101 protein-coding genes, 5 tRNA genes and 3 pseudogenes (2 of these 109 cut by a window edge) are annotated in these 115343 nt (G+C 34.1%); 70 read left to right on the top strand and 39 right to left on the bottom strand.

Annotated features, from left to right (window positions below; genetic code table 11):
• The 9 genes from dnaE to OPR37_RS00790 all read left to right on the top strand — a co-directional run.
• Window positions 1–3260 carry the 3' portion of a DNA polymerase III subunit alpha gene (gene dnaE, locus OPR37_RS00830; RefSeq protein ID WP_264684931.1) on the top strand. It extends 61 nt beyond the left edge of the window, so the window shows 3260 of its 3321 coding nt (coding positions 62–3321); the start codon falls outside the window, past its left edge; the stop codon is at window positions 3258–3260.
• 49 nt (window positions 3261–3309) lie between these two features.
• Complete coding sequence (rpsF, locus tag OPR37_RS00825; RefSeq protein WP_052264806.1) at window positions 3310–4083, top strand: 30S ribosomal protein S6; 774 nt, start codon at window positions 3310–3312, stop codon at window positions 4081–4083.
• Window positions 4083–4361 (top strand): 30S ribosomal protein S18, encoded by a 279-nt coding sequence (gene rpsR, locus OPR37_RS00820; RefSeq protein WP_015587948.1) that lies wholly within the window; start codon window positions 4083–4085, stop codon window positions 4359–4361. Before rpsF ends, rpsR begins: the two co-directional genes overlap by 1 nt.
• Before the next feature lie 3 nt (window positions 4362–4364).
• On the top strand, window positions 4365–4919 hold the full coding sequence (rplI, locus tag OPR37_RS00815) for a 50S ribosomal protein L9 (protein WP_019236699.1): 555 nt from the start codon (window positions 4365–4367) through the stop codon (window positions 4917–4919).
• A 130-nt stretch (window positions 4920–5049) separates the two neighbouring features.
• Window positions 5050–6351 carry an adenylosuccinate lyase gene (gene purB / locus OPR37_RS00810; protein WP_007302075.1) on the top strand — a complete coding sequence of 434 codons (1302 nt, stop codon included), beginning with the start codon at window positions 5050–5052 and terminating at the stop codon, window positions 6349–6351.
• Window positions 6342–6413, top strand: a tRNA-Met gene (locus tag OPR37_RS00805). The genes purB and OPR37_RS00805 overlap by 10 nt, the downstream gene beginning before the upstream one ends.
• 639 nt (window positions 6414–7052) lie before the next feature.
• On the top strand, window positions 7053–7388 hold the full coding sequence (cutA, locus tag OPR37_RS00800) for a divalent-cation tolerance protein CutA (protein ID WP_082241857.1): 336 nt from the start codon (window positions 7053–7055) through the stop codon (window positions 7386–7388).
• Window positions 7379–7450, top strand: a tRNA-Gln gene (locus OPR37_RS00795). Before cutA ends, OPR37_RS00795 begins: the two co-directional genes overlap by 10 nt.
• 138 nt (window positions 7451–7588) lie before the next feature.
• Window positions 7589–8017, top strand: a complete 429-nt coding sequence (locus OPR37_RS00790; protein ID WP_227738357.1) for a hypothetical protein — start codon at window positions 7589–7591, stop codon at window positions 8015–8017.
• Here the strand turns inward: OPR37_RS00790 and OPR37_RS00785 are convergent.
• Complete coding sequence (locus tag OPR37_RS00785) at window positions 8014–8304, bottom strand: hypothetical protein (protein WP_264376622.1); 291 nt, start codon at window positions 8302–8304, stop codon at window positions 8014–8016. The genes OPR37_RS00790 and OPR37_RS00785 overlap by 4 nt on opposite strands.
• Before the next feature lie 438 nt (window positions 8305–8742).
• Window positions 8743–9939, bottom strand: a complete 1197-nt coding sequence (gene dapE, locus OPR37_RS00780) for a succinyl-diaminopimelate desuccinylase (protein ID WP_019236715.1) — start codon at window positions 9937–9939, stop codon at window positions 8743–8745.
• Between the two features lie 42 nt (window positions 9940–9981).
• Between dapE and OPR37_RS00775 the strand changes: the two genes are divergently transcribed.
• Both OPR37_RS00775 and OPR37_RS00770 read left to right on the top strand, forming a co-directional pair.
• Window positions 9982–11238 carry an iron-containing alcohol dehydrogenase gene (locus OPR37_RS00775; RefSeq protein WP_052264778.1) on the top strand — a complete coding sequence of 419 codons (1257 nt, stop codon included), beginning with the start codon at window positions 9982–9984 and terminating at the stop codon, window positions 11236–11238.
• 525 nt (window positions 11239–11763) lie between these two features.
• Entirely contained in the window at window positions 11764–12666 is a 903-nt protein-coding gene (locus tag OPR37_RS00770; RefSeq protein ID WP_264684929.1) for an alpha/beta hydrolase, read from the top strand.
• Window positions 12667–12945: 279 nt separating this feature from the next.
• Here OPR37_RS00770 and OPR37_RS00765 read toward each other — a convergent pair whose 3' ends face one another.
• Genes OPR37_RS00765 through OPR37_RS00750 form a run of 4 tightly spaced genes read right to left on the bottom strand, consistent with a single transcriptional unit; the run spans window position 12946 to window position 15731 of the window.
• Window positions 12946–13425: a dihydrofolate reductase gene (locus OPR37_RS00765; RefSeq protein WP_019236719.1), complete on the bottom strand. Its 480-nt coding sequence runs from the start codon at window positions 13423–13425 to the stop codon at window positions 12946–12948.
• A complete protein-coding gene (gene folP / locus OPR37_RS00760; protein ID WP_019236720.1) occupies window positions 13422–14675 on the bottom strand; it encodes a dihydropteroate synthase in 1254 nt (417 codons plus the stop codon). Before folP ends, OPR37_RS00765 begins: the two co-directional genes overlap by 4 nt.
• Window positions 14672–15049, bottom strand: a complete 378-nt coding sequence (locus tag OPR37_RS00755) for a dihydroneopterin aldolase (protein ID WP_007302114.1) — start codon at window positions 15047–15049, stop codon at window positions 14672–14674. The genes folP and OPR37_RS00755 overlap by 4 nt, the downstream gene beginning before the upstream one ends.
• A 22-nt stretch (window positions 15050–15071) precedes the next feature.
• On the bottom strand, window positions 15072–15731 hold the full coding sequence (locus OPR37_RS00750) for a CADD family putative folate metabolism protein (protein WP_149168679.1): 660 nt from the start codon (window positions 15729–15731) through the stop codon (window positions 15072–15074).
• Window positions 15732–15912: 181 nt separating this feature from the next.
• Between OPR37_RS00750 and OPR37_RS00745 the strand changes: the two genes are divergently transcribed.
• The gene (locus OPR37_RS00745; protein WP_264684928.1) at window positions 15913–17046 is read left to right on the top strand and encodes an alpha/beta hydrolase family protein; all 1134 of its coding nucleotides are present in this window, start codon (window positions 15913–15915) and stop codon (window positions 17044–17046) included.
• A 15-nt stretch (window positions 17047–17061) separates the two neighbouring features.
• Here the strand turns inward: OPR37_RS00745 and OPR37_RS00740 are convergent, their stop codons facing one another.
• The 4 genes from OPR37_RS00740 to OPR37_RS00725 form a co-directional block, all read right to left on the bottom strand.
• Complete coding sequence (locus tag OPR37_RS00740) at window positions 17062–17316, bottom strand: hypothetical protein (RefSeq protein WP_007302118.1); 255 nt, start codon at window positions 17314–17316, stop codon at window positions 17062–17064.
• 561 nt (window positions 17317–17877) lie between these two features.
• A tRNA-Ile gene (locus tag OPR37_RS00735) sits at window positions 17878–17954 on the bottom strand.
• Between the two features lie 39 nt (window positions 17955–17993).
• Window positions 17994–18320: a thioredoxin gene (gene trxA, locus OPR37_RS00730; protein WP_007302120.1), complete on the bottom strand. Its 327-nt coding sequence runs from the start codon at window positions 18318–18320 to the stop codon at window positions 17994–17996.
• A 79-nt stretch (window positions 18321–18399) separates the two neighbouring features.
• Window positions 18400–19020: a ribonuclease D gene (locus OPR37_RS00725; protein ID WP_264684927.1), complete on the bottom strand. Its 621-nt coding sequence runs from the start codon at window positions 19018–19020 to the stop codon at window positions 18400–18402.
• Window positions 19021–19170: 150 nt separating this feature from the next.
• On the opposite strand from OPR37_RS00725, the gene OPR37_RS00720 reads away from it, so the two are divergent.
• From OPR37_RS00720 to OPR37_RS00705, 4 genes are all read left to right on the top strand, one after another.
• A tRNA-Gly gene (locus OPR37_RS00720) sits at window positions 19171–19243 on the top strand.
• A 102-nt stretch (window positions 19244–19345) separates the two neighbouring features.
• Window positions 19346–19795, top strand: a complete 450-nt coding sequence (locus OPR37_RS00715) for a hypothetical protein (RefSeq protein ID WP_019236723.1) — start codon at window positions 19346–19348, stop codon at window positions 19793–19795.
• A gap of 44 nt (window positions 19796–19839) precedes the next feature.
• On the top strand, window positions 19840–20724 hold the full coding sequence (gene era / locus OPR37_RS00710) for a GTPase Era (RefSeq protein WP_213863799.1): 885 nt from the start codon (window positions 19840–19842) through the stop codon (window positions 20722–20724).
• Complete coding sequence (locus tag OPR37_RS00705; RefSeq protein ID WP_019236725.1) at window positions 20717–21544, top strand: 3'-5' exonuclease; 828 nt, start codon at window positions 20717–20719, stop codon at window positions 21542–21544. The genes era and OPR37_RS00705 overlap by 8 nt, the downstream gene beginning before the upstream one ends.
• A 42-nt stretch (window positions 21545–21586) precedes the next feature.
• Here the strand turns inward: OPR37_RS00705 and OPR37_RS00700 are convergent, their stop codons facing one another.
• A complete protein-coding gene (locus OPR37_RS00700) occupies window positions 21587–22900 on the bottom strand; it encodes a lipase family protein (protein WP_007302125.1) in 1314 nt (437 codons plus the stop codon).
• Between the two features lie 331 nt (window positions 22901–23231).
• Between OPR37_RS00700 and OPR37_RS00695 the strand changes: the two genes are divergently transcribed.
• From OPR37_RS00695 to OPR37_RS00665, 7 genes are all read left to right on the top strand, one after another.
• A complete protein-coding gene (locus tag OPR37_RS00695) occupies window positions 23232–25271 on the top strand; it encodes a WD0745 family porin (protein WP_213863800.1) in 2040 nt (679 codons plus the stop codon).
• 121 nt (window positions 25272–25392) lie between these two features.
• A complete protein-coding gene (locus OPR37_RS00690) occupies window positions 25393–25617 on the top strand; it encodes a ParD-like family protein (protein WP_226079579.1) in 225 nt (74 codons plus the stop codon).
• Window positions 25618–25649: 32 nt separating this feature from the next.
• Complete coding sequence (locus OPR37_RS00685; protein WP_230608979.1) at window positions 25650–25892, top strand: type II toxin-antitoxin system RelE/ParE family toxin; 243 nt, start codon at window positions 25650–25652, stop codon at window positions 25890–25892.
• Between the two features lie 37 nt (window positions 25893–25929).
• Window positions 25930–26727, top strand: coding sequence for a DUF2163 domain-containing protein (locus OPR37_RS00680; protein ID WP_264684926.1), 798 nt, complete (start codon window positions 25930–25932; stop codon window positions 26725–26727).
• A gap of 31 nt (window positions 26728–26758) precedes the next feature.
• Window positions 26759–26845: transfer RNA gene (locus OPR37_RS00675), tRNA-Ser, on the top strand.
• Window positions 26846–27199: 354 nt separating this feature from the next.
• Window positions 27200–27409 (top strand): DUF6290 family protein, encoded by a 210-nt coding sequence (locus tag OPR37_RS00670; RefSeq protein WP_007302130.1) that lies wholly within the window; start codon window positions 27200–27202, stop codon window positions 27407–27409.
• Entirely contained in the window at window positions 27390–27674 is a 285-nt protein-coding gene (locus OPR37_RS00665; protein WP_264684925.1) for a type II toxin-antitoxin system RelE family toxin, read from the top strand. The genes OPR37_RS00670 and OPR37_RS00665 overlap by 20 nt, the downstream gene beginning before the upstream one ends.
• A 287-nt stretch (window positions 27675–27961) precedes the next feature.
• Here OPR37_RS00665 and OPR37_RS00660 read toward each other — a convergent pair whose 3' ends face one another.
• A complete protein-coding gene (locus OPR37_RS00660; protein ID WP_019236727.1) occupies window positions 27962–28120 on the bottom strand; it encodes a type II toxin-antitoxin system RelE family toxin in 159 nt (52 codons plus the stop codon).
• A 138-nt stretch (window positions 28121–28258) separates the two neighbouring features.
• On the opposite strand from OPR37_RS00660, the gene OPR37_RS00655 reads away from it, so the two are divergent.
• Complete coding sequence (locus tag OPR37_RS00655; RefSeq protein WP_264684924.1) at window positions 28259–28660, top strand: hypothetical protein; 402 nt, start codon at window positions 28259–28261, stop codon at window positions 28658–28660.
• Here the strand turns inward: OPR37_RS00655 and trhO are convergent.
• Entirely contained in the window at window positions 28657–29502 is an 846-nt protein-coding gene (gene trhO, locus OPR37_RS00650; RefSeq protein ID WP_264684923.1) for an oxygen-dependent tRNA uridine(34) hydroxylase TrhO, read from the bottom strand. The genes OPR37_RS00655 and trhO overlap by 4 nt on opposite strands.
• A gap of 130 nt (window positions 29503–29632) precedes the next feature.
• Here trhO and OPR37_RS00645 point away from each other — a divergent pair, with 130 nt between their 5' ends.
• Window positions 29633–31231, top strand: coding sequence for an ABC transporter permease (locus OPR37_RS00645; RefSeq protein ID WP_010402890.1), 1599 nt, complete (start codon window positions 29633–29635; stop codon window positions 31229–31231).
• A 202-nt stretch (window positions 31232–31433) separates the two neighbouring features.
• Here the strand turns inward: OPR37_RS00645 and apaG are convergent, their stop codons facing one another.
• A complete protein-coding gene (gene apaG / locus OPR37_RS00640) occupies window positions 31434–31838 on the bottom strand; it encodes a Co2+/Mg2+ efflux protein ApaG (RefSeq protein ID WP_012481895.1) in 405 nt (134 codons plus the stop codon).
• A gap of 106 nt (window positions 31839–31944) precedes the next feature.
• Between apaG and OPR37_RS00635 the strand changes: the two genes are divergently transcribed.
• Window positions 31945–33021 (top strand): 5-(carboxyamino)imidazole ribonucleotide synthase, encoded by a 1077-nt coding sequence (locus tag OPR37_RS00635; RefSeq protein WP_264685041.1) that lies wholly within the window; start codon window positions 31945–31947, stop codon window positions 33019–33021.
• Between the two features lies 1 nt (window position 33022).
• Here OPR37_RS00635 and OPR37_RS00630 read toward each other — a convergent pair whose 3' ends face one another.
• A complete protein-coding gene (locus OPR37_RS00630) occupies window positions 33023–34045 on the bottom strand; it encodes an aspartate-semialdehyde dehydrogenase (RefSeq protein WP_149168683.1) in 1023 nt (340 codons plus the stop codon).
• A 138-nt stretch (window positions 34046–34183) separates the two neighbouring features.
• Between OPR37_RS00630 and OPR37_RS00625 the strand changes: the two genes are divergently transcribed.
• Window positions 34184–34609: a hypothetical protein gene (locus tag OPR37_RS00625; protein ID WP_264684922.1), complete on the top strand. Its 426-nt coding sequence runs from the start codon at window positions 34184–34186 to the stop codon at window positions 34607–34609.
• Between the two features lie 28 nt (window positions 34610–34637).
• Here the strand turns inward: OPR37_RS00625 and OPR37_RS00620 are convergent, their stop codons facing one another.
• Complete coding sequence (locus OPR37_RS00620; RefSeq protein WP_007302140.1) at window positions 34638–35924, bottom strand: APC family permease; 1287 nt, start codon at window positions 35922–35924, stop codon at window positions 34638–34640.
• Window positions 35925–35994: 70 nt separating this feature from the next.
• Window positions 35995–37269 carry an APC family permease gene (locus OPR37_RS00615; protein ID WP_264684921.1) on the bottom strand — a complete coding sequence of 425 codons (1275 nt, stop codon included), beginning with the start codon at window positions 37267–37269 and terminating at the stop codon, window positions 35995–35997.
• 137 nt (window positions 37270–37406) lie between these two features.
• Between OPR37_RS00615 and OPR37_RS00610 the strand changes: the two genes are divergently transcribed.
• On the top strand, window positions 37407–38846 hold the full coding sequence (locus OPR37_RS00610) for a hypothetical protein (protein WP_017532208.1): 1440 nt from the start codon (window positions 37407–37409) through the stop codon (window positions 38844–38846).
• A 198-nt stretch (window positions 38847–39044) separates the two neighbouring features.
• Window positions 39045–39815, top strand: coding sequence for a 5'/3'-nucleotidase SurE (gene surE / locus OPR37_RS00605; RefSeq protein ID WP_213863802.1), 771 nt, complete (start codon window positions 39045–39047; stop codon window positions 39813–39815).
• On the opposite strand, the gene hisS is transcribed toward surE, so the two are convergent.
• Both hisS and OPR37_RS00595 read right to left on the bottom strand, forming a co-directional pair.
• Window positions 39812–41035 (bottom strand): histidine--tRNA ligase, encoded by a 1224-nt coding sequence (gene hisS / locus OPR37_RS00600; RefSeq protein WP_265016857.1) that lies wholly within the window; start codon window positions 41033–41035, stop codon window positions 39812–39814. The genes surE and hisS overlap by 4 nt on opposite strands.
• A complete protein-coding gene (locus OPR37_RS00595) occupies window positions 41032–41604 on the bottom strand; it encodes a NifU family protein (RefSeq protein ID WP_264685040.1) in 573 nt (190 codons plus the stop codon). The genes hisS and OPR37_RS00595 overlap by 4 nt, the downstream gene beginning before the upstream one ends.
• Window positions 41605–41773: 169 nt before the next feature.
• On the opposite strand from OPR37_RS00595, the gene OPR37_RS00590 reads away from it, so the two are divergent.
• The 17 genes and pseudogenes from OPR37_RS00590 to OPR37_RS00510 all read left to right on the top strand — a co-directional run bounded on the left by OPR37_RS00590 (window position 41774) and on the right by OPR37_RS00510 (window position 60287).
• Complete coding sequence (locus OPR37_RS00590) at window positions 41774–42025, top strand: J domain-containing protein (RefSeq protein WP_230440382.1); 252 nt, start codon at window positions 41774–41776, stop codon at window positions 42023–42025.
• Between the two features lie 90 nt (window positions 42026–42115).
• Window positions 42116–43198, top strand: a complete 1083-nt coding sequence (locus OPR37_RS00585; RefSeq protein ID WP_007302146.1) for an ankyrin repeat domain-containing protein — start codon at window positions 42116–42118, stop codon at window positions 43196–43198.
• A 247-nt stretch (window positions 43199–43445) separates the two neighbouring features.
• Entirely contained in the window at window positions 43446–44501 is a 1056-nt protein-coding gene (locus tag OPR37_RS00580; RefSeq protein WP_265016856.1) for an ankyrin repeat domain-containing protein, read from the top strand.
• 257 nt (window positions 44502–44758) lie between these two features.
• The gene (locus OPR37_RS00575) at window positions 44759–45586 is read left to right on the top strand and encodes an ankyrin repeat domain-containing protein (protein WP_264684919.1); all 828 of its coding nucleotides are present in this window, start codon (window positions 44759–44761) and stop codon (window positions 45584–45586) included.
• A gap of 96 nt (window positions 45587–45682) precedes the next feature.
• Window positions 45683–46663, top strand: a complete 981-nt coding sequence (locus OPR37_RS00570; RefSeq protein ID WP_019078870.1) for an IS481 family transposase — start codon at window positions 45683–45685, stop codon at window positions 46661–46663.
• 60 nt (window positions 46664–46723) lie between these two features.
• Window positions 46724–47101 (top strand): annotated as a pseudogene (locus tag OPR37_RS00565) (ankyrin repeat domain-containing protein); the annotation flags it as partial.
• A gap of 257 nt (window positions 47102–47358) precedes the next feature.
• Entirely contained in the window at window positions 47359–48540 is a 1182-nt protein-coding gene (locus OPR37_RS00560) for an ankyrin repeat domain-containing protein (RefSeq protein WP_213863805.1), read from the top strand.
• Between the two features lie 122 nt (window positions 48541–48662).
• Complete coding sequence (locus OPR37_RS00555) at window positions 48663–49889, top strand: cytochrome b (protein ID WP_010402967.1); 1227 nt, start codon at window positions 48663–48665, stop codon at window positions 49887–49889.
• Window positions 49889–50650 carry a cytochrome c1 gene (locus tag OPR37_RS00550; RefSeq protein WP_264684918.1) on the top strand — a complete coding sequence of 254 codons (762 nt, stop codon included), beginning with the start codon at window positions 49889–49891 and terminating at the stop codon, window positions 50648–50650. The genes OPR37_RS00555 and OPR37_RS00550 overlap by 1 nt, the downstream gene beginning before the upstream one ends.
• Window positions 50651–50735: 85 nt before the next feature.
• On the top strand, window positions 50736–52670 hold the full coding sequence (gene uvrB, locus OPR37_RS00545; RefSeq protein WP_264684917.1) for an excinuclease ABC subunit UvrB: 1935 nt from the start codon (window positions 50736–50738) through the stop codon (window positions 52668–52670).
• A 1096-nt stretch (window positions 52671–53766) separates the two neighbouring features.
• On the top strand, window positions 53767–54963 hold the full coding sequence (locus OPR37_RS00540; protein ID WP_052264710.1) for an MFS transporter: 1197 nt from the start codon (window positions 53767–53769) through the stop codon (window positions 54961–54963).
• Window positions 54964–55001: 38 nt separating this feature from the next.
• On the top strand, window positions 55002–55301 hold the full coding sequence (locus tag OPR37_RS00535) for an integration host factor subunit alpha (protein ID WP_007302154.1): 300 nt from the start codon (window positions 55002–55004) through the stop codon (window positions 55299–55301).
• The gene (locus tag OPR37_RS00530; RefSeq protein WP_012481900.1) at window positions 55298–55624 is read left to right on the top strand and encodes a MerR family transcriptional regulator; all 327 of its coding nucleotides are present in this window, start codon (window positions 55298–55300) and stop codon (window positions 55622–55624) included. Before OPR37_RS00535 ends, OPR37_RS00530 begins: the two co-directional genes overlap by 4 nt.
• A gap of 52 nt (window positions 55625–55676) precedes the next feature.
• Window positions 55677–56267, top strand: a complete 591-nt coding sequence (locus tag OPR37_RS00525) for a murein hydrolase activator EnvC family protein (RefSeq protein WP_026097241.1) — start codon at window positions 55677–55679, stop codon at window positions 56265–56267.
• A 4-nt stretch (window positions 56268–56271) separates the two neighbouring features.
• Window positions 56272–58740, top strand: coding sequence for a leucine--tRNA ligase (gene leuS / locus OPR37_RS00520; protein WP_264684916.1), 2469 nt, complete (start codon window positions 56272–56274; stop codon window positions 58738–58740).
• 108 nt (window positions 58741–58848) lie between these two features.
• A complete protein-coding gene (locus tag OPR37_RS00515; RefSeq protein WP_019236743.1) occupies window positions 58849–59439 on the top strand; it encodes an outer membrane beta-barrel protein in 591 nt (196 codons plus the stop codon).
• A 110-nt stretch (window positions 59440–59549) separates the two neighbouring features.
• Window positions 59550–60287 carry a hypothetical protein gene (locus OPR37_RS00510; RefSeq protein WP_012481902.1) on the top strand — a complete coding sequence of 246 codons (738 nt, stop codon included), beginning with the start codon at window positions 59550–59552 and terminating at the stop codon, window positions 60285–60287.
• A gap of 99 nt (window positions 60288–60386) precedes the next feature.
• Here the strand turns inward: OPR37_RS00510 and folD are convergent, their stop codons facing one another.
• The 6 genes from folD to ndk form a co-directional block, all read right to left on the bottom strand.
• Window positions 60387–61274 (bottom strand): bifunctional methylenetetrahydrofolate dehydrogenase/methenyltetrahydrofolate cyclohydrolase FolD, encoded by an 888-nt coding sequence (gene folD, locus OPR37_RS00505; protein ID WP_007302160.1) that lies wholly within the window; start codon window positions 61272–61274, stop codon window positions 60387–60389.
• A complete protein-coding gene (locus OPR37_RS00500) occupies window positions 61258–61833 on the bottom strand; it encodes a UbiX family flavin prenyltransferase (protein WP_007302161.1) in 576 nt (191 codons plus the stop codon). The genes folD and OPR37_RS00500 overlap by 17 nt, the downstream gene beginning before the upstream one ends.
• Window positions 61826–62083, bottom strand: a complete 258-nt coding sequence (locus OPR37_RS00495; RefSeq protein ID WP_007302162.1) for a DUF2312 domain-containing protein — start codon at window positions 62081–62083, stop codon at window positions 61826–61828. Before OPR37_RS00495 ends, OPR37_RS00500 begins: the two co-directional genes overlap by 8 nt.
• Window positions 62084–62092: 9 nt before the next feature.
• Window positions 62093–63370: an HlyC/CorC family transporter gene (locus tag OPR37_RS00490; RefSeq protein ID WP_026097245.1), complete on the bottom strand. Its 1278-nt coding sequence runs from the start codon at window positions 63368–63370 to the stop codon at window positions 62093–62095.
• Window positions 63371–63438: 68 nt separating this feature from the next.
• Window positions 63439–64617: an aspartate aminotransferase family protein gene (locus tag OPR37_RS00485; RefSeq protein ID WP_007302164.1), complete on the bottom strand. Its 1179-nt coding sequence runs from the start codon at window positions 64615–64617 to the stop codon at window positions 63439–63441.
• A gap of 122 nt (window positions 64618–64739) precedes the next feature.
• Window positions 64740–65159 carry a nucleoside-diphosphate kinase gene (ndk, locus tag OPR37_RS00480; RefSeq protein WP_007302165.1) on the bottom strand — a complete coding sequence of 140 codons (420 nt, stop codon included), beginning with the start codon at window positions 65157–65159 and terminating at the stop codon, window positions 64740–64742.
• A gap of 105 nt (window positions 65160–65264) precedes the next feature.
• On the opposite strand from ndk, the gene OPR37_RS00475 reads away from it, so the two are divergent.
• The 3 genes from OPR37_RS00475 (at window position 65265) to OPR37_RS00465 (ending at window position 67895) form a co-directional block, all read left to right on the top strand.
• Window positions 65265–66026: a hypothetical protein gene (locus OPR37_RS00475; RefSeq protein WP_019236748.1), complete on the top strand. Its 762-nt coding sequence runs from the start codon at window positions 65265–65267 to the stop codon at window positions 66024–66026.
• Window positions 66023–66976 carry a ferrochelatase gene (hemH, locus tag OPR37_RS00470; RefSeq protein ID WP_007302167.1) on the top strand — a complete coding sequence of 318 codons (954 nt, stop codon included), beginning with the start codon at window positions 66023–66025 and terminating at the stop codon, window positions 66974–66976. Before OPR37_RS00475 ends, hemH begins: the two co-directional genes overlap by 4 nt.
• A gap of 61 nt (window positions 66977–67037) precedes the next feature.
• Window positions 67038–67895 carry a hypothetical protein gene (locus OPR37_RS00465; RefSeq protein ID WP_264684915.1) on the top strand — a complete coding sequence of 286 codons (858 nt, stop codon included), beginning with the start codon at window positions 67038–67040 and terminating at the stop codon, window positions 67893–67895.
• Here the strand turns inward: OPR37_RS00465 and gshA are convergent.
• Window positions 67892–69046 (bottom strand): glutamate--cysteine ligase, encoded by a 1155-nt coding sequence (gene gshA, locus OPR37_RS00460; RefSeq protein ID WP_264684914.1) that lies wholly within the window; start codon window positions 69044–69046, stop codon window positions 67892–67894. The genes OPR37_RS00465 and gshA overlap by 4 nt on opposite strands.
• An 82-nt stretch (window positions 69047–69128) precedes the next feature.
• Between gshA and hslV the strand changes: the two genes are divergently transcribed.
• Both hslV and hslU read left to right on the top strand, forming a co-directional pair.
• Window positions 69129–69683, top strand: a complete 555-nt coding sequence (gene hslV, locus OPR37_RS00455) for an ATP-dependent protease subunit HslV (protein WP_012481904.1) — start codon at window positions 69129–69131, stop codon at window positions 69681–69683.
• Between the two features lies 1 nt (window position 69684).
• Complete coding sequence (gene hslU / locus OPR37_RS00450; RefSeq protein ID WP_007302171.1) at window positions 69685–71136, top strand: ATP-dependent protease ATPase subunit HslU; 1452 nt, start codon at window positions 69685–69687, stop codon at window positions 71134–71136.
• Between the two features lie 39 nt (window positions 71137–71175).
• Here the strand turns inward: hslU and OPR37_RS00445 are convergent, their stop codons facing one another.
• The 4 genes from OPR37_RS00445 to OPR37_RS00430 all read right to left on the bottom strand — a co-directional run bounded on the left by OPR37_RS00445 (window position 71176) and on the right by OPR37_RS00430 (window position 75782).
• Window positions 71176–72042, bottom strand: a complete 867-nt coding sequence (locus tag OPR37_RS00445; protein ID WP_265016855.1) for a hypothetical protein — start codon at window positions 72040–72042, stop codon at window positions 71176–71178.
• Between the two features lie 630 nt (window positions 72043–72672).
• Window positions 72673–73692: an IS110 family RNA-guided transposase gene (locus OPR37_RS00440; protein WP_214303242.1), complete on the bottom strand. Its 1020-nt coding sequence runs from the start codon at window positions 73690–73692 to the stop codon at window positions 72673–72675.
• Between the two features lie 433 nt (window positions 73693–74125).
• A complete protein-coding gene (locus tag OPR37_RS00435; protein WP_019236754.1) occupies window positions 74126–75007 on the bottom strand; it encodes an FKBP-type peptidyl-prolyl cis-trans isomerase in 882 nt (293 codons plus the stop codon).
• Complete coding sequence (locus OPR37_RS00430; protein ID WP_019236755.1) at window positions 75000–75782, bottom strand: polyprenyl synthetase family protein; 783 nt, start codon at window positions 75780–75782, stop codon at window positions 75000–75002. The genes OPR37_RS00435 and OPR37_RS00430 overlap by 8 nt, the downstream gene beginning before the upstream one ends.
• Window positions 75783–75909: 127 nt before the next feature.
• Here OPR37_RS00430 and acpP point away from each other — a divergent pair, with 127 nt between their 5' ends.
• Together acpP and fabF are read left to right on the top strand one after the other, a co-directional pair.
• Window positions 75910–76170, top strand: a complete 261-nt coding sequence (acpP, locus tag OPR37_RS00425) for an acyl carrier protein (RefSeq protein WP_007302173.1) — start codon at window positions 75910–75912, stop codon at window positions 76168–76170.
• A 6-nt stretch (window positions 76171–76176) separates the two neighbouring features.
• Window positions 76177–77439: a beta-ketoacyl-ACP synthase II gene (gene fabF, locus OPR37_RS00420; RefSeq protein WP_265016854.1), complete on the top strand. Its 1263-nt coding sequence runs from the start codon at window positions 76177–76179 to the stop codon at window positions 77437–77439.
• Window positions 77440–77945: 506 nt separating this feature from the next.
• On the opposite strand, the pseudogene OPR37_RS06250 reads toward fabF, so the two are convergent.
• Window positions 77946–78886: pseudogene (locus OPR37_RS06250) on the bottom strand (IS5 family transposase).
• 189 nt (window positions 78887–79075) lie between these two features.
• Here OPR37_RS06250 and murA point away from each other — a divergent pair.
• Both murA and thyX read left to right on the top strand, forming a co-directional pair.
• The gene (gene murA / locus OPR37_RS00400; RefSeq protein WP_264684912.1) at window positions 79076–80353 is read left to right on the top strand and encodes a UDP-N-acetylglucosamine 1-carboxyvinyltransferase; all 1278 of its coding nucleotides are present in this window, start codon (window positions 79076–79078) and stop codon (window positions 80351–80353) included.
• A 9-nt stretch (window positions 80354–80362) separates the two neighbouring features.
• Window positions 80363–81205, top strand: coding sequence for an FAD-dependent thymidylate synthase (gene thyX / locus OPR37_RS00395; protein WP_007302176.1), 843 nt, complete (start codon window positions 80363–80365; stop codon window positions 81203–81205).
• Window positions 81206–81229: 24 nt separating this feature from the next.
• Here thyX and OPR37_RS00390 read toward each other — a convergent pair whose 3' ends face one another.
• The 3 genes from OPR37_RS00390 to OPR37_RS00380 all read right to left on the bottom strand — a co-directional run bounded on the left by OPR37_RS00390 (window position 81230) and on the right by OPR37_RS00380 (window position 87171).
• A complete protein-coding gene (locus OPR37_RS00390; RefSeq protein ID WP_019236757.1) occupies window positions 81230–82402 on the bottom strand; it encodes a hypothetical protein in 1173 nt (390 codons plus the stop codon).
• 335 nt (window positions 82403–82737) lie between these two features.
• A complete protein-coding gene (locus OPR37_RS00385) occupies window positions 82738–86193 on the bottom strand; it encodes an ankyrin repeat domain-containing protein (protein ID WP_264684911.1) in 3456 nt (1151 codons plus the stop codon).
• Between the two features lie 9 nt (window positions 86194–86202).
• On the bottom strand, window positions 86203–87171 hold the full coding sequence (locus OPR37_RS00380) for a hypothetical protein (RefSeq protein ID WP_265016853.1): 969 nt from the start codon (window positions 87169–87171) through the stop codon (window positions 86203–86205).
• A gap of 98 nt (window positions 87172–87269) precedes the next feature.
• Here OPR37_RS00380 and priA point away from each other — a divergent pair, with 98 nt between their 5' ends.
• The 5 genes from priA (at window position 87270) to OPR37_RS00355 (ending at window position 93634) form a co-directional block, all read left to right on the top strand.
• Entirely contained in the window at window positions 87270–89234 is a 1965-nt protein-coding gene (priA, locus tag OPR37_RS00375; RefSeq protein ID WP_264684910.1) for a replication restart helicase PriA, read from the top strand.
• A 115-nt stretch (window positions 89235–89349) separates the two neighbouring features.
• The gene (locus OPR37_RS00370; RefSeq protein ID WP_264684909.1) at window positions 89350–90153 is read left to right on the top strand and encodes an ankyrin repeat domain-containing protein; all 804 of its coding nucleotides are present in this window, start codon (window positions 89350–89352) and stop codon (window positions 90151–90153) included.
• Between the two features lie 558 nt (window positions 90154–90711).
• A complete protein-coding gene (locus OPR37_RS00365) occupies window positions 90712–92100 on the top strand; it encodes an ankyrin repeat domain-containing protein (protein ID WP_052264726.1) in 1389 nt (462 codons plus the stop codon).
• A gap of 132 nt (window positions 92101–92232) precedes the next feature.
• On the top strand, window positions 92233–92820 hold the full coding sequence (gene recR / locus OPR37_RS00360) for a recombination mediator RecR (RefSeq protein ID WP_264685039.1): 588 nt from the start codon (window positions 92233–92235) through the stop codon (window positions 92818–92820).
• A 118-nt stretch (window positions 92821–92938) separates the two neighbouring features.
• Entirely contained in the window at window positions 92939–93634 is a 696-nt protein-coding gene (locus OPR37_RS00355; RefSeq protein WP_264711252.1) for a hypothetical protein, read from the top strand.
• 450 nt (window positions 93635–94084) lie between these two features.
• Here the strand turns inward: OPR37_RS00355 and OPR37_RS00350 are convergent, their stop codons facing one another.
• Window positions 94085–95104: an IS110 family RNA-guided transposase gene (locus OPR37_RS00350; protein WP_214303242.1), complete on the bottom strand. Its 1020-nt coding sequence runs from the start codon at window positions 95102–95104 to the stop codon at window positions 94085–94087.
• A 56-nt stretch (window positions 95105–95160) separates the two neighbouring features.
• Here OPR37_RS00350 and OPR37_RS00345 point away from each other — a divergent pair, with 56 nt between their 5' ends.
• From OPR37_RS00345 to hemA, 6 genes and pseudogenes are all read left to right on the top strand, one after another.
• The gene (locus tag OPR37_RS00345; RefSeq protein ID WP_265016852.1) at window positions 95161–95673 is read left to right on the top strand and encodes a hypothetical protein; all 513 of its coding nucleotides are present in this window, start codon (window positions 95161–95163) and stop codon (window positions 95671–95673) included.
• A 55-nt stretch (window positions 95674–95728) separates the two neighbouring features.
• Window positions 95729–96949 (top strand): KAP family P-loop NTPase fold protein, encoded by a 1221-nt coding sequence (locus OPR37_RS00340; protein WP_264684908.1) that lies wholly within the window; start codon window positions 95729–95731, stop codon window positions 96947–96949.
• A gap of 158 nt (window positions 96950–97107) precedes the next feature.
• Window positions 97108–99012: a molecular chaperone HtpG gene (gene htpG / locus OPR37_RS00335; protein WP_007302187.1), complete on the top strand. Its 1905-nt coding sequence runs from the start codon at window positions 97108–97110 to the stop codon at window positions 99010–99012.
• A 38-nt stretch (window positions 99013–99050) separates the two neighbouring features.
• Entirely contained in the window at window positions 99051–102227 is a 3177-nt protein-coding gene (locus OPR37_RS00330) for a TomO hydrophobic C-terminal domain-containing protein (protein WP_264685543.1), read from the top strand.
• A gap of 150 nt (window positions 102228–102377) precedes the next feature.
• Window positions 102378–104209 (top strand): annotated as a pseudogene (locus OPR37_RS00325) (ankyrin repeat domain-containing protein).
• A gap of 64 nt (window positions 104210–104273) precedes the next feature.
• Window positions 104274–105470 carry a 5-aminolevulinate synthase gene (gene hemA / locus OPR37_RS00315; RefSeq protein WP_214303449.1) on the top strand — a complete coding sequence of 399 codons (1197 nt, stop codon included), beginning with the start codon at window positions 104274–104276 and terminating at the stop codon, window positions 105468–105470.
• A gap of 280 nt (window positions 105471–105750) precedes the next feature.
• Here hemA and OPR37_RS00310 read toward each other — a convergent pair whose 3' ends face one another.
• Genes OPR37_RS00310 through rimM form a run of 3 tightly spaced genes read right to left on the bottom strand, consistent with a single transcriptional unit; the run spans window position 105751 to window position 107570 of the window.
• The gene (locus OPR37_RS00310) at window positions 105751–106443 is read right to left on the bottom strand and encodes an inositol monophosphatase family protein (RefSeq protein WP_007302192.1); all 693 of its coding nucleotides are present in this window, start codon (window positions 106441–106443) and stop codon (window positions 105751–105753) included.
• The gene (gene efp / locus OPR37_RS00305) at window positions 106444–107010 is read right to left on the bottom strand and encodes an elongation factor P (protein ID WP_264336298.1); all 567 of its coding nucleotides are present in this window, start codon (window positions 107008–107010) and stop codon (window positions 106444–106446) included. It abuts the gene before it with no gap.
• A gap of 59 nt (window positions 107011–107069) precedes the next feature.
• Window positions 107070–107570, bottom strand: a complete 501-nt coding sequence (gene rimM / locus OPR37_RS00300; protein WP_006014540.1) for a ribosome maturation factor RimM — start codon at window positions 107568–107570, stop codon at window positions 107070–107072.
• A gap of 97 nt (window positions 107571–107667) precedes the next feature.
• Here rimM and OPR37_RS00295 point away from each other — a divergent pair, with 97 nt between their 5' ends.
• On the top strand, window positions 107668–111318 hold the full coding sequence (locus OPR37_RS00295) for a DEAD/DEAH box helicase (protein ID WP_264684903.1): 3651 nt from the start codon (window positions 107668–107670) through the stop codon (window positions 111316–111318).
• Here OPR37_RS00295 and OPR37_RS00290 read toward each other — a convergent pair.
• Window positions 111315–112484: an aspartate aminotransferase family protein gene (locus tag OPR37_RS00290; protein WP_264684902.1), complete on the bottom strand. Its 1170-nt coding sequence runs from the start codon at window positions 112482–112484 to the stop codon at window positions 111315–111317. The genes OPR37_RS00295 and OPR37_RS00290 overlap by 4 nt on opposite strands.
• A 64-nt stretch (window positions 112485–112548) precedes the next feature.
• Between OPR37_RS00290 and OPR37_RS00285 the strand changes: the two genes are divergently transcribed.
• The 3 genes from OPR37_RS00285 to tsaD all read left to right on the top strand — a co-directional run.
• Window positions 112549–113976 (top strand): sensor histidine kinase, encoded by a 1428-nt coding sequence (locus tag OPR37_RS00285; RefSeq protein ID WP_010403276.1) that lies wholly within the window; start codon window positions 112549–112551, stop codon window positions 113974–113976.
• 176 nt (window positions 113977–114152) lie between these two features.
• Entirely contained in the window at window positions 114153–114890 is a 738-nt protein-coding gene (locus OPR37_RS00280) for a WD_0702 family putative metalloprotease (protein WP_012481913.1), read from the top strand.
• 72 nt (window positions 114891–114962) lie between these two features.
• On the top strand, window positions 114963–115343 hold the beginning of the coding sequence (gene tsaD, locus OPR37_RS00275; protein ID WP_007302199.1) for a tRNA (adenosine(37)-N6)-threonylcarbamoyltransferase complex transferase subunit TsaD. 630 nt of this gene lie beyond the right edge of the window; the window shows 381 of its 1011 coding nt (coding positions 1–381); its start codon is at window positions 114963–114965; the stop codon falls past the right edge of the window.

Raw genomic sequence — 115343 nt, 5'->3', positions numbered from 1 at the left:
AGGAGCTGATTGGTCTTTGTTTGCAGAACAAAATGCCGGCAGTTGCAGTTACTGATTCAGGCAACTTATTTGGCTCACTTGAATTTGCAGAATATGCAGCAAATAAGGGAATACAGCTAATAGTAGGATGCAATATTATCGTTCGACACTTAGAACAAAATTTATCAATACTCCTACTTGCAAAAAATGAACAAGGGTACACTAATTTAGTCACTTTGGTGAGTGAGTCTTTTAAAAAGCGCAAAAATAGCAGCGATATTCCCTACGTTGATTTTGATGAGCTATTAAGTTTTAATACAGGTCTAATCGCCTTAACTGGTGGATGTTTGGCTCAACTGTTATTGGAGCAAGACAAAGAAACGGTTGAAAAACTGCTTTCAGCATTCGATGGTCATTTATATGTTGAATTGCAGCGTCATGGGCTGAATAAAGAGCTAGAGCTTGAAGAAGCTTTAATAGATTTTGCTTATCAGCGCAATATACCACTAGTGGCAACGAATGATGTGTTTTTTTCAAATAGATCTGATTATGAAGCTTATGATATATTAACGTGCATATCGGAGGGCAGTTATGCCCTGGAGAATAACAGAAAGAAGTTAACTACCGAGCATTACTTCAAATCTGTGGCAGAAATGGAGGAACTGTTCAGCGACATTCCCGAAGCAATTTATAACACTTTAGTGATAGCTAAGCGGTGCTCTTACATGCCAAGAAGCAGGCAGCCTATCTTGCCTAAATTTCCTTGTCGAGAAAATAAAACTGAGAATGAAGAACTGAGGGAGCAGGCAGTTGCAGGATTAGAATTCCGCATTGCAAATGAAACAGACATAAACCTTAAACAATACTACGATCGGCTGAATTACGAACTAAGCGTAATAACTTCGATGAACTACGCTGGCTACTTTTTGATAGTTTCTGATTTCATTCGTTGGAGCAAAGCAAATGGCATTCCAGTTGGACCGGGAAGAGGTTCTGGTGCTGGATCAATTGTTGCTTGGAGCTTGCAGATTACAGATCTTGATCCAATAAAATTTGGTCTGATCTTTGAAAGATTTTTAAATCCTGATCGTGTATCGATGCCTGACTTTGATATCGATTTCTGCCAAGAGAAAAGGGACCTGGTTATTGATTATGTTCAGAAAAAGTACGGTTATGTTGCTCAAATAATCACTTTTGGAAAATTGCAAGCAAGGGCAGTATTGCGTGATGTTGGTAGAGTATTGCAAATGCCTTACTCTCAAGTGGATAAAATATCTAAAATGGTTCCATTTAATCCAGTAAATCCTGTAACTTTATCGCAAGCGATAGAGTTTGATCAAAATCTTCAGAAAGAAAGGGATAGTGATGAAGTAATTGCCAAACTTCTTGATATATCTCTAAAGCTCGAAGGAATATATCGTCACGTTTCAACTCATGCTGCTGGAATTGTAATATGCGATCAAAAATTAGAAAATTTTGTTCCCGTCTATTATGATCCAAATTCGGCTCTGCCAATCACTCAATACAGCATGAAATATGTAGAGAAAGCTGGGTTAATAAAATTTGATTTTCTTGGACTTGGTACGCTAACACTAATAGATCATGTATGTCGTTTAATTAATCGTGATAAAAAAAAATTTGATATTTCCTCAGTTTCTTTGATTGATCAAAGAACCTATGAAATGCTCTCAAGAGGTGATTCAATCGGAGTGTTTCAGCTTGAAAGTTCGGGAATGAGAGAAGCTTTAATAAAACTAAAGCCAGACTGCATTGAAGATATCATCGCTTTAATTTCTCTTTATCGCCCAGGGCCTATGGATAACATTCCAACTTATGTTGCAAGAAAGCATGGACTTGAAAAGCCAGATTACATTCATCCATTGCTTGAGGAGGTGTTAAAAGAAACATTCGGAGTAATAATCTACCAAGAACAGGTAATGGAAATAGCGCGTATTCTCTCTGGATATAGCTTAGCAGAGGCGGATTTACTCAGACGTGCCATGGGTAAGAAAATTAAGGCAGAGATGGATAAACAACGTGAACTTTTTGTTCAAGGAGCAACAAAAAACGGTGTTGATTACGACAGGGCAAGTTATATTTTTGATCTTGTTGCAAAATTTGCTGGTTATGGATTTAATAAATCCCACGCTGCAGCATATGCGATTATATCTTACCAAACAGCTTACCTTAAGGCTAACTACCCGCTAGAATTTTTTACGGCCTTGATGAATCTCAACATTGATGATAGAGACAAACTGAATTTGTTTTATCATGCTGCAAAATTCAGTGGAGTTGCTGTTCTTTCGCCTGATATCAGCAAATCTAAGGCTGAATTTTCAATAGAGGGTGAGCACATACGCTACGGAATTGCTGCTTTGCGTAATGTTGGTTTTGCTATAGCAGAAGGAATAGTAAATGCACGCTCAAGTTCTTATAAGGACATATGGGAATTCATTCAAAATTTGGGGCATATAATAAATAAAAGGGCATTAGAAAGTTTAATTAAATCTGGAACATTCGATAGTGTGCACAAAAATAGAAAGCAGTTATACGAGTCAATAGACACATTGATTTACTTTGCAAATAAAAATAGGCAGTCAAATCAAGCTGCTTTATTTGGTAATCTTGATATTCTGAAGCCAAAACTTGAGAACGTGGAAGATTTTAATGAAGAGGAAAAATTAGAGCATGAGTTATTTTCATTGGGATTTTACTTAACTAATCATCCACTTGAAAAGTTTAGAACTCTCTTGAAAAAATTAAATATTGGGTTTATCGGAGAGAGTAAAACGATAAAAACTGCTGGTGTAATATTAAATGTGCGTATGAGAACCTCAGAACGTGGAAGATTTGTTATACTAACACTTTCTGATCCCCACAATGTTTCTGAAATAGCATTCTACAATAATGAAATAATAGAAGAAAAAAGGAATCTATTTTCACCTGGAGCATTTGTGATAATTGATCTTGAAATTTCAGAAAACACAACGAGACTATCAGGAAAGGACATATCTGAATTTACAGAAAAGGTTACTTCTCTAATGAAAGGATTAGTTTTAACTGCTGTATGTTCAGACTCGCAAAAAGTTGCTGAGGAGTTGAATGCAGTGTTGAAAAATGGAGGCAAAACCAAAATAATGCTAAAGTTTCTTCTCGAAAAACATAAAGTCAGCATCTTGTTGCCAGGTACATATTCAATCACCCCCAAAGCTATTTATGAAATATCTCACTTAAGTTGGATTGAAGACGTAGAAATTAATACAAATAACTTGCTTATATAAAAAAGTTTTATATAATTAAAGTGTTTAATTGATATTAAAGGAAGATATAGTGAATCTCTATGAATTTACTTTTATAGCACAACCGAACTTATTGCAGCAAGAAGTAGAAGAAATGGTCCAAGAATTGGCTATTTTGTTGAAAAATATTAAAGCAGATGTTATTTCTCAGGAGGTTAAAGGTCTCATAGAAAGAGAACATAGCACAGTTATAAAACAAGAGCTAGAGGCAAGTACCGAAAGCATTAAAAAAAGTCTGATTGTTTACTCTGATTTTTTGGAAACTCTGACAAAAATTTTGTGGGTTGAATTGGAAGAAGATTTTTCAAATTTAAAAGAAATAAAGTCAAGAATCGATAAAGAATTGAAAAATGAACTAAGTGATACGGGAATAAAACAAAATTTTATGGACCTTCCAGGAGCTAACACTAAAAGTGCATTTATCTATAATGTAGTAAATGCTTTTAAGGAAAATATTTCACAACATCTAATAAAGCCCCTTCAAGAGGTTTTAAAAAGTTTTAAAATAGTAGACTCAAATCAATTGAATAAAACGCTGGAAGTGCTTTTGAAAAATATTGAAGCTTCAGGATTGATAAAATATGAATATTGGGGTCTATTGGATTTTGCATACCCAATAAATAAGATGAAAAGTGGTCATTACTGTATGATGTGTATAAGTTTTACTTCAAGCATTATGGATGAATTTGAGCGTAGAGTAAAACTGAATGAGAATATTATTCGCCACTTGTCTGTACGGGTTAATGAGTTTTTTAAAGGTAAATCTTACATGATGGATAAACAAATTGAGGAGAAAAGTGCATAATGATGAAAAGACGAAATAGTTTTAATAATTCTTACGTGTCTGTAAATAACAGAACTGGCTTTAGGCGTCCTAAGGTCTGTCCTCTTGCTGCATCTAAAGATGAGGACATAGACTATAAGAATATAGATTTATTGTCCAAATTCACCTCTGACTATGGTAGAATATTACCTAGAAGGTTAACAGGTGTGTGCGCAAGAAAACAAAGAAAGTTGCGCTTAGCAATTATAAGAGCACGCTTTTTAGCTCTTGCTCCTTACTGTACTAAAAAAGTTAGGTAATTTATGTTAATAATTTTAAAGGAAAATATAACAACTTTAGGTAAGCTTGGTGAAGTTGTCAAAGTTAAGCCAGGTTATGCACGTAATTTTCTTTTTCCACAAAAAAAGGCGATGAAAGCCACTAAGGAAAATTTAATAAAGTTAGAGGAACAGCGTTTATTATTGGAAGAAGAAAATACCAAAAAATTAAATGCAGCAAAAGTGCTTGCATCATCACTGCATGATAAATTTATTATATTAATAAAGCAAGCTTCAGAGGATGGAAAGATTTTTGGCTCTGTAACCACACGTGAAATTGCAAAAACTTTATTACAAGAAGGATATGATATAAGTCATCATAGTTTATCTTTGGGTGGAATAAGCATCAAAAATTTGGGCGAGTATCAAGTGAATATAGAATTACATAGTAAAGTGATAGTGCCAATTACTATATACGTTGTCAGATCTGAGAAAGATGCACATGAATTAAGGCAAGCAAAGTTGCAAAATCAGAAATCTGAGCAACAAGAGGCAGAGCAAGATGCGAGTAAAGAAGCTACTGATGCTGATGATAGCTGATCAAAGATGATCCCTTGTTATAGTCGTAAAGAAATGTCTTCCATTGCTAAGCTGGTATCATCCCAGTGCTTCCCTCATGTCATTCCAGTGCATGACACTGGAATGACACCATTATTGGAATAAATCAAAAATGATTCCACGCTATAGCCGCAAAGAAATCTCTTCTATTTGGGAAGAAAAAAATAAGTTCAACATATGGCTCAAAATAGAAAAATTAGCATGTGAAGCTCAAGCAAAATTAAAAGTTATTCCAAATGATGTTGCTGAAAAGCTCTCTGGTGCTATTGAATTTGATATTGAGCGTATTAACGAAATTGAATCCATTGTAAAACATGATGTTATAGCCTTTTTGACATATATTGCTGAAAAAGCGGGAGTTGATGTTCGTTATCTCCATTACGGAATGACAAGTTCTGATGTTTTAGATACATGCTTTGCAGTGCAGTTGAAAGAGTCATGTGATATTTTACTCAAGAATCTAAAAAATTTACTTATAGTATTGAAAAAAAAAGCTGAGGACTATAAAGATATTGTTTGTGTTGGGCGCAGTCATGGAATGCATGCAGAACCAATAACTCTTGGATTAAAATTTGCTAGATTTTATGCTGAATTTAAACGCAATTATCAGAGATTAATTAGCGCGCAAAAAGAGATCTCAATTTGTAAAATATCAGGTGCAGTAGGTAATTTTACAAATATTAATCCATTTGTTGAAGAGTATGTAGCGAAAGAAATGGGACTCATACCTGAAACCATATCGTCTCAAGTCATCCCTCGTGATAGACATGCCATGTTCTTTTCAATTTTGGGAGTAATTGCAAGCTCAATAGAAAATATTGCAATTGAGATTCGTCATTTGCAAAGAACTGAAGTCGGCGAAATCTCTGAATATTTTTCCACTGGACAGAAGGGAAGTTCTGCTATGCCGCATAAGTGTAATCCTATTTTAAGTGAGAATTTGACTGGGCTCTCACGCTTAGTACGCAGCTACGTTTTTCCTGCATTAGAAAATGTTGCATTATGGCACGAACGAGATATATCGCACTCGTCTGTGGAAAGGTGCATTGCTCCTGATGCTTGTATAGCAATGGATTTTGCTTTAGTACGATTAACAGATTTGATAGATAAATTGGTGATCAATAAGGAAAATATTGAAAAGAACTTAAATTCTTCAAAAGGCTTGGTTTTTTCACAACGAGTATTACTCGAGTTGGTAAATAGTGGTTTGGCGAGGGAAGAGGCGTATAAAATTGTTCAGAGCAATGCAATGAAAGTGAAACAAAACAATAGTGATTTTCTGGCCGAACTGAAACAAGATAAATCCTTACTTGAAGTTATTAACTCTAAAAAACTTGAATCTTTGTTTGATTTGAAGTATTATACGAAGCATGTAGATCATATATATAGCAAGGTTTTTAATGAGGCTGAGTAGCTCAGTGGTAGAGCAGGAGGATCATAATCTCTTGGTCGGGGGTTCAAATCCCTCCTCAGCCACTCAAGCTAAGCTATGGTTTGGCGATAGCAGCGCATTTGACAAAATAACGTGATTCATTGTCAATTAACTGAAGTCTTTTTTCAGTTGTTCATATAGTATATGGAATAATGTATGTGAAGTGATAAAGATACAACATTTGTTGTATCTATTCAGGGGAATGGCTAATGGTATCCGTTCAAGAAAGTGGTAAGGTAGATGAGAAAAGACAACTAAATGAATTTCATCCGAGTAGCTGACACTGACATCTATATAAAGACAATCTAATGCACTCATTTAAAGTGAAGTTTTCTGGATCCCAGTGTCTAGGCACTGGGATGACAAGAAAAGAGTTGACTTGAATGACACCGAATAGGCACTGGGACAGAGGCTACTTGAATAATATTTCACCATGTCATTCCAGCACTTGATGCTGGAATCCAGAAGTTTTTTGAGCACAAAAGTCATGCTAAGTTTTTGTTGTTAAGAAAGGCTGGATAGCTACTTGCATGACAAGAGGAGAACTACTGGGATGACAAGGGGAGAGCTACTAAATGACATCTTCAATTTCTATGTGTCAAGCACTGAAGAGGTCTCTCCTATTTTCTCTTGATGAATAAATCTAAGTAGAGTATAGTAAAAATGCATTTATGTAGCGATTAATGAGCAACTTAGTTTTAGTCTATATAACTTTTTCAAACCTGAAAGAGGCTAAGACTATTTCTGAAGAATTGTTAAACGAGAAGTTAATTGCATGTGTAAATATATTTCCCGAAGTAAATTCTCTGTATTTATGGGAAGGTAAAATTAATAGTAATTGTGAAATAGTGGCAATTATGAAGAGCAGGAATGATCAGACTGATAAGATTGTAGAAAAAATCGAGGCAATGCATTCTTATGATCAACCAGCCGTTGTGATAATACCCATAGGAAAAGCGAATAAATCTTTTACTAATTGGGTTAATAATGTTATTGATATAAACAATATTGGGGTGTAGCCAAGTGGTAAGGCAGCGGTTTTTGATACCGCCACGCGAAGGTTCGAATCCTTCCACCCCAGCTTTATTAAAGTGTGCGTGAAATGATATCACTTTTTTATAAATTAAGGTTATTTAATTATATACTGGGCAGCTTGAAAGATATAGTTGTCAAGCTATTTCTTTTCACTCTGTATCTTTATACATCGAGCATTATGCTCATGTTTCTCACCAGTGGCTTTTGGTATGCTGTAGAGTTTAGCTCTTTCAAAAATGCATTTTACCATTTGTATCAATATTTAAAATGGTATTATGAAAATAGAGATGATTTGGGTTATGGAGTTTCTATTAGAATATTAGTAGCGTTTCTTACTCCGCATTTTCTCTACAAATTATTTTCTGGCACAGGCTGGAAGTCTTTTTTCAAGGAGAAGATAGTTCAGATACTCAGCACAAGAAGAAAAATGAGTAATAAACCAAATGGCAGTAGTTATGGTTATAGTAATAAGAACAGTTACGGTAACAATAATCTTCAAGAGGCAGAACGGAAAGTGAATATGATAAAGCAGCTATTAATCCAAGATATAGATGAAGCTATAGAAAAAAGATTAAATGATATTTTTCTTGGTGAGAGGGGTAAACCTCATTAAAAGGGCTTTATCTTTTTTAGAATTGGCTGTATTTTGTTTTTTACGTATAATGGATCGCAATCAGCCAGTATACATGTTTCAACAAAATCTTGACTGAAGTCTGATAGCCAGGAAATTGCTTTACGTTTCTCTAACAAGCTTTCTGTTTTTTTACAGTTACTTGCTGCATCAATCATTGCCTGTGATATCACTGATTGCCACAGTATGCAGTACCTTTGTATATCATCTAAAGTGCTATTTGCTTCGTGATGGTGAAAAAATTCTTTGAAATTGAAGTTATTTGACATTACGTACCTCTTTAAGTTGAAAATTAGAATTTGAAGTAGTGCGAAAGTTGTCTGCTGCAATGAGTAGCCTTTATGACAGTCAGACCGGGTTTTATGTGAGCTATAAATGTTTAAGAAATTATATCTGTTCAGATCTATGTGAAACCAGTGCTTCTTTTCTTGTTATCCGAGCTGGGATCCAGGTTGACAAAAGCGCTTTACAACGTTTTGTGTACAAAAGCCAGTGTTGCATGACACTATTTGTTCTTACACCCTTTTTGTCTATCTTATTTTGTCACTCTGCTGAACAGATAATTTTCGCCAATAAGCTTTCTACTGAATTTTTGTTATTAAGCTCGCACAGATCAAAGACAAGTTTTGAGTCAAAAATACCCTTAATATTATAATAAGGGGTTGGTAAAATGTGTCTAGTAAGTTTCTTCTCTATGCAACTGCACCTCAAGCTAATAATGGACCATCAGGCGTATTACCAATTACATTGATTTGGTTTAATATTTTATTAGTGGGGTAAAAATAATTTTTTATAAACTCCTTATATATAGCTGTTAATTTATGTATATCGTCTATTGATACGCATTCATTTACCTGATGTGCGGTTTTGTTGATCATACCAAATTCAATTACTGGACAAATATCTTTAATAAACGCAGCATCAGATGTGCCACCATTTGTACTCAGCACAGCATCAATACCGGTAATTTTATTTATCGCATCAAGCATAATATCAGTATTTCTATCAGGAGTAGAGAGAAAAACGTCCCTGCTGCTCTGCATAGACAGTTTATAATCGTTAGTCACATTGGTGCATATTGCATCAATCATCTTATATAAAACGTCCGGTGTTTGTGTATTGTTATATCGAACATTAAAACCTGCTGCTATTGAACTAGGTATTAGATTATTAGTATTATTTCCAACGTCGATAGTAGTAATTTCGCAATGTGAAGGCTGAAAGTATTTATTACCAGTATCAAAAGTGGTATCTTTTATCTTACTTAGTATCGATACCATTTTATATATTGGATTATCTGCTAGATCTGGGTAGGCAACGTGCCCTTGTTTACCATGGCAAATCAATTTAAATGTTGCAGAACCTCTTCTACCTATTTTTATGGTATCACCTAATTTCTCACTACTCGTTGGTTCTCCAACTATACAAAAATCTATCTTTTTTTGCTTACTTTTCATCCATTCCAAAACGGCCTTTGTTCCATGTTCTTCCGTGCTTTCTTCAGCACCGGTAATCAATGCACTGATTGAACCACTGAATCGAAACTTACCTGCAACTGAATCTACGATAGCAGCAATAAATGCAGCTACTCCGCCTTTCATATCAGCTGCTCCTCTTCCGTATAGCATTCCATTTCTAACTTCTGGCTTAAATGGATCAGATATCCAATCTTTTAACTCACCTGGTGGTACAACATCAACATGTCCAGCAAAACACAAGTTTGGTACTCCATTTATATATTTCGCATAAAGATTTTTAACTTTATCACCAAACTCTAAAATCTCACATTCAAAACCACTTTTCTTGAGAATGGCTGCTATATGCTCTATTGCCCCATCGTCTTTTGGTGTTATACTTTTAAAAGAAATTAATTTCTTAGTTAGTTCTACAGGGTCAATCTTCATATCAATCTTGAAATACTAACATTACCGTATTGTAAACATTCTATGCGATATTTAAAACAAATATTACAGCACACAGAACAAGTTCTTATTAGGGAAGTTGCTGATAATATCTATGAAATATGTAGACAATATGGAAATGACATTTTTCTGATTGCAGATGAAAATACAGCAAAACTTTTAAACAAAAACATACTTAATAAAGTTTCTCATTTAATTATTCCAGCCACAACTGTCATTCCAGCGCGTGACTATGATGGATCGCAGTGTCACGCTACTTGGATGACACCAAATAGACTGAACAGCGCTGCTTCCCTCCAAACTGTAAACCTAGTTAGAAATAAAGCAAAAGATAGTGACTTAATGGTTGCATTTGGTAGTGGCACTGTTAATGATATCTGCAAATATGCAAGCTACCTCGAGAAAAAAGATTATATATCGTTCCCAACAGCCGCTTCCATGAATGGGTATAGCTCTGCAAACGCTTCAATATTAGTTGATGGATATAAAAAATCGTTCGGAGCACATCTTCCAAAGGCAATATACATTGATAACGATATAATTGCCAACGCACCACCACGCCTCACATTAAGTGGATTTGCAGATTTCATCTGCCGTTCAACAGTACAAGCCGATTGGCTATTATCTCATCTATTACTTGGCACAGAATATAATGAACTCCCCTTTAAACTTGTTCGCAATCTGGAGGAAATTTTGCTCAGAGAACACTTGGCACTTGCTAAAAAAGATAAAAGAGTAGTTTTATTACTTATGGAAGCCTTATTGATTTCAGGACTTGGAATGGTGATGTCAAAAGGCAGCTACTCTGCAAGCCAAGGAGAACATATGATAGCTCATGCAATGGAGACGGTAACAAAAGATTATTCCTCCTCGTTACATGGCGAAAAAATTGCTGTTACGACGATTACTATGGCTAACTTGCAAGAGGAGATATTGTCAATACAAAACCCGATTACCAAACCGATCACTTTAGATGTAAAACATATAACTCAGTGCTTTGGTAATACCGAATTTATAAAAATTCTAAAGCAGAAGCAAATTATGCAGCAAAAAATTCAAGAGATTATTTACAAAGAATGGAGTAATATTTCTAGTTTAATTAAGCAAAATTTACTATCTGCAAAACACCTGCAGAAAGTATTTGAAGATCTATCAATTCCGTACTTACCGGAGCATCTTAATTGGAACAAAGAGCAATATTGCAAGGTAGTCAATCTTACATTTGCAACAAGAGATAGATTCACCTTTCTTGACCTAGCTGGTTGTATAGAAAAAAGTTAGATTTTGTGTATTCGTTCAGTAGGGTAGCAAAATAAGATAGACAAAAACACAGTAACAAATGGTGTCATTCAAGTAGCTATCCAGCCTTTCTTAACAACAAAAACTTAGCATGACTTTTGTGCTCAAAAAACTTCTGGATTCCAGCATCAAGTGCTGGAATGACATGGTGAAATATTATTCAAGTAGCCTCTGTCCCAGTACCTATTCGGTGTCATTCAAGTCAACTCTTTTCTTGTCATCCCAGTGCCTAGACACTGGGATCCAGAAAACTTCACTTTAAATGAGTGCATTAGATTGTCTTTATATAGATGTCAGTGTCAGCTACTCGGATGAAATTCATTTAGTTGTCTTTTCTCTTTTTCTTATTTTACTACTCTGATGAACGGATACAAAAAAAACTCATGCACCTTGATGTAAGTAGATCTTGCAAGCATTTTAAGATTGCCGGTTCACTAGTTAACATAGAAAAAGCTCAACAAAATTATAAGAATAGTATATAATTGAAAATATTTAATAGTGAAAATAATGCCTAACACTAAAGAAAAAGAAATACATCTTATATTCTTTCATGGGTTAGGGGATAATTATAAAAATGCAACTACATTCTGTAAAGATATGCAATCTGAGCTCATGCACCACCATGATATACCTAATTTTCACACTCATGCACACAAATACCCGGCTGCATTTCAAAATTATATAACTTATGCCTTAACCAGCTTCGTATGCTTACTAGCATCAATATTGCCACCTACTGTCATACTGCTCACTAATCCAATAACAGCTAGAACAGCTGGATTGGCAGTCTTATCAGCTTCAGCTTGTGTTTTTTTATCTATATTGCTACTCATGATTCCGTTTCTAAATAAGAATCAAAACTTATTCAAGTCTTCAATAGAGAAAATTAATCAACTAATAAATCAAGGTGTAAAACCCGAAAATATTATACTTTTCGGTCATTCTTTTGGAGGAGCAGTTGCATCAGAAGTATCAAGGCATTTTGCGAATAGAGATGTTAAACTTGGAGGAATTGTCTTCACTAGCACTTTTAGTTCTTTTCATACAGCAATAGAGCATTTTCCAATGCCTCAGACGAAAATTTTGAGTATACTGCCCTCATTCCTACTAAAAAGAATACTAAAAGCCTTCGATTTAGACTTTGATATAGTAGATAATTTACAAAAGTCACAAAATGAAAAAACGCCAATAGTAATTATTAATCACGCAAGAGACAAATTAATACCACTTCCTGCACAGTTGGCAAATGCAATGAGAGATGATCGATTATTAAATGGTAATCCGATCAAGATTCGTGATGATCTGTGTATATATGGAGATGATCCTTATAACAGTGTTTTGGATAGTGGCACACTGACTGAAGAATTAAGAGAAATGGTACTTAGTAAAGTTACGTCTAGAACGCGTTAACTTTTTTGCTGCTTTTTTTTTGGCTAAGGTCACACTTCATTATGCATTAAATTGTATGCATCTATTCAGGGAATTTGCTAATGTGAAAGCCAGTGCTTCCTTTCTTGCGATGTAGCTGTACAGAAATTGAAGATGTCATTTAGTAGCTCTCCCCTGTTATTTAAGTAGCTAACACTGAGATCCATAAATTTAACTGGATGCCAGTTTCTGGGCACTGACCATCATAAAGGAGCCAGTGTCATGCACTGATAGTTGTCTTTTCTCGCCTACCTTATTTTACTACTCTGCTGAACGGACACAATTGCATATAGTATAGTCTTTAGTTTTAGTGAGAATAGTTTTATTCCACTGATCAAGGAGTGCTAAATTGAAATACGTATCACCTTTATAAGTTTTATGCATTTCAGTCATAATAAATTCTGAGATTAGGTTATGCTCTAAAAAAAGGTGTGCTATTTGTGCCCCACCAATCACAAAGACTTGAGAACTACTTTGAATTGACAGAAATTCTTTCATGGAAGAGACAACAGTACATTTTGGGCCTCTATTAAAACACTTGTTACGGGAGAAAACAATAGGTGTACGATTCTTTAGTATACTCTGAGGCACGGTTTCAAATGTCTTTCTTCCCATCACAATAACTTGCTTGTCGGTTACTTGACAAAAATGTTTAAACTCACTTGGATAACGCCAGGGCAAATCATTATTTATTCCAATTACCCCATTAGGGTCAACAGCCATAATTCCAATAATCTTCATCCCTTTAAGACAGCTTGGGCTACAAAAAATCTCATGTGGTCGCGTACATTATGCACTCTAAGGAAATCAACCTTATTTTGCAGTATAGCAGATATAGCAATTGTTTCTAAATCTCTATTAGAGGGAGATTCTATGGAAAAAGAGGAAATAAATGACTTTCTGGAATGGCCAACTAAAACCTTGCAGCCAAAATTTTGTAAAGTTTCTATACTGCGTAAAATCTGAATATTCTGATACATAGATTTGCCAAAACCAATACCAGGATCAATAATTATTGAACTTTCATCAAAACCAAGGGCAAGTAACCTATTAATGCTCTCCTCTGCCCAATTATTTATGATATCAATTGGGTCAATATCATGTGGAATAATATTGTCCTTATGTGGTGGTATCGAAAGTGAATGCATAATAACGACACTACACCCACTGCTAGCAACTTCTTTTAAGGTATTACTACTCAGATCTCCCTTCTGATCATTTACCCAGGCAATATTGTAGTGCTTCAAAACGTTTAAAATAACGTCTGGCCAAAAACTATCAATGCTGACTTCAATATCACCATTTTTCATATAGTCGCTAAGATTATCAAGTACTGGTTTTAGACGTTCATACTCTTCCTCTGGCGTCTTTATTGAAGCTCCAGGCCTTGTTGATTGAGCTCCAAGATCAACTATGCTTGCACCATCTGATACCAGCTGCAATGCCTGCTTGGTTGCTCGATTCGCATCATAATAAAGACCACCATCTGAAAATGAATCAGGGGTAATGTTGACAATACCCATAAGCTTTGGTGAAATCGTAAAACTCTTTGAAAAACAGTCTTGAACATTGAAAGCAAATGTTTTGTTAACCATTGCCATCAAGTGGATCAAAAATGGCCTGTTTACCAATTCTGGGTGAGGAATTTTAAGATCAGGTGTATCAAGCGTTAGATCATCCCATAACAAAATATCTAAATCAATAACACGAGGTGCCCATTTTTCGTAGACTTGTGGACGACCAATATCACATTCGATTTGTTTTAAGCCTTTTAGTAGCTCCTCAGGAGAAGAAGAACAACTTCCATAGACAATCATATTGAGAAATGGCTTGTTCCAATCAGGTGGAGCACCATTTGGTAAAATAGCCTTAGTTTCTAGAATGATCGAAGACTTTAAGTCTTTTAAATAGCGCTTCTTTAGTAACTCAGTAGCTCTTTGTAAATGGGAAAGGCGATTCCCTATATTTGATCCAATAGAAATATAGATCATTCTTGCAATTCATTACAGTAAGTAAAAAAAACGCCCCCATGCACACCAGGAACTGGTGGTGCGATTTTGTGAGTAGTCACCCTGACAGAATGCTCTTTTTGCATAAAAAGGTCGTTAATCATCCTGTATATATCATGAGTTAAATGCTCGATTAAATTAAATTGCTTGCCCTGAACAAGAGATTGAATATTTTGCACTACTTCCAAATAGCAGATAGTATCTTTAAGTTGATCAGTTGTAAGCCCTGAAGGAGGAGATTTAAAAGTGAAATCAACGTCAATACTCACCAATTGGGGAGAAAACTTCTCTTCTGCACTACATCCCAAATGAACCCAAAGCCGTAAATCAGATATAAGAAGATTACATGCTACCACTGAATTTAGTATCTACTTATAATTAATGACAAACATCAACATTCATCATGCCATCAAGAAAACCCCATAAGAGTTTTGCTCCTTTTTCAGCGCCTTGCATAACTTTCTCTTGTTCTTCTTCGTTTAAATCTGCAATAAGGTTTGCACATTCTTCAGAATGCCACTCATCAGCTTCCATATGAACAGTAAAAAATTTGAGAGGACGCTCATCATTTATTGAATAGTGTTTTTTTAGACCTTCAATTTTAGATTTAGAAACCTCTGGAGTTTGACGTTCATAAGCGTACAGAGCTCCAAGACCTGCTGCAAAATCTGATTTTACAATGTCAAAGTAACCGTCAACTAATTCTTGCGTCTCCTTAACCTGTGCATCTTCAAGAAGATCAACCCTTGCTACTCCGAGCCCTTCAGCAAAACGCTGCCATAATTCTGGGTGATTCTCATCGCCTTGTTCTTCCTCTATTAAATTACCAAGTAAAACTTGCCGCATCTTTAGATTGGGGCATAAAGAATGTATACCGCTGATATAACGAGGGAAAGCAGCAACATGGTGATAATATTCCTTAGCATAGGTTTGAAGAGCCTGCAGGCTTAAGCTACCTTCATTCCATGACTCGTAAAATGGGTGTTTTAATAAGTGTAAACTATCTAATTGATTATTAAGTGATTGAACAAATGTCATAAATAAACACTAAATTGTTTTAGGCTACGTTTAGGTTTATCAAATGTCAAGAGACATTTCCCATTACTACCTTAATTCCAATAAATATAAAGATAGATACGCTATAAGTTAATTTTTTAGTAAAAATTGATTTTTTCTAAAATTTCATGTATTATTAAATCAATATAGTGAAAAACGCAAAATGAAAGTAACAGAAGAAAATACAATAAAAATTAGGGAAGAGTTCGTAGAAGTTCAAAATGGAATGCGAATTCAAAAGATAGTGATGTCAAACTCGAAGAGCAGTGCAGATAGCAGAAAGAAAAAGCATATAGTTTACTTTCCAGGGCTTACATATACTTTTGAAAAAGAGCCAGATGAAGACAAAAGTGAATGGAATTGGGCAGCTGAAGCAGGTATGGATGTTCACCTTATTAATTTTCCTGGTTCTGGAAAAAGCAAAGGTCATTCTTTAAACGGTCAAAATCGAGTAAATGCAGGAATTGCAGTCATTTCAGATCTTCTAAAGCAAGGCATTCACCCAGACAATATAGTACTGTATGGAAGCTGTGCTGGAGGACCAATAGCTGCAGAGGTTTATAAAAAGTTTAAAAAAGATGACAATGTTCATTTAAGATGCGTTATCAATAAATCCTTTAGCTCATTCAAAAAACTTGTAGTGAAATTACTACACATATCAAAACCTAAATGGCTATTTCCTCCTATAATAAAATTCATACTCAAATGCTTTGGTTGGCACTTTAAGCCACATACAATAGTAAACGATATTACTCCATACACAATTTGTTTTAATCTAGAGAACGATGGCTTTATTAGTAAGCAGGCAAATATAGGTACTAAAATTTCTGACATAGAAAAAAGTCATAGGAAAAAAAACTACCAAAAAAAAGAAACTTTTGAAGGTTTTGAGCAATACAAAGAGTTTTTCATGGAGAATACTAATTTAGCTAAAATAAAAAATCTTGAACCTGAAGTTGGAGTAATGAGAAAATGCTGGAATAAGTTTCTATCGTTACTACCTATTAAGGCAGATGATATTCACTTTTCTCCGATTACAGAATTGTGCTCATCAAGTGAACATAAATACACTCTTCCTGAGTTAATTTCACTCTTTTTAGAATTCACAGATAATTATTTTGAAAAGAAGGGCTCTCTCAATCAAGAGAAACAACCAGAGATAAAAACAGAAGCGATATGTGGAAAGAATAGTGAAAAAGAAATAGAGGAAAAGAAACAGTATTTTACCAATTTAAAGAATTATTCAATAAGTCAGAATATATCTAAAAAGCTAACATCTCTTCAAATATTGAAATAAGTGTTTCTTTTGTGATTAAAAAAACATTGCATCTTGATTGTGTATTTCATTTGCTATAAGCAATAATTTTTCGCTTTCATCATAGAGATTGTTTTCACTAGCTAATAATTTCTCACTAATTTGTGGATAAAGTTTAGAAACGTACTTCTCATAGCATTTATCTAGGCATTCTTGGTCTGTCCGTTTTGTTTTGTAGGAATGGCATTTCTGATTACATTGATTATATCTAAATTCAATCCCTTTCTCTTTGTTTGATGCTTGTTGTTCCATAATATTCTTCAATTTTAATAATATTAATATTAGCATATAAGTATGAACATTATGCTAATATAATTACTTTTTAGGTATACATGGCAAATTTATGCCTGGAAAAAGTTTTTGGTTATTTCCTACACTTTCTTTATAAAAACCACAGGCGCCTGTTATTAGCTAAGGTAAAGGTCAAATATCTGGAATTCTGGACATAAAATCCTCCTGTATAAAAAGATTAGAAAAAAATGCAGCGCACACACGACAGATATAAGCTGAAGAGCACGCTTTTTATTGAAAGATTAATTGAAAGTCTGCAGACAAATTTGAGCTCTTAAAATATCTCTAATTGTCATTATAATCAGATTCAAAATACGCGGAAGTAATTTTTTTTGACAATAGATTTCTTTCATAACCAGGCGTCATCCCAGCTGAGATCCAATAAGAAAACCGCGCTGGAACTTTTGAATTCCAGTTATGCAAGAAATCTAATATCATGGAGTTTTCAAACACTAACAACCAAGTACTTTAATAAGGCAAAAAGCTTATCTAAGAGAGTAGGCCTTGCAATTGTATCAATAGTGGTGGGATTGGTAGGACTCGAACCTACGACCAATTCGTTATGAGCGAACTGCTCTAACCGACTGAGCTACAATCCCTTTTATCAACACCTATAATACACGCAAAAGGAAATTTGTCTACTCGCTTATTTCACTATCAACCCAACTGTGTAAATCATTTATTGCGCCAATTTTGCGTGCAATTTCCTTACCATCTTGAAATATGATTAAAGTAGGTATAGATTGAACTCCATACTTACTTGGCACCTCAGTTTCTCCATCTATGTCGAACTTGCAGATCTTGATCTTGCCTTTTCTATCCTCAGCCAATTGCTCGATACGTGGCATCAGACTTTTGCATGGTCCACACCATTCTGCCCAAAAATCTACCAGCACAAATCCTTTGTGGTTAGCAACTTCAGATTCGAAATTTTGATCATTTACCGCTTTAATATCATCACTCATAAAATACCTAAATTTTTATAAATATAGCGTATCAATTAACAGCTGATCAACTAAATTTTTCTGGATTCAAGTGAAGTGATTACATATGATGATTAAAGATATCTACACTCCCCCAACCCATTGAATCTAGCTCAATACGAGTAGGAAGAAATTCAAAGCACTTTTCGGCTAATTCTTTTCTATTTTCACGTTCTAGCATTAAATCTAGCTTTTCCTTTATTTTATGGAGATATAAAACATCAGATGCAGCATAACTTTTTTGCTTGTCTGTTAAATTTTCATTTCCCCAATCAGAAGATTGTTGTTGCTTATTTAATTTTATATCAAGTAGTTCTAAGCACAACTCTTTTAAGCTATGATTATCTGTGTAGGTGCGAACTAAACGTGAGGCTATTTTCGTGCAATAGCAAGGCAGTGACCAAGTTTGAAGGTAGTAATGTATTATACTCACATCAAATCGCGCAAAGTGAAATATTTTGGTTATATTTTTATCCTCTAATATTTTTCTCAAATTTGGAGCTGTATAATCGTTTTTGAATTGAACTAAGTGAGCGTTGCCATCATTGAAAGAGAGCTGAACAAGGCATAATCTATCTCTGCTATGCAGTAGCCCCATTGCCTCTGTATCAACAGCTATAGATTTTATATCATTCGGTATTGCACTGGCTGGCAGGTCGTCTTTATATACAAATATTCTCATAAATTTAATATGTTTTATGACACATACAATAATCAAAAATGAGTTTTAAGTATACGAAAAGATCATAGAAGATTGGCTCCCATATTTTTCATATGCATGGGTTTACAAATTATGATATGCACCTATAATAAGAATAAGTAAATTTTCATTGCGGGAGTGGCTCAGTTGGTAGAGCGCAACCTTGCCAAGGTTGAGGTCGAGGGTTCGAACCCCTTCTCCCGCTCTTTAATTTTAACATAAAAAATTTCCTTCCCCTATTCAACTAGTTCAGCTATACTAAAAGTAGCTAAAAGCTTTTTAGAAAATTATTATTTAGGAGGATTATATGGACAACAAGACTAAACCAATGTTATTTATCTTAGGTACAGATATACCAATAGGAGCACTTACAGGCTTAGCGCTCAGTTTTACAGCTCTGTCACCTTTGGTGATGGGTGGAATTATTGCTGCGGTTCCGGCAGCCTTACTTGCATGTCGGATAATCTCTAATGGAAGACTCTCCAAAGAAGTCTTTTTTCGGACTGCTTGTTCTTGTTCTGTAGGTACTGCAATTGGAGTTGGTCTTGCTGCAGCTGCAACTGCTGTTTTCCCTGGTGCAATGCTTGGAATGGGATCGGCAGCTTTAGCAGGTGCGGTGATAGCACCCATAGCAGTAATCGCAGGGGTATTTGTAACAGTTTGTGTTATTGAACCAATAGCTGAAAAAGTGAATGATTATATTATATCACCTATAGTTGAGCGTTTTTCTTCAAAAGGGGAAGAGAAAGCTATATAATAATCAATTGACGTTAGCATTTAGTTTTCTTTATAATTTCCTTTGTGGAAGAACAAAAATGCTTATTTGTAACGATAGCTGGTTTGCCAAATGCTGGAAAGTCAACGCTAATTAACAGCATCGTAGGCAAGAAAATTGCAATTGTCACCCCTAAAGTGCAGACAACAAGGACGCAGGTAAGGGGTGTTGCTATATGCAACAATGCGCAAATTGTTTTTACTGACTCTCCAGGAGTGTTTTCAGCAGAAACAAATCTTGAAAAAGCTTTAGTCAAATCTGCATGGGGAGCAGTTAAGGATAGTGACATTACTTTGTTGCTTGTTGATGTAAACAATTACCTAAAAAATATAGAAAGAATAAAAACGATATTTGCACGACTGGAGCGCACAAAAGGCAGATGCATTTTGGTTATCAATAAAACTGATTTAGTAAAGAAATCAGAGCTCAAGATGGCACATGAGCACCTAAATTTGCTTTATAAGTTTGAAAAAATTTTTACGATCTCGGCACTGAAGAATGATGGACTTTCTGATCTGACTAGTTACTTGTCTGAAATTGCACCGATAGGCCCTTGGTTTTATGAAAAAGATCAAATAACTGATTCCTCAGCTGATTTTTTATCAGCGGAAATTACGAGAGAAAAGTTATTCTTGAACCTACGTGAAGAATTGCCATACTCTACAGCTGTTATAACTGAACAATTTGAGGAAAAAAAAGATAAGAGTTTAGTCATAAAACAGATCATATTTGTATTGAAAGATAATCATAAGAAAATAGTGCTAGGAAAAGACGGCAGTAGCATAAAAAAAATTAATATCGAGGCACGTACAGAATTGGAAAAGTTATTTGAGTGTAAAGTTCATCTCTTTTTGTTCGTAAAAGTGCGACCTTGGACTGATCGCCCTGAGGAATATATAAGTAATGCTTAATTCTTTGTTGGTATTTGATATTGAAACTATACCAGATGTAAATTCCTGCAAGAATTTACTAAATATTAGTGATGATAGCAGTGTAGAAGAAAAGAGGAACGCATTAACAAAATATCATCTTGAAATAACAAACGGGCAAAACTCTTTTCTGCGTCAGCCCTTCCACCTTGTTGTAGTCATTAGTTTTTTACTTTGTAATATAACACGCCAGAGCGGTTATGAAATGTTCACACTACAAGAAATAAGATCTGGAGGCACAGTAAACTCCAATGAAAAAGAGCTAGTAAAGGGATTTTTTAACTACATATCAGAGAAAAAGCCAAGACTAGTTTCGTTCAATGGACGCACTTTTGATATACCGGTACTGAAGTACCGTGCTATGGTTCATGGCATTCAAGCAGAATATTTTCACAAAGCTGGCGATAAGTGGAATAGTTACAATCAGAGGTACAGTAGTGATTGGCATTGTGATTTGCTTGAATCTCTCTCTGATTTTGGAGCTTCTGCAAGAATGAAGATGAACGAAGTTTGCGCAGCATTTAATCTTCCCGGTAAGATTGGAGTTGATGGTTCACAAGTTATGGACTTATATGATAGTGGCAAAATACAAGAGATTCGCGATTATTGTGAAACAGATGTGATTAACACTTATTTGATTTATTTGAGGTTTATGCATCATCAAGGAAGAATTACTACAGAAAGCTATAATAAGAGCATAGAAGAACTGCTTTTAGAATGCGAAAAAAAAGAACACCTAAAGAAATTTAAAGAAGAATGGAAAATAACTTCTGGTGAAAATTTTTATATTGAATTTAAATGAATAGATGCTACAGAGCAATCTAATGATTGCTCTGTATAGTAGTTATAAACTCCTTGTAGTAGAAAAGACATTTTGATGTGCCCTTTGCTTAACTTCTGCTTGTTCAAGCTTAGAAAAATTTTCTAAGTTTTTATCTTGGTATTCCTTTTTTACTTTCTCGAAAAAATTTTGTCCACCAAGAATATAATTACCTAAATTAGCAGCATAATATTGAGCATTACCTAAAACTGCACAGTTAATTCGACTTAATATTCTCGAAGGGTAATAAAAGAGAGAAACGTTATTGTTCGATCGGAAATCTTTTTCATCCATTATTTTAATGGCTTCATGATAACCATCTATTTGATGAACAAAATATCCTTCAGGTACTGATATTCTCAATTGTGCACCTACATGAGCATAACCACAAATACCAGGTGATACCGCTGGTACTGGGTCTTGTCTATGTTGAGTTACTCTAATGGTTTTTTCTTGAAGAACATCATTATAAAATTCACTAGCAGTAAGATCAAAAACTCGTGGATCACCAAAAGTTGCAACATGAACATCTTCAGCTCCTTCTGTTTTATTGAGGCATAAAGCAGCTATCTTAGCAATAGCTCCTCCCATACTGTGACCTGTGAGATTAATTTTAAAATCCTTGATTTCTGATCCCTGTTTTTCAGCATGAGATTTCAAAATGCCATACAGATTAGGCCATGAATCCATAAATGAATTATAGAAACCACAATGAATTCTTCCACCTTCAGGTAAAAATTCCGAAGTAGCAAAAAGTACATTTATATCAGTAATTCCATCATTAAAACTCTGGCTCAGACGAGTACCATGGTAGGCTATTGTTATTTCTTTACCTTTTATAAAAACGTGACCAGCATCTTTTTCAAAGCTATTACCAAATGGAATAATTTCATAACCTTCGCTGATGAGTTCAGCTCTAGTTTTATACATTTTTTCAGTAGATGGAACAATTTCAAAATCTTCTACAATTTCAAATTCAGTTTTGTATACTCTTTGAGCTAGGTTGTTACATCTTTTTTTACTTAATTTACCATCATCATCGCCATAGCTTATCTTGCAGAAATTACCCATTTCTAATAATTTCTCTCTATCAAATCCTGCAATTTTTACAATACTTTCATCTATTTTATAGTCAGAAGGTAAAGAACATGGCTCATTTGGATCAGCACGATTTATAAATTCATAATCTTCAATGATCTCAAATTCATCGTCATATTCTTTCATCTCGTATTTGCCATCATCTACTGAAATAGAGTCTGGCTGTTCAGTATTACCTGGCTCTGAGCCTGTAGCAGCACCTGTAGTGCTAAACCAATTGCGTAAAAAACTAAAATCCATAAGTACCCCAATCTATCAAAAATAAAACAATAATCTACCAACTATAATACAAATTAATATTATTGTCAACAATTTATATTAATAATTTAATCTTTTTATGCTTTTACTTTGAGTAAATTTTACTTCCATAGAATAAGTATAGAGTTATAATACACTAACAAGCAAACCTCTGTACTAAATTTTGGTTAATATACACGTTGAGCGTATTAAGAAAGTTGCTTTTAAAGTATTGCATTTTACCTTTATTTTCGCTATAAGGTTGCTTTAAGTTGGATTTTCAACACCTTTATACTATTTATGTTATGATTTTAAAATTTTTTGGGGGCACTTCATGAAAAAATCTATTTATACTAGAACTGCTCTAGCTTCTCTATTGACTTTATGTTCTTTCAGTGGCTTTGCTGCTGACTTTTCTGACGAGAGTATGAAGGAAGTAAAAAAGCAAGAGAGTAACGAGTCAATCAAAACTTCTGGAAAGATGGAAGTGATGAAGACGTCAAATAAGAAACTAAAAGAAAAAATGGACAGGATATGTAATGCTGATCCAAGAAAAAAAGCCGAGGAGCTTAAGAAAAAAGAAGAACTAAGATTAGCAGCTGAGCAGAAGAAAAAAGAGGAGTTAAAATTAGCAGCTGAACAAAAGAAGAAAAAAGAAGAGTTAAAATTAGTAGCAAAACAAAAGAAAAAAGATGAAATTAGGCTAGCAAAAGAGAAAAAAGCAAAGCTTATAGAGGATTCAAAGGCGAAAGCTCTAAGCACTAAAAATTCTAATGTAGAAAAGTCAAAAATTAAGGGTTCTAAAACTAAGAATGCTAAAATTGAAGCTAAAGATATAAAAAAGGATGTAAAAGTTGTTAACAGCAATACAGAGGAAAAAGGTAAGGCAAGTCCTGTTGTTTCAGTTGGTGGGGTTGATATTATCAATACCAATCAAGGGGATGGTTTAAGAATAACTTTCGGTGGCGTTGTTGATTCTCAAGGTTATGGTAACCATGGGCTAAGTGGCTATAACCATTATAATGTTATGCCAGGTAAATCTACAGATTATTTTAACAATACTCCAGATAGTATAAAAGGAGCAAATCCAATATTTCCTAAAGGGATAGGGAATATTGGTGATTACAGTGAAAACATGGGCATGATTTCAGATGCAATATTGCACTTAAGAGCTGAAAATAAAAATGAGGATATTGGTCTTCGTTATGGTGCCGATGTACAATTCCATGTTCCAGTTACTGAAGGTAAAGGAGCTTCACAAGGCGTGAATGCTGCAAGAGGTAGAAGTGCACATGTGTTTTTGAATTCAAAATATGGTGATCTGAAACTTGGTTATCAGTTTGGTCCTGAGTCTCTGATGAGACTTGATGCAACAAGAATTGCAACTGTTGATGGAGCTGCAGATAGTGACTGGTTCAGAAAAGTAAACTTAGAAGGAAGTGCTGCAAACTTCCCATTTTACGTAACACCACGTCTTTACACTGAAAGCTTCTCGAGCGAGAGCGAAAAACTCTCCTTCCGTATGGCAGGAAAATACAACAAAGACGTTATGACCACATTGCCGTTTAGAGCTGCTTACTACTCACCAAATTATATGGGTGCAAGATTTGGTCTTAGCTACTCACCTCGCTATGATAGTGGTTTATCCGTTGTAAAAGAAATAGATTCAGTTCTTTCTAAAAATGCTCAAAAGCAAGATGAGGTAAAGCATAAGGAAACGTTAAGACATGTTGGACCAGATTACGAGCATATAGTAAGCGCTGGTGCATCATATGAATATGACTTTAGTAAACATAATGTAAAAGTTAAAACTTCCGTAGTTGGTGAATATGGGTTTTCAAAGCAACCGAGTAAAGATAAGCACCTTTATAATGAGTTCATAGAATACAATAATCTGGCAGGCATTAATTTGGGTGCAAGCGCTGATTATAAGATTGATGAAGATCAAAGTGTAAAATTCGCTGCTTCTTTTGCATATTTAGGCAAATCTGGTCAACCTAAGAGTATCAAGGAACTCGACCTTGCTTCAAAAGAATATAAAGAGACTACTGATATTGCTAGAAAAAATGGCTTAAAGCAATTTAATGATAACAATACCATGTATTGGACTGCAGGTGCTGGTTATCAATATGATAACATCTACACAAGCGTGACATACTTTGGTAGCAGAATGAGTGATAAAGATATGCTTCATGATGTTGCACTTGGTGTTCAGTATGATCTATCTTCTTGCAATAAGAGCAAATTTGTTCCTTATGCAGCCTTACATTATTTTATGACTGATGAAAAAGGTGCGCTGAAAGATAAAAATAATGCTGATGTACCTTCCAACAAAGGAATTCTTCTCCTCACTGGTGTGAAGTTTTCTTTCTAATTTGTTCTAGTAATACACACCACAACTTGAATGTGGTGTGTGTTTTCACTATGCACTTTCAAAATGTTGAAAAAATTTCCAATATATGATATAATAGCTAAAACTAGGAAGTAATAATCTAATGAGTATAACAGTAAATCTTGATGGGGAGTTCGAGAAAATAGTGCAGTCTCATTCCATATTGCAAAATCGTTCTGTACCGCAACAAATCGAGCATTGGGCTAAGATTGGTCAGATTGTTGAAGATAACCCTGAGCTCAGCTATAACATCATCAAAGAAATCCTTTCAGGCATTGAGGATATCAAGTCAGGTAATGTTGAGGAGTATAAGTCCACAAAATTTTGAAGATTCTTCTCACCAACACTTTTAAGCGGTTAATGAAGAAGCTGCACAATAATCAACTACCCAAACTTGAAGAAGCCATCAAACAAATTCAAGGTAACCCATATATTGGAGAGCTAAAGTCAGGCGATCTTGCAGGTGTTCGCGTGTATAAATTCTCTATTTTTAATCAACTGACATTATTAGCCTATATTCACAACGAACAAAATAACATATTAACACTTCTTGCATTTGCTCCACACGAAAATTTTTATAGAGATTTGAAAAAACAAGTGTAGCTAAATGCAGGTATGCCATTATTTATAAGAGGCAACTATGCAAACCAAATTAAAAAACCATTTAGCTGGAGAATTACTTACCATCGCTACTTGCTGGAAATTAACACTTGTAAGTGGAGAAGTAATGGGATTTACTGACTATGATGAAGATTTAAATCTCAATAATGTATTCTATAAATCTTCAAGCGGTTTTATAGCCAGCAGTATAATATTAAATAGCGATTTGAGAACTGATAATTTAGAAATTGAAGGAATATTAAATAGTGCTGATATTAAAGAAAAAGATGTTTTATCAGGAAGGTATGACTTTGCAAATATTGAAATATTTCTTGTGAATTATAAAGATTTGAGTCAGGGAATTATGAATTTGCATGCAGGAACTTTTGGTAAAGTAACATTAAATAGTGGGAGGTTTATCGCTGAAATTAGAGGTCTTGCGACAAAGCTTGAGAGAAGCATAACAGAGCTATATTCTCCTGTATGCAGGGCACAATTTTGCGATGATAGATGTAAAGCTGATGCTAAAAAGTTTAGTAGAATGAGCACAATTACTAAAGTGATAGATGAAAGAAGATTTGAAGACACTAATTTAATCGAAAGTGATGGATATTATAAGCACGGAGTGGTAAAATTCTTTAGTTCAGCAACATTTGAAGTTGTAGTTAAAGAATACAAAAATAAAGTAGTTACATTATTTGCTTCTCCTCCATATCAAATTTCTACCGGAGATAAATATTCGATACTTGCAGGTTGTGATAAAGCGTTTTTAACGTGCAAAAACAAGTTTAACAATACTGTGAATTTCCGTGGCGAACCATATATACCAGTTGTTTAGCAGCATAATTTTTAATATTATGAATAAGTATGGAAAGGTGGCTGAGCGGTCTAAAGCACACGCTTGGAAAGCGTGCACATATGAAAATATGTCGGGGGTTCGAATCCCCCCTTTTCCGCACATTATTTCTAGTGTAACATAGGATTTTCCGTTTTGTTCTTAAACCGTAATAACCATAGCACTTCAGCTCCGCAATTTTTCAGAGTCATCTACGTCAATAAAAGAATAGAGTTATCAAGTTGCAGAGCCTTCTTGATTTTTGATGATGAAGAGTAGTTGTTATCATAGAAATACATCCAGTAGCCAGCATACCTTCCTTATTCCTAATGATGTCTTGCAATACGTCTGTGTCATTTCTCCCTAAAATCTAATACTAGTATATACTCAATCTACCATAATCCGTCAATACAATTCTTTATTGAAAATTTTAGGAAAATGTTGTATAATTATGCAGTAGATTTCGGTAAAACTTATGGCTGATTCAAGTATTAACATTAGTGAAAAAGTTTTAAAAAACCTTACTCGTTTAGCTAAAGTAAAGAATCAATCAGCTCAAGAGCTAGCAGAGCAGTTTATACAAGAAGCAATTGAAAATGAAGAAGATATGGCAATAGCCAAACTTGCTATTCAACGTGACACTCGAAATGCAAAATTCATCAGGCATGAAGACATCAACTGGTGATAAGTATTTAATCTGCTATGAGGAAAATGTAGTTCACAAAGACATTCAAAATCTTCCAAAGACAATATGGTCAAGGGTAAAAGAAATCGTAAAAGAGCGTCTTACACTTTCTCCTGAGAAGGCAGGAGATCCCTTGCTCGTTGAGTTCAAAGGACATCGTAGAATACGATCTGGTGATTATCGTTTGGTTTATAGGATAAGTAAATTAGAACGTACAGTAATAATTACTGCAATAGAGCATAGAGAATACATCTATAAAAGTTAGAACCTTCCTATAAGCATTGTATATTTCATTATACAGACCTCTTTCCTCTTCACCTTAGGTGGCTTTGCTCAGCTCAAAAATAACTCATTTTTTGACTATACCCCTATAATTTTACTATTCTACAGACTATAAAATCGATGCTAATAACGGATTAGAGATAAACGTTGCAAAGAATCGCAGTGGATCAACCGGAAAGGTTACAGTAAGTTAATACTGGAAGGATATTAATCTAGGATTCATAAATGTCTTTTCTGTGTTTTATTGAAACACTTCATACTTTGCAGCATTTACATGATACGATAATCGCCAGTTCTCAGTCTTCTGTATCCTTTGAGTTTGTAACAAAACGATTCACCAAAATCAATTGGATTAACTGTAAGTCGCTCTTTTACTATCTCTTCAACTCTTAACTTTATTGTTTTTGGAAAAGCTCTTCTTACCAACATTTTTCAGGAATTTAATCTTATCGCGCTTTAGTCCTACCTATAGTGGTAAGATTATCTACTTATTCTTATATGGGAATTTACCAACTATTAAGACATTAAGTGTAATAAAAATATATTCTAATAGTATGGAAAAATAAAATGATACCTGAACAATCTATAAAAAATCGCGTTATATATTTACATAATTTGCGTAGCAAAACAATAGGTGAGCTTATCGATTGTTTAAAAACAAGAGACAATATCAAAGAATTTGCTTTTCAAGATGATGATACTGATCATAGTATACAATATAGGAAAGGTAGAAATATTAGTAATAATATGAAACTTAGGTGCAGAGGTGCAGGAATTGGTTTAGTTGCTGGTCTAGTTGCAGCATGTTGTTTATGGCAAGAAACTTTAGCTCTTATTGGCGGTTCTGGTGTAGTGTTGATTGCATTTGCTATAGTTGGTGCGTTACTTGGAGCTGGAGCGAGCTATGTAGTAGGTAAATGTCTTGATAAAATTGAGGTTAGTAAGTGTGCAATAAGCAAATGTTATTAGAGGTTCGTATTGAATTCTAGCTTTCTTTCAATACTTAAAGATTTACAATCAGAGCAAACCACTTGGCCACGTGGAACTGATTTCAGCTCATCAGTTGAAACTTTACTTGAGCAGAATATGCATTTTATTTTATCACTTGGAGCGAGTGAGTGATCAACAGCAACTCTATCATCAAAAACAAAACACTCGCCTTCCCAATTACCACTTTTGTTGTGAGTTTTTTCAAGGTAGGAAAGAATACCGCCTTTAAGGTGATAAACATCGTTAAATCCAAGGCTTTTCATATATGCTGTAGATTTCTCGCATCTGATTCCACCAGTGCAGTACATAGCCACTTTCAGATCTTTACTCTCAGAGAAAGACTCTGCCCACTGAGGAAAATCTCGAAAACGCTGAGTATGTGGATTGATTGCATTTTTAAACTTGCCTAGTTTTACTTCGTAATCATTTCGTGTGTCTATCACTAAAACATCAGGTTGAGAGATAAAATCATCCCAATAATCTGGATCAATGTACTGACCTCTAACGGAAGTATCGAGATTACTTACACCAAGATTCACAATTTCTCTTTTTAATCTCACTTTCATCTTACTAAATGGTTGATATTCTGCTGCACTCTCTTTCCATGTAAGGTCCCTTAGTCTATAATCAGAACGTAGAAAATCAAGTATTTTATCAATTGCGTTTCTTTCTCCAGATACAGTTGCATTAATACCCTCTTCTGCAAGGAGTATAGTACCCTTTAATTCGACATTGTCGCATGCAACTTTTATTTCATCTTTCATGTCATAATAATTAGAGAGTTTTACAAAATGATAGAAAGTTGCAATGACAAAACTCATAATTAATTAGTTTATCGATTTAAAACATAATATATAAAATTATGAAGATATTCAATAGGACGGCTGTTAATTACTGGATATCTTTAGTTTTTGCATATAACATTTTAATATCAAATATAGATTCAAGTTAATGTTTCTGAGAGTATTTAAAAATATATTCTTGTTTTTAGTAAGTGTATTATTTGTCTGCCCTATACTATCGTTAATATCGATTCTATTTACAGAATCAGCAAACTCTGGATGGGTAATTAGTAGACTTTTTCCTGAATATATACTCAATACGTTAATTTTGATGGTAGGAGTAGGGTTAATATCCTTTATATTTGGAGTAATTCCAGCTTGGCTTACTACATTTTTTTCGTTTCCCGGAAGTAGAATTTTTGAGATTGCCTTATTCTTTCCGATATCAATTCCTGGATATATAGTATCGTTTGTTTATGTAAATACGCTAGAGTTTTCAGGTCCGATTCAGAGCTTGTTAAGAGATACTTTTCAATTGGGCAAAGGTGACTATTGGTTTCCCGAGATCAAATCCCTAGGTGGTGGAATATTAGTAATGGGATTTAGTCTATATCCATACGTTTATATGTTGGTCCGCTCAAGTCTAAAGAGCGTTAGTAACTCAGTCACTATTGCATCAACACTTGGGTTCTCCTCATTACAGAGTCTGTTTTCTGTCATCATACCCTCCATACGTCCATCAATTATAGCTGGGTTATCCTTGGTACTGATGGAAGTAATTACAGATTTCGGCACACCACAGTTTCTTGCTATCGATACTTTCACGACAGGAATATACCGTACTTGGTTTTTACTTCATGACAAATATTCAACTACTGTTTTGGCAGTTGCAGAACTGATTTTCGTTGCAACACTAATAGTTATCGAGAAAAAACTACAAAAAAGAGAAATATCTTACTCTTCAATCAATACTAATGCAGATTATCACAATAAACGTAGTATAAACGGTTCTATATCGTTGATCTTTTCTTATCTTATGTGTTTATTGCCGATATTAATAGGCTTTATTTTACCAATGATTCCACTTATATATTGGAGCATAGAGAAAGGCTTTTTCATATACGAAGCAAGATTTTACAATATAATAACAAACAGTATTAGTTTATCATTTATTACCGCGCTAATCTCTATCAGCATTGCAATAATTATTGGATATACAGCACGTAAAAATAAGGTAATAAGCAATATAGCACGTCTCATTTCTCTTGGATATGCAATTCCAAATGCAATTATTGCAATTAGCATAATAATGTTTTTAAGCAGAATATCTTCTTTCATTACTCAATATATTGTAGAAATTAGCTTGGTAGGAACTATTGGCGCATTAGTTTACTCATATTTATTTCGTTTTTTTGCTATATCTTTCAAAGCAATAGAGTCGGGACTCAAAAAAACACCAAATGAAATTGAATGGACTGCATATACTATGGGTCATGGGCCTATTTCCACGTGCCTGAATATTCATATTCCCCTTATCAAGAAAAGCATACTATCGGGATTTCTGCTCGTGTTTATGGATACGGTAAAAGAACTCACGGCAACACTAATTATCAGACCATTTAATTTTGAAACTATATCAACTAGAATATATGAACTTGTCAGCGATGAGCGTTACAGAGAAGCTGCCCCATTTTCGTTAATGATAGTTATTATAGGTTTAACCTCTACAATAATCTTATTCACACTTGATGATAAGAATCAAAAATAAACTATTTTGCATCTGTTCAGCAGAGTAACAAAATAAGATAGACGAAAAAAGACAACTATAGAAGCAAATGGTCAGTGCTTTCGTGTTTATCAACTTAGTTGGATCTCAGTATCAGCTACTCGGATGACATTATGGAAGCTTAAATGACAAAACAAGAAGCACTGGTTTCAGATGCACTTAAACAAATACACTATCTTGATGATCAATGAGGTCTAGTGTTAACGTATGGACTATCTAAGGAAAAGGGTGGTACCATAACATCAAAGGTTTTTATGCTCTCTTCGTTCAGAAATTCATATTTACCCTGCATTATTCCTGATGGTGTATTTAAGTATGTTCCACTTGTATATTTGAATACCTCTCCAGATTTTATTACAGGTTGTTCTCCAATAACACCAACTCCGGCAATTTCATTTATTTTCCCCTTATGATCTATTATTTGCCAATAGCGACTTAATAATTGAATGGTTGATGAGCTTTTGTTTTTTATCTTAACATTATACATCCATACGTAACAATTTTCATAAGGAATGGATTGCTCTTCAATGTAAATTGGCAAAACTGTAACTTCAACAGAATTAGTAATAAGTGTGTATTTCATGGTCATCGTAAAGTGTTCATGATAAAAGTTTAACACACTTCAATTATACACTTTTTTCATAGATTTTCCAAGCATATTATCGTACTCTAACTAGGAAATATTAATCTACATGATGAACAAAACAGATCCACTGGATAAAAAAGTGATAGGAATAATAGGAAGTGGGCAATTAGGTAAAATGACTGCTATCGCTGCAATAAAACTTGGGCACAAAACGCATATTTTTGCCAGTACTAAAAACGATCCAGCTTGTTCTGTTGCTGATGATTTAACAATAGCAGACTTCTGTGATAAGAGGGCACTTGAATCTTTTGCACAGAGTGTGGATTTAGTCACTATTGAGTCTGAAAATATTCCATGTAGTGCAATTGATATTGTGTCGCAGCATACAGATTTTTATCCAGGTAAAAAGGCGTTACACATTTCGCAAAATAGGCTGAGAGAGAAAGATTTTATTAGAGATTTAAGCATAAAAACTGCTGATTACAAAAGTATACAAAATTATAATCAGCTACTAGAAAGTAGTGAAACTTTTAGCTATCCAGTGAGGCTAAAAACAACAGAAATGGGTTATGATGGAAAAGGACAATATATGATTGAAAATGATTCTGAACTGAAGCAATTTGCTTCCTTCGATTGGAATAAAGAGTACATTCTTGAAGCAAGTGTTGATTTACTGAAAGAGGTTTCAATAGTCGTTGCAAGAGATAAAAACGGTAAAGTAGCTTTTTTTCCTATAGCAGAGAATCACCACGTTGACGGAATACTTAATACTTCAATAGCACCAGCTAAAATAGATAATAAATTAGCCCAAGAGGTACAAAAAACTGCAGAGAAAATAGCAACTGCACTTGATGTAGTAGGAATTCTAGCTATTGAATTTTTCATCACTCAAAATCATGAATTACTAGTTAATGAATTGGCCCCAAGACCCCACAATTCTTGCCACTGGAGCTTGGATGCATGCAACGTTAGTCAATTCGAGCAGCTAGTTAGGATAATATGCGGTCTATCTATGCAGGAAGTAGTATTACGCTTTCCTTGCATGACAAAAAATATAATAGGTAATGATATATATAATTCTCACAAATATTTGAGCAACGAAAAAGCTAGTTTAACCATATATGGGAAAAAAGAGGTTAGGGACAAGCGTAAAATGGGACATGTCAATATAGATTTAAGTTATTGAGCTATAAATGCTCTTTGATCAAGATCTCCAAGATCTGCACTATATTTAGTGCTGCACCTTTGCGTAGATTATCAGCTACTATCCACATATTTAATCCGTGTTTAACGGTATCGTCTTGTCTAATACGCGATATGTATACGGCATTCTCTTGCACAACATCAATCTGAGTCATATATCCACCATCTTCGCGCTTATCTTGCACTAAAACTCCATCGTCTTCACTGAGCATTTCACGAGCTTCTTCTTCAGTTATATGCTGATCAAATTCTACATTTACTGCTATAGCATGACCAACAAGAACAGGTACTCGGACACAAGTTGCAGTTACTTTTATATCCTCTTCTAAAATTTTTTTTGCCTCCTCTTGCATTTTCCACTCCTCTTTTGTAGAACCATCTTCCATGAACTCTCCTATATGAGGAATGCAATTAAATGCTATTTGCTTAGGAAATATTTCAGGTTTTTTAGCTTCATTCATAAAGATTTTTTTTGTCTGATTGTAAAGCTCATCCATTGCTGCTTTACCTACACCAGAAGTTGATTGATAAGTTGAAGCAACGATTCTCTTTATTTTTGCTTTTTGGTGTAATAAATGTAATGCCAGCAACATTTGTATTGTAGTACAGTTTGGATTAGATATTATGTTATGGTTTTTATACTCCGTAATTTTATCTTTGTTGATCTCTGGAATAACTAGTGGCACGCCTTCTTTCATCCTAAAATGAGAGGTATTATCTACGACAATACATCCAGCTTCAGTTGCAATCGGTACGTATCTCTCGGAAACATGAGACCCAGCACAGAAAATTGCTATATTAATTCCAGCAAAATCGTAGTTCTCAAGGTCTAAGACAGTTAATTCTTCATCGCCGAAACTTACCTTTTTTCCCTCTGATTTTTTTGATGCAAAAGCAACAACAGAATCTATTGAAATTTTTCCTTCGTCTTGAAACTCGGCAAGCGCGCTTAATACCTCACGCCCTACTCTTCCTGTTGCTCCAATAACTGCAATCTTACATCCCATATAAATAAACCTCTGATTTTAAAGCTATATTATATTTTTACTGATAAAATTTACAATTACTTTAATATTTTTACCTTGCAATTAACCATAATTTAGTTATAATTATAAGACACTAGTAATATTGCATGGTAGAATGAAATGAGTAAAAAACATGATGACACTAAGGTCAAACCTGCAGTATCTGAATTTCAAAAGCCTGAAAAAGTCAATAGATTAGAGATTCAAAATGTTCCTTCGAAAAAAAGCAAGCCAGCGATAAATTTTGATGATAAAAAGTATGGTGTGAAAATTTCTAAGATAGACCAGCATCTTTCAAACAAGAAGCAAGAATCTTTTGGATTAAGAGATTTTTTAAGTTCAATACCAATAATAGGAAGATTTTTAGTGAAAATTTTCACGCCTGAAAAAGAAGAGTATAAAAAACTGCAATCGCAAATAGGTCTTTCTAATAAAGCAAAAAATGAGATCTACATAGATAATAAACGCACAGAAGAAGTAGGTAGCAAACTTGAGAATGGTAATATTGAACAAGTAGATAAAGAGAAAAAAAATCTTGGCCCATAAATATTAACCATTTAAAGTGTATCTCTCACTACTGAATTTGTTGCACAGAAGTTTTGCAGTACCAAAATAAATAAATGGGTATGCCACTTGCAGTGAACAGGCTCGAAATCAGCAGAGTACCTACAGGGGTTTCTAATATCACCCAACAACAAAAGGTTGTTGCTATGCTACCAATTAAAAGCTTATAACAACTCCTCTCCTGTATAATAACCTTTAGAAAGGCAAAACAGCACGCAAGATAAACGAACAAAAATGAAATTACAGAAAAGTCAATAATCGACGTAATCTGCTGGGCAAAATTGTTGTTTGAAGTGAGAATTAGTAAAATTGCAGTTCCAATTGAACTAACTGTTATTCCCCAAAAAGGAGAGCCATGCTTGTTCCTTTTAGCAAAGAATTTTGGCATTAGTCTATCTTCTGCAAGACCAAAAGCAACTTGTCCACTAGATAAAACCCAAGCGTTTAGACTGCCAACACAAAAAATGAATGCAACTATAGAAACAATTAAATGCCAATTACCAGAAAACATAATTTTTATCGCATCAACATATGGTGCTCTTGAACTTGCTAAATTGTTGCCATTGATCAATCCCATAATTGCAAAATTGTTGATAAAATATATAACAGCAACACAAACTGTGCCAAGCACCACAGCTTTTGGTATAGTTTTAGCTGGATTATCAACTGACCCTGCAGGTGCTGTTGCCAATTCAAGTCCAATAAAACACCATAAAGTAAGGAGTGTAGAGCGCGCAAGAATTTGCGATGTTGTAAGACTTAATATTTCTTCACTTATGATAAAATTATTTCTATCGAAAAAAAACAACGCTGCTACAGGTATTGCAAGCAATACAGCAACCTTCACAACCGTGAGCAGAAACTCAACGTGCCCTGCAGTAGCTATTCCCCTTAAATTTATTAATGTAATGATTGTAAATAACAACAGCTCTAAAAATAAACGCATACTTTTGATATCTTCATGGAAAAATGGTGTAAGATAGCCAACACCCACAACTATTAAAGCTGTTGTACTAACCCATGAGATTACCCAATATGTCCAACCAACAAAGAACGCTGCGGTAGAACCAAAAGTATGTTTCACATAAACGTGAGGACCTCCTGTTTCTGGAAACTTTGCACATAGCGTAGCAAAAACTAGCGCAAGAGACACAGCACCAGCTCCTGATATCATCCAACTTATAAGGCTATAAGCGCCATATGGAGCAAGGCTAATTGGAAGCATAAAAACCCCAGAGCCGATCTGACTACTAATGACTAAAGCAAAAACAGCCCAAAAACCTATTTTATTTGACACAATACCTCTTAATTCTATTAATGTAAGCCAGTAGTATAGCTTAAGAATTTTAGCAAATAAAAAATTTAAGTTAAGTTTTTAGTTTATGATACCAAAGTAGATAAATAAGTGTTCCGCTTAAAGGGAATAGACTTGATATTAACAATGTTTTTATAGAAGTCTCGTATATTACCCAACAGCAAAAAGATACAGCCACACCTCCAATTAAAAATTTGCAGTAGCTTTTGTCTTGTATATTAACTTTGAGAAAAGCAAGGCTACATGCTAAGTAGATAAACAAAAATGACACCACAGAGATATCAATTATTGAAGTTACTTGCTCAGCAAAACTTTTGTTTGACGTTAGGATAAGTAAACCTAACACCCCCAAAGTACTGAGTATTATTCCCCATAATGGAGCATCATGCTTATTTTTTTTGCCAAAAAATTGCGGCATTAACTTGTCTTTTGCAAGGCCTAAGGTGACCTGTCCATCAGCTAAAAACCAAGCATTTAAATTACTTACAGAAACGATAAAGGCAACAACAGAAACAATTAAATGCCAATTACCTGGAAGCATAATTTTTATCGCATCAACATATGGTGCTTTTGAACTAGCTAGTTCATTACCACTTATCAATCCCATAATTGAAAGACTATTGATGAAATATATCACAGCAACACAGACTGTTCCAAGCACTATAGCCCTTGGTATTGTTTTAGAGGGATTATTGACAGATCCTGCAGGTGCCGTTGCTGATTCAAGTCCAATAAAACACCATAGAGTAAGGAGTGTAGAGCGCGCAAGGACTTGAGACATCGTAAAGTTTGATACTTCTTCACTTACAACAAAATTATTTCTATCAAAGAAAAATAATCCTGCTATGGGTATTGCAAGAAGTGCGATAATTTTAACAATGGTCAGAAGAAGCTCAACATGCCCAGCAGTAGTTACCCCTCTTAAGTTTATTAGCATGATAGCTAAAATTAATGTTATTTCTAAAAGCAAACGTATATCTTGTATATCATTATGAAAAAGCGGGGCTAAATAACCGATACTTGCAATTGTCACAGCTGTTGAGCTTACCCACGAGCTTACCCAATATGTCCAGCCAACAAAAAAAGCTGCTGTAGAGCCAAAGGCATGTTTCACATAAATATGAGGACCACCCGTTTCTGGAAATTTTGCGCAGAGTGAAGCAAAAACTAAAGCAAGAGATATAGCACCAAATCCTGATATAACCCAGCTTATGAGGCTATAAGCGCCGTATGGTGCAAGGCTGATTGGGAGCATAAAAATTCCAGAGCCAATTTGGCTACTAATCACCAAGGCAAAAATAGCAAAAAAGCCTATTTTATTTGACACGACAATGTTTAATTTTTATCTGAATAATTAACAATATAGTTGAAGCTCAGAAATTTCAATTGGTCTTTACAAAATTTGCATTTTTTTAATTTAAGCATATATAAAAAGTATATTAATAGATTATTAAGAAGCGGGGTATGAATCCAAGGTTAAAAGATTTTTTGATTATTTGTGGGGGTATTTTATTGTTTGTTTCCGCTATTGGAGCAATTTTTTTATTTGAATATTTATTTGATATCTTTATTAATGCGCTTTATGCATTCCTTCTTGCCAAAACTTCAAGTGAAGTATTAGCATTTTTTGGAACACTTGCAATTTTTTTAGCTGTTGGCGTTTCATGCTACGGACTGCATAAGCTCTGTTCTATTTTTACAGAAAAAATTACAAGCAGCTATCAGTCTTTCAAAAATGAAAATAGTGATGATAACATTTTTTCTGAAGTATATAATGATCCAACAGTAGGGTTAAAAGATAAGATTTTATTTTTTTCTATATACTCAATATACTACATTCAATTACCATTTTTGTATTGTGCATCAAAGATATCAGAACTTAGTAGAATGTTATCAGAGAGTAGAGCGCTCGGTCTTAGAATATGTTTAGTGCTTATCAATACTATATTATTGATCCCTGTAGCGCTTCTTGAGTTAATAAAGTATCCATTAATAAAGCTCTTCTCGCCTCTGGGTTTAAGTGTAAAGCAAATGAGCTTTTTGTTTAATGTAAGTGATGTAGGTACTGGTAATCAGAATGTTCATACTAGAAGTTTTGAGCAAAGTGTTATTGAGTGTGCCAAAAAATTAAAGGAAGAATATGGGACTCCGTCAAATGAGCTGGATGAAGAGTTTAAAAACTATATAGGCGGTTTGACAAATCAGCAGAAAGAACTGATAGCGCCTTATTTGAAGGTAGATAATTATAGAGAAGGAGAATGGGTAAGGTGGGTAGATTCCAAAACCGGACTGACATTAACACAGGCCATAAATCTAGTTTTAATTGCAGCAACAAAGCAAAATGCAGATGTAGAGCTGTTGAAATCCATATTGCTGGTTCGTTTTGAGGAAAGTAATCGCCAATGTGGTCCTGGAATGCTTAATCGTATCATTTATGCATTAAGTGGCCTTGAAGCAGAAAATAATTTTGCAGCTCAACTAGAGCCTCAGATAATAGGAGAATTGGCCGGTAATGCTACTAAAAGATTTCTTGAGAGATCTGTAGATAAGCACTACTTTAAAATAAAAATTTTAAAAGAAAATTTTGATGACTTATATTCGCTAGGTTCTGAAGTGGATTTGAGCAATGCAAATGATGAAGTAAAGGATGGAATTTCTCATATGAGAAGTGCTATAAAAGAATTTGTATTTAAAGAGTTATATGTGAAGTTTTATAATGACTATGGAGAACATATTCGTAGAGGACAGATAAAACAAAAGCTAAGGGAATTAATAACAGGTGAAGTCGTAGATGCAGCAATATATGGTAAGATAGATGAAGTAGCAATACCTGCAGAACCATCCACTTGCCTTGAAAGAGTGAAAGCATTTTTGGGAAATATAGCAAGGTTTTCTGCTGCTTAGCACGCCTCTAGAGTTTACTAAACTTTGATTGTGAGTTAGGTGTGAAGCTAAAAATTGGTATTTACGATTAACTCACAGCAAACTAAACGATGGCAACCTGGTCACCCTCTAATTTTTCCTTATTGATTCGTAGCAGGTTCTTTGCTATGGTTATGAAAAGAAACCTCATCAGTATACTTTGATAGGTGAGTATTATATATGATAATATTGATAACAAATGATGATGGTTTTGAGAGTGAAGGAATAAGATTACTTAAAGAAATTGCACACAATTTTGCATCGGAAGTATGGATAGTAGCACCAGATACTGATAGGAGTGGAGCTGCAAGGTCTCTTGACTATCCAGTAAAGCAATTTATTAAAATAAGTCAACATAGTGAAAGGGAGTTTAGTGTGTCTGGTACTCCCGCAGATTGTGTCATTATCGCGTTAAATAAAATTATGAATAAAAAACCAGACTTAATATTATCTGGAGTAAATATTGGATCAAATGTCGGCGATGATATTTGTTATTCAGGCACAATCGGTGCTGCAATGGAAGGTGCTGCAAGATCTATACCTTCTATTGCGCTGAGCCAAGTTTATCATGATAAAATAGACTGGAACAATACAAAGATTTTTGCACCAAAGGTTATTGCCAAGCTAATGAAAGTTGGTTGGCCTAAAGATATAGTGATGAGTATAAATTTTCCTGCTACAGAAAAAGTGAAAGGGGTCGAATTTGCTGAACAAGGTGAATATAACATTGATGGTGATTTAACTTTTACTGAAAACTTAAATGGTTCTTTGAGCTTAAATTGGTCTCGGGAACACTCAGGCAGTGGTAGTGTAGATAAAATAAAAGGAGGTTTTATTACTATTACACCGATAAAATTAGATTTTACAGATTATGATATATTAAATGCTATGAAAAATTCTTGTGCAGAGGAATTTTCTTCTATAGCTAACACTCCTATTGCTTCTGATTAGATATTTTCTACGGTTTTATCGCGAGCAATCATTTTTTCTTCACCTGTGTCCATATTTTTAATTTTTAAAGTTTTACTGCTTAGCTCTTCATCACCAAAGATTAATACAACTTTTGCATTTGCTTGATTTGCTTTTTTCATTCGGGTTTTTAGAGTTCCACTATATTCGTAAATCACATATAAACCATTTCTGCGTAATTCACTTGCAAGTGTTAGAGCATGTTCTTCAGCTTCTCCACCGATTGGAATTATATAAATAGGCCTCTCTTTTTTTTCAGCATAGTTGATTAATTCCATTATACGCTCAATCCCCACTGCAAATCCTATTGCTGGAGTGTGTTTTCTACCTACTGAAGATACTAGATTATCGTATCTTCCACCGGCAAAAACTGCTCCTTGTGCACCTAAATCTTCTGTGACAAATTCAAATACTGTGTGACAATAATAGTCTAGACCTCGAACTAATTTGCTATTTACAGTGTAAGGTATGCCAAGAGCTTGCAGTCCATTTAACACCTGGTCAAAGAAATATGAAGATTCTTTTGTATAATAATCACTGATTTTTGGTGCGTCAGAGATTATTTCTTTATCTGTCTTATCCTTAGAGTCTAATATTCTGAGTGGGTTTTTAATCAATCTATTTTGACTATCTTCTGATAGGTCATTCTGAAACTTTTTTAAATACGATATCAAAGCTTCTCTATACTGAGTTATTGTTTCACTATCACCCAGAGAGTTGATTTCCAGCTTTACATTTTTATTGATGCCAAATTCAGTTAGTAAGTGCTGAGCGAGTGATATCAATTCAATATCAGCTTTTGGATCTTCTATGCCAAAAACCTCAAAATTTATCTGATGAAATTGCCTTTGTCTTCCCTTTTGCGGTCTTTCATAGCGAAATGCAGGCCCTATTGAAAATAATTTTATCGGCGCTTGTAGTTTTTTTTCAATGAGTAACCTAACAATAGCTGCAGTGAACTCAGGACGCAGAGTTATGCTCTTTCCCCCTTTATCAATAAAAGTATACATCTCTTTAGTGATAATATCTGAGCTATCACCTAAAGTCTTTGTAAAGACTTCTGTGTATTCAAATATCGGAGTTTGAACAGGTAAAAAGCCGTATAAACTTGAGATTCTGCTTGCTGTTTGCTCTATGTGTTTAAACTTGTACCATTCATCAAACAGGAGATCTTTTGTTCCTCTAACTGTTTGATTAGTCATAGCATAGTCTCTATACCTGAAACTTCTGGTATGTGATAGCTTAGCATATTCTGCACTCCTTGTTTTAAGGTAATTGCAGCACTTGGGCACCCAGAGCAAGCTCCTTGCAGTTCAACGTAAACTATTCCGTCTTTATAGCCACAGAACTTGATATCACCACCATCTTGAGCAACTGCAGGTTTAATATAACTTTCCATCAATTCTTTTATTCTATTTACAATTTCTATATCATTTTCATTAAAGAATTCTTCCTCTAGCATTTTATTATCACTTACTCCTTCTTTATCAAATGCTTTTCCACCAGAAGTAAAGTGATCCATAATTGTAGTTAAAATTTCCACCTTTACTATATCCCAATTCATTCTATCTGATTTTGTTACCGAAATAAAATCATGACCAAAAAATACTCTTACAACATGTTCTATTTGAAAAAGATTTACTGCTAGTTTGGAGTTCTTTATTTCATCTGCATTTGAAAAATCAGCTGTTTCTCCTTCGCTCAGAATTTCAAAACCAGGAAGAAATTTCAGCGTGTTTGGGTTTGGTGTTTCTTCAATCTGGATAAACATGTTATTTACCATGACAATTATAATTGTTACTATTTAATCATAAAATGATAAAAAAATATACATGTCATTCATCTTCTTCCTTTTTTTGATATTCACAATAATCACGTTTGTTTTACCTAGCGTTGTTGTATTTTTTCTCTTTTTGGCAAAGAGAAATAACATAAGTTTTATGATGCACTCTATATTAAGTAAGTTTTTGAACGAATTTAACAGCAGTAAAAGTTACACCAAAAATTACACTGGTGATAATATGTCCAAAGATGAAGCATTAAAAATACTGGGGCTGAATTCCGAGGCAAGCCAAAATGAAATCAATAAGGCATACCAAAATTTAATGAAACTGGTCCATCCAGACAAGGGAGGCTCGGAATATTTTGCACAAAAGTTAAACGCAGCACGTGATAGGTTGATGAAGACCTAATTTTAACTATTGTTTTCTCTGTAAATTTTGCTTGTACATATTAAGTTGCATGATATAAAACCGGAAACATTATTCTTTAGGAGGTATTTGATGAAAAAACTTGAGAGATTGAGAAAGAATTTATTTGCGGCTATAGATGAGCTTAATATTAATAAAGTTAAAAGATATGTTAAAAAGGCAAGATATATAAATAAAGAAAAAGAGATTATTAATGGTAAAAAAGATGGTATGGCACCTATACATCTTGCTGTTTATAGAGGTAGCTTAGAGATAGTGCGGTTTTTGCTTAAAAATAATGCTAATATTAATGCTGTTAGTGATGGATGTCTTGTTCCTTACTCGTACGTTACTGCCATGAATAGAAAAGCAGAAATAAAAGAAATGATATATCATTGTACTAGTAGTACCACTTCCCAAGTAATGCAAGGTTTTACAGCTTTACACTTAGCCTTTTTTTATTGTCGATTAGATATCGCGAATCTTCTGCTCAATAATAACACTATTAATATTAAAAATGCAAATGGCAAAACGGCATTTGAGGTTATCCCTGGTTATGAAAGTCTTTGCAGTGATGGCTGTGACATAGAAAAAATATTCTTAGCTGTGTTAAGATTTCATAAAAATAATTGTACAGAACTATTACTTTCTGCTAGAATAAATACTAAATTAGAGTTAGAAGCTGGTGATACTCCAGATGCAGCAAGTAGTATAGCAAACCCTTTCTCAACCTCCACCAGGGCAAATACTAAGATAGGATTGGAAGCTGGTGATACTCCAAATCCTGCACCAAGCAGTGCAGTAAAACCTTTTTCTTTTATTAATAGTATATTTAGTTGGGTAACCACTGCCACACTCAATGGCTTATTCAGCAGTGCTCCTACTTTACTTCCTGCACAGCAATTTGTTGATCACTTAGCTGGTAGCCCAATTGGTTCTTCACAAGTTGATTTTAATGCAACAGCTCTACTAGTTGATGTAGTGGTCAAAAAGTTCACAGGGAAAAAGTATTCAAGACTACTGGACAATCCACCTCTGACAAAACTTGATATTATAGAAAAAAAACTCGAGACGGCAATTAGTAGTTGTGAAAAACTTTATCAATGTCCTGAAAGTTCATTAAGCAATTTAACGATATCTAAAAGTATGCATCAAAAGTCCCTTCAAATCAGTTAAAATAAGCTCTCTAATTCGAGTGCTTATTTACAAAACTTATCCCTTATTTCCTCTTCTAAAGCAGATTGCTTATTATCAAGTAATAAAAATTATGAATTAGGGGCTTAAAATATTTTGCAAAAAAGTTACGTGATAGATTGCTGAAGACCTAATTTTTAACTATTGAAATTTTTCTCTGTAAATTTTGCTTGTATATATCAAATTGTGTGATACAAAATCGGGAACGTTGTCTTTTAGGAGATATTTGATGCAAGGGATGCAAAAACGGATAAAAACTGAGAACTTTGTAAATGAGTTATTTATTGCCATAAAAGAGCATAGTCTTCTAAAAGCTAACATATGCATCAGAAGTGCAGTGTACATGAACCTAAGAAAGCAGATTTTTATTGGTGAAAAATACGGTATGAAACCTATAAGTTTTGCTGTGAAAGAAAATAGCTTAAAGATATTGAGGTTTTTGGTTAATAACGGCGCCAATGTTAATGCTGCTAGTAGTGAAAGCTTGAGAGTTGCATTGCACGTTGCTGCTGAATATGGCAGAGAAGATGCAGGACAGCTTCTACTTAGTCGTTATGCTAAGATCAATTTGCAAGATATAACGGGTAAGGTGCCTTTGCACTTAGCGTCTTTCCATTGCCAAGTGGCAATGGTGGAACTTCTTATCAAGCATGATGCTAATATTTATATAAGAGATGCGGGTGGTAGAATACCACTAGATGTTGTTGGAGATGATCCAAAATCTATATGTACTAGTAATACAAGGCAAAAAATAATATCTACATTAAAATGTGCTGATAAAGAAGTTAATTGTCAGACATTAGCTTCTAGAGCAAATCCTAAGGTAATAGAAGCTAGGAATTACTTTAGCTATCATGATAATAGTACAAATGTGTTAAGCAGCGCAGTAAAACCTTCTTCTTTTATTAATAGTATGTTTAGTTATGTGAGAACTTCAATTACTGCTGTACTCAGTAGCCTATTTCAAAGTACCCCTGCTTTACCTCCTGCACAGCAATCTATTGCACATTCAACTGGAAGCTCAATTGGTTCTTCACAAGTTGATTGTAATGGAATAATTCTGCTAACTGCTGTAGCAATAAGTAAGTTCACAGGGAAAAGATATTCAATGCCACTGGATGATTCACTTTTAACGATAAGACAGGTTAAAGAAAGAAAACTTAATTCTCTAGAAAGAGATGTCAAGATGGCACTTAGCAAGTGTGACAAGCTTCATCAGCATCCTGAAAGCTCACTGAGCAACTTCACAATATCTAAAGGCGTGCATCATCAAAAGCACCTCTAAATCAGTTAAACTAAGCACTCTAATTCGAGTGCTTATTTACAAAACTTATCCCTTATTTCCTTTTCTAAAGCAGATTGCTTCTTATTAAGAGCAAAAAAATTTGAATAATGAAGCTCAGCATATTTTGTACAAAAGTTAACGTGGTAGGTTGCTGAAGACCTAATTTTTAACTATTGAAATTTTTCTCTGTAAATTTTGCTTGCACATATTAAGTTGCATGATATAAACCCGGGAGATTCTCTTTTAGGAGGTATTTGATGGAAAAACAAAAAATAATTGAGATTTTAGGAAGAAAATTAGTTTCTGCTATAAGCAGAGGTGATTTTCAGAAAGTTAAAGAATGTATTAAAGAGATAGAGTATGAACAAATAAAAAATGAAGTTTTGAATTATGAAAGATACTATATGAAACCTATACATCATGCTACTCTCTTGGGTAATTTAAAGATATTAGAGTTTTTATGTAACAGCGGTGCTGATGTTAATACTACTATTAGTAATCGATATTTGAGTACTCCCTTGCACATTGCTGCTAGACATGATAAACTAGAAATAGCAAAGTTTTTACTTGATCGTGATGCTAACATCAATGCTACAAATTATAAAGGCTTTACACCTCTGTACTTAGCATCTGACCACTGTCATTTAAATATGGTAAAACTCCTACTCTGCAAGGGTGCTGATGCTAGTATTCAAAGTCAGTATGGCAAAACAGCATTAGATGTTGTTGGAAATGCTAGAAAAGATGAATGTAGTAGTAGTGAAATTCAAAAAATAGAATCTGTATTGAGCAGTTCTACTGAAGCTGACTGTGAAGCAAAATTAACTTCTATAAAAGCAGGTATTAAAGACGCTAACGACAGCACAGATTTTGTAAGTAGTGCAGCGAGTCTTCAATTATCCCCTACCAAAGCAATTAAGATAGAATTGGAAGTTAGTAATACCAAAAACTTGGCAAGTAGCACAGTGAACTCTTCCTCCACTCCTACCAGAGCAGATTTTAAAGAAGCTAGCAGCATCACAAGCGGTGCAGTAAAACCTTCTTCTTCTATTAATATGTGTGATTCATATAGGTTATTACAATAAAAATGTAAGATCAAATAGAAATTTGTACTTGTGATAGTTTATATACCTTATTACAATTATGGTGGGAAGTATATCAACAATAAAAGCCGCAAGTAAATGGACTCTAAAGTTAAGCTACGCCTGAATTGGGTAAACCTATATAAAAAATTAGGTCATGCAGGAAGAGTATGTCAGCACTATAATATTTCACGCTTTACCTTACGCAAATGGTGTAAACGTTACAAGGAGTTTGGTGAAAAAGGATTAGAAAATCTTAGTAGCAGGCCTAAAACCTCACCTTTACAAAAAACCAATATATCTAGTGATCAACTTATTCTCCACTTAAGAAAAACTAGAAAATTAGGAGCAAGACGTATTCAAACTGAATTGAAACGTTTACATGATCTCTCTTTTTCATTGGCTACTATACACAAAGTTTTCAAAAAATATGATGTAAGTCTTTTACGTATTAAACGTCATTACCGCAAACAAATAAAGCGTTACAACTGTAAAGTACCAGGAGAGCGTATACAGATGGATGTATGCAAAATAGCTTCTGGACTTTATCAGTATACCGCTATAGATGATTGTACACGTTATAAAGTTGTTACATTGTACCCAAGACGTACTGCAGAAAACACTCTAGATTTTCTTGAACAACTAAGAGAAAAAATGCCATTTCATTGTCAAAGAATTCAAACCGATAGAGGACAGGAATTTTTTGCTTATGGGGTGCAAGAATATTTGAAAAAATGGAAAATCAAATTTCGTCCTATCAAGCCATTTTCCCCGCATTTAAACGGTAAAGTGGAAAGAGCTCAGCGTACAGATTTAGATGAATTTTACAGTAGTGTTAACATCAAGGATCCTGACCTACAAATTAAACTCAGAGATTGGGAAAACCATTATAATAGACAACGTCCTCATAGCTCTCTTCAAGGAAAAACTCCATGGGAAAAATATAAAGAGCTAGAAAGTACAATTCCTTGTTTAAGTGAAGTGCAAAAAAATTACATTCCGTCAAAGGAGCCTTTTGTCATGCAAAATTACAAGCATGATCAAAGATTAAAGTCAATTCAAAAACACAACGTTACTTAACTATTTAAAATTCAGACTTAATCTGACAAATCAGTTGTTATGACCTATATGAATCACACAATTAATAGTATATTTAGTTGGGTAACCACTGCCACACTCAATGGCTTATTCAGCAGTGCTCCTACTTTACTTCCTGCACAGCAATCTGTTGACCACTTAGATCGTAGCCCAATTAGTTCTTCACAAGTTGATTGTAATGGAATAATTCTACTAACTGCTGCAGCAATGAGTAAGTTCACAGGAAAAAAATATTCAAGGACACTGGACAATTCACTTCTCACAATAGAAGAAATTAGAGAAAGAAAGCTTAACACTATAGAAAAAAACTTCGAGACAGCACTTAGTAAGTTTAAAAAACTTTATCAATGTCCTGAAAGTTCATTAAGCAATTTAACGATATCTAAAGGTATACATCAAAAGTCCCTTTTAATCAGTTAAAATAAGCACTCAAGCTTGAGTGCTTATTTTCGTATAATCCTCTTTAAGTTAAAGCTCTTATATGTTGAGAATAAGCTGCTAAGCAATTTAAGCAAACTAAGGAGGCTTATGGTGTTTTGTACAAAAACTAAATGTAGCACGTGATCAAATAACAATCTCTTACGTTGTAAATTTTTTTTAATTTTACATATAAATTTCACTAGCATATTCCCAAATTATGTGGTATAAGGGCAAAAATTTTATCCTTTAGGAGGGTTATGGTTACAAAAACAGAAGTTGAAAAATGGAGAGATGGGTTACGTTCTGCAGTAAAGGAACGTGATTTTCAAAAAGCTGAGGAGTATATTAGAGAAGGAAAGACACATACTACTAATGTTATTAACTCTAAAGATAGAAATGGTAACTCACCTTTATCGATTGCTGTTAGTAAACAAGATTTAGAAATGATGAGGTTTTTAATTGAGAATGGTGCAGATGTTAATATTGAGGACTTTTTTCGTGTGCCTCCTATATACTATGCTGTTACAAAGGGCACCAAAAAAATGATAGAGCTTCTAATCGATAAAAAGGCTAGCATTAGTGGTTATTTTTCATATGCTGGTGAAAAACGTACTCTTATAGGCTGGGCTATAGATAAAAATAGTTCGGAAAAAGTAGAGGTCCTACTTAAACATGGTGCTAGTCCAGATGGCAAATTTGATTTTAATGATTCTTCACAAGATTCGTGTCTACATATTGCCATTCAGAAAGATTACCAAAAAATAGTAGAGCTTCTTATTGAATATCATGCTGACGTCAATGTTCAAAACAGACGGGGGCACACACCTATATATTTGGCTATTAGTTTAAAACGTCCAAAAATAATGAAGCTGTTATACGATAGTGGTGCTGATATTGATAATGTTAAGGATATAAGGAACGAGACACCATCAGATTATGTTAAGTTATTTTATCCCGGTAAAACGATAAAAGAGATTGTTGCAGAAGCAGAGAGTGCCAATGTAAACCCAGGTGATACTACTCTTGCACCAAGTAGTGCAGTAAGACCTTCTTCTTTTATTAATAGTGTATTTAGTTGGATGGGAACTTCAACAACTGCTGCACTCAGTAGCTTATTTCAGAGTGCCCCTGCTTTACCTCCTGCACAGCAATCTATTGCACATTCAACTGGAAGCTCAATTGGTTCTTCACAAGTTGATTGTAATGGAGCAATTCTGCTAACTGCTATAGCAATCAGTAAATTCACAGGGGAAAGATATTCAATGCCACTGGATAATTCGCTTTTGACATTGGAGCAAATTAAAGAAAGAAAGGTTAGTGCTATAGAAAGAAATGTCAAGATGGCACTTAGTAATTGTGAAAAACTTTATCAATGTCCTCGAAGTTCATTAAGCAATTCAACAATATCTAAAGGTGTATGTCATCAAAAGTCCCTTTAAAACAAGCACTCAAATTTGAGTGCTTGTTTTTGTGAAATCTACTCTTTAAACTTAAACTTTTTATTGTTTATTAGCGTTAAATTGTTACAATACAATGAGTTAAGATGACAAAGTTTTAAGTTATGGAAGATGATAGCAAAAAAGAAATAATAGAAGAAAAAGGTATATTAGGTTGGATAGAGTACAGACTGCCTATATTTTCTTTTCTAAAACATACTGCTTCTTATCAAGTACCAAAAAATTTAAATTATGCTTGGAATTTTGGTTCTTTAGCTGGTATAGCGCTGATTTTACAAATAATAACAGGTATATTTCTTGCCATGCACTACACTCCGCATGTTGATCATGCATTTAATAGTGTGGAGCGTATAATGCGTGACGTAAGTTATGGATGGCTGATACGTTATACTCATGCTGTTGGGGCGTCGCTCTTCTTTATGGTGGTCTATGTTCATATCATGCGTGGATTATATTACGGATCTTATAAGAGACCGCGAGAAATGGTATGGTTTATTGGCATATTTATATTTTTTGCAATGATGGCAACTGCCTTTATGGGATATGTTCTTCCATGGGGACAAATGAGTTTTTGGGGTGCAACAGTTATAACTAATTTATTCTCGGCTATACCTTTAATTGGTGATAAAATAGTTATATGGCTATGGGGAGGCTTCTCTGTTGATAATCCAACGCTTAATCGTTTTTTTGCGCTGCATTATCTTATGCCTTTCATTATTATCGCTTTAGCTATGTTGCATGTTGTTGCTCTGCATAGGTTTGGCTCTAATAATCCAAGTGGAATAGAAGTCAGGTCAGATAAGGATACCATTCCTTTTTATCCTTACTATATAGCAAAGGACTGCATAACTTTTGGTTTATTTTTTATAATTTTATTTGCATTTGTTTTTTATGCCCCTAATTATCTTGGGCATCCTGATAATTATATAGAGGCTGATCCTATGGTAACTCCAGTACATATAGTGCCAGAGTGGTATTTCTTACCTTTTTATGCGATGCTGCGTTCAATTCCAAATAAACTTATTGGTGTACTTACCATGTTTGGATCTATTTTAGTGTGGTTTCTTTTGCCTTGGCTTGATAAATCAAAGGTTAAAAGTGGTTCCTACCGTCCATTATTTAAGAAATTTTTTTGGGTTTTTGCAATAAATTTTGCATTTCTTGCCTGGCTTGGGGGACAAGAAGTTAAGGAGCCTTACATTACTTTAAGTAGGCTTTCAACTCTTTATTATTTTTCATATTTTGTGATAATTTTACCTTTACTTAGTAAGTATGAGAAACCAAAAAAATTACCAAAAACAATAAGCGATTCCGTGCCGGAGATGAAGTGATGCTATTGGTTAAAGTTGCTGTGTTTTGTGTATTATTTTTCGCTAATTCTCTATCTGCAGAGGAGTTTAAACCTTTACCAAATAAGAAAATTGACTGGAGTTTTAATGGAATTACCGGATCTTTCGATAGAGAGTCAATTCAGCGTGGCTATAAAGTATACAAGGAAGTCTGTGCTGCTTGCCATTCAATGAATAGAATAGCGTTTCGTAATTTGCAAGATGTTGGTTTTTCTGAAGAGGACGTAAAACAAATTGCAGCCTCTTATCAAGTGAAAGATGGTCCAAATGATTTGGGTGAAATGTTTGATAGGCCGGGAGTGTCTTCGGATTATTTTATTGCACCTTTTGATACAAAAGAAGCAGCTGCAGCAAGTAATAATGGTGCAATTCCACCAGACTTATCACTCATTGTCAAAGCAAGGCACGATGGTGCAAACTACGTCTATTCACTTTTGATAGGCTATCAAAACGGCGAGCAGGATGAGAATGGTTTATATTTTAATCCATATTTTTCAACAGGTAGGTTAGCTATGGCCCCACCTCTTTCTGAAGGAATGGTAGAATATGATGGTGCAAGACAAGCCACAGTTGAAAATATGGCATATGATGTGGTAAATTTCTTACAATGGGCAGCAGAGCCAGAACTGGAGCGCCGACATAAACTTGGGCTAAAAATAGTGACATATTTTATAATTTTGACGGTGTTTTTTGTATTAACCAACAACAGGATTTGGAGCAGGCTCTATAAAAAGAAAAAATAGAGTTTTTTATGTTCATTCTTTCATACCTTATTTACACTAGCAAATGTATTGTATAGTAATAAATACATTATGAAAATATAAAGGTATGGAATTTCAAATAGTTACACATTTTCAGCCAGCTGGAGATCAACCACAGGCAATAGACAACTTAGTTGCAGGGTTAAATAGTAATAAAAGAGATCAGGTTTTGCTTGGAGTTACTGGTTCTGGAAAAACCTTCACTATGGCAAATGTTATTGCAAGAACAAACAGGCCTGCATTAATTATGGCACATAATAAAACTTTAGCGGCGCAGCTTTACGAGGAGATGAGAGGATTTTTCCCTCACAATGCTGTTGGATACTTCATTTCTTATTATGATTATTATCAGCCTGAGGCTTATTCGCCACAAACAGACACTTATATTGAAAAAGACTCTTTAATAAATGAAAGAATTGATATGCTACGCTATTCTGCTATATGCTCTCTTTTGGAGCGTAGGGACACGATTGTAGTTGCGAGTGTTTCTTGTATATATGGTCTTGGTTCGCCTGAGAGCTATCTCAGCATGACCTTGACTTTAAGTGCTGGAGATAAGATTCATGTTAATGACTTTCTGAATAATTTAGTTAATCTCCAATATAAACGTTCTGATGTCAGATTTGAGCGAGGATATTTCAGAGTGCGCGGCGATATTATTGATATATTTCCTGCCTATTATGAAAATAAAGCTTGGCGTTTATCATTGTTTGGTGATGAAATAGAGGAAATTTCTGAGATTGATGCCATGAACAGCAATATTATCAGATGCATAGATACAGTCACCATTTTTCCAAATAGCTATTACACTACATCACGTGAGACTCTTTTGCAAGCAGTTCAATTGATTAAAAAAGAACTACATGAACGCCTGGATTATTACTATTCACAGAACAAAATTGTTGAAGCAAAACGCCTTGAGCAGCGTACTAATTTTGATATTGAAATGATGATGGCAACGGGAGTGTGTAAAGGTATTGAAAATTATTCGCGTTATCTTTACGGAATGAAAGCCGGAGATCCACCGCCTACATTGTTTGAGTATTTACCTAAAGATGTAATTTTATTTGTTGATGAAAGCCATGTAACCGTTCCCCAGATAGGTGCAATGTATAGCGGTAATGAAGCACGTAAAAAGAAATTGATAGATTATGGTTTTAGGCTACCTTCTGCTTTTGATAACCGTCCATTAAAATTGGAAGAGTGGGAGGCAATACGGCCACAGACTATTTACGTTTCGGCTACTCCAGGAAAATATGAATTAGAAAAGACTAATCACGCATTTATAGAGCAAGTTATCCGCCCAACAGGACTGACAGATCCCATCTGCACCATAAAACCAACAGAGAGTCAGGTTGATGATGTGATTCACGAGGCGCAAGTAACAATAAAAAAAGGATTTTGTATTCTAATTACCACATTGACAAAAAAAATGGCTGAAAAGCTAGCTGAGCATATGAGTGAGCTCAGTATGAAAGTAACTTACCTACATTCAGATATTGGTGCACTGGAAAGAATTGAAATTATATGCAAATTAAGATCTAAAGAAATAGATGTTCTTGTTGGCGTTAACTTGTTGCGGGAAGGTCTTGATATTCCCGAGTGTGGATTGGTTGCAATTTTAGATGCTGACAAAGAAGGGTTTTTACGATCAGAGACTTCGCTCATTCAAACGATAGGTCGTGCTGCACGAAATGTTGAAGGCAGAGTAATTTTATATGCAGACAAAATTACTAATTCTATGGATCGTGCACTGAAAGAAACTGAAAGGAGAAGAAAGAAACAGACAGAGCATAATACACTGCATAATATTGTACCAAAAACTATAATAAAGCCTATATCAAATACTTTACAGGAAAAAGTGGTAGTTGAGAATTTTAGCAAGGATGATCTAAATAGTTTGAAAAAGCAAATGTTGAAGCATGCTGAAAATTTAGAGTTTGAAGAGGCGGCGAAAATAAAAGGTATTATTGAAAAATTTAATAACAGACCCGTTACATAACTAGAAAAAAAGATAAATAATTAATAGTTAAGCTGACTTTGATTTACCAAGGATTTGAAAAACTATTATCTAAGAACATATCTTGAAAGGACTTAAGTGGTTAAATATTAAAGAGTTCTTGAAGTAAGGAGAGCACACTCATACGTCAAGCAAACAACGTTTACCTAAAATTCTGTGACATTAGCAGCTTCCTTGGCCCGGTTTCAGTAAACAGTGATTTTGTAATTCTTCTATATATTAGAAAAATTTTTATTTTAATTAGCCATAGGCGCCTATTGTTTTTTAGCTAAAGTAAAGGTCAAGTATCTGGAATTCTGGACATAAAATCCCCCTGTGTAAAAAAGATTAGAAAAAAGTGCAGCGCACATACGACAGAGATTAAGCATATGTGTATGCGCTGAAGAAGATACGCTACATTTTTTACTTAGTTTGATTATTTAATAGAAAAGTCTGCAGACAAAGATAGATTTTGAGCTCTTAAAATATCTCTAACTGTGATTATAATCAGATTTAAAATATATGGAAGCAATTTTTTACGTTAATATTTTAAATTAGGCCTCTTGCATAACTATATTAAACTCCCTCATTATATATTTTATTGCATTAATAATTGTTATCGCCCCTTGTGCAACATTTGGCCTTGTCACTTATATCACTTAGATACAACTCACCTTCCTATTTTTTGCATCTTATTCTTTTCTTTTTTCCCTTTCAAGACAGGTTCTGAGTGGCAAAACATAGGTCCACTTTAATGTGTATTAAACAAGATTTTATAACTCTAATTGTCTTTGCTTGTGCTGTTCAACTGTGACATCAACCATTACATTCAATGGAAGATGATCTGAAGGGTATCTCTCTTGTTGGAATTATATCATCTTTACCCAGGCCTTTCACCCTACGCTGTATACTCCTTTATAACAGGGGATAAAAAGCAAAAATCTATTCTTTTTTTGAGATCATATACAGATTCTAACAATTAAAATCTCACAACAAATTTGTTGTTTCATAGCTTTTATATAATCTATAATTGCAACTGTTTTAACATTAATCAGAGACTAAAAGAGGCTTGTTATTAATGGATTACTTATAAAATCTTATGGAAAGTAGAGCTTGGTTCATTTGGCTGATCAGCAACTTAATTGTTATATTCAGCAATATGCAGATAATCTACACCTTTATAAGTGTGAATCTTGAAAAAGAACTTGGGCTCACGATTGCGCAAGTTGCACTAGCTAATTCAGCATATACTTGGACTTTTGCTATCTCACAATTTTTTAGTGGGGCAATGTTTAATGTTTTTTCCAGCAAAAAAATTTATTTTTTCTCGTTGTCAATCATGCTCTTTGGTTTTTTTGTCCTTATCAAGAGTGACAATTTTGCCCATTTAATTTTATCTCAATTTTTGATCGCAATTGGAGCATCGTTTGGTTTTGTTGGCGCTGCTCATGTAAGTAGCACATATTTTCCCCTTACTCAATTTGGACTGATGTTCTCACTAGTGCAGACAATTTCAAGTCTTTCTGCTTTGATGATTCAAATGTGCTTCTCTAGCTTGCTTGCCGAAGGTGCAGATTGGAAAAATCTTATTGTATGCGTAATATTATTTGGCGTATCAATATTCGTACTTATGTTTTTTTATCCGAAAGGACTTTCAAAAAAAAATTTGGGGGAATACACAATAAAGAGCTCTATAAAAACAGTAATATGTTCTGTACTAACAGTGCTAAAATTAAGAGATATCTGGATAACCTCAATAGTGGGTGCTATTACTTTTGGAACATTTTTAGCGCTTAATATGCTGTGGGCACCAAGGTTACTAAGCAACTTAGAACTCAATACAATGGAGTTAGGTGTGGCAACTGCAATATTGTGGCTTGGTCTTGCAGTTGGTGCTCCAATTGCAGATCTAATCTCAAATCTATTTAAAAATAGAAGGCACGTAATCTCTGCTTTTGCCACATTGCAAAGTATTTCAGCTATTATTTTACTATGCGGTAATTTAACAGTTCATATTATATACTTTTGTATGTTAATGTTTGGTTTTTTTGCAGGAGGACATATGCTTAATTTTACTGTTGGTAGTGAGATTGTTGAGCAGAAGTATATTAGCACATCATCATCCATTATCAATGGATTTATGTTTGTTATGAGTGGAATTTTAGTGTCAATTTTAGCACTTTTTTCAGATCATCAAATGGCGCTTTTCACAATATTTGCAATGTTAACATTTGCTAGTATTTTTAATTATGCTACAAAAGAAACATACTATAAAAATAAAGTAGCTGAATCTTGAGTCGATTGTTATATTATATTAACATACTGTAATAAATTATGACAACAAAAGACACAACAGTAACTAAGGCAACAATAGCTGAATGTATAAACCAGGAAATTGGATTATCGAAAGAAGACTCTATTGCAATAATAGATGACATATTGGATGAGATAAAAACGAGCTTAGCAAAGGATGGAATAGTAAAAATATCTTCATTTGGAACATTTTTGGTTAAAAACAAGAAAGAAAGACCAGGAAATATACCAAAGACATCGGAAAGGGTAGTAATTAAAGCGAGAAAATCAATTTCTTTTAGACCTTCAAAAATGATGAAGAAATTAATAAACAACCGATGAATAAGGAAAAATTATTTTACACAATTGGAGAAGTAGCTGAAGAACTACATTTGGAGCAGCATGTTTTAAGATTCTGGGAAAGTCAATTCCATCAAATTAAACCCATAAAACGGAAGGGAAGAAGACTATATGATCATAAGTGTATAGAGGCAATAAAGAAAATAAAATATATGCTATATGACAAAGGATATACAATAAAAGGAGTACAAAAGGAATTTGGTAACGATGTAAGAATTGATCATTATTCAAGAAATTTGTTGAAAGAACTTACCGATTTAAGAGACTATTTGACTGATAAAATAAATGAAGAAAGTAATAAATAGACGAAAAACACTATAAAGTTTTGTGAAAGTTGATATATCTAGAGATAAGTGTATGTGTCGTATAGCCTTGTTCTTTATATTATCAGCAATACTGATAAGCTGTGGCCTGCAAAAACCTGCACCTGTACTACTTAAAGGCGAAGAATTTTATGGGAAAAGAGACCTAGAGTACACAAGGGAGTATAATTTGATTAAAGAAAATGTTGATTCTTCGCTGCGAAAAGAAAGTAGAAAAGCCTTTGTAGATAAGGTATATAACAATAATGCACAAAGCATGTGTAAATTTGTAATACCGGTTAAAGGTGCAGTTACCTCTTCTGATAAAATATGTCAAGATGGCATAAAAATTACTGCTCAAAGTGGAACAAAGGTTATTGCTTCTGCACCTGGCAAAGTAATATACGTAGGCAAAGGCCTGAGGTGGTACGGAAATTTAATTATAGTGGAACATAAAGATAATTACATGACTATGTACTCCTATTTAAAAAACATACAAGTTGAAATTGGTGATAAAGTAAAACAAGGTCAAGTAATTGGATCTGCAGGTAAATCAAGCACACAAGATAAAGATCCGCAGATGTGTTTCACAATAAGACATAATGGTCAAGCAGTCGATCCTTTAGTACATATAAACTGTGATTGAATTTATGAAATATGATTTTAAAAACGTTGAAAAATTCTACCAAAATAAGTGGGATTTTTCTGTAAGCAAAGATAGTAAAAAGAAGAAATGTTACGTGTTGGAAATGTTTCCATATCCATCTGGTAAGATTCATATGGGGCACCTGCGTAACTATGCAATAGGAGATGTTATAGCACGTTACAAGAGAGCTCGTGGATTTGAGGTTTTGCACCCAATTGGCTGGGATGCGTTTGGATTACCAGCTGAAAATGCAGCAAGGGACAATAACATTAACCCTGCAGCATGGACACAAGATAATATAGATAATATGCGCACGCAGCTAAAATCTATAGGTCTTTCATACAATTGGGATCGTGAGCTCTCCACATGTGAGCCTGATTATTACAAACACGAACAGAAATTTTTTCTGGATTTTTTAAAGCATGGTCTTGCCTATCGAAAAGAGTCGTGGGTTAATTGGGATCCAGTGGACCAAACAGTGCTTGCAAATGAGCAAGTGGTTGATGGAAAAGGATGGCGATCAGGTACAGTTATTGAAAAACGTAAGTTATTCCAATGGTTTTTAAAGATTACTGATTTTGCTGAAGATTTGCTTCATTGTCTGCAAAGTTTAAAAAATTGGCCAGAAAAAGTCAAAACTATGCAAGAACGATGGATAGGAAAATCTGAAGGTGTAACTATAGATTTTGAAATAGTTGGCTTGAATAAGAAGTTAAAGATTTTTACAACTTCTCCTCATACTTTATTTGGAGCTTCTTTTCTTGCAGTAGGAGCAGAGCACCCTATTGTACAAGACCTTAAGGACAAAGAAATAAGAGACTTTTTTGGTAATATGAAGGCAAAGGGGGAGAATGATGAAAAAATTGGAATTTACACTGGACTGAACGTCAGGCACCCATTTCTCGACAAGGAATTACCAATTTATATAGCGAATTTTGTGTTGATGGAGTATGGAGAAGGTGCGATTTTTGGTTGCCCTGCACATGATCAGCGTGATTTTGAATTTGCACAGAAGTATGGTTTACCGATTATTCCTGTAGTTTGTGAAGAGAGCACAGAGAGCACAGAGATCTTAAAAGAACCGTACTTCGGTGATGGAGTGATGTTCAATTCTGAATTCTTAAACGGACTAATGATTAATGAGGCAAAAAAAGTAATCATAAAAAAACTTGAAGAAAAAGGAATAAGCAAAAAAACAGTAAACTACCGTTTGCATGATTGGGGAATTTCAAGGCAACGTTATTGGGGATGTCCTATACCTATTATACATTGTAAAGATTGTGGAATTGTTCCAGTTCCAGAAAAAGACCTCCCTGTTGTTCTACCAACGGATGTAGAATTTACAAGTGGTGGTAATCCCCTGTATAAGCACCCAACCTGGAAATTTGTTGATTGTCCAAAGTGCGGAAAGCAAGCAGAACGTGAAACTGATACATTTGACACTTTTTTTGAATCTTCTTGGTATTTTGCTGCATTTTGCAGTGAAAATAAATCGATTAATAAAGATACTTGTAATCGTTTTATGCCTGTTGATTATTACATAGGTGGAATAGAACATGCAATTTTACATTTGCTTTACTCAAGGTTTTTCTGCCGTGCTTTAACTAAATGTGGCTATTTTGACGTTAAAGAGCCTTTCTCTACTTTAATCACTCAAGGAATGGTCTGCCATATAACTTATAAAGATGAGAATGGCAAATGGCTCTTTCCCGAAGAAGCAAAAGAGTTGATTGCGAAGGGTGCTAAGATCCAAGTTGGAAAAGTCGAAAAGATGAGTAAGTCAAAGAAGAATACAGTTGACCCAAACTTTATCATAGAAAAATACGGTGCTGATACTGCTCGTTTGTTTGTATTATCCGATACCCCCCCAGAAAAAGATATGGAATGGTCTGATGATGGCGTGGAAGGTTGTTTTCGCTACATAAATAAATTGTGGCGTATGGTAGTGCAACTTAGGCCCGTAAACATACACTATGATAATGAAAACATTGTAGGTAAACTCCTAGAGTACAGAAAAAAAATCCATAAACTATTGCAAGGGCTTACAGATGACTTGAAAAACTGCAGATTAAACTGTGTGGTAGCAAAGTTTCGTGAAATGACAAATTTAATAGCTGAAATAGACGTAAAAACTGGAAAATCTCTTATTGATGAAGGTATATGCATACTAATCAGAGTAATTGAGCCATTCATGCCATACCTGGCTGAAAATTTATGGCAAAAAATAGGAGGCGAAGGCATGCTATATATGCAACCTTGGCCAAAAGCTGATGAATCACTACTAATTGATAATATGGTAACTGTGGCAGTACAGATTAATGGAAAGTTGCGTGCGACTATCAAAGTAGAAACTGATTTACCTCAAGAAGAATTGAAGAAAATAGCAACAGGTTCTGTATCTAACAAAATCGATCAAAGCAAAATTCGCACTATATATGCTGTACCAAATAAGGTAGTAAACATAGTTATATAAAAATTTTGAGTAGCATGTCCCTAATTTCGTAGGTATACTTTTTTTGATATGAGGTTATATCTTTTTTAATATAAAGGATATATACTTGTGCATTATATATTTTTTTGTATGGGTAGTTATATGAAAATAAAAGGATTGTGTGTTTTAGCTGTTTTGCTCACTTCATCTCTAGCAGGTGCAGCTAGTAATAAAGCAGCTAGTAATAGTGCAAAAGAGCAGTACTACGCAGGTTTAAACTTTGGTGGTGGATGGGGCACTGGATTAAAAATAAAACCTGGCTTAGTTTTTGGTTATAATTATGATAAAAGCTCTAAGTTTGAACTTGAGATTCTCACTGACGTAAGTGATATGTTTGGAGGTAAGGATGCAGAAGGAAAGGACAAAAACAAGAAAATGGGAGCTAGTTTATTAGCACATTACCGTTATTATCCTGACGTTGACATTGATCCTGTGAAACTATATGTCAGTGGAGGTTTAGGAGGACATCTACAAGTATATCCTTTTGACATTGTTGGCACTGAAACACTAGATAAAATACTGGGTGCTATTTCGTACAAACTGAAGGTTGGTGTTGATTATGAAGTTGCTCCACAGATAGTTGGTACAGCTGCTTTAACCGTAGGCGGGCAACTGAGTGGTTTAAAAGCAAAACAAATACCAGATGCGATGCTGGAAGTAGGAGTACGTTATAGTTTTTAATGCTGGATGGCATTGTGTACATGTTTAATGGTTAGGTGTAACCATAAGCAATGCTCAAAACTTGCTGCTAGCATGTTTGAACACTTATTCCAGTCTGTTTTAAGGAAGTAATGTGTATGAATTATATGAGAACGATGAAAGTGTTCGCTGTGTTGATTGCTTTAGCAAGTACAGCTAGTAATGGTACAAGTGAGTTAGAAGATCAGTACAAAGATCGGTATGAAGACCAGTACAAAGATCAGTATGAAGATCAACACAAAGATCATTGTGAAGATCAATACGAAGATCGATATGAAGACCAGTACGAAGATCATTACTATGTAGGTTATGTAGGTTTAAACTTTGGGACTCGATGGGGTGAAAGCTTTAAATTGAACCCTAACGTTGTCTTTGGTTATCATCATAACAAAAATTCTAAGTTTGAACTTGAGGTTCTTGCTAACATAAGTGATATAACTGATAAACAAAAAAGGAAAGTAGGAGCTAGTTTGTTGGCAAATTACCTTTACTATCCTGATCTTGAAATTGATCCTATTAAATTATATGCTAGTATAGGACTGGGTGGATATATTCGAATATTGCCATCTTTTGGTCTTGGTGAGGATACAAATGCAGTTAACACTCCAAATTCGGCTGCAACTGTAGCTGCAGCCGCAGGTCAAAATGAAACACTAGATAAAATACTGGGTGCTATTTCCTATAAAGTAAAGTTAGGTGTTGATTGTGAAATTATTCCGCAGATAGTTGGCACAGTTGCTATTGCTGCAAGCGGTCAATTAAGTGGCTTTAAACCACCGATGAAAAAACCAGATGCAATCATAGAAGTAGGTATACGTTATAATTTTTAAGCTATGAACACTTTGAATCCCTATACACAGTTGTATGCTTGGTGCTATATATGTGCTATTTGCAAAGGTATTCTGTTTATGCTAACATTAAGCTAAACCTTAAGCAATAAAATCAGAAGGATCAACTCCCTTCTGTAAGCAAGCAGCAACTAAAGTGTTGATCATAAGAAATGCTATTGTCATCGGGCCAACTCCACCAGGCACTGGAGTAATAGCTTTGACTTTTTCTTTTACTCCCTCAAAGTCAACATCACCCACAAGCTTACTTTGATTTCCTATGTTAATGCTATTTATGCCAACATCAATCACTATTGCACCTTTTTTTATCCAATCTGGTTGAACAAAATTTGGCTTTCCAACTGCTGCAACTACTATATCCGCCTTAGAGCAATAATCAGCTAAATCCCTACTTTGTGAATGCAAGATGGTAACAGTGCAATTTTCTTGCAACAATAGGTGAAACATTGGCTTACCCACAATATTTGATCTGCCAATGATTACCGCATTTTTACCGGACAGATTATTTTCAACTGACTTAATTAAATGCAAAGAACCTTTGGGAGTACAAGGTATCAGACAATTTTTTTCACCTTTAACTAACCTGCCAACATTCTCATCATGAAAGCCATCTACATCTTTTTCAACACTTACTGTATTAATTATTCTGCTTGCACTGATGTGCTTTGGTAAAGGTAACTGAACTAAAATTCCATGCACAGATGAATCTTCATTTAATGTATTAACTTTTTCAATCAATTCATCTTCTGAGATACTATCAGGCAAAACAATAGTTTCAGAACTTATGCCTATTGATTCTGCTTTTCTTTGTTTATTACGAACGTAGACCTGACTTGCTGGATTGCTACCCACGAGAATTACTTTAAGACAAGGAAAAACATTATACTCTTTCTTTAAAATATCAATTTTTTTTGATAGCTCCTCACAGAGATCATTTGCTGTTTTTTTACCGTTAATAATAATTGACATTTCCTTGCCACTCCTCGAAGTCAGGTAATGCGATATCAAATAAATTCAATACTTTACCAACAGAATGATTTACAATATCATCCAAAGATTTTGGTTTAATATAAAAAGCAGGCATCGGCGGAGCAATAATTGCTCCCATCTCCGTTAGTTTTAAGATATTTCGTAGATGTCCAAGATGTAGTGGAGATTCTCGCACCATAAGAACTAATTTTCTTCTTTCTTTTAGAGTTACATCTGCAGCCCTTGTTAATAGATTGGAAGTCACCCCCGATGCTATTTCAGACATTGTTTTCATAGAACATGGAGCAATAACCATACCTGAGGTTTTAAATGAGCCGCTTGCTATTTTTTCTCCTATTTTTTCTTCAGAATAGTAAAAATCTGCAAGCGACATAATATCTTCAAGTTTTTCTTTAATCTCATGAGCTATAGTTATTTTTCCAGCACTGCTGATCACTAAATGAGTTTCATGATTGGTATTTTTTAGTGCCTCTAGAATCCGTACACCGTAAATAGAACCAGATGCTCCACTTATTCCAATTACAATCCTACTATTCACCTTCGTAATTCATTCCCAATGCACGTTTGTAGGTATCAAGTAATATTTCCTGTTCCTCCCTGTCATCATCATCCATCTTTCTTAGCCTAATAATCTGTTTCATCACTTTTATATCCCAACCTTCATCTGCAGCTTTTGCATATACATCACGAATGTGATCTTGCACATCCCTCTTTTCTTGTTCAAGTTTTTCTATTCTCTCTATATAGTTCTTCAAATCTTCAGCCGTTATTTTTAATGTATCTTCCATAGAACCCAACTAATTAATTGCTACTACAGTATTATCAGTTTTTACTTGTACTTCAATCATAGTAATAATATTTTTATCTTTTTTTAAAATCTTAAAGTAAAAACCGTACATGGAAAACTCTTCATTTTCTTCAGGAATGCGCTCTATCTCGTTTACAATCATACCTGCTAGAGTTGTAGCTTCTTCATCAGGAAGATCCCAATGTAACTGTCTATTAATATCCCTAATAGTAGATTTTCCTTCTATGTGATACATATTATCGGATATCTTTTTTATAAAATTCTCTGTGATCAAATCATGTTCATCTGAAATTTCTCCAACTATTTCTTCCAGTATATCCTCAAGAGTTACGATTCCCTGTAGTGCTCCATACTCATCAATAACAAATGCAAGGTGTTTCCTGTTTTTACGGAAGTTGTGAAGTTGTACACTGAGTGGCGTACTTTCTGGTATAAACCAAGGCTTTGACATAACTTTGGCAATCTCTATTTTATTATCCTTTTCACGCAAGGCATTTATTAGATTTTTCACGTGAACCACTCCAACAATATTATCTGGTTCTTTTTGCCATAAAGGTACTCTGCTATGGCTACTGGTTAAAATCTCTCTTATTAAATCCTCTTTGTTTCGATCTATATCAAGAGAAAATAAGCTTCTCCTGTGAGTCATAATCTGTGATATTTCTGTCTCAGCCAAATCAAGTATACTACTTAGCATATCTAAATCCTGTTGTAACATAGTTCCTTCACTGCGATGAAGAGTAATCATGTTACGCATTGCATCTGCTGCAGATATTACCTCCCTATTCTTATGAAGCCCACATAACTTCAGAATGAGATTGACAATAAACTGAATGCCTAATGTCAATGGAGAAAGAATCTTGACAAAAAACAGCATAAAATAAGAAGAAAGCAATGTAAATTTTTCAGGATTTTGCATGGCGTAAGTTTTTGGTAAAACTTCACAAAATAGCAAAATACAAAACGTCATCATGAATGTTGAAAGAAAGATGCCTTCACTTTCAAAGAAATGTATAAATATTGCTGTAAATAAAGCGGAACAAGTAATGTTAATAATTGTATTGCACAGTAATATTGTTCCTATTGTTAATTCTTTTGTATTCAACAAGCGGTCTATTATCTTAGCTCTTTTATTGCCATCTAGCTTTAGTTTATTAACTCGGGAGCGGCTAATTGAGGTTAACCCTATTTCTGCTCCTGAAAACAAAAACGATAAGATCAACAAGAAGAAAATTGCTGACAATACTGAAATCAATAACCAATCCATTAAAGTATGATGTTATTGCGATATAGAAACAGAGTTGATTTTATATGTTGTAAGAAGCATTTGCAAGTCTATATATCTTTAATATAAAAAAATAAATCATGAAATATATCACACACTGCATTCACATGCATACTCTCAACAACAAGTGGAGGAGTTATTCTTATTACCTTATTATTTAAAATATTAGTCATTATTAAGCCTTTGTCAAGAGATTGTTTAACAATTTTATCAGCCAAAGGTACTCTAAGCTCTATCCCTATCAATAAACCCTCCCCACGAACTTCTGAAATGATCTTCGGAAATTCTTCAGTCAAAGGCAACAACTTTTCTTTTAGATATTTACTGACCTTCTTAACATGGTCAAAAAAGCCTTCCTTTAGCATTACATCGAGTACTGCATTACCAACAGTCATGGCAAGTGGATTACCTCCATAAGTTGACCCATGAGTTCCTGGAGTGATTGCTTCTGCTATATAATCTTTTACTAAACATGCAGCCAGAGGAAATCCATTACCCATAGCCTTCGCACAAGTGAGCATATCAGGTTCAACTCCTATATTTTGATAGTAAAATAGAGAGCCAATCCGTCCATATCCGCATTGCACTTCATCAAAGCATAAAATTATTCCTTGAGCTTTTGTTATCTCTCTTACTTTTTTAAGATACTCTACGTCCAATGGATGTACTCCGCCTTCACTTTGTATGGGCTCTAAAAATATGGCAGCTGTTTCGCTATTGATTTTCTTTTCTAATGCTTCAATGTTATTTCTTGGAACTTTATCAAAACCAGAAAGGAGTGGAGCAAAACCTTCGCGTGATTTTTCATTTCCCCCAGCTGAAATTGCAGCAATACTGCGGCCATGAAAACCTCCTTCAATTGTAATGATGTGACTGCGCTTTTCTTGTCCATTTAAGTAGAAATAGCGGCGAATAAATTTAATTGCAGCTTCTGTTGCTTCAAGTCCACTTGAGCAGAAAAAAACTTTATCGGCAAAGGTAAGTTCTGTTAAACGCTGAGCAAGCCTTTCCTGCTGAGGAATAGTAAAAATATTAGAGCAGTGCCATAATGAATCCAGTTGCTCCTTCAGTTTATCTGTAATGTATGGATGACAATGCCCTAGAGAGGTTGTAGAAATTCCTGCAGCAAAGTCTAAATATTTTTTACCATCCTTATCGAAGAGATATACTCCTTCTCCTCTAACTATAGAAGCTTCAGATCTATTATAAGCGTTAACAACATGATCCATTTTAAATATTATCTATACTGTGCATGAAAAAGCTTTCCCTTAATATTGCTTAAACTAAAAATTGGGCTAGTATTATACAGTTCAACATAAAATTCAGAAATTTAATATGTAAAAAGGTAAAACTACACCAATTCACATTCAGCAAAAAAGAAAGCTATTTCTCTATGAGCATTCTCTAGACTATCAGAACCATGCACTCTATTTTCACTAATATCATTAGCAAAATCACCCCTAATTGTACCTTTATCTGCCTGTTTTGGATCTGTAGCACCCATGATTTGTCTGTATTTACTGACTGCATTTTCACCGATTAAAACTTGAACTATCACAGACCCAGAAGTCATAAATTCCACCAACTCTCCAAAAAAAGGCCTATCCTTATGAATTTCATAAAACAGCTCTGCTTGTTTTTTTGTCAGCAGCATCTTTCTCTGTGCTATAATTTTTAGTCCAGATTTTTCAATGTAAGAATTTATACTGCCTGTAATATTATTTTTTACTGCATCAGGTTTTAATATCGAAAGTGTTCTCTCAATTGCCATATCATTCCCTTATATTAAGATCGTATATTTACTTTATTGTGAATTTTTGTTCCATCAAAGAGATTTTTTATTTATAGTCAAGAATAAAACATCAAGGGGTAGTTTATGGTTTACTGTCGTAAGAAACTAGTGAATAATCTTAAATCATCAATTTTCTGCGGAACAAAAGGTTTTTTAACCTTTAATTTGGCATTTTTAAGTTATTTAGAGTATAGCTTACACAATAATACAAAATTAAAAGAAGGTGCCGCTTTTGGGATGAAAAGGAACGTTGTTCCATTTGGTGAAATGATTGCCATACCGCTGTTTTTTTGCTTTGTATTACCAGCTATGGTAGGCAACATAAGCCTTATCGAGTGCGCACTTATATGTGCTGCACTGATGGTTGCAACATGTTTTGTTGTAAGAACCTTTCACTTGCGTGAAAAGTTATTGAAAAAAATGACTAATAATGAAAATTATACCGAGGAACAAATAGAGCAGGAATTTAAGAAAGACATTATAAAATTTCCTATCTTTGATAAAAACAGACAGCATATTGAGTATAATTCTCCTAATCCAGGACAACTAATGAATGAAAGTCCTCCCTCTCTCTTTGTTAGGGTTTTACTTTTTCCCCTTACGATTTTTCTGAAGGCTCTACAAAGCTGCATAATGATATCTTTGGCTGCTGTTGAACTTTTTGAAGCAGTGCCAAGTTTTTGTGTTGATGTGGTTTTTGATAGAAACTTTGTATCTACACAGAGTAACGTGAAGAGATCTGGCCATCTATTGTATGCTAGTGTGAGAAATTTAGTGCCTGTAACTAAACTTGATGAGTGTGTAGCTGATTTTATAGGCAAACCTGAAGAAAGGTGCTGTCAGTGAAGAAGGCAGTAATCTTATTTAACCTAGGCGGACCTGATTCACTAAGTGCGGTCCGTCCTTTCTTATTTAATCTTTTTTACGATAAAAGAATAATAAATCTACCAAATCCTTTTCGCTTCCTTTTAGCAAAGTTTATCTCCAAAAGGCGAGAAAGTACTGCACAAGAAATATACGAGCACATTGGAGGTAAATCGCCAATCTTGGAGAATACGAAAGCACAAGCTGATGCTTTAGAACTAAAATTAAATGAAAATGGAAACCATGTATATAAGATATTCATCTGCATGCGTTATTGGCATCCATTTGCTGATGAAGTTGTTAAAAGCGTAAAGCAATTCGACCCTGACGAAATCATTCTGTTACCACTATATCCACAATATTCAACCACCACAACTCTATCATCCATCGAGAATTGGCAAAAAAATGCCAAACTGGAATGTAACACAAAAACAATTCACCATTATTATGACAATGAAGACTTTATTGAAGCTCATGTTAATCTGACGTCTAAATATTATAAATTAGCTAGCAAAATCGGTAAGCCAAGAGTCCTATTCTCGGCTCATAGCTTACCTCTTAGTATCATTAAAAAAGGCGACCCTTACGCTTCACAGATAGAAAAAACAGTAAAATTAATAGTAAAAAAATTGAATATTGAAGATCTTGATTGGGGAATATGTTATCAGAGTAAGGTTGGCCCTGTAAAATGGTTGGAGCCTAGCACTGAAAGTGAGCTATCACGCGCGAAAGACGATAATATACCTGTAGTTTTATCACCTATATCTTTTGTTTCTGAGCATTCTGAAACACTGGTTGAACTTGATATAGAGTATAAAGCAATTATCAAAGACGGATATTACTTTCGCGTACCAACTCTCAGTACTGATCTCTTATTTATCAAGTGCTTGGCCGATTTATGTTTAGATCACTCTCAAAGTACTGATTTATAGCACTTTTCTTTTTAGATTTTTATAGTATAATATTAAAAAGTTATTATTTTATTATCTACTTATGCCAAAAGGTAAGCCAAATACATTTATAGAAAGTATACATGATGTTCACAATCATGATATTAGAAAGATGTATTGTATTGCAGTAGGTTTAACAGGCATATTGTGTAAAATTTCATTGCAATTCTGTTGCGAGTTTATTGATAACAACAGATCCAATATTTGTACTATATTAGATATTTCTAAGTTCATAAAACTACCAACATCAATAATATTTGCTCTTCATTTTGGTCTCAATTTAGCTGGATATAAATCTAAGAAACCTGCGAATGGTGAAGAGGAAAATAAACCTGAAAAACCAATACAGGTTGTAGGTAACTCAGCGTACTTGGCAAGCTGTATCATAGGAATATTGATGCAGGCAAAAATCATTCATTTCTTAGCTAGAAACAACAAGGATGTAATAAGTTATATTAGCTTAACATCAGCAGTTCTATTTCTATTTTCAGAATTCGTAAGCTGTTATTATAAGTGCGAAGAATATAAGGAAGTGCATAAAAAATATCAAGAAGCATGTAAAAAATACAAAAAGGGTGATGACGAACTTACGAAATGTGAAGCTGAGCTTGCTAAATGCAAGAAGAATGTTATGTTTAGCACATTCACTTTGTCATTGGGCTTGTTAAGCTTCATATTAAAAAGAATGGAAATTGCAACTATACCGATAGACTTGGGTGGTGGCATAATCTATAATTTCAACTTAACTGTTACGGTTAGTTTGATACTAAGTATAGCATATCTAGTATCAAACATCGATAAGTTTGTCAATCAACCTAATAATGGTACTGATCCTTCTACTGGACTTGATGACGCTCACCATATTCAGCATAATGGCAGCATTGTAGAAATTAATTATTAGAGATGAAAAGACTTAATTTCTACTGCCAATGCTAGCACTGCTAATTTGCTAACAATATTCCAAAGTGGCAAAGTTTTATTTTCTTGGCTGATGTCATAAAATTCACAGTCAGTGGAATTCAAGCTAGAATATACATCTTTCCTGCTATTACATCGGTATAAGTAACATGTTGGAGTATCTCCTATATAGTATATTAGCGGTTCTGCAGAACTACTTTTAAATATGTCAATAGTTGGTACACCTTCTTGTATAATAACACTATTGATTGCTATTCCTTCTTTTATCTTTTTCATTTTATGACGCTTTTTTTTATTGAGATTTAATATTTCCTTTCCACTTGTTGCTGTTATAATGCCCATTCCATATGTGCCATTGCTTGCTTTGATAAAAACGTAAGGTTGTGTTTTTATTTCATATTCCTCATATTTTTTTTGCACTAGAGATAATATTTGGTCAACTTTAGTCGCTACTGCTCCTAGTGATGAATCATCATTAAAGTCAACTCCATTACAGCTTTCTGTAAGCACAGAAAGAAGCCATGGGTCCATTTTAAATTCGCCACAAAATTCGGACACTAATTTTTGATAGATTTCAAAATATTGAAATTTCTGCCTACTGTGCCAGCCATATAATGGACTTGGCACTATCTCTTGTTTTACGTTTTCTAGCGTGTCTGGAATGTGGCTCGTCATATCACGGTTCAGTATAATAATATCAGGCACAAATCCTGAAGTTGTCTTCAGCAAAGAGTTTTCTTTCACAACAGTTTCATACTGTTCTATTAAATTGTACGTTTCATTATGAAAGAGGCCAATTCTAGTTTCAAAACCTGCGAGTTGCATTACCTTTTCTATGGCAAATACATTTTCTATATACATTTTATTTCGTGTGTAATTCTCCGGTATTATAAGGGCCTTTTTATATTGTTTTGTTTCGAAGTAGCTTTTTATCAATTTTGCTGCTATCGCTTTTGATACTTCACTTAGGTTATTAAACCCTGCAGGAAATAAATTGGCGTCTACTGGAGCAATTTTGTAGCCTGAATTCCTAAGATCTATGGAGCTATAAAATGGTAATGTAAAACCATTAAATTTTGTTTTGAACCAATTATTTATATCTTTTTCCAGATTTGGATGAATTATGTTTTGCATCTACACTTTAAATGTTATAAGAAAAGTACTATATTATAAGTTATAATCTTAATATAATATAACGAATTAAAATAACAAAAAAATGATTCATCATGACAGCAGTAAAATGTATGGTACTACTATACTGTCAATTAGAAGAGACAAAAATGTAGTAGTAATAGGTGATGGGCAAGTCTCGCTAGGCCATACCGTTATAAAATCTGGAGCAAGAAAAGTTAGGCGTCTTTCTGGTGATTCCGTAATTGCCGGTTTTGCTGGAGCAACAGCTGATGCATTTACTCTCTTCGAAAGGCTAGAATCTAAACTTGATAAGCACCCAGGACAGTTAATGAGGGCATGTGTTGAACTTGCAAAAGACTGGAGAATGGATAAATATCTAAGAAAATTAGAAGCTATGATGATCGTGGCAGACAAGTCCATTTCATTGGTCATTACAGGAACGGGTGATGTTCTTGAACCTGAAGATGGCATTGCAGCCATTGGCTCTGGAGGAAATTTTGCTTTATCTGCAGCAAAAGCTTTGATTGACGTTGAAGGAATATCAATAGAGGAGATTGCAAAAAAGGCTATGAAGATAGCTGCCGATATATGTGTTTATACAAACCATAATCTAATTATCGAAAAAATAGAGGAGTAATATGTCAAGAACTTTGTGTGATAATTTTTCTAGTCAATCTGTAGTAGGTCAATTTGATAATAATGATGACTATAATGAGAAAAATAGCCTCTATGAAAATGAAGGTACAGGAAGTAGCAGCATTCAAAGCTCACAAGCTTTATTAGATGATCTACCACCACAGAAGATAGTTAAAGAATTAGACAGATTTATAATCGGGCAGAATGATGCAAAGCGCGCTGTTGCTATTGCACTCAGAAATCGTTGGCGTCGAAATAAAGTCCCACTTCCACTACGTGAAGAGATTATACCTAAGAATATACTCATGATAGGCCATACGGGAGTTGGTAAAACTGAAATAGCTCGCCGTTTAGCAAAGCTTGCTGGTGCACCTTTTATAAAAGTTGAAGCAACGAAATTTACTGAAATAGGATATGTTGGACGTGATGTTGACTCGATAATACGTGATTTAGTTGACGCAGCAATAGTTTTAGTTAAGGAAAAAGCACGTAAAGCCTTAACTAAAAAAGCTTTAGGTTTGGCTGAAAAGATAATAGTCAACTCCATGGTTGGTGAAGATGCAACCGAGGAAAGCAAAAAAGTTTTCAGAGAAAGACTGAGAAATAAGGAATTTGAAGATGGAGAAGTTTCTATTAACGTCAGGGAGAGCAAGGGTATGCTACCCACTTTTGATATACCTGGTATGCCAGGTGGGCAAATTGGCGTGATGAACGTAACAGAAATAGTGGGTAAGATGTTTAATGGGAACAAAAAAACAAAAACTATTACAGTTAAAGTGAAAGAAGCACGTGAAATATTGATTAATGAAGAAAGCGAAAGGTTAATGGATGAAGACAAGATAATCAAAGAAGCGATTGATCTTGTTAGCAATGAAGGCATAGTGTTTTTAGATGAAATAGATAAAATTGCAGCACGTACAGAAATAAAAGGTGAAGTCAACAGAGAAGGAGTGCAGCGCGATCTGTTACCATTACTTGAGGGAACAACTGTTTCAACTAAGTATGGCCCCGTAAAAACAGACTATATATTATTTATTGCATCTGGTGCTTTTCATTTATCTAAGCCATCTGATCTTTTACCAGAATTACAGGGTAGATTGCCAATTAGAGTGGAACTTAAGGCGCTTACTCAAGAGGATCTAATAAAAATATTAAAGGAACCAGAATCTAGTTTGTTAAAACAGTATATAGCGTTAATGAAAACGGAAAATGTAACACTTGAGTTTACTGATGATGGTATAGAGACTATAGCTGAAATAGCATTTACAGTTAATAGAGAAGTGGAAAATATAGGTGCAAGAAGACTTCATACTGTCATGGAGAAGCTTTTGGATGAAATAAGTTTTATCGCTTCTGAAAAAAATAGTGAAAAATTTGTTATAGATAGCAAATATGTAAGAGATAAACTAGAGTCAATTTCAAAGCAGCTTGATTTATCTAAGTTTATACTTTAATAGAAGCAGTTCAAATTGCTTCTCTAAAGAGACACATTCTTACCACCCAGAAATTTCCACACCATAACCATCTGACAATACGCTTTCATCACATAAACACAGTAAATCATCTAGAAACAAATTTATCATTTCTTTGCTAGCTTTAGTACTTTTTTCACGGATATTAAGAAGTGGGTTGTCTATTTCTATCTCATAAGAGCCATTTTCTTCTTTCTGGACTATAATTTTTTTTGAATTAATAGGGAAGTATCTATCATCATAGTCATTCTTGCCGTAAGAAGTACCTAGAGCAAGTAAATAGCTACAGATTGTGTCTCCGTGTAAAATAGTAGTATTGAGCTTTGCTACCTTGTCTCCAACTTTGCCATTAATTGGATCGTATGTATATACTTCTGCTCTAGATTTCTCACCTATAGCCTCCCCAAATTCTTTAGATGTTGATGGCTTGATAATGAATGATGGGAGCCAGTCTTTCCTTACATACTTGTTCAGTTCTATATCTCCCCCCCCTACAAGATTACATTTACTTATACTTATTCGTGCTCCATTCTCAGTTTTTTTGAATATAGTACCATCTTTATCACAAAGCTCCAGCCTATGAAACTGTCCTTTCCCGCAAGGCAACACTTTTAAATAATTTGCATTTTTTCCCGTTACACTTGGGTAATTCCCATCGCCTAGCACATCAAGAACAAGCTGTTCTCTACCTCCTTTAAGTTGAAAATACCAAGCTGACTCGTTTACACCGCCAACTTCTTCACCAGTTTTTATTGATTTCACTATCGGTTTATCTCTGAATGTCTTAAAAATCTCACAATCTAATTTGCAACCAGACTCTGTTGCCTCTACTATACAGTGCTTTTCATAGTCCTCTTTTTTTTCCTTTATCAGACCTTCATAACTCAAGAAAAAGATTAACCCACAAAATAAAGTTAAGAAACACATGGCTTTTTTAATTACATTGAATAGGAAATGGGAGTAGAGAAATATACACTAAGAAATTTACTGAGAATCTATGATAAGTTCTCTAATTGCATAAAAGTCAACAATAATTTTTTGTATCATGAAAAATATTTTTTGATGTAAAATTCAGCTCTAATACAACCTTTTATTTATTATTGTATTATCTTATTCAATCAAAAGAGGTTTTATTGGCAATAAAAACATCAACACTAATTTCCAATTAATCTCTTTTAAACTATGTAGCCAATGAATATGTGGATAAATACGTCCACACAAACTTAAAGTATTTATCCACATATTCATTAAGCTTATAAAAACTAAGGTATCATTCTTTTCCTCTATAGTCTTAATGATTTTACATAAGTTAAAAGTAGCATGCTTCCATTGTTCTCTCCGCGGTCTAATATGGCTAATTCATATTGTAGCCAAGCCGCACTATACTTGTTAGGCGGAAGTGGACGGCAACATGTACGCCACGAAGTCTATGCTTCAACTTATCCTCTTGCTTATCCCTTCCATCGGCATTGCTATCTTTACTTTCAGTAAAATTATTGTTTTATACTTCTTTAGTGTTTATTGATAGCAAAACTCTTTTCTATCGATTAGCATCTTATGCATAATCACGGCTAATTTTCTTGCTACTGCAACAATTGCTTTTTTCATGCCCTTTTTCTTTTTAAGCTTCAATCCCCAGCTTCTTAATTTAAATGTCCTTTTACATTTTACCAGTAAGACCTGCGCGGCTTCATATAACATATTCCTACAGTCCACTGGTCCCATTTTTGATATACTTCCGTGTCGATCAATCTCACCAGAAGCGTACTGTCTTGGACTTAATCCCATATAGGCTCCAACTGTATAAGATGTTTCAAACCTATGCAGATCATCTATTGCAGCTTTATATGTCATTGCTACTATAATACCAACTCCTGGAACAGTAGTTAATAATTTACAATCCTCATCTTTTTTGCTTTGTTCTGAGAGCATTTTATCAAGTTTTCTTATTGATTCTTCTATTATTTCTAAACTATGTACTAATGATTCAATTGAGGTTTGGCTAATTTCATCTAGATTATTAACCATTTCTTGCACTTTTAAAGCAAAGTTTGCAGAACTAAGACGTTGATTAACTTTTATCCCGTATATTTTCAGTAATCCCCTTATTGTTCCCGCAATTTGCTCTCTGCAACGTATTAATTGTCTTCTGCTTCCAAGTATTATTTTAACCTGACAAGCTTCGTCTGATTTTACTAATACCTCCTTAAATAGCCCAACTCTCATCATTTGTGCTATGCCTCTTGCATCATTTTTATCATTCTTATTGATTCTCGCAGATAATGCTGCTGCCATATGCCTTGCATCTACACAAGTTACTGGTAATCCAAGATTCCTCAACTCTTTGCACATCGATATTGATAATTGCCCGCTTTCTATTCCTATGGACTCGTATTTTTTGTTTTGACCAAGCAGAAACTCAGCTATTGCACTGCTTTCACTTGCAACAACCCCTTCTTTAACAATTTTTCCTTTCTCATCAATGATACTAATAAAAGTTTCTTTGAGTGAGACATCTAACCCGCTATAATGTTTCATGAGACTACTCCTACTGTAAAAGTTTAAATTATTCTTGAAGAACTAATTCATTGAATTTGTTACTTCGTGCTAAAATAATGGAGTATGTCTCTCCATCATTCAATAGCAATTACAGTATGTATGCTCAAGTTCAAATTTGTTCTTCAGGTAGTCAAAAACTGTTTCAATCATAAATTTCCTTCAGAAAAATTAATGCATTTTTCACACTCTATTTTTTCCTTGCGTATATATTAGCATACAAAAGTAAAGTTTTAATAAAATACTATTTAAGTAATCTCATCAGAGTCTGGTTTTCTGAATTAAGATTTTACACTAGCTTACTTGTACAAGCGAAATTTTTTGAACTTCAGTGTAATATTTTTACTCTATACTATTTTGTCTATCTTATGTTCTCTTCTCTCTTAATTTGCTATCTTTGCCAATCATAGTTAAGCTATTCCTTAATGGCAAAATCTAAGCTTAAATCAATTATTGAGATATTTTCTTCATCAAAATCTATTTCTTTTATTAATATACCAGTTAAAAGATCAGGTGGAGAAAGAACTGTTCTTTTATTACCAGCCCTCATTCCCACAACTCCAAGTTCTATAGCAAGCGGCATTTTTCTGTCACCAACTTTAAACTGCACTGTTTGATCTTTGACTATATACTCACCATTATATCTCTTTATGCTATATTGAGCCGATATCTCATCACCACACTTTACTTGTTTTCTAGTTTTGTTAATTAAGTCATTAAAAATCATTAGGTTATTTACTGAATCAGGATATTTATCTTTTACTTCAATCAGTTTGATGTAATAAGAGTTAAAACTCATTTTGTTGTCATCAGCAGCAATAGTAACTACACGCTCTCCACCTTCTTTCATACCTATTACCCCTAAACTCACTTCTTTTAAGTAATCCTGACCTATTTTCAAATTGACATCAGTCGGAAGTAGCGTTGCTAGGTTGTTGGAGACTTTGTACATTTGTAGCAGGACTTCTTGGCCACAGAAAGCCTTACTGCCGCTGCCTTCAGTAATTTCATAAAATTTTATCGTCTCTTCTTCCTTTTGCTGTGTTATTTCTTCTAAATATTCTGCTAGCCCATGCTTTTCAATATAGCGATCAAGTGCTGATTCAAGTATGGGCTTTACTAGATAACGTGCTATCGTCTGTGTTAAACCATCATGTGTGGCATTTATCTCGTAAAGCTTGTCCTCTTTTTCCGGTTTATCTTTATTTATATAAACAATAGTGATTATAAAAACAGAAGCTAAAGTGAGAATCATTACTACAGAGATAAACATTTGTAATATAATTTTTCTAACCATCTTTTTTTACTTGATTCAATAAATCATATAAGTCACTAGTATTCCCTGAAAGCGTAATTAAATTATCTGAGGCCTGTTTAAAGAGACTATCTATATAGTTTTCCATTTCATTTTTTCCAAGCACGGACATTAAATTGTTTGTTTTATCTTGCTCATAATCTTCGATATCATCCTTGGCTTGAAAAATAAGCCCTAGATTTATTCCATAGTTATATAATGCTTCCCGCTCCTTGTCTGTAGCGCCTCCTATTATAGCCCCTATTTCACATGAAGCTGCAAATAGTTTTGCAGTTTTCATCAAATGAATTTCTTTTATTTTGTCAAAATCTGCACCTATATCTAAAATCTGCCCTCCCACCATTCCCTTCATTCCTATTGCTTGAGAGAGCACTTTTATGATCTCACAATTTAACAAAGATAATACCTCAAAAGCCAGGGTAAGTAATGCATCTCCGGCCAGTACTGCTGTTGCTTCACCAAATTTTTTGTGGCAGCTTGGCTGGCCTCTGCGGGTGTCACTGTTATCCATACATGGCAGATCATCGTGAATGAGGGAGTAAGCATGAATAAATTCAATTGCTGCTGCTGCTGTTATTGCTTTTTCAACCTTTATGTTGAATATCGACGAAGATGCTATAACTAAAAAAGAACGTATATGTTTTGCAGGAGCAAGAAGTACATAACGCATAGCTGATATAAGTTTATTCTCGCTATTTTCAGGTAAGAGCTTATTCACTTCTACAACAAGCAAATTTTTTGTTGTTTCGTCTAGCATTTTTAAATTTATTAACTATCGAGTGCTAAGAGATAGGAAGTTTTTAATAGTTTATATAATCATAAAAGCTATTGCAAACATCAAAATTTCTTATAACATCAGAGAATAGGTTATTTTTTAGTAAGAAATGAACGAATTGGCAAAAAGCACTAGAGAAGATATAGAAGAAAAAGTAAAGAAGATTATACTAGAGCACATCAGTAAGGATGTAGAGGGATTTAGTAGTTCTTCAAAGCTTTCAGACCATGGCACAGATAGTTTAGATGCAGTTGAAATAATCATGGCAGCTGAAGAAGAATTTGGTATAGAGATTCCTGATGAAGATGCGCAAAAAATGGAAACTATGGAACAGATAGTTGAATATGTAGTAAACAAAGCAAACAATTGATGTTGAATGAGCAAAAGAGTAGTAGTTACCGGTGTTGGCTTAATTACTCCACTAGCAGCAGATGTTAATAACACCTGGTTAAAGCTGAAAGAAGGTAAATCTGGCATAAAAGCAATCAGTACAGATAGGTTCAACTCTTCTGATCTTGCTTGCAGGGTTGCAGGACAGGTATCCTACAACGCTGAAAGCTGTTTTAATCCGCTAGATTATATTTCTGAAAAAGACCTAAAAAGAACAGATCGTTTTATTCACTACGGAATTGCAGCAGCTGTTCAGGCAGTAGAAGATTCACTAATTTTGGAAAATAAAAATATTAATAAAGAGCGAATAGGTGTAGCTATTGGTTCTGGTATAGGTGGTCTTCCATCAATTCAGGAAAATGTAATTACCATGCAGGAGAAGGGGCCTAGACGTGTTAGCCCATTTTTTGTTCCTGCAAGTCTAATAAATTTGATATCTGGTCATATTTCTATTAAATACGAATTTATAGGTCCAAATGACTCAGCGGTAACTGCATGTGCAACAGGTGCGCATGCGATTATAAACTCAGCAAGAGCTATAAAACTCGGTGAAGCTGACGTTATGATTGCAGGCGGAGCAGAAAGCGCGTTATGCAGAGTTGGAATTGCAGGTTTTGCATCGATGAAGGCGCTATCAACTAAATTCAATGATAAGCCTGAAGAGGCCTCAAGGCCATGGGACGAAGAACGCGATGGATTTGTCATGGGCGAAGGGGCCGGTATATTAGTTCTGGAAGAATATGAACATGCAAAAAAAAGGGAAGCAAAAATATATGCAGAACTCACTGGATATGGACTCACAGGAGATGCGCACCACATTACAGCACCACATCCAGAAGGAAGAGGCGCACTTAAGGCAATGGAACTTGCTTTAAGGAGTGCACAAGTAAGCCCAAGTCAAATTGGGTATATCAATGCACATGGAACTTCAACAAAACTTGGGGATAAAGTTGAAGTAATAGCAATGAAGCAGTTATTCGGTGACTATGCCTATAAAATACCTGTTTCCTCGACTAAATCTTCTATAGGACATTTACTTGGTGCCGCAGGAAGTGTTGAAGCAATATTTAGTATCCTTGCATTAAACAATGGAATTGTTCCACCAACTTTAAACCTACACAAACCTTCAGAAGGGTGTGATTTAAATTTTGTACCACTTAAAGCTCAAGAGCATAAAATTCAATATGCGCTTTCTAATTCATTTGGTTTTGGTGGTACCAACGCGTCTCTCATCTTTGGAAAGGTGTAGTTAATTATGCTATTTTGAATCGACTACGAAAATGTCATTCGAGTAGCTGAAACTGGAATGGCTTTGTTGCATCGCTACCTATGAAAGGCTAACTATACAAGCAACTTATTGAAAATCTTATTTTTTTTGCAGTCAATCTGATCAAATTTAAGAATAGTAATTTATTTTTTGTATTAGTAAATTTAATTCTACTTAAAATAGCTAAAGCATTGAAATTCTTGAATTTTAGCTAGATTAGTGAATGGTAGTAAAATTTCTTTTACTCAAATTTAGATATTCACTGACCGTCCTTACTATAAATGCTAGAATAATAAGCTACTGATATTCTTCATCTTTTTTATCTTTAATCCGCCGTAGATAGCGATGCAACAAAGCCAACTGGAATCCAGTTAAATTGGTCAGCATAAAAGTAATGTTGAAATATAACATTTTGATGATGATGAAGAAATGGATCCCAGTGGGCTTTGTTGCACAGCTCTTCGGATAGTGGGTAATGTATAATAAATTCATGAAGCCATATCAAACTTAGCCATGCCTATTTCAGTAAATTTGTTAAGCAAATAACACTTGAGTAGCAGTTCCTTCTCACGATTAATCTCAGATTTATTCCTAAAACTAAATCCAAATATTTGCTTCAGTCGCGAGAAAAAACTTTCTATATAAGATCTCTTCCAATAATTTATCTCTTTTTTCCACCTCTTCATACCATCTTCATCATATGACTTTATGAGCTTGATTGTAGAATTTCTCTCATTCATATAATCCAACTTTGGATGCTCTACTGCATTATTTTGCGGAGGAATCCTTGTCTTTATGTCAAGCTCATCGCACAGTTTGTATAACTTCTTTCGATCTATCTGCATATATCGTGCTTATGTTATACTTGGTATCCACTCTTTCAATAAGATCACAGGCTCCATAGTGGTCGGAATAAACTCCACTACTGTATTTTGCAGCTATAACTTTTTTACTACCTATCTCTAGCATTACATCTTGTTTGCTCATAGCGGCGATACTTTCTATCTGTACCATTTGCCTTACTATGGCCTGGAATATTATTGTAGATGCTGATACCTGTACTATCTATAGCAATTTCAATATCTTCCATATCGTTCTTATCAACTCTGCAGTCGTTGATTTTGATATTAAGCTTTTTAAACCTTCTTGAAGCCTGCGAATAGCTGATAATTTGCAAAATTTTCCCTATTTGCTCAAGATATTTCTCTATAAATCCCACTGTTTGCCTAAGACCAATCCTGAATAGATAGGTTATTATGTGAATTAGAATCACTACTTTGTCGCTGTAGACATTGTTGCCACCTGCTACTTTTGGACTATTTTCGTACCAATTTTCAATGGCATCGTTGATATAATGAAAAACATTTCCCCTTTCTTGAAGAAATTTGTTATATTCATTGCAGTTACTGACTTTCATTCTTATTGGCATATTTTTCCTTTGTCGGCTAAATATCTATTTTATAACAAATTCCATCAGTAACTGCCTGTTCTTTCCTTGAGTGGTGCAACAAAGCCATCCCAGTGTCAGCTACTCGAATGACTGAAGAAGAAAAAGCAAAATTTTGCCTTTTACCGCTAACCTATTATACTTACTTGATAAGTTCTATCGCTTGATTAAATGCATAAAATATTAGTAAGAAGTAACCATAAGCCCTTGATTGGAAAAATCAAGATTAATGGTTCAAAGAATGCAGTCTTGCCAATAATGGCGGCAAGCTTGTTTAGTAATTCTTCAATAACTTTGCATAACGTACCTGATTTAATTGACGTGCATTTGATGTCTGAGCTGCTTAAGAGTCTTGGTGCAGAAGTAAATTTTATATGCAATAAAGACTATAAAGCAAATCATACTTTGGAAATTGACTGTAGCAATATCAATAACCATTTAATATCACATGAAATTGCAAGCAGACTGCGAGCATCTTTTTTAATGCTAGGTCCAATGCTCAGCAGATTTGGTAGAGTTTCAACAGTATTTCCTGGTGGATGTAATATTGGAAAACGTCCTGTTGACATTCATATCAAGGCACTTGAAGCAATGGGAGCTAAAATTGAAATTGATAGCTGTAATATAACTGCAACAACAAAGGGAAAATTGCAAGGCAAAGAAATAACATTTGAAAAAGTAAGTGTTGGCGCAACAGAAAACATAATCATGTCAGCAACACTTGCAGAAGGAGTAACAACAATAAACAATGCCGCAACGGAGCCGGAAGTTCTTGATTTAATAGAGTTTCTGAAGATTATGGGTGCCAATATTGAAGTTAACAACACAAAAATCACAATAGAAGGCGTTGATGAATTAAACGGATGTGTCCACACAATCATACCAGATCGCATAGAGGCCGGTACTTATGCTTTGGCTGCTATCATTACCGACGGCGAGCTAAAGTTAGAAGGAGTAAGTTTGTCTGATATAGAATGTATTGCAAATGAATTGAAGACTATAGGAGCCAGAGTTGAGTTACATGATGATGGTATTATTATTTCTAGAAAAAATGGCTCTATTAAATCTGCTCACGTTGCAACAAATCCATATCCCAACTTTCCCAGTGATATGCAACCACAACTAATGTCTGCTATGTCAATTGCAGGTGGAATATCAATCATTGAAGAGAACGTTTTTGAAAGTAGATTTGCACATGCAAATGAGCTAAGAAAATTAGGTGCTAATATCAGCATCGAAAAAAATAAAGCTACTATAAGTGGAATAAAGAGCTTATCTGGAGCTAATCTGCATGCTAATGACTTAAGGTCAACAGCAGCTTTAATTCTCGCTTCTTTGGTAGCTAAAGGAGAAACTACAATAAATAACTCACATCATTTATGGAGAGGCTATGAAGCAATGGACGAAAAACTCAATTCATGCGGGGCTGATATTTTCGTTTCATCTTGAGGATATATTATGAATGAGACAACTAAGCGAACTACAGTAAAAGAAATAGATGACATTCTATACGAAGAACATAAAGTATTAGATCATGGATTTGTTCGAGTGATTGATTATATGGGCTCTGATAGCGCCATAGTTCAAGCTGCTCGTGTTTCTTATGGAAAGGGAACAAAACAGATAAATCAAGATGAAGCGCTTATAAAGTATTTGATGAGGCATCATCATACAACTCCATTTGAAATGTGTGAAATTAAGTTTCACGTGAAACTTCCAATTTTTATTGCAAGACAGTGGATAAGACACAGAACTGCAAATGTGAATGAATATTCCGGAAGGTATTCGATACTTGATAATGAATTTTATATACCAGAACAGGTTGCAAAACAATCTGATAATAATAAACAAGGCAGCGGTGAAGCTTTTGACTCAAGTACTTCAAAAGAAATAATAGATTCTCTAATAAATGATTCTAATTTAGTATATTCTCATTATGAGAAATTTATTGAACAGGGCCTTGCAAGGGAAATTGCCCGAACTAATCTAACACTTAATTACTATACTCAGTTTTATTGGAAAATAGATTTACACAACCTTCTTCACTTTTTAAGGCTTAGAGCTGATCAGCACGCCCAATATGAAATTAGAGTCTATGCAGAAGTTATGTTGGACATAGTAAAGAAATGGGTCCCGCTGGCCTATAATGCTTTCATTGAATACTCCTTAAAATCAGCCTGTATTTCAAAAACTGGTCTTGAAATAATTCGCAAGCTAATAAAAGGAGAAAATGTTGCGAGAGAAGAAAGTGGCATTGGTAAAAGAGAATGGAATGAGCTGATGTCTATACTTGGTAAATAGCCAAAAAGATCGAGTTATGTCCTTTCACAGACTTGCAGGTGTGAGCAACAATTTATTCATACCTTTATCAACTGATATATCAATTATTTTTGAATTTGTTCTTTCTGTTGTTTCATAAAGTTTTTCAGCTTTCTTTGAAATCAGTGTTGCATTTCTAAGTCCAATACGAACTTCGCAATAATCTGCAAAATTTTCAACATACATATCATATGAATAACGGTTTACAGCAAGTTCCATTACCCTACAAACTTCCTCTAATGTAAAATTGGCAGCTCCTGTATCAGGACAAAAGCCAACCGCTCCTTTATTAGGGTCAAAAAATATGTATTTATCATTCTCTGCTTTATACACCAACATAGAATGCCCCTCATCCTCAATGACATCTTCTTCATTACAAGCATAGCAAAAATAACTAAATTCTAAGTAGCATCCTATCTTCACATCATTTAAGAAACGTTTGATTTGTTCTTGGTTAGTATAGACCCATACTTTTGTTGAAGATAGATCGTTACATAATTGCTTATATATTATCTCATCATAATAAAATGGATCTCCTTCTCGCTTTTCAATGCTCTGAATATCAAGAATAGGTAAGAATTGCGATAAAAACTGCATCATTAATAACTTTTTCGTTTGTTCTTTTTTTCCATCAATATAATTCATAAAATCTTGTTCAGATATAATATTATCAGACTCGAGAAATCCAACAAAATCTTGCCTATTCTCTAATTTTAGAAAAGTAACAAAGTAATTTAATGAGTGACATACCCCTCTTTCGAGAGAAAAACCTAAAATTTCTTCAAATCTATCTTTTAATTGTACAATTTTAGATATACTATCTGACATAAAAGTATTCAAATTAAATTGAATAGCTTTCTCACTTTCAAATAATTTATTATATTGTTCTTCAGCTGATAAATCCGGTGCTTTGTATACATATCTACCATTTTCTCTACGTATACCTTCTATATCTTTAATTATACCTTGTTCTACATTTTTACTGATAGAAATTTGGTGCTTTCCTTTATTGGCAAATTGATTTAAAAACTCCGCAATTTCCTGTTTTGAGAGTCTTGTTTCAACTTGTCCATCTTCTCTATCTTCAGTTTTATAAAACACTTTAACTCTAGGATGTTCCTTATCAGTATAGACTTTTAATACAATAGATTGAGCAATGCGATTAACATATTTTGGCATATTGATTATTAAGATATTAACTATATATCTTAATAATAGTATAACCCACGCCACCTGTCAATTAATAAATTAATATTATTTGTTATATAAAAAAGTAAATTGCATAGTAGATTCCAGTGCTTGACACTGGAATCTAGGAATTTTGATTCTAAATTGGGTATTGGTCTAAAATTAAAATAAACGTTTGTGATGAGATTATATGAACACTGGATCCCAGTGTCGGGGCACTGGGATGACAGGAGAAGGAAACGCCGGAATGGCAGGGGAAAGAAACACTGGGATGACAGTGAAAGATCTAATTCCTTATATCAATTAATTCTCATCCACCTTTTACATTACATAAACTCATCACTTTTATAGAACATCTCATTAAAATCATTCAAAATTCCAAAATCTTGATTTTTAATAAATAGATGCCCATCTGCAATATAGGACTCAGCAAGAGTAAATGGTTCATCATGATGCTGTGATGCTGGCCTAACAATTTCATTGTACAAAACCATTACTTGCTCATAATTGTATCCACTACCATCATGATATTTACCACGTATAGTGTCATAAAAATTTCTTACATCATCATACGTAACTTGCAGTTCTACCTTATATTTCCCTATTTCAACAGCCTCACCCACTTTGATTTTTAAAGGATGTTGTTTCACATTATCTATAACAATTGTTTCCTCTTGCTTCTCTTCATCTCCTCTTATCGATCTTTTACTCCTTTCTTCACTCGCAGGTTGATCTGCTGGCATTTGGTCTATATCGTTAGATTCTTCTTCTTGCATAGTAATTTTTTTGAGATAGCTAAGCATATCCTTTCCAGCTTTTTCCCAAGTTGCAGCTTCTTTTGAAAGCTCACGATAATAAGAATCATTACCGCCTTTGCTATCTATTACATCTCTTGCTAGTCCTTTCTCTTCTGCCCATAACTCAGCATGTTCAACAAGTGTCCTGCCATCTTTGCCTACAACGTCAACGTCAGCTTTGTTTTTTATTAGATATTCTATTGTATCTAACTTTCCATGCCTCACTGCATGAACTAAAGGTGTCCAACCATCATTATCCTGAGCATTAATATTCGCACCTTTTTCAACTAACTGCTCTATCATCTTCTTATTCCCAAGATCAACAGCAAGATGCAAAGGTGTTAAGCCGTAGCTATCCTGAATATCAATATCCGCATTATGCTCTATGAGATATTTAACTACTTCCATATTTTTCATGTACATGGCAAAATGTAGTGGAGATTTACCAGAGCTAATATCACGGGTATCAACATCTATACCACGATCTATTAAGTATTTAGCAATTTCCGTATGTTTTAGCTCAATTGCATAGTGCAGCAGTGTTTGAGCTGACGTGTTTTTGATACCAAGATCTGCGCCATGCTCAATTAAACTCTTAACTATTTCCGCATTCCCTAGCTTAATAGCAGCAAGTAACGGAAAAGTATAATAACTTTTACTATTAGGATCTGCGTTATGATCTAATAGATACTTCACTATTTCTGTATTACCTGAATAAATAGCACTGTATAATGGCGTTTTGGAATAAGCATCTTGAATATTAGGATTTGCACCACGATCTATTAAGTATTTAGCTATCTCTATATTTCCAGACTCAATGGCATAGTGTAAAGGTGTCTTATAATACACATATTTAGTATTAGTTTTCTGATAATAATTGTCATGAACATTAAGATTTGCTCCATGATCAATAAGATATTTTGCTACTTCCGTATTTCCTGACTGAATGGCATAATGTAGTGGCGTTTGTCCATTATGGTCTCTTGTATCAGTATATGAATTGTGTTTTAGTAGCATTGCTACTTTGCTTAAATCTCCCAATGAAGCAGCAAAATGTAAACTCGTCGCACCTGTTACCTTATTTATCTCGTTTACTTTTCCTATAGTGTTTTCTACATTATTGTCATCAATATTCACCTTTAAGAAAGGCTGTTTATTATACTTCATAACTTTTGTTGTAACAGCTTTTCCTTGTTCGTCTTCACTCACTTTTTTAGCAGGTTGCATAGAATCTTCTCTACTGACACTTTCTATCTTGGTTTTATCACCACTTACATTATGTACTGGGCTATAACCATATAGACCCTTGCCTGTACTTTGTTGGCTTGTTGAACTTTCAACACTGTTAGATTCAACAACATTATATTCCATATGTTGTTCACCACTCAGCTCAGCCTTAACCCATTGTTTAAATTCTTGATCATAACCTTTCAGCTCAGCCAAAAAATCCTCAAATAATTTATTACCTTGAGACCTATTTGCACCAGATTTAGAAAGGCTCTTGAGCAAATTATCAATCATATCTGGGTGTTTATCTTCAAGAAATTTGATCACTTGTTCAGCATCCGAATGATAATGTTCCCCTTTATTACTCCAAATATTATTGCGCAATATTTCATCTGGTTTGAGATCTTTATTTCTTATTGCAATCAAGGCCTCTTTATCTCCGTGGTCATTGACATGCCGACCATCTTCTAAACTTGCCATATAGTTAGCAACCCCTTCATGCATGGCCTTAGATAAGACATCACCTGTACCATAATAGGAATTAATGATAGTTAAGGCGTGCCCCAATTCGTGTTTTAAAGTTTTACACGAGTCATCAAATTGGTCTTGTAGATAAAAATAAACATGAACTTCTGAGCCACGCCCTTGAACTGTTAAGCCAGAAGCGCCTTTATAGTTAACGTTCAACTCCTTAAGATAATTTTCGTAGTCACTCTTTGTATTAAATACGAAAACATTAACTTTATTTGGTATGTTGTGCCAAGGCTGAGAATTATTAATGCCAAATGCTGAATCAAAATCTTTTATAGTACTCTCGATGGCATTTTTTACACTACTCAATTTGCTCTGAGTTAATTCCTCATCATCATATTTTATATTTATTTGAAGCTTGTGTTCGCCAAAAGTCATAACTTCACTATCTGGCACAAGATCTGCCACAATTTTATCGCCACTTTTTACATCCATCCACTGCTTAAATTCTTTTTCAACTTCTGAGTTATTCAAAAGATGTTTGAATTTTGATATCGCTTGTACTCTATCGAAGGACATTTCAGTAAGCAATTGCTTTATGAATTGAGGATGTTTTTCTTGTAGGAATGTCACTAAGCAATCTGATATTCTATAGTCGTTAGACATACTTGCTATTTTATATGGTGTATCATGCCCAGATTCATGCATTTTATTGTATGCTTCTTTTGTATAATGCATATCGCGAGTGCTTTCTTTTTTAGCTGCATCATAGCTCCACATGAAAAGCTTCATACCGGTACGTAAAACTTCAGGTACTGTATCCATATTACCGGTAGAGTACTCAAGAAATGCATCGCTCATTTTCTCCATTAAAATTTTAGATTTTGCGCAAAGTAAACCATTTACATCTCCAACAATAAAAGTCTTTGCTATCGTGCCGTCAGCTTCGTGTGCTCTGACCGTTCCACCACCCCATAATTCTCTATGGTCCTTACCACCTGAAAGTTCCTTGATGTGAGCTTTGTAATCATCGTAATTTTTCAGCACATAAAGCTGCAATTTTACTGGACCAGAATGAACGCTTTTTTGTGAATAGAAATTATCAGACCAGGCTCCGTAAGCATCTTTTACAGTTTGTTTTATATACTCAGGGGTATAACTAGCTAATCCCCCATATTTTACTTCTATTGTAAGCTGATCGTTTATTACTATACTTTCTTTATTTGGAAATAATTTTTTAATCAAAGTTTGTGATTTATCATATTCAGAATTTGTTTTAAATTTCATATTCACCTCTTAAAAATTTTCACTATAAATAAGTCTTGAGAAAAATGCGTTAACTGTAGATTCAGCCTTTACCTTGTTTTTGCATAACTGCTTAGATAGTTGATCATCGCTAAAAAGCAGATTCTTAGTATCGAGATATTTAGCATAGTTGCCAGCAGGTATTGAGTAGAAACCGCTTTCAAGTTCAAGATAAGAGCTGCTATTGAGAACAAAAAATAAATCGCTCTGGTCAAGCAGTATGTCATAACCAGAGCTCGTGCAATGTAAGTATTCATTGCCTTCATACTCTGCTATGTAGTACTTACTTGCATCAAGATCACCATCAAGCTGCAAAATTGCCGCTGAACGTCCATTCCCAATACTATGGCCTTTTATTACTTTAAGTACTTTAATCTCATCATTTTCTATGAGTTCCCTTAACTTTTCATTCTTTTTATTTAATTCTTCCTCTGCTTTTCTTCTGTCTTCTTCTAATTTTGTTTCTTTTTCAACAAGCTCATTTTGTATTTGCAAAAACATATCTTGAACGGTTAAGCCATTTAGAAAGTAATCCAATACAATTGACACAAACGTCTGCAATTCACCATTATCTTCAAAGCTCTTTTCCTGCTTTTTGTCATATTGAGTGGGGTTATAGATTGCATACATAGGATAAAAGCCATAATTCACCTCGTCGAATGATAACTCTATCGAAAATCCGCTCTGATCAAGTGGAAGTTTAGTAGCTAAATATCTACCATTATTATCTCTGACATACAGCTCATTTATACCATAGTGCCCACTATATTTGTTGTAATAAATATAAAAATTCTCAGGATTAAGATTAAAGTAATCATCTAAATTGTTAGGTTTACCGAGCTTTTCACGTAGAAAACTCTTGCTCTTATCTGTAAGTTTGATGCGTGTAGAGAAGTAACACCGATCTATTCGGTCACCTTTTTCTATTTCAAAGTCTAGGACTATTTTATCGCTAAACATACAGAATTTCCTCACATTTCTAATATTTATGATTATAAATTGTGTACTATGAAAAAAGCATTAAGGCTTCTTTATGTATCTAAAAACAGCGCTAACTTATGACAAGAATAGTTGACGTATTACTACCACTTCCAATTGATCAGCTATTTTCATATGCAATTGAGAAAGATACTGAAACTTCAATTGGAGATTACGTAGTGGTACCATTTGGCAGAAAGCGTTTGATTGGAATAGTTTGGAAATATAGCGGCAAGAGTGATCGAGAATTAAAATGCATTGAACAAAAGATCGAGTTACCGAGTATCAGACCAAAACTGATCGAATTTGCAGAGTGGGTTGCGCAGTATAATGTAATACCTATCGGTATGCTTGCCAAAGTAATAATGGGAGGAGTATTAAAGGTAAATCAGATAGATAAGTTAGTTTTCACTAAGCAAAATCAGGAAATAAGTGAAATAGATTGCCAATTAAGCCCTGAGCAGCAAGCAGCTCGCAATAAGATAATAAGTAATTTGAATGAGTATTCAGTGACTTTGCTTGACGGTGAAACCGGGTCTGGAAAAACGGAAGTTTATCTCTCTGTGATTGCAAGGTTAATTGAAATCGTAAACGATGCACAAGTCCTTATCCTTCTGCCAGAAATTGTTCTAACTTCACAATTGGTAAATCGTGTTCACAGTCAGATATCTGGAAATATAGCTGAGTGGCATTCAGGACTTACTCCAAAAGCTCGCCGAAATAATTGGCTCAATATAGCAAATGGAAGTGCGCAGATCATTATTGGGGCAAGGTCATCACTTTTTTTGCCTTATAAAAACCTAAAATTAATTATCGTCGATGAAGAGCATGACTCATCCTTTAAACAAGAACAGGGGATTATATATAATGCTCGAGATATGGCCATTATCTTAGCCAAGCTCGAAAATATTCCGATTATTTTATCATCCGCTACTCCGCTGCTTGAAACAATTTATCATGTTAAAAAAGGGAATTACAACCATGTAAAGCTAACCGAACGATTCGGTGGTGCAGAGTTGCCGCACATAAAAGTAGTGAATAATAAACAATGGATTTCAAATGAGCTTTTCGAAGGGATAAAACAAACCATAGAGAAAAAACAGCAAGTTATGCTCTTTCTAAACCGCAGGGGGTATGCGCAACTTGCAGTTTGTAAAAAATGTGGATATAAAATTTCCTGCTCAAATTGCACTGTATGGCTTACGTACCACAAGAAAAAGAATGTCCTTTTATGCCATCACTGTTCTTATCAATTAAAACTTCCAGAAAAGTGTTCTAATTGTCAAAGTCAGCAGTCATTATCCCTTTGTGGTATAGGAATTGAGAGGTTACTTGAAGAAATAGTAAAATTAATACCAAACGCAAAGACTGCGATTATTAGCAGCGACCAGAAGTCGCTTGGTAGCGTAATTGACTCAGTGCTCAAAGAAGAAGTGAATATTATAATCGGTACACAAGTGATTGCTAAAGGGCATAATTTCCCTAAGTTAACTTTGGTTGGAGTGATAAACGCAGATTTAGGCCTTGAAAATTCTGACCTCAGGGCAGCAGAAAAGACATATCAATTATTGCATCAAGTTGCAGGAAGGTCGGGAAGGTTTAATGAAAAAGGAATGGTAATAGTGCAAACTAATAATCCTGAAAGTTTGATAATAAAAGCATTGCAGCAGCAAAAAAGGGATTTGTTTTATGAAATTGAACTTGAGTCAAGAAGCAAAGCTAAAATGCCCCCATTTAGTAGATTAATAGCGCTTATAGTTTGTGGTAAGGATCAATTTGCAACGCAGAAAGCAGCAAGTGAGTTAACAAGCTTTTTACATAATCAATTTTCAACTACCTCTCAGCACTTGACATTGAAAGAATTTGAAATTTTTGGCCCATCACCAGCAGCAATAAATTTCTTAAATAATAAATATCGGTATAGAGTGTTACTCAAAATACACAATAAATACAGTCTGTCTATAAAGAAAAAGCTGAAACATTGCTGTAACTTGAGTTCAAATATTGCAGTAACAATAGATGTTGATCCTGTGAGTTTCTTTTGAATTTATTTGACATTTGTAGGAATTGCTAATAAGTTCTATTAATTTTTTAATTAAAAAAACTTGACTTTTATTAGAATTTATTATATTATTTATATAATTAGAATAGGGAGATAATATGACTGATTTACGTAAAATCATTAATGATGGAGAAAAGAAATTTATAGAAAAAATTAAAGAGTTACAAGAATATCTTAATGATAATAGCGAAATTGTGATTAAAAAGGAGTTATTCTCACTGGCTATTTTAAATAAAATCCCTGTAAATGGAGATCTTATCAATAAAGAAGGAGGAAAGATAGTATACCCTATCTTGAAACACTGTATTAAACACAATAGTGCAAGGTCTGAAAAAGGAGATATATTACCGTTTCAAAACGTGATGAAGATTTTAGATGAAGTGGTGAATATATTTGCTACTCCTCAGTATTTCTATAAATTGATAAATTTTCAAGATCAAAATGGAAATACGTTATTACACCAAGCTGTTATAAGTAATAACACTGAGGCAATAGAAGCCCTTTTAAAATATGGTGCAAGCCCTTTGATAAAGAATAAAGAAGAGAAAATCCCATTAGATTTAGATCAAGAAGAAAAAACAAGAGAAGCACTCATTAAATCTATGAAAGACCAAGCTCAATCGAAAAAAGAAAGTGCTAGATGTAATGGTTTGATTGGCATTATACCTGGCGTTTTTCTTGGCATTGGACTCGGTGTTGGTAGTGCTTTAGTCCCTTCAATGACTATTATATTATGCACACTCGCAGTATCTGCTCTTGTTGCTGGAATAGCAGTTGGAGTGGCTATATATTTCCTAAGTCAAGACTATAAACAGGCTAAATCAATAGAAGAAGCTGTTAATCCTCAACTCTCTTCTGTCAAGTATGAAAAGACTGAAGATAATAAAGCAGTACTAGGATAACTGTGAGTTTTTTAACATTAGATTTCTTGCATAACTGGAATTCGAAAGTTCCAGCGCATTTTTCTTATTGGATTCCAGTGTCAAGCACTGGGATGACATCTTATTATGCAAGAAATCTATTCATTTAAAACTTATTTGAGAAAACGTAGCTATAAAAACCGCAGGTACCAGTTGGTTTTTATTAGCTAAATTAAAGGTCAAGTATCTGGAATTCTGAACATAAGATCCCCCTGTATAAAAAAGATTAGAAAAAATGCAGTGAACATACGACAGATATGCTCTGAAGAGGATACGCTACATTTTTTAATGAGTTTAATAAAAAAGTCTGCAGACGGAGATAGATTTTTGAGCTCAATAAATATCTCTAACTGTAATTGTAATCAGATTTAAAATATGCGGAAGTAATTTTTTAGCTATAAAATCTTCTAAAAAATTAACACAGAAGTTAGTTTCATAAGTATTTTTATCAAAAACTATTTTAAAAAAATTTAAATAGAGTTGAAAAATTTTAAAGATGAGATACCCTACCTGAAATGCAACTTCTGTAAAAAAAGAAATATGAAAGGTGAAATAAACACTGCAGCAAATTTTCAAGCAGAAGACCTTGAGTCTAAAAATGCTACAGATCTTGATTGTTTAGCTAACTCTCTAAATTCTTTGAATGCAAAGAGTGCTGAGATTAAAGATAAAAGGAACGATGTGCCTTTTTCCAGTAGAAAAAGCAACTCGCATGTTTTAGAACTTTTTTCTAGTGAAAATGTTGAGATTCACATTCAAGATAAAACGCCTTGTGCTGCTCGGAGTGAATCAGGTATAGCTGTAATATTTAGAGGTATAGCTGGGTTGTTTAAAGGTAGGAATAGTATGGACGTAACCCTTTATCAATCTAAAGTGCAACGTAGCTCTGCAATTGATTACAGTACTACAGAAAGTATAGGGTTACGGCTACTAAATATCTGTAAAGGAGAAGAAGATATCTCTTTTGATCAAGAGATTAATTTTTTATATAAAGAGGGTTATTTGTATGATGTCTTATTGTTGCAAGACGAGGAGAATCATGACACACCTTTACATGTAGCTATAAAAAGAAATCGTACTTGTTTTGTAGAAAAACTTTTGTGTATTCTTAAGGAACCATACTGTTCAAGTGAGTTTTACAAACGCAAATATTTTGAACATAAGCAAGAGAATGAAAAGCCGCTTTTCAAAGTTATTAATACTAATAACAAGGATGGAAAAGATGCAATTACTCTGGCTATTGAAAGCAATAATTCAGAATGCATTTCAGCTCTTTTTAACTACTTAACTCGTGAAAATATTAACAGAAGAAAAGATGTTGAAAATGAGTACACACCTCTACACGAAGCTATGCTTCTTAACAAAAATGAAGCAATCAAAGAGCTTCTCAAATCAAAGGATATAGATACTGAACTCATAGATAAGGAATCTTACAAAGCATATAATTATGCTAATAACAAAGAGGCCATAGAATTGTTTATTCAGCACTATAGTAGTAAAATTAGTGAGTTGCGTATAAAATTAGAAGATAATAATAAAAAACTAGCACGAATTAAGTGTGTCCTAAACAAAACAAAACTTACTTGTGTATGCTTAGCAGCCTTCGGCTCTTGTTTTAGAATGTATAGAAATTCCCATGACATAATAAATGAAGAAGTGAGTGAAGATATGTTATATTATTCTCTTGCATTGCTTGCCAACACTACAGGTCTAATATTATTTTTTAATTATTTGATCGATACAATACTTTCCAAGTATGAAGAAAAAAATTCTAGTTTGAATAAAGAGTCAGACAGTTATGTAGAAGAAAGAAATATGTTGAAAAATAAATTACGTCATTTTCAAAAAAGAAGTACCGTAGTAACTACGCAAATGTGTGAGATAATTTCAGTTATACCTGAATCAGAGTTAGGTTACAGTAGATTGTGATTACATTAATTTTTTCAAGACAGTTCTAAAAAAAGTGGGAAATCTTTTTCATAGCCAATCAAACTAAGCTTTCTTTACGAAAGGTTTGATGTTATCATTTTATAAACTATATCCTGAATTTGTTAAATGAACATTAATATAAAGAATTTAGTTCATGCTTTTTCTAAATTGCCAAGTTTAGGTCCATCATCATCACGAAGATTAGTTATACATTTGCTCCAAAATAAAGAGAAAGTCATGCTACCGCTTGCATCTTTGATTAGAGAGCTAGCGGATCTTATAATAGAGTGCAAAATTTGTGGAAACCTAGATACTAAATCGCCGTGTTCTATTTGTACTAACCCAAAGCGTGACACCAAGTTAATGTGTGTAGTAGAAGAATTGGGTGATCTATGGGCATTTGAAAAAGGGAATATATATTCAGGTATGTATCATGTTTTGGGTGGAAGGCTATCAGCAATAAATGGCATAGGTCCAAAAGAACTGAATCTTGATAACATTCCCAAAAGAGTTACAGAATTTAAAATTGAAGAGGTCATTATTGCAATCAATCCGACATTAGAAGGCCAAGTTACTGCGCAATATATAATTGAATTGCTAAAGAATTCGAATGTAAAAATATCGCGCCTTGCTTGTGGTATACCGATAGGTGGAGAAATTGACTACCTAGATGAAGGGACTCTGAAGATAGCGCTTACTTCAAGACAGGATATTAAATAATATTCCATTTCTTCTGAGCAACATACTTTAAAAATACTGTAACATACTTCAGCCTAGAAACTTGCTTGCTAATTGAAAATATTATACATTTAAATATGGTATTTAAAAATGAGGGGTTATGTTAACTTTTGTACTAGATGGAGTACGTGATACTTATAGTTGGTTAATCAAAAAATCAAGATCAATCGCTCTTGATTTCATTGCGCTATTTAACAAAGAATACGCAGATAGTAAACGAATTGGATACATATTAAAGGATATAAAGATTGACTTAGGACTACAAGTGCCTAATTTAGAAGTGAAAAAATTAAAAGAGTTTGATTTTAAATCAAATGATCTACTCTTAACAAAAAGCGATATTAATTTTCACAATACAGATTTATTAAAGGATATTATTATTAAACCTGATTTCAGCAAAATAATAAGAGAATTAAATCAAGACGAATATGCTCGATATAAGGATCCTGATTTCAGCAAAATAATAAGAGAATTAAATCAAGACGAATATGCTCGATATGAGGATATTATTATTAAGCCTTATTTCAATTTCAGCGAAATAACAAGAAAATTCAATCTAGACGAATACGAATATGCTCGATATAAGGATATTATTATTAAACCTAATTTCAGCAAAATAATAAGAAAATTAAATCAAGACGAATATGTTCGATATATTGATAACCTAAGCTTTATATTTCCATTAATGCTGGTGTATAAAAACTTTGTGCATAGTGACTGGGTATCTGATAAGTTCTCTAATTGCATAAAAGTCAACAATAATTTTTTGTATCATGAAAAATATTTTTTGATGTAAAATTCAGCTCTAATACAACCTTTTATTTATTATTGTATTATCTTATTCAATCAAAAGAGGTTTTATTGGCAATAAAAACATCAACACTAATTTCCAATTAATCTCTTTTAAACTATGTAGCCAATGAATATGTGGATAAATACGTCCACACAAACTTAAAGTATTTATCCACATATTCATTAAGCTTATAAAAACTAAGGTATCATTCTTTTCCTCTATAGTCTTAATGATTTTACATAAGTTAAAAGTAGCATGCTTCCATTGTTCTCTCCGCGGTCTAATATGGCTAATTCATATTGTAGCCAAGCCGCACTATACTTGTTAGGCGGAAGTGGACGGCAACATGTACGCCACGAAGTCTATGCTTCAACTTATCCTCTTGCTTATCCCTTCCATCGGCATTGCTATCTTTACTTTCAGTAAAATTATTGTTTTATACTTCTTTAGTGTTTATTGATAGCAAAACTCTTTTCTATCGATTAGCATCTTATGCATAATCACGGCTAATTTTCTTGCTACTGCAACAATTGCTTTTTTCATGCCCTTTTTCTTTTTAAGCTTCAATCCCCAGCTTCTTAATTTAAATGTCCTTTTACATTTTACCAGTAAGACCTGCGCGGCTTCATATAACATATTCCTACAGTCCACTGGTCCCATTTTTGATATACTTCCGTGTCGATCAATCTCACCAGAAGCGTACTGTCTTGGACTTAATCCCATATAGGCTCCAACTGTATAAGATGTTTCAAACCTATGCAGATCATCTATTGCAGCTTTATATGTCATTGCTACTATAATACCAACTCCTGGAACAGTAGTTAATAATTTACAATCCTCATCTTTTTTGCTTTGTTCTGAGAGCATTTTATCAAGTTTTCTTATTGATTCTTCTATTATTTCTAAACTATGTACTAATGATTCAATTGAGGTTTGGCTAATTTCATCTAGATTATTAACCATTTCTTGCACTTTTAAAGCAAAGTTTGCAGAACTAAGACGTTGATTAACTTTTATCCCGTATATTTTCAGTAATCCCCTTATTGTTCCCGCAATTTGCTCTCTGCAACGTATTAATTGTCTTCTGCTTCCAAGTATTATTTTAACCTGACAAGCTTCGTCTGATTTTACTAATACCTCCTTAAATAGCCCAACTCTCATCATTTGTGCTATGCCTCTTGCATCATTTTTATCATTCTTATTGATTCTCGCAGATAATGCTGCTGCCATATGCCTTGCATCTACACAAGTTACTGGTAATCCAAGATTCCTCAACTCTTTGCACATCGATATTGATAATTGCCCGCTTTCTATTCCTATGGACTCGTATTTTTTGTTTTGACCAAGCAGAAACTCAGCTATTGCACTGCTTTCACTTGCAACAACCCCTTCTTTAACAATTTTTCCTTTCTCATCAATGATACTAATAAAAGTTTCTTTGAGTGAGACATCTAACCCGCTATAATGTTTCATGAGACTACTCCTACTGTAAAAGTTTAAATTATTCTTGAAGAACTAATTCATTGAATTTGTTACTTCGTGCTAAAATAATGGAGTATGTCTCTCCATCATTCAATAGCAATTACAGTATGTATGGTAATTCTGCACTAATAGAATTAATAAAAACTTGTGATAGTAGGAAAATCATGGAGGAAAAAATAGACTTATGGAAGGAAAAAGGAAAGTTAACAATAGATATCAGTTTGGATGCAGGAAGCTTAGCTTATATAAACGGGATGTTTCCTTTAATACAAAAAGCTATTAAAAACAGGAGTTTTATAATTCAAAACTATTCTGGACTCTATGAAAGTGGAATTGAGCAACTAGTAACTGAATTCAAAGATTGTAAAAGTTTAAAGGAAACACAGGAAGTAATAGACGATCTTACACAAAATTACGTGCAATACATGGAAAGATGCATAGAAGAAAAAACAGGAATAAAAACTATCACATATGATCCATGTGGTGTGCTTGATCCTGTAAGTAGCTTGAAAAACATTTCTATTAATGTGTTAGAAAAACATGGATTACTAAGCAAATGATTGTCTGGACCCTTAACTTATAAGATACTATAGTAAAATATAGCATAAGGATCTTATGTGCTTTAAAAAACTTATATCATTAGTAAGATTCAGAAAAAAAGAAGACGAGCAATTACCTAAGGTAATAACTTGGGAGAATGATTGCTTAGGCTATAAACAAGTTGCAAGTAAATTTAGTTCTATAATCAAGACAATTGGTAAGTCTTTTTCTATTGTATCCTTAGAAGGATATGATAAATGGGGTAAGACGTTTTTTTTGAAAGAATGGGTAAAGGATCTAGAGCAGCAAAATGAAATTGCAGCTTATTACAGCGCATGGGATATTAGTGCGCTAGATCAACCATTGCCTTCTTTTTTGCATTTCCTGTTTGAGGATCTATTCGCATCATACAAAGTAAAAAGGAGTGTTATACAGCAGTTCAAAAACATAAACCAAGAACTATTTTCTCTCAATACATTAGGAAAGCTGATCAGTAAATCTCCACTTGCTATGCTTTCAGTATTTCTCGATGCTGCAAAAGAGGCTGATAAGAAAGACATTGGTTTTGTCTTGGGTGAGTTAAATCTTCTCCAAAGGAGAAAAGAGAACATTAGAGATTTTAAAATACAACTAGCAGATGTGGTTAATAAAATCAGGAAAGACAAAAACATTTATATAATGGTGGATGATCTTGATATATGTCGCCCTAAATTCATTGTCGATTTTTTAGAATCCATAAAGTACATGCTTGATGTTGAGGGACTGGTTTTCATTATCTCTGTTAGCCAAGATAAGAGTAATGTGCAAAGAGCAATTAGCACAATACTTGGACCAAATTTTAGCCTAAAATCTTTTACTGATCTCTCTTTGCATTTGCCAAAACAGCCAACAGAGCAGTTTATAAGAAAACTGTTTGAAAGTTCTGAATTACCGAAAAAATCAAAGAGCTTAATTATAGATAGCTTTATATTTTATGCAGAAAGCTTCTCATTATCACTGCAGGCAATACAATACTGTATAAGAAGAATAAAGCTATGTTTTTTGAACCATGCAAAAGAAGAATTACTTGATCCGAATTTATTTACATTTTTAGTAATACTACAGTCAGTAAACACTGATTTGTACGAGGAATTATATTCATCACCTCAGAAAGTACTGGAGAAGATTGAGAGTGATTTAATGCCAAATGGTCAAGAAGAATGGAAAAAGCTTAAAATCTCTCTTGAGACTACTTTAAAAAAAAAAGAATCAAAGACTAACAAATCTTTGAAGCAAATAAGAGATATTATATTCTAGCACTTTCTTCTTAATTTGCATGACACAATGGTTGTACTTATTCCAGTTTAGCATTGGAACCATAAGTTGGCCCACATAAATTTTAGCATGTGTGACCTTGAAAGATCGCAGTGCAATACTTAAATTATTAGAGTAGTAGGCTAATAATGGAGCTCAAAATGCACAACATACAAGAAACTGAAAGTTTAAAATTTGACGCTGAAGTAGGCAAAGTACTAAATATAGTAATTCATTCACTTTATACTAATAAGGATATTTTCTTGCGTGAGTTAATATCAAATGCATCAGATGCATGTGATAAATTGCGCTATGAATCACAATTAAATGCTGATTTATTAGATTCAAGTGATGAGTTGAAGATTACTATTAGCTCCAGTAAAGATAAGAATGAGCTGTATATAACCGACAATGGAATTGGCATGAACAGGCAAGATTTAATAGATAATCTTGGCACGATTGCAAGTTCTGGTACGCAAAAATTCTTGGATGCAATTAAGAATAATAAAGATTCGAGCCAAGCTGTAGAGCTGATTGGAAAGTTTGGTGTTGGTTTTTATTCAAGCTTCATGGTTGCTTCAGAAGTTATAGTAGAATCAAGGAAAGCCGGAGAAGAAGAGTCTTGGGTGTGGAAATCTAAAGGAGATGGAGAGTATTCAATCAGCAAATTAGATGGTCAAATCTCTCGTGGCACAAAAATTACGCTCATCATGCGTCCTGAAGAAAGCGAATTTTTAGACAAATTCCGTATTGAAAACATCGTTACTACTTACTCTGACCACATAAATTTTCCCGTTGAGTTTGTAAATGAAGAAGGAAAAAGTGAAAAATTAAATAGCAAAGCTGCAATTTGGACTAAGCCAAAAAATGACGTTACTCCAGAAGAGCACAACGACTTCTTCCGTGGTGTTGCACATGTGGGCGGTGAGCCTTGGATGATATTTCATAATAAAAATGAAGGTGCAATAGAGTATACGAACTTGCTTTATGTTCCTTCTATCAAGCCTTTTGATTTATTTCATCCAGATAGACGCTGCTCTGTAAAATTGTATGTAAATAAAGTGTTTATCACTGAAGATAATGTGCAGATTATACCGCAGTACTTGCGTTTTTTGAAAGGTGTGGTTGATTCACCGGATTTGCCTCTCAATATCAGCAGAGAAACACTGCAAAATAATCGTGTAGTTGAGCAGATTAGGAAATCTTTAACTAAGCGCATAATATCAGAGCTCGGCAAAAAAGCAAAAGAGAATTTAGAGGAATATACAAAATTCTGGGGCAATTTTGGTGCGGTGTTAAAAGAAGGTCTTTGCGAAGCTATGCCAACTGATGAAAGAGAAGCATTGCTTTCCATTTGCAGATTTCATAGCACCAGTGATGGTAAGCTAGTTAGCATTGATGATTATATAAGCAGAATGAAGCCTGAACAGGAACATATCTACTATCTCACAGGTAATAGTCTCGATTCAGTAAAAAACAGTCCACAACTTGAAGGATTCGTCAGCAAAGGATTGGAAGTGCTTCTATTTGTTGATCCAGTTGATGATTTCTGGACTAGCGTGATTCATGAATATAAAGATCAAAAATTTAAGTCTGTGACCCGCGCTGATGTTGATTTAGAAAAATTTTCTTCAGAAGAAGGCAAGAAAGATGAAGAAAATAAATCAGATGAAAACAAAAGCGAAGAAAACGCGGATTCTATACTCGAATACTTCACCAAGGTTCTTGGAAGCTTAGTAAAAAGTGTAAAGATCTCTAAGAAATTAACCGATAGTCCTGTGTGTCTAGCAGTTGATGAAGGAACTATGGATCTCCGTATGGAGCGTTTTTTACGTGAACAGAAGCAGCTAAATTACCGCACGCCAAAAGTACTTGAAATTAACATTAAGCATCCTTTGATAAGAAACATAATGGAATCTCACGCTAAAAATGGTGAAAATCCAACACTTGGAGATATGATTTACTTATTGTTCTATCAAGCTTGTATAGTGGAAGGTGAAGAGATGGAAGACGTAAGTCTATTTGCTAAAAGGCTCAATAACTTGCTTGGCAAAATTTCTATTTAATGCTATACTTAGTTTAGCTAATAATTAGGGGGTAAAACATGGGGTGGAATTTACTTGGTGGGCTCATGCCGCCAGCAGTAGATACTGCAGAAGAAAGGGAGCGTCGCCATTCCAGAGATTCAGGTGCTGAAGAAGAATTTGAAGTTTTAGAACAAGAAGAAATTAAGGAGCATCGTCATTCTGGAGATTCAGGCAATTGTTCAGAGGTTGAAGAAGGACAAAATACTAACAGAGCAATTGAATTGGAATTTCAGCTAACACAATCTTTGCTAAGTCAAGTAAAGGCAGGTGAGAATAATAGGAATGCAAATTCTGGCAAGCAAGCACAACTTGATTTGGAAAGAATGGATTTTGTAATTAATGGGCAAACAATAAGCAAAGCGTATGTTCACGAGTTATATTGCCAGCACAATCACTTAATTTCGAGTGAAAATGCAAATTACCGCCTGTTTGCTAAGCAAGTTTTCACAGAAATGTTTAAATATGCTAAGGCAGAAACTCCAAATGACAATATATTAGAAGAGTTAATTACTAATTGCAATCAGGCTGGGTATGATGGCTCTTTGTTAATGCAGCTCTCTCCTATATTCTCTAAGCATAAACTAAGCTTGCCTCATGCCAACGATAGAAAGATAAGTATTGTATATAATAGCCAAGGTTCTCTCAATATTCAGTATTGTCCAAGTATGCCTGTTAGAGAACTTGATACAAATAAGGAAATATGCAGGGTTGATGCTATTTTAGAGTTCACCCTTAAGTTTCGAGATAGTAAGGTAGAGTATGAAAACGGCAAAGTAACACTTGCTATTCCTGAACAATTAGAGAATTACAAAGTTGATGGCAAAAGTTTGTTAGATGAAATAAATAGGCATTTCGAAGATGAGGATAATAGAATTACAGAGACTCTTGAGAAAAATATGAATGAAGGACCTAAGTCATTTGCTGCTGAAGACTTGTCTATTACTGAGAGTTCATCTGATAGTAGTGAAGTAGCAAACAAAGTAGTTACTGATCCAGGCATTTTAGGTAATGTTGCGAATGTATTGGTAGGTGTTGCAGAAGTTACAGCAGTTGTAGCAACAGAGTTATTTTGGCCTCAAGATCAGGTTAATATAGAACCAAGGCATAATGAAGAAGAATTTACCATTACCCCTAAAAATTTAACCTTTGATGGATTAATAGACGTTATAAATAAAGCAAAAAATTATGGTGATTATGCAGATTTAGATAAAACTATAAATAATATAGAGGAAAGCGATAGATTTATTACTGATTTAAATTGTGGTAATTTGAAGGATTTTTGCTCTCAACAGCTTAATTTGACTGATCATATGCACAATGTGCTGTTGAATAATAGCTATGATGAAACAAATGGTTATTATAATTATTCAGTAAAAGAGCTTTCACTACTAGCCATTGCAGCTGATGACACACTTGTGGAAAGGTATGCAGAAACGCATAAAAGTATATTATTTACGCAAGATGAAGGTCTCGATAGGCTACTTATTGGTGTTGGTGGACAGCGCTATACTAAGCTTTTATTAGAAGATTTGGAAAAAAATCGAAGTACTATTCTACCTTGGCATAGCATATGTGAAAAACTTCGAAGGGCGTTGTCTATTCGTAATCAAGAATGCGTGAAAGCGGTATTAGATAAATTTAAAGATACTGAAGCCAGGTCTAGAGTTTCTGATATGTCAGAAAAATTTTTGCACTATGCTATACAACAAGATTTTATAGATGTAGCAAAGACTATTATTAATCATAAAATTGCTGATATTAATAGTATAGACAATTCAGGGCATGCACCTTTGCATTGGGCTGTGGCACGTAATAATTTAGAATTAATGGGCTTGCTTATTGGAAATGGCGCTGAGATTGATATTCAAGATGAGAGGCATGGCAGAACAGCTTTACATTGGGCTGCTTACCATGATAAATTTGAAATAGTAAAATTACTTGTAAACAAGGGAGCTGATTGGAACATTCAAGATAGAGATGGCAAAACAGCTTTAGATCTGGTAGGAACGAAAAGTTTATATTTGGTAAGGGAAGAAAACAGGGAAAAATCTTCTAGTGAATCAAAAATCACAAAATTTCTTGAAGGTTTAGATGATAAAACACCTTTGCATTTAAATATTAAAAAAGATCCAGAATCCAAAAATATTGATAATCAACAGCCGCAAAGAAACATTGTTGATAAAGTAGAGAATATTATGAATAATGAAGAGGCTTCAATAGAAGAAGCTATAGGTAATAATTGTGAGGAGGGTAAAATGCCTGGAAATGAAAAAATTATAGGAGAAAAATTGTCTAATGCTGTCGATAGAATCAATCTTACTCGTTTGATACATTTATTAAAGAAATTAGAAGTCAGCACATATGAACCTACTGTACAGAAGCTCTTGGACCAAGCAAATGACAAAATTACAAATTTGGAAGAGGGTGAGCAAAAAGAGGCTCTTGAACAAATAATACTATTTCTTGAAAATGAGCTCAAGCACACTGCTGCTACATTACCAGTAGACAACAATGTAGAAGCTGCTGCAAGTAGCCAAGAAGCTCCTTTGGTAGAGTCTAAAGAAAGCTCACCATCACTGAGTTCTGAGGAGGATGATTTTTCTAAACTTGAAGGTAATAAAAGTGATTGCTCTGCCGGAACTTCCTCAGACTCTAATAGTAATTCTCCATTTGAAAAAATTAGTGAAGAAGGTCATGAAACAAGAATATCTGTAATTGACACAGTGGAAGCTGAAGCAACAGCTAATGGTACTGTTTCTAGTAATTCTGTTCCTTGTACTTTAAGAGTAGAATTAACAAGTGATGATGAAGATGAATTTCTTTCGATTGAAATTGAAGATGTTAATAATGATATTAACGTTAATCAACCTACTGAGCATGTAGAACAAGTTGCTAACGGAAATGGACAGCCAAAAACAGAATTGCCAAGAATTAATGAGCAAAGCAGCAAAAGTGGCCTCAAAAAAAATCCACAAAATACAAAGAAGTATGTTGTAGCTGCTTCTGCGCTTGCAATAGCCGGTATTGTTTCAGGGGTGGCTGTTGCAGTTTACTTGGAAATGTTAGCGGTAGGAATAGCAGTTGCAGCTTGTTGTCTTATTGCAGCTACAGTTACATACTGCTGTAGACCTAAAAGCTTAATTGAGAATGGTGAGCCTGCAGAGATTGTGTTCAAGGAAAGGTCTGTATACTAAATATAGTAGTCTATTATTTAATAATTTATTATAATTATATTGATTATTAATAGATAAAAACTTGGTAGACTACGAAGAGATGCTTGCTAAGTTGACAAAATTGCCATTTAATGCTACACTTAGCTTAGCTACTAATTAGTGAGGAAAAACATGTTAGGTTCAGATTTTGTATCACAGGAATCAAACAAAATTTTAAAGAAATCAGATTCTAGGGATTCGGGAACTGAAGAAGGGTTTGAAATTTTAGAACGAGAGGAAAAAGAGCGCCGTCGTTCTGAGGATTCAGGTAATGAAAGTCAAGAGGAATCTGGCGTTAATAATTCTGATACTAAATCTAGTGCAGTAACTACGTTAGAATTTCAGCTAACACAATCTCTGCTGGGTCAAGTAAAGGCAGATGAGAATAATGAAGATGTAAAGTCTGGTAACACAGCTTATCAAGACCTATATAGAACGGATTTTTTTGTAATCAATGATCGCACTATAGATAATAGTTTCATTAAAGGGTTATATGATAAATATAATGAGGGAGATGATAAACGTCTGTTTGCAAAGTATGTTTTTACGGAAATTTTTAAACATGCTAAAGCAGAGGTTCCAAATGACTATATACTGGAAGAGTTAATTACTAGTTGCAATCAAGCTGGGTATGATGGCTCTTTGTTAATGCAGCTCTCTCCTATATTCTCTAAGCATAAACTAATCTTGCCTCATGCCAATGATAGAAAGATAAGTATTGTATATAATAGCCAAGGTTCTCTCAATGTTCAGTATTGTCCAAGTATGCCTGTCAGGAAACTTGATACAAATAGGGAAATATGCAGGGTTGATGCTATTTTAGAGTTCACACTTAAATTTCATAATGGTGAAGTAGAGTATGAAAATGGTAAAGTAACACTTATCATTTCTGAGGAATTAAAAGCTGGTAGGGAAAGTTTACTAGACGATATTAATGAACGTTTCACAGATTATGATAATGATGGATTTATTCATTTACACGTTGCAGCACAAAAAGGTAATGTTGAGCTTGGCAGGCATTTACTAGAATGTGGTGCAAATATTGAGATTAAATCAAAAACAAAAGTAGGTGGTGACACTGCACTTCATTTAGCTGCCAAGAGTGGTCATAAAGATTTTGTGAAGCTTTTACTTGATAATGACGCAAATGTTAATTCAGTAAGCAGTACAGGCAGCAGAGTAACTCCTTTACATGAAGCAGCATATAGTGGACATTCAGATGTTGCAGAATTGCTAATAGAGCGTGGCGCAACAGTTGATGCTAAAGAACGATATAATCTTACTCCTTTGATGTATGCTTCTGCAGAAGGTAATTCGGCAATGGTGGAATTACTTTTAAAAAAAAGGCAGATCTTTATTTACAACATCATAATGGTGAAACTGCATTGCACTTAGCTGCTGATAATGGTCATTCTGATGTAGTTGCCATCTTAATAAGTGCAGCAAAAGATAAAGAAAAGTATGTTAATATGCAAAGCAACAGTATTGGTACTGCGTTGCATGTTATAGCTTATAATCGAGAAATAAATGAAGAGCATAAAAAATCTGCAAAATTGATAATAGACAATGGTACAAGCCCGTATTTAGAAAACGATCCAATTATTAATAAACCATCAGATACTCTTTTGAAAGGAAGCTCTTTAGATATGGCAAAAAAACGAGGAAATAAGGGATTTTTGGAATTTATGTCATCTTTAGGCTATTCAGCAACCGTACCAAGCAATTCAAAGAATGATCCACAAAACACAAAAAAGTATGTCGTAGCTGCTTCTGCGCTTGCAATAACTGTTATTGCCTTAGGAGCAGCTGTTGCAGTTTACTTGGAAATGTTAGCAATAGGAATAGCAGTTGCAGTTTGTTGTCTTATTGCAGCTACAATTACGTACTGCTATAGGCCTAAAAGCTTAGTTGAGGATAATCAGGTCAAAAAGGTTATGCAGACAGAAGAATGTCAGTCTAAGTAATAAATATAGTAGTCTATCATTTAATAATTTATTATAATTATATTGATTGTTAATAGATAAAAACTTGGTAGACTACGAAAAAATATTCTTAAATAAAATCAAAGATATAAAAGAAGAAGGGCGCTATCGTGAATTTACGCATTTTGCGTCATTACCTGGCAAACTTCCCTATATTATGGATTATGAAAGAAATAGAGAGGTTATTGTCTGGTGCAGTAATAATTATCTGGGAATGTCACAAAACGATAGTGTCATTGCTGCTATTCAAAATTCATCTGTTGGTGCTGGAGGAACAAGAAATATATCAGGTACAACAAAGGAAGTTGTTGAGCTCGAGAAGTCTTTGGCTGACTTGCATCAAAAAGAAGCTGCTTTAACTTTTGCTTGTGGCTATCTTGCCAACCAAACTACACTTAGTACTTTATCGTCTGTTATTCCGGGTGTGGTAATTTTTTCAGATGAGAAAAACCATTCTTCAATGATAGAAGGTATAAAATCAGGAAAAAGACCGAAGCACATATTTAGGCATAATGATGTTGATCACTTAGAGCAGTTGCTAAAGTCTATAGATATAAAAACGCCGAAAATAATAGCACTTGAATCTGTATACTCAATGGATGGTGATGTAGCACCGCTTGAAGCGATATGTGATCTAGCAGATCAGTATAATGCAATTACCTATTTGGATGAGGTACACGCAGTTGGCATGTATGGACCGCGCGGTGGCGGAATTGCAGAAAGAGAAGGTTTGATGGATAGAATAACTGTTATTCAGGGTACATTATCAAAGGCTTTTGGAGTGATGGGTGGATATATAGCGTCTTCAAAGAGCTTGGTGGATGTAATAAGAAGTTCAGCCCCAGGATTTATTTTTACTACTGCTATGTCGCCCGTTTTAGCAGCAGCAGCAAAGGCAAGCGTTGAGCATTTAAAATCGAGCAATGTTGAAAGAGAGAAGCAAAAGCAGTCTGTTGAAAAGGTAAAAGACTCACTGAGAAACGCAGGAGTGAATTTTATGCAAACAGAAACTCATATAATTCCAATCATAATTGGCGATCCTGAGTTGTCCAAAAAAGCATCAAAATTGTTATTTGATGAGTATGGAATATATGTACAACATATAAATTACCCAACAGTTTCAAAGGGGACTGAGCGCTTCCGTATTACTCCTACGCCTTACCATACAAATGAAATGATAGAGCATTTAACAAAATCTCTTGTAAAAGTTTTTGAGAAATTGTCTGTTTGTGTCTGTTGTTGAGTTTAAAGTTGCCAAGAATAAGGTATCTATTTAAAAGCATGGTTAATGTACAAAATCAGTGCTTTATTTCTTGTCATGAAAGTAGCTAACACTGGGATCCAACTAAGTTACTTTACAACATTTTTTGTGCAAAAGGACTAGATGCCATTGTCACACACTGACTATTTGTTCCTATAGTTGTCTTTTCTCGTCTATCTTATTTTGCCACCCTGCTGCAATGAGGGGTAGGTAAGACCATTTATTATTTTCACTACGTGACTTTTGCTCTTTTGAATGAACTTTAGTTTATATCTCCAGCAATGACAAGCGCGTTATCTTCCCTTAATCTCCCACCGCTTTCTTGCAGAAAAAGCCTACCGAGTGAAGTTTTATATTTATTAATTCCAGAGTAAATTATTCCATTGTATCTTCCGGCAGCAAGATATGCAAAACCTAGTACCGTTGAGCCAAGGGAGCGTAGATTATTATTGTCAAGTGGTAATTTATTTAACAAATTACCACTTATGTCTATTATTCCCCCTTCACGAGCTTTCATCCGCATTTTTACATGGCGAGATTTGAAATCTTCAAGAAAAGCTCCTTTCTTTTCCTCTGCCCAGAAAGTTTCTCTAAGGGCTGGAGCATCAATCACAGCTGCTACAACTCTGTTTTTATGAATGAGACAAACTGATACTGCAAAATAAACCATACAACTAAAAAGGTTTTCCTTGCCTTCTATAGGCATAATAAACCAAGTATAACCGCCGTCTTTTAGATCTTGGCCCACATCGTCTTCAAAAATAAAGTCATAGTTCTGGTTGTAGTTTTTCAAGCAATCGTATATAAGTTGCTTGGATTTTGAATAAGTTTTATTGATAAAGTCTGCTGACTTAACGCTTGAAATTTGCAATTCATTAAAATCACGTATAAGCTGCTTGGAGGCACTGCGTACAGAATCAAGCATCACATTGATTCGTGGTGATGAAATTGCCATTTACTCTTTCACTCTTTCGTAATAGCTGTTATCAGGAGTATGTACTACAATTTTATCACCTTCTTTTATAAATTGAGGCACGTTAACGCGTATTCCGTTTTCCAAAATTGCAGGCTTATAAGAAGCAGTAACAGTCTGACCTTTGATAACAGACTCTGTTTCTTTTACAGTTAGTGTAACGTGATCAGGCACATGTGCAGAAATTATTTTATCTTGATAAGTTACTACTTTAATTTTCATATTATCTTGCAAATAAGACTTCTTTTCTCCTAATAAGTCTAAATTTATAACAATCTGCTCGTAATTACTTGGATGCATAAGATTTACGATATTCCCTTCAGTAAAGAGATAAACATATTCCTCTTCATCTAAAATTGCCCTTCTGATTGTTGCATCAGAGCGGAATCTTTCATAGTGCTTTGCTCCAGTTTTGATATTTTTCATTTCAGCTTGTATGTAAGCACCACCCTTACCAGGTTGAGTATGCATAATACTTATAACCGAAAATAAACCACCGTTATGTTCTAGTACCTGACCTGGCCTGATATCATTAGCCCTTTCTGCCATAATTACACTTTTAATTTGGTCTGATTATTATAAATAACTTTATACAAATATCAAAATTTTTATTGGCCAATGAATTCTGGCATGTTGATTACTATATACCTTTCCTTCATGTTGATGTATGGAAATACTTCTTTAGTAAAAGATAACATAATGTTTTTTTTTGTGCTGATAACCAAAATTTCTAATATATCCCCCGAGCCGAAATTATTCACAGACTTCACATAGCCATATAATTCATTACTCTCTAGTCTTACTTCCATATTCACAAGATCATCTTGGTAAAATTCATCCTCATCATTTAACTGTGGTAGCTTATCTCTTTCTATATATAACTTTTTATTTCTTAAAAGCTCTGCTTCATTACGGGAATTCACACCGCTAATTGTTGCTATTACTAAATTATTACTGACAACAGACACCAAGCTTATTTTATAATTTTCACTTCCGATTATTAGTTCACCATATAGGAAAATATTTTCGGGCTTTTCAGTAAAGGTTTTTATTTTGACAGCTCCTTTGATTCCATGAGGAGAAGTAATTATTCCGAGGCATATATTCATATTAATATGATAGTTGAAATCAGCTTTTTGTCCATAGAATTGACAATTTACTGAATTAACATACAATTAATATTGTAATAATTATAGCGGGTAATGTGTGAGTTCCATCAGCAATCAAGAAAAGCAAAGTATTATAAGTAGCTTAGAAAAAATCAACTGCAAGCTAAAAGGTGAATCTATAAAACTTGATGATACAAAGGAATCTATAATAGTAGCACGTCGTAAACCTGTTGTTGAAGAGGCATTAGAACATTTACGCAACCCTTCTACTACTAACTGTAATGTTCTGATCGATGCAGAAACTGGGTTTGGCAAGACTTACGATATTGGAATGTGGAGCCATGTACTAGCCCAAGCAGGGTTTCATCATCTGGTTGCAGTACCAAACAGTGATCTAGTAAACCAAGCTAAAAAAATGATGAGTAGTGCATTTACTGTAAACATTAGGACACCCAAAACTGCTGAGGAAATTAAAAATGCACTGCAGGAAACTGAACCTACAATAATTATAATAACACATGACCTGCTATTACAGCAAGAAAATGATCGGAAATTAAAAGACCAAAATACCAAGTTGTGGATTAGTGTTGATGAAGCAGACAGTATTAATAAGCAGCAGGATTTTGAGAACATGTGCAAGCTTGATGAGAAATATCCTACGACTTACCTCACTGCAACACCAAAGAGAAGGATTTTAAATAGATGCGGAAAAGTTATCAGCCCGACAAGATTGAGTAGACGTTGTATTGCAAACGCTATCGAAACAGCAAGTGTTATTGCAAAAACCAATAGAAGAGCAAATTTCAATCAAGCGTTTGCAGTTAATGTTACTACCTCCATAATATCTTTAGCTATATTGTTTCCTATTATAAATAGTAATGTTGCTGCCGTAATTGGTCTCACTTCAGATTATTGGCTGTATTCTGCTTTGATTGGAAACTTATATTATACAATTTCTATGTTTATATTTGGTATAGTAATGTTGCCAATTTGGTGGGTACTAACTAAAGCAACTGGTGTAGAGTCAAAAGAACTGCTTTCTAGATTTCTTGCTAACGTGCGTAGCTTATTTACTAGAGAAAAATCGAGCCCAGCTCATGAATATGTTGAAGAGAGCGAAGAAGTTTTTAATTACAATAAGCTTGTTGATACCGATGATTTATTAACTTCTATAAGATGGAATGTGCAAAGCCCAATTGGAGAAAGTGCTCTGCTTTTAGCTGATGATGTAAATAGTATAGTTAATCTTAACTTTGCGTTGCAGGGTAGAGATAATTTAGTATATGAAGGTAGTACACGTTATGAAGTGTATAATAAATTTCAGCCTGAAGGGATGTCTTATCAAGACTATAGGCTCAAGTTACGCGAAGCGAACTTTATAAGCTGCGTTAAAAAGCAACATCCTAGTCTGACAGAAGAGCAGATATCTGAATTAAAAGAAAAGGTGGATTTCAGTAGTACTGCTGAATATCTAAAATATAGAGTAATGCATTCAATGATCGATCTTACTCTCTCATATTTAATGAAGTGTGATAATATTACTTTAGATAAAAAAAGAAGAGAAGGTTTGAGTGAATTGATAGAAGATGTTAAAAAGAATGTTAGCACCACTAATGATAACAATATTATAAGCTACCTAGAGAGAAAAGGCTTTAGTGAGCAATTTGCTAGAGATGAGCTCTTACTGCAAATAAAGACAGTAATTGAAGCACTGAGTAAAAGTGATAATGAGCAATGCAGCTTAATAGTTGATAATTGGCGCTTAAGCAAAGAGCTCCATGACCTCATGGAAAGAGAGGAAGGTATACTACATAGTCTCATTGATTTCTGCAAACAAAATAAATGTATCTTTGCAGGAATTGGGAAAAATGATCTTGGTATTGGAGAAAATAGACCCTTTTCAGCGATAATACGTAATCAAATAGGTAAATATCGAACTATTTATTGTGATTATGAAAAAAGAGATTTTGATTCATTGGCTAAATATGCGTTGACAACGGTTATAGATGGATCGAAAGGTCGTGGATTTGATAGTGAATATAATCATGTTGCATCAATATTTGCAGATTCGGTTAGTCAGTTCAATAATCCATCTGAAGCCCTACAGAATCTTGGAAGAAATAGAGAGCGTAATGAGAGCAGACAATCATGGTTTTTCGCTGCTGCAGGTGAAGAAGTTGAGCTATTTGTGAATAAGATCTTAGCAAATTTTAAAAAGGAACCACAGAAATTTTGTCAGAAAGTTTTGTTTCCAGCTACTAATAAATACAATAAGTTGCTAAAAAATAGAATGGGAGAAGAACTTGGAAGAAAAATAGAAATCTATATTAGTAAAAATATTGATGCATTAGGAAATATTGATGATTCAGCTCTGAAGAAGTTTTCTAGTGATTTGATAAAAGAAACGTATGAAAAAGTTCATGATATAAATGATTTTGATGTCAAAAAGACAGAACAAGATTTACATAGGATTTTAAAAAGTACAGAGGCATACCTTCGTTCATATGAGAACAGAATTAAAAACAACGGTAAATTATCTTGCACACGCTCAGCTTTATTTTCTGTGGGGAGTTCTATAACAAAGGTAATGTATTATCTTTGGGCAGGGTTTGACTATTTAGTCTTTTTGGCTAAAGCGTACAATATAGATAAATCTGGAGATACCAGTGCAAGAGCGTATGTACACATAATCAGAAACTGTCACTGTGAAAGTAGTGTGAAGGCGCAAAATGTATTGGTTCATGCATTAGAAATTGCCAAAGAACATGACAGCAGTTTCAAAAGAAATAGTTTGTACGAAGGCAATGAGGATAGATGTAAAGAAAAAATCATCTCATATTTTCAATCCAAGCAATATATACGTGCATTAGATAGAACAATTGCTCAAATTGAAAATGAACACTTAGCAGCAATTTTGAAAGCTGTAGGCTACAGAGGTGATACTGATAAAATGGCACAAGAAATTAAAGATTTTTTATCTGATTTAAAGAAATTAGACTGTGTGAAATTTAGAGAAAAGTATTATCAAGGAGATTTATATCAAGAAAGCAAATTATGCAAGATCAATGATCGAATTAGTATGGTAATTAATGAAGTTGTAAGGTGCCATAAGTGGCGTCATGGAATAGAGAACTTGGAGCTCAAATTAAAAAATGGCCATAATATTTTTGACGTAAGAGTCAATAATGATTTTTCTAAGTTACGTGAGAAAAACTTTAACAAACGCTCTAAAGAAAGGACATATCTAGGTAGAGCTATGTTACTTATTGGGTTTATAATTTCAATGGAGCTTATAGGTAGAATATCATCAGGTCAGACCATGCAATTGCCTTTACTTTGCGGTTTTATAGTATTTGGACCACTGGCACTCTTGTGTGGTGCATTGTTATATGAAATAACGACCTATTTAGTGAGAGGAGCATTTTTTATTTTTGGAGTGCCAATTCTTTTAGGAGAACTGTCTAAATGTGTTTTGAGAAACGGCTCAATGAAAAGTTTGTTAGATATGACATTATCGCTTGGTAACTCGGCTTTTCTCAATATTCCGAAAGACATCGTGCAATCGTTTATATTTGAGGATATAACAAAATTTGACTCACTAAGTGATATAAATGAGCTTACACTGATAAGAGAACAGGAAAAGGCAAAGTGTACAAATGAAGTAGCTGATAAAGTTGTATCTACTGCTTTATCTGCAATTTTGATACAGCCAACAACTAGTGAGCAGGAAGGTTTAGTTTTTAACTAGAACTTTTCAGATAAATACTGAGTGAGGATTTCAATGCCTTCATCAATCTCTTTTTCAGTGATAATGAGTGGAGGCAAGATTCTTACAACGTTATCTGATGTTACTCCAACAGTGAGTAAACCACGGTGACTTAGCTCTTCTGCAAATTTTTGGTTATTCATTTTTACTTTTATTCCTAGCATCAACCCTTTTCCTCTCACTTCTTCTATCATTGGAAACTTGCTTGCTAAGTCCTCTAGTTTGTTTTTTAAAGACTTACCTCTAACTTCAACATTTTCTAAGAAGCCAGGGCCGAGCAATTCATCCAATACAGCATTACCTACTGAAGTTGCAAGTGGATTACCACCAAAAGTAGAACCATGCATACCGACCGCCATGTACTTAGCAACCTTTTCAGTTGCAAGACAAGCCCCCAGAGGGAAACCTCCTCCTATTCCTTTTGCAAGAGCACATATGTCAGGCTTAATTCCTATGTGTTCAGATGCAAATAACTTTCCTGTCCTGCCAGCACCGCACTGAACGCAATCAAAAAATAGCAGTATGTCGTTTTCGTTACATAGTTCTCTTAGCTCTTTCATGAAGACTTCACTCATTACTTTAATACCACCTTGTCCCTGTATTGGTTCTATTAATATAACACCTATGCCATTAGAAATTGCTTTCTTTACACTCTCAATATTGGGCTCTATGTTATCACACCAGTCAATATAAGGATTCAGTAATTCAGAAAATTTCTGTCTATCGTTTGTTGCACAAGTTAAAAATGTCCTTCCATGAAATGCACCATGAAATGTTAGAATTCTATAGCGATTTTTATTACCTTTTCCATTTTGATAGGCCCTAGCGATTTTAAGTCCACATTCCACTGCTTCTGATCCAGAATTTGCAAAAAATACAGTATTAGCAAAGCTGTTGTTTATTAAATTTTCTGCAAATTTGTTGGCAGTAGATATATTATAGGTATTTGATATATGCCATAGTTTTTCTCCTTGTAATTTTAGGACATCAGTTAATCGTGGGTTGGCATGACCTAAACTGCTAACAGCTATTCCAGAGTGAAAATCTATATAGCGCTTATTATCGATATCATACAAGTAAATACCTTTGCCATAAGAAAAATTTATGTTAACAGGAGAATAAACTGGCAAGATAGGAGAAATTGTCATAAAAGTATGATATGCTAATTTTTTATTAATACCATAAAAGACGTTATTTCACAATGAGAAGAATATGTATAAATTAAGTAAATTAATTTTTACTACACTAAAAACAAATAGATATACAAAAATTATCTCGCTATTCTTATTAATTTTTGTGGTTTTATTGGGCACAATATACCGCAGTTATTCATTAAAGAATAATTTTCTTTCTTTTTACCGTAATTCAAATGCAAACTTAAAAGATCTATTGGAAAATAGTATAATAAAAAAATATCATTATTTACTAATAGAAAAACATCATATTAAATATAACAGTTTTGATTACATAAACCAGTTGGTAAAATTGCGTGCTGAATTGTTACAATCAGTAAGCAAAGTAAGAAATTTTAGCTTAATACTGTATGATCAAAATGCCAGAGTAATTTTCAGTAATTTTAATACTCAAGGTCATGACTATGAGCAGTTGCTTACAAATGATGAAATTGATAAATTGCTAAGCAATCAAGAAATATTTTACGCTACAGGAAATACATTAACTTCTACTTTCCCTATATTTCATGAAGATGACATTAAGCCTTCATTTTTTTTGAAGATCATTCAAAGCTATAATGACTCTTATATTATGGTATATAGTCTATTTTCAATATTAATGGGCTTATTACTGGTTATCTTAATACTAATAATGCTTTATTTGCACTTTTCCAATACCCAAATGCTAGCCAAGCAGCATAAAACTAATATTGAATTACAAAGGGTTAAAGAGGCATTAGAGCAAGAAAATGCAAATAAGATAAAATTTTTTGCAAGTGTTACACATGAGTTGCGTACACCTCTTAATGCTATTATTGGATTTGCAAAGTTGATCAAAAATGAAACTTTAGGTTCTGTAGATCACTCTAAATACAAGGAATACGTAGACGATATATATAATGCTGGTACACATTTACTTGCTTTGATTAATGATGTGCTCGATTTTTCTAAAGCTGAATCAAGTAGTTTAACAGTAGAGAAAGTGAAGTTTAATCTGAATAAGATAATAGATTCGTGCTTAAAAATGTTATCACCTAAACTAAAAGAAACAGGGATTAGTTTAAAGAAAGAGATATCTGATAAACAATTATTAGTTATCGCCGATCCCAAAAGAATGAAGCAAGTTATAATAAATTTGTTATCAAATGCAATCAAGTTCACTCCTCAAGGTGGTTTAATAAGAATGATTATTAAAGAGAATATAGAAAAAAATTTATTAACTATTGAGTTTCATGATAATGGAATAGGGATAATGCAGCAGGACATATATAAAGTTATGTCCGTTTTTGGCCAAGCAGATTCGGGATATAGAAACGAAGGCACAGGTATCGGATTACCTCTAAGCAAGAAATTAGTAGAGTTAATGGGTGGGACTTTCAACATTCAAAGTGAAGCAAAACTTGGTACTACGATAACATTGAGCTTCTTTTATGAAGAGCAAACATGTGAAAAGTTGATTGATTTTTAGTAAAATATATTTGATATTGCACTTTTATATCTAGTACATTCCTAAGTCATACTGACGTGATACCTCTTGGCTAATAATAAGTAGCGGAATGTAAGTAAATTAAACTTTTTTAGCTATACTTCCTGAAAACACTTTATAATTCTTGAGCATAAAGAAAATTCCTTTAATAATGAAGCATGCTAATCAGGAACTTAATAAAACAAGCAACTCAAGTAGGAAATAGTGAAAACGTAATACAATATGTCAAATATCTCTATCAATTTGAGAAGTTTAGAAATACATTAAACCTCACTTTGTCAATAATAAAGCAAACTAGACTCTCGTTTGAAATATATCAAGAAGGATTAGTGGATATGGAAGAGGGAGTGTGTAAGACAATTCGTTCTTCTGGTTTAAATAAGTATGTTATTGTGCTAAGAAGGTCAAATCCTTACATCATAGTACATGAACTTTCACATATGGTTGAAAATGAACTGAACTTAAGCTTAGAGCAAGAATTTCTCTATAAAGTTTATCAGGATATTGAGCAGAACTTAAAGCAGTCAAATATTCTGGTACAAAAAATTATTGGTCAAATTATATTTAAGGAGATACAAGTTTACCAAACTCCAAAATCACGTGCGTCTGAGTTATTCGCACGCTATTTTGAGCTGTTTGCTTGGGCTCAGGAAGTTTATCCTAAAGATAAAGAATATCTAATTCGCACTCAAGATTTAAACAGAGTATTTCTTGCTACTAACCAATGGAAAAAGAGCTACCTGGATCTACAAATAATGGAGAGAATAGATAAAGAAGTAAAGGAATATAGCGATAAAACTGCTTTTAAAGATATAAACAAAGTACAAAGCAGTTGGACTAATAAATTTTCTCCTGGAAGCAAAAAAATTGGTTCTATATTTGAAGATGATAATTAGCTCAGCAGAACAAAGTTCACTTCTTCAACATTTCAAGTTATAGTTCTCGCAATTTAAAGAGTTCAAATATATATGAAAACCATTTTAGCGATTGAAACAAGTTGCGATGAAACTGCAGTTGCGATTGTAAATAGTGATAAGCAAGTGCTTGCTAACGAAATTCTTTCTCAGGTAGAGCACAAAAAGTGCGGTGGAGTGATTCCTGAAATAGCATCACGTGCTCATATGAAGCATTTAAGTGGTTTAATAAAAAGTGCTATGGAAAAATCTAACCTTAACTTTTGTGATCTAGATGCAATTGCAGCAACATCAGGACCAGGACTCATAGGTGGATTAATAATTGGTACAATGATGGCTAAAGCAATTGCACACGTAACACAAAAACCGTTTATTGCAGTTAATCACTTAGAAGCACATGCGTTAGTTGTTAGGCTACTATATGAGGTTGAATTT

Origin of the sequence: Wolbachia endosymbiont (group B) of Lycaena phlaeas, assembly GCF_947251875.1 — a bacterium.
Lineage (GTDB): Bacteria > Pseudomonadota > Alphaproteobacteria > Rickettsiales > Anaplasmataceae > Wolbachia.
Note: the sequence above shows the minus strand (reverse complement) of the source record. Positions and strands in the feature narration are given on the sequence as shown.

What these genes read in the sequence shown, in the direction of transcription:
- OPR37_RS00695 (WP_213863800.1), top strand. Translation starts at nt 23,232, where the DNA reads ATGAAAAAATCTATTTATACTAGAACTGCTCTAGCTTCTCTATTGACT.
- purB (WP_007302075.1), top strand. Translation starts at nt 5,050, where the DNA reads ATGATTCCACGCTATAGCCGCAAAGAAATCTCTTCTATTTGGGAAGAA.
- OPR37_RS00540 (WP_052264710.1), top strand. Translation starts at nt 53,767, where the DNA reads ATGGAAAGTAGAGCTTGGTTCATTTGGCTGATCAGCAACTTAATTGTT.
- OPR37_RS00625 (WP_264684922.1), top strand. Translation starts at nt 34,184, where the DNA reads ATGAGTAAAAAACATGATGACACTAAGGTCAAACCTGCAGTATCTGAA.
- OPR37_RS00700 (WP_007302125.1), bottom strand. Translation starts at nt 22,900, where the DNA reads ATGGATTTTAGTTTTTTACGCAATTGGTTTAGCACTACAGGTGCTGCT.
- OPR37_RS00555 (WP_010402967.1), top strand. Translation starts at nt 48,663, where the DNA reads ATGGAAGATGATAGCAAAAAAGAAATAATAGAAGAAAAAGGTATATTA.
- OPR37_RS00580 (WP_265016856.1), top strand. Translation starts at nt 43,446, where the DNA reads ATGCAAGGGATGCAAAAACGGATAAAAACTGAGAACTTTGTAAATGAG.
- dapE (WP_019236715.1), bottom strand. Translation starts at nt 9,939, where the DNA reads ATGAAGATTGACCCTGTAGAACTAACTAAGAAATTAATTTCTTTTAAA.
- folD (WP_007302160.1), bottom strand. Translation starts at nt 61,274, where the DNA reads ATGTCAATTATTATTAACGGTAAAAAAACAGCAAATGATCTCTGTGAG.
- OPR37_RS00585 (WP_007302146.1), top strand. Translation starts at nt 42,116, where the DNA reads ATGAAAAAACTTGAGAGATTGAGAAAGAATTTATTTGCGGCTATAGAT.
- OPR37_RS00340 (WP_264684908.1), top strand. Translation starts at nt 95,729, where the DNA reads ATGTGCTTTAAAAAACTTATATCATTAGTAAGATTCAGAAAAAAAGAA.
- OPR37_RS00475 (WP_019236748.1), top strand. Translation starts at nt 65,265, where the DNA reads ATGGTTTACTGTCGTAAGAAACTAGTGAATAATCTTAAATCATCAATT.
- OPR37_RS00645 (WP_010402890.1), top strand. Translation starts at nt 29,633, where the DNA reads ATGTTTCTGAGAGTATTTAAAAATATATTCTTGTTTTTAGTAAGTGTA.
- trhO (WP_264684923.1), bottom strand. Translation starts at nt 29,502, where the DNA reads ATGAGTTTTGTCATTGCAACTTTCTATCATTTTGTAAAACTCTCTAAT.
- OPR37_RS00750 (WP_149168679.1), bottom strand. Translation starts at nt 15,731, where the DNA reads ATGACATTTGTTCAATCACTTAATAATCAATTAGATAGTTTACACTTA.
- OPR37_RS00535 (WP_007302154.1), top strand. Translation starts at nt 55,002, where the DNA reads ATGACAACAAAAGACACAACAGTAACTAAGGCAACAATAGCTGAATGT.
- OPR37_RS00630 (WP_149168683.1), bottom strand. Translation starts at nt 34,045, where the DNA reads ATGGGATGTAAGATTGCAGTTATTGGAGCAACAGGAAGAGTAGGGCGT.
- OPR37_RS00685 (WP_230608979.1), top strand. Translation starts at nt 25,650, where the DNA reads ATGAAGAAGCTGCACAATAATCAACTACCCAAACTTGAAGAAGCCATC.
- OPR37_RS00670 (WP_007302130.1), top strand. Translation starts at nt 27,200, where the DNA reads ATGGCTGATTCAAGTATTAACATTAGTGAAAAAGTTTTAAAAAACCTT.
- OPR37_RS00435 (WP_019236754.1), bottom strand. Translation starts at nt 75,007, where the DNA reads ATGGTTAGAAAAATTATATTACAAATGTTTATCTCTGTAGTAATGATT.
- OPR37_RS00665 (WP_264684925.1), top strand. Translation starts at nt 27,390, where the DNA reads ATGAAGACATCAACTGGTGATAAGTATTTAATCTGCTATGAGGAAAAT.
- rimM (WP_006014540.1), bottom strand. Translation starts at nt 107,570, where the DNA reads ATGAATATATGCCTCGGAATAATTACTTCTCCTCATGGAATCAAAGGA.
- OPR37_RS00575 (WP_264684919.1), top strand. Translation starts at nt 44,759, where the DNA reads ATGGAAAAACAAAAAATAATTGAGATTTTAGGAAGAAAATTAGTTTCT.
- hslV (WP_012481904.1), top strand. Translation starts at nt 69,129, where the DNA reads ATGATTCATCATGACAGCAGTAAAATGTATGGTACTACTATACTGTCA.
- OPR37_RS00465 (WP_264684915.1), top strand. Translation starts at nt 67,038, where the DNA reads ATGCCAAAAGGTAAGCCAAATACATTTATAGAAAGTATACATGATGTT.
- OPR37_RS00485 (WP_007302164.1), bottom strand. Translation starts at nt 64,617, where the DNA reads ATGGATCATGTTGTTAACGCTTATAATAGATCTGAAGCTTCTATAGTT.
- OPR37_RS00285 (WP_010403276.1), top strand. Translation starts at nt 112,549, where the DNA reads ATGTATAAATTAAGTAAATTAATTTTTACTACACTAAAAACAAATAGA.
- OPR37_RS00680 (WP_264684926.1), top strand. Translation starts at nt 25,930, where the DNA reads ATGCAAACCAAATTAAAAAACCATTTAGCTGGAGAATTACTTACCATC.
- OPR37_RS00550 (WP_264684918.1), top strand. Translation starts at nt 49,889, where the DNA reads ATGCTATTGGTTAAAGTTGCTGTGTTTTGTGTATTATTTTTCGCTAAT.
- OPR37_RS00370 (WP_264684909.1), top strand. Translation starts at nt 89,350, where the DNA reads ATGACTGATTTACGTAAAATCATTAATGATGGAGAAAAGAAATTTATA.
- OPR37_RS00385 (WP_264684911.1), bottom strand. Translation starts at nt 86,193, where the DNA reads ATGAAATTTAAAACAAATTCTGAATATGATAAATCACAAACTTTGATT.
- apaG (WP_012481895.1), bottom strand. Translation starts at nt 31,838, where the DNA reads ATGACCATGAAATACACACTTATTACTAATTCTGTTGAAGTTACAGTT.
- hslU (WP_007302171.1), top strand. Translation starts at nt 69,685, where the DNA reads ATGTCAAGAACTTTGTGTGATAATTTTTCTAGTCAATCTGTAGTAGGT.
- fabF (WP_265016854.1), top strand. Translation starts at nt 76,177, where the DNA reads ATGAGCAAAAGAGTAGTAGTTACCGGTGTTGGCTTAATTACTCCACTA.
- OPR37_RS00595 (WP_264685040.1), bottom strand. Translation starts at nt 41,604, where the DNA reads ATGTTTATCCAGATTGAAGAAACACCAAACCCAAACACGCTGAAATTT.
- OPR37_RS00635 (WP_264685041.1), top strand. Translation starts at nt 31,945, where the DNA reads ATGAACAAAACAGATCCACTGGATAAAAAAGTGATAGGAATAATAGGA.
- OPR37_RS00515 (WP_019236743.1), top strand. Translation starts at nt 58,849, where the DNA reads ATGGGTAGTTATATGAAAATAAAAGGATTGTGTGTTTTAGCTGTTTTG.
- OPR37_RS00770 (WP_264684929.1), top strand. Translation starts at nt 11,764, where the DNA reads ATGCCTAACACTAAAGAAAAAGAAATACATCTTATATTCTTTCATGGG.
- OPR37_RS00355 (WP_264711252.1), top strand. Translation starts at nt 92,939, where the DNA reads ATGTTAACTTTTGTACTAGATGGAGTACGTGATACTTATAGTTGGTTA.
- OPR37_RS00430 (WP_019236755.1), bottom strand. Translation starts at nt 75,782, where the DNA reads ATGCTAGACGAAACAACAAAAAATTTGCTTGTTGTAGAAGTGAATAAG.
- folP (WP_019236720.1), bottom strand. Translation starts at nt 14,675, where the DNA reads ATGATCTATATTTCTATTGGATCAAATATAGGGAATCGCCTTTCCCAT.
- OPR37_RS00765 (WP_019236719.1), bottom strand. Translation starts at nt 13,425, where the DNA reads ATGAAGATTATTGGAATTATGGCTGTTGACCCTAATGGGGTAATTGGA.
- OPR37_RS00610 (WP_017532208.1), top strand. Translation starts at nt 37,407, where the DNA reads ATGAATCCAAGGTTAAAAGATTTTTTGATTATTTGTGGGGGTATTTTA.
- efp (WP_264336298.1), bottom strand. Translation starts at nt 107,010, where the DNA reads ATGGCAGAAAGGGCTAATGATATCAGGCCAGGTCAGGTACTAGAACAT.
- thyX (WP_007302176.1), top strand. Translation starts at nt 80,363, where the DNA reads ATGAATGAGACAACTAAGCGAACTACAGTAAAAGAAATAGATGACATT.
- OPR37_RS00350 (WP_214303242.1), bottom strand. Translation starts at nt 95,104, where the DNA reads ATGAAACATTATAGCGGGTTAGATGTCTCACTCAAAGAAACTTTTATT.
- OPR37_RS00785 (WP_264376622.1), bottom strand. Translation starts at nt 8,304, where the DNA reads ATGTCAAATAACTTCAATTTCAAAGAATTTTTTCACCATCACGAAGCA.
- OPR37_RS00290 (WP_264684902.1), bottom strand. Translation starts at nt 112,484, where the DNA reads ATGACAATTTCTCCTATCTTGCCAGTTTATTCTCCTGTTAACATAAAT.
- cutA (WP_082241857.1), top strand. Translation starts at nt 7,053, where the DNA reads ATGAGCAACTTAGTTTTAGTCTATATAACTTTTTCAAACCTGAAAGAG.
- ndk (WP_007302165.1), bottom strand. Translation starts at nt 65,159, where the DNA reads ATGGCAATTGAGAGAACACTTTCGATATTAAAACCTGATGCAGTAAAA.
- OPR37_RS00745 (WP_264684928.1), top strand. Translation starts at nt 15,913, where the DNA reads ATGAAAGTAACAGAAGAAAATACAATAAAAATTAGGGAAGAGTTCGTA.
- rplI (WP_019236699.1), top strand. Translation starts at nt 4,365, where the DNA reads ATGTTAATAATTTTAAAGGAAAATATAACAACTTTAGGTAAGCTTGGT.
- uvrB (WP_264684917.1), top strand. Translation starts at nt 50,736, where the DNA reads ATGGAATTTCAAATAGTTACACATTTTCAGCCAGCTGGAGATCAACCA.
- OPR37_RS00490 (WP_026097245.1), bottom strand. Translation starts at nt 63,370, where the DNA reads ATGGATTGGTTATTGATTTCAGTATTGTCAGCAATTTTCTTCTTGTTG.
- OPR37_RS00495 (WP_007302162.1), bottom strand. Translation starts at nt 62,083, where the DNA reads ATGGAAGATACATTAAAAATAACGGCTGAAGATTTGAAGAACTATATA.
- murA (WP_264684912.1), top strand. Translation starts at nt 79,076, where the DNA reads ATGCATAAAATATTAGTAAGAAGTAACCATAAGCCCTTGATTGGAAAA.
- priA (WP_264684910.1), top strand. Translation starts at nt 87,270, where the DNA reads ATGACAAGAATAGTTGACGTATTACTACCACTTCCAATTGATCAGCTA.
- OPR37_RS00660 (WP_019236727.1), bottom strand. Translation starts at nt 28,120, where the DNA reads ATGTTGGTAAGAAGAGCTTTTCCAAAAACAATAAAGTTAAGAGTTGAA.
- OPR37_RS00655 (WP_264684924.1), top strand. Translation starts at nt 28,259, where the DNA reads ATGATACCTGAACAATCTATAAAAAATCGCGTTATATATTTACATAAT.
- trxA (WP_007302120.1), bottom strand. Translation starts at nt 18,320, where the DNA reads ATGAGTGATGATATTAAAGCGGTAAATGATCAAAATTTCGAATCTGAA.
- hisS (WP_265016857.1), bottom strand. Translation starts at nt 41,035, where the DNA reads ATGACTAATCAAACAGTTAGAGGAACAAAAGATCTCCTGTTTGATGAA.
- gshA (WP_264684914.1), bottom strand. Translation starts at nt 69,046, where the DNA reads ATGCAAAACATAATTCATCCAAATCTGGAAAAAGATATAAATAATTGG.
- OPR37_RS00570 (WP_019078870.1), top strand. Translation starts at nt 45,683, where the DNA reads ATGGACTCTAAAGTTAAGCTACGCCTGAATTGGGTAAACCTATATAAA.
- OPR37_RS00590 (WP_230440382.1), top strand. Translation starts at nt 41,774, where the DNA reads ATGATGCACTCTATATTAAGTAAGTTTTTGAACGAATTTAACAGCAGT.
- OPR37_RS00525 (WP_026097241.1), top strand. Translation starts at nt 55,677, where the DNA reads ATGTGTCGTATAGCCTTGTTCTTTATATTATCAGCAATACTGATAAGC.
- OPR37_RS00530 (WP_012481900.1), top strand. Translation starts at nt 55,298, where the DNA reads ATGAATAAGGAAAAATTATTTTACACAATTGGAGAAGTAGCTGAAGAA.
- OPR37_RS00775 (WP_052264778.1), top strand. Translation starts at nt 9,982, where the DNA reads ATGCGATATTTAAAACAAATATTACAGCACACAGAACAAGTTCTTATT.
- htpG (WP_007302187.1), top strand. Translation starts at nt 97,108, where the DNA reads ATGCACAACATACAAGAAACTGAAAGTTTAAAATTTGACGCTGAAGTA.
- OPR37_RS00390 (WP_019236757.1), bottom strand. Translation starts at nt 82,402, where the DNA reads ATGCCAAAATATGTTAATCGCATTGCTCAATCTATTGTATTAAAAGTC.
- leuS (WP_264684916.1), top strand. Translation starts at nt 56,272, where the DNA reads ATGAAATATGATTTTAAAAACGTTGAAAAATTCTACCAAAATAAGTGG.
- OPR37_RS00330 (WP_264685543.1), top strand. Translation starts at nt 99,051, where the DNA reads ATGGGGTGGAATTTACTTGGTGGGCTCATGCCGCCAGCAGTAGATACT.
- surE (WP_213863802.1), top strand. Translation starts at nt 39,045, where the DNA reads ATGATAATATTGATAACAAATGATGATGGTTTTGAGAGTGAAGGAATA.
- OPR37_RS00690 (WP_226079579.1), top strand. Translation starts at nt 25,393, where the DNA reads ATGAGTATAACAGTAAATCTTGATGGGGAGTTCGAGAAAATAGTGCAG.
- OPR37_RS00715 (WP_019236723.1), top strand. Translation starts at nt 19,346, where the DNA reads ATGGACAACAAGACTAAACCAATGTTATTTATCTTAGGTACAGATATA.
- OPR37_RS00725 (WP_264684927.1), bottom strand. Translation starts at nt 19,020, where the DNA reads ATGAGAATATTTGTATATAAAGACGACCTGCCAGCCAGTGCAATACCG.
- OPR37_RS00280 (WP_012481913.1), top strand. Translation starts at nt 114,153, where the DNA reads ATGCTAATCAGGAACTTAATAAAACAAGCAACTCAAGTAGGAAATAGT.
- OPR37_RS00790 (WP_227738357.1), top strand. Translation starts at nt 7,589, where the DNA reads ATGTTTCTCACCAGTGGCTTTTGGTATGCTGTAGAGTTTAGCTCTTTC.
- OPR37_RS00310 (WP_007302192.1), bottom strand. Translation starts at nt 106,443, where the DNA reads ATGGCAATTTCATCACCACGAATCAATGTGATGCTTGATTCTGTACGC.
- OPR37_RS00440 (WP_214303242.1), bottom strand. Translation starts at nt 73,692, where the DNA reads ATGAAACATTATAGCGGGTTAGATGTCTCACTCAAAGAAACTTTTATT.
- OPR37_RS00740 (WP_007302118.1), bottom strand. Translation starts at nt 17,316, where the DNA reads ATGGAACAACAAGCATCAAACAAAGAGAAAGGGATTGAATTTAGATAT.
- rpsR (WP_015587948.1), top strand. Translation starts at nt 4,083, where the DNA reads ATGATGAAAAGACGAAATAGTTTTAATAATTCTTACGTGTCTGTAAAT.
- OPR37_RS00365 (WP_052264726.1), top strand. Translation starts at nt 90,712, where the DNA reads ATGAAAGGTGAAATAAACACTGCAGCAAATTTTCAAGCAGAAGACCTT.
- acpP (WP_007302173.1), top strand. Translation starts at nt 75,910, where the DNA reads ATGAACGAATTGGCAAAAAGCACTAGAGAAGATATAGAAGAAAAAGTA.
- OPR37_RS00380 (WP_265016853.1), bottom strand. Translation starts at nt 87,171, where the DNA reads ATGTTTAGCGATAAAATAGTCCTAGACTTTGAAATAGAAAAAGGTGAC.
- OPR37_RS00510 (WP_012481902.1), top strand. Translation starts at nt 59,550, where the DNA reads ATGTGTATGAATTATATGAGAACGATGAAAGTGTTCGCTGTGTTGATT.
- OPR37_RS00560 (WP_213863805.1), top strand. Translation starts at nt 47,359, where the DNA reads ATGGTTACAAAAACAGAAGTTGAAAAATGGAGAGATGGGTTACGTTCT.
- OPR37_RS00705 (WP_019236725.1), top strand. Translation starts at nt 20,717, where the DNA reads ATGCTTAATTCTTTGTTGGTATTTGATATTGAAACTATACCAGATGTA.